This is a genomic window from Brevundimonas sp. UBA7664 (genome assembly GCF_002483305.1).
Taxonomy (GTDB): domain Bacteria; phylum Pseudomonadota; class Alphaproteobacteria; order Caulobacterales; family Caulobacteraceae; genus Brevundimonas.
Genome location: NZ_DLHQ01000016.1, coordinates 1 through 82,143, shown reverse-complemented (window position 1 = coordinate 82,143; position 82,143 = coordinate 1). Strand labels below are relative to the sequence as shown.

82 protein-coding genes and 2 pseudogenes are annotated in these 82,143 nt (G+C 66.6%); 47 read left to right on the top strand and 37 right to left on the bottom strand.

The window, feature by feature from the left end:
• The 4 genes and pseudogenes from B2742_RS03005 to B2742_RS02990 all read left to right on the top strand — a co-directional run.
• Window positions 1–736, top strand: a pseudogene (locus B2742_RS03005) (phosphonate-binding protein); the annotation flags it as partial.
• Window positions 733–1,017: an RNA-binding S4 domain-containing protein gene (locus B2742_RS03000; protein ID WP_292062790.1), complete on the top strand. Its 285-nt coding sequence runs from the start codon at window positions 733–735 to the stop codon at window positions 1,015–1,017. The pseudogene B2742_RS03005 and the gene B2742_RS03000, both read left to right, overlap by 4 nt.
• Window positions 1,018–1,087: 70 nt before the next feature.
• A complete protein-coding gene (gene fdxA / locus B2742_RS02995) occupies window positions 1,088–1,429 on the top strand; it encodes a ferredoxin FdxA (protein WP_284221922.1) in 342 nt (113 codons plus the stop codon).
• A 319-nt stretch (window positions 1,430–1,748) separates the two neighbouring features.
• A complete protein-coding gene (locus B2742_RS02990) occupies window positions 1,749–2,312 on the top strand; it encodes a CarD family transcriptional regulator (RefSeq protein ID WP_292062788.1) in 564 nt (187 codons plus the stop codon).
• Between the two features lie 58 nt (window positions 2,313–2,370).
• Here B2742_RS02990 and B2742_RS02985 read toward each other — a convergent pair whose 3' ends face one another.
• On the bottom strand, window positions 2,371–2,733 hold the full coding sequence (locus tag B2742_RS02985) for a c-type cytochrome (protein WP_292062786.1): 363 nt from the start codon (window positions 2,731–2,733) through the stop codon (window positions 2,371–2,373).
• A 150-nt stretch (window positions 2,734–2,883) separates the two neighbouring features.
• Here B2742_RS02985 and B2742_RS02980 point away from each other — a divergent pair, with 150 nt between their 5' ends.
• On the top strand, window positions 2,884–3,252 hold the full coding sequence (locus B2742_RS02980; RefSeq protein WP_292062784.1) for a hypothetical protein: 369 nt from the start codon (window positions 2,884–2,886) through the stop codon (window positions 3,250–3,252).
• Between the two features lie 3 nt (window positions 3,253–3,255).
• Here B2742_RS02980 and B2742_RS02975 read toward each other — a convergent pair whose 3' ends face one another.
• The gene (locus tag B2742_RS02975) at window positions 3,256–3,726 is read right to left on the bottom strand and encodes a DUF3617 domain-containing protein (protein WP_292062782.1); all 471 of its coding nucleotides are present in this window, start codon (window positions 3,724–3,726) and stop codon (window positions 3,256–3,258) included.
• A gap of 219 nt (window positions 3,727–3,945) precedes the next feature.
• On the opposite strand from B2742_RS02975, the gene rpmB reads away from it, so the two are divergent.
• The 4 genes from rpmB to B2742_RS02955 all read left to right on the top strand — a co-directional run bounded on the left by rpmB (window position 3,946) and on the right by B2742_RS02955 (window position 8,252).
• A complete protein-coding gene (rpmB, locus tag B2742_RS02970; protein ID WP_292062781.1) occupies window positions 3,946–4,245 on the top strand; it encodes a 50S ribosomal protein L28 in 300 nt (99 codons plus the stop codon).
• An 82-nt stretch (window positions 4,246–4,327) separates the two neighbouring features.
• Complete coding sequence (locus B2742_RS02965) at window positions 4,328–4,666, top strand: MmcQ/YjbR family DNA-binding protein (protein ID WP_292062779.1); 339 nt, start codon at window positions 4,328–4,330, stop codon at window positions 4,664–4,666.
• Between the two features lie 78 nt (window positions 4,667–4,744).
• Complete coding sequence (locus tag B2742_RS02960; RefSeq protein ID WP_292062777.1) at window positions 4,745–6,508, top strand: M1 family metallopeptidase; 1,764 nt, start codon at window positions 4,745–4,747, stop codon at window positions 6,506–6,508.
• Between the two features lie 13 nt (window positions 6,509–6,521).
• The gene (locus B2742_RS02955; protein WP_292062775.1) at window positions 6,522–8,252 is read left to right on the top strand and encodes a M1 family metallopeptidase; all 1,731 of its coding nucleotides are present in this window, start codon (window positions 6,522–6,524) and stop codon (window positions 8,250–8,252) included.
• On the opposite strand, the gene B2742_RS02950 is transcribed toward B2742_RS02955, so the two are convergent.
• Window positions 8,249–9,025, bottom strand: a complete 777-nt coding sequence (locus B2742_RS02950) for a transglutaminase-like domain-containing protein (protein WP_292062772.1) — start codon at window positions 9,023–9,025, stop codon at window positions 8,249–8,251. The genes B2742_RS02955 and B2742_RS02950 overlap by 4 nt on opposite strands.
• Before the next feature lie 154 nt (window positions 9,026–9,179).
• On the opposite strand from B2742_RS02950, the gene B2742_RS02945 reads away from it, so the two are divergent.
• Entirely contained in the window at window positions 9,180–10,907 is a 1,728-nt protein-coding gene (locus B2742_RS02945) for a recombinase family protein (RefSeq protein WP_292062769.1), read from the top strand.
• 136 nt (window positions 10,908–11,043) lie between these two features.
• On the opposite strand, the gene B2742_RS02940 is transcribed toward B2742_RS02945, so the two are convergent.
• Entirely contained in the window at window positions 11,044–11,919 is an 876-nt protein-coding gene (locus tag B2742_RS02940) for a hypothetical protein (protein ID WP_292062766.1), read from the bottom strand.
• A 116-nt stretch (window positions 11,920–12,035) separates the two neighbouring features.
• Between B2742_RS02940 and B2742_RS02935 the strand changes: the two genes are divergently transcribed.
• Together B2742_RS02935 and B2742_RS02930 are read left to right on the top strand one after the other, a co-directional pair.
• A complete protein-coding gene (locus tag B2742_RS02935) occupies window positions 12,036–12,293 on the top strand; it encodes a helix-turn-helix domain-containing protein (RefSeq protein WP_292062763.1) in 258 nt (85 codons plus the stop codon).
• Between the two features lie 13 nt (window positions 12,294–12,306).
• Complete coding sequence (locus tag B2742_RS02930; protein WP_292062759.1) at window positions 12,307–13,818, top strand: helix-turn-helix domain-containing protein; 1,512 nt, start codon at window positions 12,307–12,309, stop codon at window positions 13,816–13,818.
• A 28-nt stretch (window positions 13,819–13,846) separates the two neighbouring features.
• Here the strand turns inward: B2742_RS02930 and B2742_RS02925 are convergent, their stop codons facing one another.
• On the bottom strand, window positions 13,847–14,665 hold the full coding sequence (locus B2742_RS02925; RefSeq protein ID WP_292062758.1) for a GIY-YIG nuclease family protein: 819 nt from the start codon (window positions 14,663–14,665) through the stop codon (window positions 13,847–13,849).
• Window positions 14,666–14,729: 64 nt separating this feature from the next.
• Here B2742_RS02925 and B2742_RS02920 point away from each other — a divergent pair, with 64 nt between their 5' ends.
• From B2742_RS02920 to B2742_RS02890, 7 genes are all read left to right on the top strand, one after another.
• A complete protein-coding gene (locus B2742_RS02920) occupies window positions 14,730–17,474 on the top strand; it encodes a class I SAM-dependent DNA methyltransferase (protein ID WP_292062754.1) in 2,745 nt (914 codons plus the stop codon).
• Window positions 17,471–18,238, top strand: a complete 768-nt coding sequence (locus B2742_RS02915) for a hypothetical protein (RefSeq protein WP_292062752.1) — start codon at window positions 17,471–17,473, stop codon at window positions 18,236–18,238. The genes B2742_RS02920 and B2742_RS02915 overlap by 4 nt, the downstream gene beginning before the upstream one ends.
• The gene (locus B2742_RS02910; RefSeq protein WP_292062750.1) at window positions 18,238–18,645 is read left to right on the top strand and encodes a hypothetical protein; all 408 of its coding nucleotides are present in this window, start codon (window positions 18,238–18,240) and stop codon (window positions 18,643–18,645) included. Before B2742_RS02915 ends, B2742_RS02910 begins: the two co-directional genes overlap by 1 nt.
• 28 nt (window positions 18,646–18,673) lie before the next feature.
• Window positions 18,674–20,740 carry a DEAD/DEAH box helicase gene (locus B2742_RS02905; protein WP_292062747.1) on the top strand — a complete coding sequence of 689 codons (2,067 nt, stop codon included), beginning with the start codon at window positions 18,674–18,676 and terminating at the stop codon, window positions 20,738–20,740.
• Window positions 20,733–21,974 carry a GIY-YIG nuclease family protein gene (locus B2742_RS02900; protein WP_292062745.1) on the top strand — a complete coding sequence of 414 codons (1,242 nt, stop codon included), beginning with the start codon at window positions 20,733–20,735 and terminating at the stop codon, window positions 21,972–21,974. The genes B2742_RS02905 and B2742_RS02900 overlap by 8 nt, the downstream gene beginning before the upstream one ends.
• A gap of 124 nt (window positions 21,975–22,098) precedes the next feature.
• Complete coding sequence (locus B2742_RS02895) at window positions 22,099–23,205, top strand: hypothetical protein (RefSeq protein WP_292062743.1); 1,107 nt, start codon at window positions 22,099–22,101, stop codon at window positions 23,203–23,205.
• A gap of 30 nt (window positions 23,206–23,235) precedes the next feature.
• Entirely contained in the window at window positions 23,236–27,039 is a 3,804-nt protein-coding gene (locus B2742_RS02890; protein WP_292062741.1) for a hypothetical protein, read from the top strand.
• Window positions 27,040–27,114: 75 nt separating this feature from the next.
• Here B2742_RS02890 and B2742_RS02885 read toward each other — a convergent pair whose 3' ends face one another.
• Window positions 27,115–27,927, bottom strand: coding sequence for a hypothetical protein (locus tag B2742_RS02885; RefSeq protein ID WP_292062739.1), 813 nt, complete (start codon window positions 27,925–27,927; stop codon window positions 27,115–27,117).
• A gap of 310 nt (window positions 27,928–28,237) precedes the next feature.
• On the opposite strand from B2742_RS02885, the gene B2742_RS02880 reads away from it, so the two are divergent.
• A complete protein-coding gene (locus B2742_RS02880) occupies window positions 28,238–28,840 on the top strand; it encodes a recombinase family protein (protein ID WP_292062735.1) in 603 nt (200 codons plus the stop codon).
• An 879-nt stretch (window positions 28,841–29,719) separates the two neighbouring features.
• On the opposite strand, the gene B2742_RS02875 is transcribed toward B2742_RS02880, so the two are convergent.
• A complete protein-coding gene (locus B2742_RS02875) occupies window positions 29,720–29,968 on the bottom strand; it encodes a hypothetical protein (RefSeq protein WP_292062733.1) in 249 nt (82 codons plus the stop codon).
• Complete coding sequence (locus B2742_RS02870) at window positions 29,965–30,255, bottom strand: hypothetical protein (protein WP_292062730.1); 291 nt, start codon at window positions 30,253–30,255, stop codon at window positions 29,965–29,967. Before B2742_RS02870 ends, B2742_RS02875 begins: the two co-directional genes overlap by 4 nt.
• A 140-nt stretch (window positions 30,256–30,395) precedes the next feature.
• Between B2742_RS02870 and B2742_RS02865 the strand changes: the two genes are divergently transcribed.
• Complete coding sequence (locus B2742_RS02865) at window positions 30,396–30,647, top strand: hypothetical protein (protein ID WP_292062728.1); 252 nt, start codon at window positions 30,396–30,398, stop codon at window positions 30,645–30,647.
• A gap of 140 nt (window positions 30,648–30,787) precedes the next feature.
• On the opposite strand, the pseudogene B2742_RS02860 reads toward B2742_RS02865, so the two are convergent.
• The 3 genes and pseudogenes from B2742_RS02860 to B2742_RS02850 all read right to left on the bottom strand — a co-directional run.
• Window positions 30,788–31,321, bottom strand: a pseudogene (locus B2742_RS02860) (HNH endonuclease); the annotation flags it as partial.
• A gap of 147 nt (window positions 31,322–31,468) precedes the next feature.
• Window positions 31,469–32,068, bottom strand: a complete 600-nt coding sequence (locus B2742_RS02855; protein WP_292062794.1) for a trimeric intracellular cation channel family protein — start codon at window positions 32,066–32,068, stop codon at window positions 31,469–31,471.
• A 53-nt stretch (window positions 32,069–32,121) separates the two neighbouring features.
• Window positions 32,122–32,778, bottom strand: a complete 657-nt coding sequence (locus B2742_RS02850) for a DNA-3-methyladenine glycosylase family protein (protein ID WP_292062724.1) — start codon at window positions 32,776–32,778, stop codon at window positions 32,122–32,124.
• Window positions 32,779–32,856: 78 nt separating this feature from the next.
• On the opposite strand from B2742_RS02850, the gene gluQRS reads away from it, so the two are divergent.
• Window positions 32,857–33,705: a tRNA glutamyl-Q(34) synthetase GluQRS gene (gluQRS, locus tag B2742_RS02845; RefSeq protein ID WP_292062721.1), complete on the top strand. Its 849-nt coding sequence runs from the start codon at window positions 32,857–32,859 to the stop codon at window positions 33,703–33,705.
• Here gluQRS and ppk2 read toward each other — a convergent pair.
• Window positions 33,702–34,448: a polyphosphate kinase 2 gene (gene ppk2, locus B2742_RS02840; RefSeq protein ID WP_292062718.1), complete on the bottom strand. Its 747-nt coding sequence runs from the start codon at window positions 34,446–34,448 to the stop codon at window positions 33,702–33,704. The genes gluQRS and ppk2 overlap by 4 nt on opposite strands.
• Before the next feature lie 159 nt (window positions 34,449–34,607).
• Between ppk2 and B2742_RS02835 the strand changes: the two genes are divergently transcribed.
• The 3 genes from B2742_RS02835 (at window position 34,608) to B2742_RS02825 (ending at window position 36,905) form a co-directional block, all read left to right on the top strand.
• Window positions 34,608–35,726, top strand: coding sequence for a serine hydrolase domain-containing protein (locus tag B2742_RS02835; RefSeq protein WP_292062716.1), 1,119 nt, complete (start codon window positions 34,608–34,610; stop codon window positions 35,724–35,726).
• A 12-nt stretch (window positions 35,727–35,738) separates the two neighbouring features.
• The gene (locus B2742_RS02830; RefSeq protein WP_292062714.1) at window positions 35,739–36,545 is read left to right on the top strand and encodes an extensin family protein; all 807 of its coding nucleotides are present in this window, start codon (window positions 35,739–35,741) and stop codon (window positions 36,543–36,545) included.
• Window positions 36,546–36,701: 156 nt separating this feature from the next.
• Window positions 36,702–36,905 carry a cold-shock protein gene (locus B2742_RS02825; protein WP_292062711.1) on the top strand — a complete coding sequence of 68 codons (204 nt, stop codon included), beginning with the start codon at window positions 36,702–36,704 and terminating at the stop codon, window positions 36,903–36,905.
• Between the two features lie 65 nt (window positions 36,906–36,970).
• Here the strand turns inward: B2742_RS02825 and B2742_RS02820 are convergent, their stop codons facing one another.
• From B2742_RS02820 to B2742_RS02810, 3 genes are all read right to left on the bottom strand, one after another.
• Complete coding sequence (locus tag B2742_RS02820) at window positions 36,971–37,936, bottom strand: DMT family transporter (protein ID WP_292062709.1); 966 nt, start codon at window positions 37,934–37,936, stop codon at window positions 36,971–36,973.
• Window positions 37,937–38,071: 135 nt separating this feature from the next.
• Window positions 38,072–38,641 (bottom strand): hypothetical protein, encoded by a 570-nt coding sequence (locus B2742_RS02815; protein ID WP_292062707.1) that lies wholly within the window; start codon window positions 38,639–38,641, stop codon window positions 38,072–38,074.
• Window positions 38,642–38,979: 338 nt separating this feature from the next.
• On the bottom strand, window positions 38,980–39,321 hold the full coding sequence (locus B2742_RS02810) for a GIY-YIG nuclease family protein (protein WP_292062704.1): 342 nt from the start codon (window positions 39,319–39,321) through the stop codon (window positions 38,980–38,982).
• A gap of 598 nt (window positions 39,322–39,919) precedes the next feature.
• On the opposite strand from B2742_RS02810, the gene B2742_RS02805 reads away from it, so the two are divergent.
• Window positions 39,920–40,216, top strand: coding sequence for a helix-turn-helix domain-containing protein (locus tag B2742_RS02805; RefSeq protein WP_292062701.1), 297 nt, complete (start codon window positions 39,920–39,922; stop codon window positions 40,214–40,216).
• Between the two features lie 182 nt (window positions 40,217–40,398).
• Here the strand turns inward: B2742_RS02805 and B2742_RS02800 are convergent, their stop codons facing one another.
• Complete coding sequence (locus tag B2742_RS02800) at window positions 40,399–40,551, bottom strand: hypothetical protein (RefSeq protein WP_292062698.1); 153 nt, start codon at window positions 40,549–40,551, stop codon at window positions 40,399–40,401.
• 119 nt (window positions 40,552–40,670) lie between these two features.
• Between B2742_RS02800 and B2742_RS02795 the strand changes: the two genes are divergently transcribed.
• Window positions 40,671–42,905 (top strand): hypothetical protein, encoded by a 2,235-nt coding sequence (locus B2742_RS02795; RefSeq protein ID WP_292062696.1) that lies wholly within the window; start codon window positions 40,671–40,673, stop codon window positions 42,903–42,905.
• Between the two features lie 87 nt (window positions 42,906–42,992).
• Here the strand turns inward: B2742_RS02795 and uvrB are convergent, their stop codons facing one another.
• Window positions 42,993–45,218: an excinuclease ABC subunit UvrB gene (gene uvrB, locus B2742_RS02790; protein WP_292062792.1), complete on the bottom strand. Its 2,226-nt coding sequence runs from the start codon at window positions 45,216–45,218 to the stop codon at window positions 42,993–42,995.
• Window positions 45,219–45,510: 292 nt separating this feature from the next.
• Between uvrB and B2742_RS02785 the strand changes: the two genes are divergently transcribed.
• On the top strand, window positions 45,511–46,038 hold the full coding sequence (locus B2742_RS02785; RefSeq protein ID WP_292062693.1) for a methylated-DNA--[protein]-cysteine S-methyltransferase: 528 nt from the start codon (window positions 45,511–45,513) through the stop codon (window positions 46,036–46,038).
• 22 nt (window positions 46,039–46,060) lie between these two features.
• Here the strand turns inward: B2742_RS02785 and B2742_RS02780 are convergent, their stop codons facing one another.
• The gene (locus B2742_RS02780; RefSeq protein WP_292062692.1) at window positions 46,061–47,140 is read right to left on the bottom strand and encodes a hypothetical protein; all 1,080 of its coding nucleotides are present in this window, start codon (window positions 47,138–47,140) and stop codon (window positions 46,061–46,063) included.
• A gap of 227 nt (window positions 47,141–47,367) precedes the next feature.
• On the opposite strand from B2742_RS02780, the gene B2742_RS02775 reads away from it, so the two are divergent.
• On the top strand, window positions 47,368–48,210 hold the full coding sequence (locus B2742_RS02775; protein ID WP_292062690.1) for a sulfite exporter TauE/SafE family protein: 843 nt from the start codon (window positions 47,368–47,370) through the stop codon (window positions 48,208–48,210).
• An 84-nt stretch (window positions 48,211–48,294) separates the two neighbouring features.
• On the opposite strand, the gene B2742_RS02770 is transcribed toward B2742_RS02775, so the two are convergent.
• Together B2742_RS02770 and B2742_RS02765 are read right to left on the bottom strand one after the other, a co-directional pair.
• Window positions 48,295–48,804, bottom strand: a complete 510-nt coding sequence (locus B2742_RS02770; RefSeq protein WP_292062687.1) for a TIGR02281 family clan AA aspartic protease — start codon at window positions 48,802–48,804, stop codon at window positions 48,295–48,297.
• Window positions 48,805–48,976: 172 nt separating this feature from the next.
• Entirely contained in the window at window positions 48,977–49,201 is a 225-nt protein-coding gene (locus tag B2742_RS02765; RefSeq protein ID WP_292062685.1) for a DUF1289 domain-containing protein, read from the bottom strand.
• Between the two features lie 154 nt (window positions 49,202–49,355).
• Here B2742_RS02765 and B2742_RS02760 point away from each other — a divergent pair, with 154 nt between their 5' ends.
• The 3 genes from B2742_RS02760 to B2742_RS02750 all read left to right on the top strand — a co-directional run bounded on the left by B2742_RS02760 (window position 49,356) and on the right by B2742_RS02750 (window position 50,820).
• Window positions 49,356–49,511, top strand: a complete 156-nt coding sequence (locus B2742_RS02760; RefSeq protein ID WP_292029036.1) for a hypothetical protein — start codon at window positions 49,356–49,358, stop codon at window positions 49,509–49,511.
• A 220-nt stretch (window positions 49,512–49,731) separates the two neighbouring features.
• Window positions 49,732–49,974, top strand: a complete 243-nt coding sequence (locus tag B2742_RS02755) for a hypothetical protein (RefSeq protein WP_292062683.1) — start codon at window positions 49,732–49,734, stop codon at window positions 49,972–49,974.
• Between the two features lie 48 nt (window positions 49,975–50,022).
• On the top strand, window positions 50,023–50,820 hold the full coding sequence (locus B2742_RS02750; RefSeq protein ID WP_292062681.1) for a crotonase/enoyl-CoA hydratase family protein: 798 nt from the start codon (window positions 50,023–50,025) through the stop codon (window positions 50,818–50,820).
• Window positions 50,821–50,910: 90 nt separating this feature from the next.
• Here B2742_RS02750 and B2742_RS02745 read toward each other — a convergent pair whose 3' ends face one another.
• Genes B2742_RS02745 through B2742_RS02735 form a run of 3 tightly spaced genes read right to left on the bottom strand, consistent with a single transcriptional unit; the run spans window position 50,911 to window position 53,887 of the window.
• A complete protein-coding gene (locus B2742_RS02745; protein ID WP_292062678.1) occupies window positions 50,911–51,945 on the bottom strand; it encodes an HlyD family secretion protein in 1,035 nt (344 codons plus the stop codon).
• A 20-nt stretch (window positions 51,946–51,965) separates the two neighbouring features.
• The gene (locus tag B2742_RS02740; protein WP_292062676.1) at window positions 51,966–52,718 is read right to left on the bottom strand and encodes an ABC transporter ATP-binding protein; all 753 of its coding nucleotides are present in this window, start codon (window positions 52,716–52,718) and stop codon (window positions 51,966–51,968) included.
• Complete coding sequence (locus B2742_RS02735; RefSeq protein WP_292062674.1) at window positions 52,715–53,887, bottom strand: ABC transporter permease; 1,173 nt, start codon at window positions 53,885–53,887, stop codon at window positions 52,715–52,717. The genes B2742_RS02740 and B2742_RS02735 overlap by 4 nt, the downstream gene beginning before the upstream one ends.
• A gap of 195 nt (window positions 53,888–54,082) precedes the next feature.
• Between B2742_RS02735 and B2742_RS02730 the strand changes: the two genes are divergently transcribed.
• A complete protein-coding gene (locus B2742_RS02730) occupies window positions 54,083–56,152 on the top strand; it encodes a S46 family peptidase (protein WP_292062671.1) in 2,070 nt (689 codons plus the stop codon).
• A 181-nt stretch (window positions 56,153–56,333) separates the two neighbouring features.
• Window positions 56,334–58,409, top strand: coding sequence for a S46 family peptidase (locus tag B2742_RS02725; RefSeq protein ID WP_292062669.1), 2,076 nt, complete (start codon window positions 56,334–56,336; stop codon window positions 58,407–58,409).
• An 81-nt stretch (window positions 58,410–58,490) separates the two neighbouring features.
• Here the strand turns inward: B2742_RS02725 and pgsA are convergent, their stop codons facing one another.
• The 3 genes from pgsA to B2742_RS02710 form a co-directional block, all read right to left on the bottom strand.
• Window positions 58,491–59,126, bottom strand: a complete 636-nt coding sequence (gene pgsA, locus B2742_RS02720; protein WP_292062667.1) for a CDP-diacylglycerol--glycerol-3-phosphate 3-phosphatidyltransferase — start codon at window positions 59,124–59,126, stop codon at window positions 58,491–58,493.
• Window positions 59,127–59,195: 69 nt separating this feature from the next.
• Window positions 59,196–59,822 (bottom strand): carbonic anhydrase, encoded by a 627-nt coding sequence (locus B2742_RS02715; protein ID WP_292062665.1) that lies wholly within the window; start codon window positions 59,820–59,822, stop codon window positions 59,196–59,198.
• A 130-nt stretch (window positions 59,823–59,952) separates the two neighbouring features.
• A complete protein-coding gene (locus tag B2742_RS02710; protein ID WP_292062663.1) occupies window positions 59,953–60,819 on the bottom strand; it encodes a LysR family transcriptional regulator in 867 nt (288 codons plus the stop codon).
• A gap of 256 nt (window positions 60,820–61,075) precedes the next feature.
• Here B2742_RS02710 and B2742_RS02705 point away from each other — a divergent pair, with 256 nt between their 5' ends.
• Both B2742_RS02705 and B2742_RS02700 read left to right on the top strand, forming a co-directional pair.
• Window positions 61,076–61,510, top strand: a complete 435-nt coding sequence (locus B2742_RS02705) for a DUF6326 family protein (protein WP_292062661.1) — start codon at window positions 61,076–61,078, stop codon at window positions 61,508–61,510.
• 227 nt (window positions 61,511–61,737) lie between these two features.
• Window positions 61,738–62,376 (top strand): class I SAM-dependent methyltransferase, encoded by a 639-nt coding sequence (locus B2742_RS02700; RefSeq protein ID WP_292062659.1) that lies wholly within the window; start codon window positions 61,738–61,740, stop codon window positions 62,374–62,376.
• Window positions 62,377–62,428: 52 nt separating this feature from the next.
• On the opposite strand, the gene B2742_RS02695 is transcribed toward B2742_RS02700, so the two are convergent.
• From B2742_RS02695 to B2742_RS02680, 4 genes are read right to left on the bottom strand one after another with little or no spacing between them, the layout of a single operon-like run.
• The gene (locus tag B2742_RS02695; RefSeq protein WP_292062657.1) at window positions 62,429–62,737 is read right to left on the bottom strand and encodes a YdeI/OmpD-associated family protein; all 309 of its coding nucleotides are present in this window, start codon (window positions 62,735–62,737) and stop codon (window positions 62,429–62,431) included.
• A gap of 26 nt (window positions 62,738–62,763) precedes the next feature.
• Entirely contained in the window at window positions 62,764–64,656 is a 1,893-nt protein-coding gene (gene uvrC, locus B2742_RS02690) for an excinuclease ABC subunit UvrC (RefSeq protein ID WP_292062654.1), read from the bottom strand.
• Window positions 64,657–64,672: 16 nt separating this feature from the next.
• Window positions 64,673–65,119, bottom strand: a complete 447-nt coding sequence (locus tag B2742_RS02685; RefSeq protein WP_292062650.1) for a DMT family transporter — start codon at window positions 65,117–65,119, stop codon at window positions 64,673–64,675.
• Between the two features lie 9 nt (window positions 65,120–65,128).
• Window positions 65,129–65,623 carry an NUDIX domain-containing protein gene (locus tag B2742_RS02680; RefSeq protein ID WP_292062648.1) on the bottom strand — a complete coding sequence of 165 codons (495 nt, stop codon included), beginning with the start codon at window positions 65,621–65,623 and terminating at the stop codon, window positions 65,129–65,131.
• A gap of 131 nt (window positions 65,624–65,754) precedes the next feature.
• Here B2742_RS02680 and B2742_RS02675 point away from each other — a divergent pair, with 131 nt between their 5' ends.
• The 6 genes from B2742_RS02675 (at window position 65,755) to B2742_RS02650 (ending at window position 69,159) form a co-directional block, all read left to right on the top strand.
• Entirely contained in the window at window positions 65,755–66,528 is a 774-nt protein-coding gene (locus B2742_RS02675; RefSeq protein ID WP_292062647.1) for an SDR family oxidoreductase, read from the top strand.
• A 3-nt stretch (window positions 66,529–66,531) separates the two neighbouring features.
• Window positions 66,532–66,924: a dihydroneopterin aldolase gene (folB, locus tag B2742_RS02670; RefSeq protein ID WP_292062645.1), complete on the top strand. Its 393-nt coding sequence runs from the start codon at window positions 66,532–66,534 to the stop codon at window positions 66,922–66,924.
• A 109-nt stretch (window positions 66,925–67,033) separates the two neighbouring features.
• On the top strand, window positions 67,034–67,624 hold the full coding sequence (locus B2742_RS02665; RefSeq protein WP_292062643.1) for a hypothetical protein: 591 nt from the start codon (window positions 67,034–67,036) through the stop codon (window positions 67,622–67,624).
• A gap of 12 nt (window positions 67,625–67,636) precedes the next feature.
• A complete protein-coding gene (locus B2742_RS02660) occupies window positions 67,637–68,056 on the top strand; it encodes a hypothetical protein (protein ID WP_292062642.1) in 420 nt (139 codons plus the stop codon).
• 113 nt (window positions 68,057–68,169) lie between these two features.
• Complete coding sequence (locus B2742_RS02655; protein WP_292062640.1) at window positions 68,170–68,457, top strand: GNAT family N-acetyltransferase; 288 nt, start codon at window positions 68,170–68,172, stop codon at window positions 68,455–68,457.
• Between the two features lie 75 nt (window positions 68,458–68,532).
• A complete protein-coding gene (locus tag B2742_RS02650; protein WP_292062639.1) occupies window positions 68,533–69,159 on the top strand; it encodes a DUF4126 domain-containing protein in 627 nt (208 codons plus the stop codon).
• Here B2742_RS02650 and B2742_RS02645 read toward each other — a convergent pair.
• The 3 genes from B2742_RS02645 to B2742_RS02635 all read right to left on the bottom strand — a co-directional run bounded on the left by B2742_RS02645 (window position 69,156) and on the right by B2742_RS02635 (window position 72,498).
• The gene (locus B2742_RS02645; protein WP_292062638.1) at window positions 69,156–69,467 is read right to left on the bottom strand and encodes a hypothetical protein; all 312 of its coding nucleotides are present in this window, start codon (window positions 69,465–69,467) and stop codon (window positions 69,156–69,158) included. The two genes, B2742_RS02650 and B2742_RS02645, sit on opposite strands and share 4 nt — an antisense overlap.
• A 119-nt stretch (window positions 69,468–69,586) precedes the next feature.
• Window positions 69,587–70,600 carry a tRNA dihydrouridine(20/20a) synthase DusA gene (gene dusA / locus B2742_RS02640; RefSeq protein ID WP_292062636.1) on the bottom strand — a complete coding sequence of 338 codons (1,014 nt, stop codon included), beginning with the start codon at window positions 70,598–70,600 and terminating at the stop codon, window positions 69,587–69,589.
• 41 nt (window positions 70,601–70,641) lie between these two features.
• Window positions 70,642–72,498 (bottom strand): monovalent cation:proton antiporter-2 (CPA2) family protein, encoded by a 1,857-nt coding sequence (locus tag B2742_RS02635; RefSeq protein ID WP_292062634.1) that lies wholly within the window; start codon window positions 72,496–72,498, stop codon window positions 70,642–70,644.
• Window positions 72,499–72,658: 160 nt separating this feature from the next.
• On the opposite strand from B2742_RS02635, the gene B2742_RS02630 reads away from it, so the two are divergent.
• Both B2742_RS02630 and B2742_RS02625 read left to right on the top strand, forming a co-directional pair.
• Window positions 72,659–74,506: a vWA domain-containing protein gene (locus B2742_RS02630; protein WP_292062633.1), complete on the top strand. Its 1,848-nt coding sequence runs from the start codon at window positions 72,659–72,661 to the stop codon at window positions 74,504–74,506.
• 183 nt (window positions 74,507–74,689) lie between these two features.
• Window positions 74,690–75,880, top strand: coding sequence for a winged helix-turn-helix domain-containing protein (locus B2742_RS02625; protein ID WP_292062631.1), 1,191 nt, complete (start codon window positions 74,690–74,692; stop codon window positions 75,878–75,880).
• Between the two features lie 185 nt (window positions 75,881–76,065).
• Here the strand turns inward: B2742_RS02625 and B2742_RS02620 are convergent, their stop codons facing one another.
• Window positions 76,066–77,574 (bottom strand): aldehyde dehydrogenase family protein, encoded by a 1,509-nt coding sequence (locus tag B2742_RS02620; RefSeq protein ID WP_292062629.1) that lies wholly within the window; start codon window positions 77,572–77,574, stop codon window positions 76,066–76,068.
• Window positions 77,575–77,673: 99 nt separating this feature from the next.
• A complete protein-coding gene (locus B2742_RS02615) occupies window positions 77,674–78,075 on the bottom strand; it encodes a hypothetical protein (protein WP_292062627.1) in 402 nt (133 codons plus the stop codon).
• A 166-nt stretch (window positions 78,076–78,241) separates the two neighbouring features.
• Between B2742_RS02615 and B2742_RS02610 the strand changes: the two genes are divergently transcribed.
• The 3 genes from B2742_RS02610 (at window position 78,242) to B2742_RS02600 (ending at window position 81,302) form a co-directional block, all read left to right on the top strand.
• The gene (locus B2742_RS02610; RefSeq protein WP_292062624.1) at window positions 78,242–78,652 is read left to right on the top strand and encodes a CBS domain-containing protein; all 411 of its coding nucleotides are present in this window, start codon (window positions 78,242–78,244) and stop codon (window positions 78,650–78,652) included.
• Between the two features lie 93 nt (window positions 78,653–78,745).
• Window positions 78,746–79,321: a hypothetical protein gene (locus B2742_RS02605; protein ID WP_292062622.1), complete on the top strand. Its 576-nt coding sequence runs from the start codon at window positions 78,746–78,748 to the stop codon at window positions 79,319–79,321.
• Window positions 79,322–79,427: 106 nt separating this feature from the next.
• Window positions 79,428–81,302: a PAS domain-containing sensor histidine kinase gene (locus B2742_RS02600; RefSeq protein WP_292062620.1), complete on the top strand. Its 1,875-nt coding sequence runs from the start codon at window positions 79,428–79,430 to the stop codon at window positions 81,300–81,302.
• A 5-nt stretch (window positions 81,303–81,307) separates the two neighbouring features.
• Here B2742_RS02600 and B2742_RS02595 read toward each other — a convergent pair whose 3' ends face one another.
• Window positions 81,308–81,826 carry a periplasmic heavy metal sensor gene (locus B2742_RS02595; RefSeq protein WP_292062618.1) on the bottom strand — a complete coding sequence of 173 codons (519 nt, stop codon included), beginning with the start codon at window positions 81,824–81,826 and terminating at the stop codon, window positions 81,308–81,310.
• Window positions 81,823–82,143, bottom strand: a 321-nt coding sequence (locus B2742_RS02590; RefSeq protein ID WP_292062616.1) for a hypothetical protein, incomplete at its 5' end; no start/stop codon positions are given. The genes B2742_RS02595 and B2742_RS02590, both read right to left, overlap by 4 nt.

Here is an 82,143-nt window from a genome sequence, read left to right as displayed (position 1 = left end):
GCGGGTGCGGCTGCTGGGCGAACTGGGGCCGACGGCGGCGCGCGAGCGGGCGCAGCGGCGGCTGGAGGCCTGGCTGGCCGGCGAGGCCGGACGGGCGCTGAAACCGCTGGCGCGGCTGAAGGGGGCGGTCGAGAGCGGGGCGCTGAAGGGCTTGCCGCGCGGCATCGCCTTCCGCCTGATCGAGGCCGGCGGGGTGATCGACCGGCGTGCGGTCGAGCGTGACCTCGCGGCGCTGAGCCAGGTCGAGCGGCGGACGCTGAGGACGTTCGCCGTGCGGATGGGGACCCATTCGGTCTGGCTTCCCGGCCTGCTGAAGGCGCGGGCCCGGGCGCTGGCCCAGGCCTTTGTCGCCGGAGAACCGTTCCGTCCGGGCGCAGCGGCCCTGACGGCCCTGCCCGAAACGCCGCCCTCGCCGCGTCTGCTATCGGCGTTCGGTCTGCGCGCCGTCGGCAGGGTCGCGGCCGGGGTGGAGATGCTGGAGGCGCTGGCCGAGCGGCAGGCGGCCGGCAAGGGGTTGCTGAACGAGGCCGATCTGGCGGCGCTGGGTGTTTCGCTGGAGGAGGCCAAGGCCCTGACCGCGGCGCTCAAAGCCTCACGCGCGCAGAAACCGGATCGGGACGACCGCCCGAAAGCCGTGAAGGACTCGCCGTTCGCCGCCCTCTCAGCCCTGACCGCGCCGCCTTCACCGGCCCGCGCGAAACGCAAACGCCCCCGCCGGAGCCGCGCGCCCGCATGAGCGAAACGGGCTGCCGCATCGACGTCTGGCTGTGGCGGGCGCGGTTCGCGAAAACCCGGGCGCTGGCCGCCGCCATGGTCGAGCGCGGCGTGGTGCGGCTGACCCACAACGGCCTCCAGGCCCGGCTCGACAAGGCCAGCCGCGCGGTTCACGTCGGCGATACGCTGGTGTTCGCCCTCGGCGGCCGGTTGATGGAGCTGACGGTCGAGGCATTCGGCGAACGACGCGGTCCGGCGGAAGAGGCGCGGGCGCTCTACACCCTGCGGCAACCCCTCGGTTGACAGCGACCCTTGGCGGGGTCATGTGCGCTGCCCGTTCCTCCCGCCCTCCGAAAGCGCCCCAGACCGCCCCATGACCTACATCGTCACCGACGCCTGTGTGAAATGTAAGTTCATGGACTGCGTCGAGGTCTGCCCGGTCGACTGCTTCTATGAGGGCGAGAATTTCCTCGTTATCGCACCGGACGAATGCATCGACTGCGGCGTCTGCGAGCCGGAATGCCCGGTCGACGCTATCAAGCCCGACACCGAGGACGAGCCCGACGGCAAATGGCTGATGGTCAACGCCGACTACGCCAAGGTCTGGCCCAACATCACGGTCAAGGGCACGCCCCCCGCCGACGCCGAGAAATTCGAGCGCGAGACGGGCAAGTTCGAGAAATACTTCTCCGAGAAGCCCGGCAAGGGTTCCTGAGCCCCCCCGCCCCAAGGGGGCTGCCCCGGCTCGGTGGGGATTTCCAGTCCCATGCGCGCTGACGCTGTGGACGTTTTGAAATTCCGCAATTTTGTGATAGGTTCCTGTCATTGGGTCGGGCGGTAAGCGATTTTCTCGCGCCGCCCGCGTTTGCGACAGAACTCCGCCCACGAAGGCGGGGTCGGCCAGAGGTTTGGTGATCCGTTTCCACAGCTGACGTCTGAATTTGCAGCACCGCCGACGGGAACCCGTCTTCGGAGAGCGCACGGGTGTCTTCAGTGTTTTCGTCTCGCCTCCCCTGCGCCGGGAAAGGAATGACATGACCACCAAGAGCGTTCTGGAATTCAAGGTTGGCGACGCGGTCGTCTATCCGGCGCACGGCGTCGGCAAGGTCGCGGCGGTTGAGGTCCAGGAAGTCGCCGGCATGTCGCTGGAAGTTTACGTGGTCACCTTCGACCACGAGAAGATGACCCTGCGCGTCCCGACCAAGAAGGCCAAGACGGCGGGCCTGCGCTCGCTGGCCGCCGACGACGTCGTGACCAAGGCGCTGACGACCCTCAAGGGCCGCGCCCGCATCAAGCGCACCATGTGGTCGCGTCGCGCCCAGGAATATGAAGCCAAGATCAACTCGGGCGACCTGATCTCGATCGCCGAGGTGGTCCGCGACCTGCACCGCGCCGACAGCCAGCCGGAACAGTCCTATTCGGAGCGCCAGCTCTATGAATCGGCGCTGGACCGCATGGCCCGCGAAGTCGCCGCCGCCAACCGCATCGACAAGGACGCGGCCGTCCAGCTGCTGTCCAAGTCGCTGAGCGCCAAGAAGGCCGTCATCGCCGCCGCCGAGGCCGCGGAAGAAGCCGAGGCCGAGGCCGAAGCGGCCTGATCCTGCGCATCGCCGAACGAAACGGAAGGCCCGGGAGCGATCCCGGGCCTTCTGCCATTCAGCCGCCCGGGCCGGTCCCGGAGACGCTTTCCAGATAGGCGATCAGGTCGGCGATCTCGGTCGACTCCAGCTCAAAGGCGGGCATGGCGGGGTGGGCGGTGACCAGGCCCTCGGCGAAGGCCTCCTGAAGATCGCGTACGGGGTACTGGACCCCCATGGTCCGGAACGGCGGGGCGGCGGACATGGGGCTGTCGCCGGATCGCTCGACGGCGTGACATCCGGCGCATTTCGTCTGCACGAGCATCGCCCCGCGATCGGCGGAACCCATGATGACGGGATCGGTGCCGGTCTGGCGGACGGCTTCGCCGGCGCAGCCGCCGAGTGTCAGAGCCGCGAGAGCGGCGATCAGTCGGCCTGTCATTGTCTTGACCCTCCGGGCGACGTCGCCACGAGGACGACCCGCCCCTGCCTGGACCACAAATGCGCTCCGGGCGTTGTTCCATAACAAAGCGGGTCCACGCCCGTTCCGGCACCTGTCGGAACAGGAAGCCTGTTCAACGGAAGCCACGCCATGACCCAGTTCCACCACATCCGCCTCGAGCTTGCCAGGGAGGCCGGCCATCCTGCGGGCGCGCCGAACGAAGGCTATGACATCGTCGCCCCGCTGGACGCCGAAGGGCGGCTGGATGGAGACGCCCTGCGCGACGCGCCGGAGCGCGGACATGTCCGCCGCTTCTCGCAGGATGCGACGGTCGGCAAGGGCCAGCTGCGTCAGGGCCCCGGCGGCCGCTGGATTCTCGACATGGAAGAAGGCGTCGCCGACGACGCGACCGGTTTCCGCTTCGGCGAGGAGCGGTTCGTCGTCGGCGAATATGTCAGCCTGTCGCTGCCCTCGGGCGAGCAGCACACCTATGTCGTGGCCCGGGTGGTCGAGGTCTGAGGTCTAGAAATACTCGGCCCCGGCCGGGCACTGGGCGGCGAGTCGCCGCGCGGTGATGCTGGCGGGAATATAGGGTGTGCCTCGCGCCAGCTGGGCCCCGCCGCGGAAGGTGAAGCTTTCCGGCTGATAGGTTCCGGTCAGCCGGACGTTGACCCGCCGTCCCTTGCGGTCCTCGCAGACGCCCTCGAAGCGGGCATTGCCGTCGCCGACCTGGCGCACCGGATAGGTGCACTGCCAGCGGCGCGTCGACAGGCCGCCGAAGAAGCGGTTGATCTCGCTGGGGCGGACGCATTTGGTCTCGGTGTCGCCCTGGCCCAGAGCCCGGGTCGTATATTCCCAGTAGCCCGCCAGCACGGGCGGCGGCGCCGACTGGGCCGGGGCGGCCGGGCCTGCGTACGGCGCGGTCGCGGGCGCGGACAGCAGGACGGCCCCGGTGAGAACGGGAACGAGACGGATCAGGGCGGACGACTTCATGGAACGGACCCTCGACGGCGGAGCTTCGCCACATCAGTAGATGCGATATATGGCCGGAATTGAACGGCGGCTGAACGGGCCGTAACCCGCCTCAAGCCTTGACGGGGCGCGGTGACTTCCACTATACGGCCCCCTCTCGCGCGGGGACCCCATCCTCGCGCGCCTCTGTTTCATGCGCCCGCACGGTTTCGCGGCCCGCTCCTGCCCAAGGATAGTCAGATGTCGCGTCGCTGCGAACTCACCGGTATCGGCCCCATGGTCGGCCACAGCGTGAGCCACTCGAACGTCAAGACCAAGCGCCGCTTCCTGCCGTCGCTGAAGACGGTCAAGGTCGCCTCGGAAGCCCTGGGCCAGACCTTCAGCCTGCGGATCTCGAACGCCGCCCTGCGCACCCTCGACTTCAAGGGCGGGCTTGACCCGTTCATCGTCAAGGCCAAGGACGAGCAGCTGTCGCTGGCCGCCCAGCGCATCAAGCGCCAGGTCAAGGCCAAGATCGCCGAACAGGCCGCCGCCGCCTGATTGGCGACAGCGTCAGGATTTGAAGGGGCCGGCGGAAACGCCGGCCCTTTTTGTTTGCGCACAGGCTCGGCACACTGCCGCGATGACCCGCGACGAGATGTACGCCTACGCCCTGTCCCTACCGGAAGTGGAGGAGTCGACGCTGCACGGCGTCCGCTGCGTGCGGCTGCGGGGCAAGCTGCTGATCAACGACACCCGCCTGCCGGACGCCGTCTCCCTGTCGCTGGACCATGGCGATATCGACCTGCTGATGGAGACCGAGCCGCAGACCTATTTCAAGACGCCGCATTTCGAGGGCTGGCCCGCTGTCCTGGTGCGCTACGAGGCCGCAGAGGACGACCGCCTGCGCGAGCAGATCGACAAGGCCTGGGCGCGGCGGGCGACGAAGGCCCAGCGCAAGGCGCGGGGCCTGCCCGACTGAAGATTACGGGATGTTCATTTGTCGGGCCATGCCGATCGCCTAGGGTTCCGGCCCATAAACGGGAAACGGGGCCAGGCCATGCTGAAGACTTTCGGACGTACCTTGACGATGACCTGCGCGCTGGCGCTGCTGTCCGGCGCGGCCATGGCCCAGGACCGCAATGCCGAGGGCGGCCCGGAATCGTCCGCCTTCACGCTGGAGACCGACCAGCCGCGCACGCCGGAGCAGGAAGCGGTCCGGTTCGACAAGGCCGATGTCTCGATCACGGTCCTGCCGGCCGAGAAGGCCATCCGCGGCGTGGGTGTGCTGGACTTCACCGTCCTGGCCCCGATCGACAGCCTGGTCGTCGAGCTCGACGCCCTGTTCGATGTTTCCGAGGTCCAGGTCGACGGCCAGACGATCCCGGCCGATCGCTGGAGCAATCCGGAAGGCCGGATGACCATCCAGCTGCCCCGCCCGCTGGCGGCCGGCGAACGGACCTCGCTGCGGATCGCCTACGGCGGTCAGCCCCGGACGGCGCGCCGCGCGCCCTGGGACGGCGGCTTCGTCTGGTCGACGGCGCCCACGGGCGAGCCGTGGATCGCGACGGCGGTGCAGCTGGAAGGCTGTGATCTGATCTTCCCCTGTATCGACAACTCCAATGCGGAGCCGGGGCAGGTCGACATCCACATCACCGTGCCGTCCAACCTGTCGGCCCCGGCCAACGGGACCTTCCAGGGCAAGGTCGACAATGGCGACGGGACCTCGACCTGGAACTGGTCGATCCGCAATCCGAACATCTATGCGGTCAACCTGAACATCGGCCCCTATGAGGAGGTCTCCGGCCAGTACCAGAGCCGCTTCGGCAATGTGATCCCGATGCATTTCTGGCACCTGAAGTCGGACAAGCCGGAGGACGTCGCGGCCCTGTTCGCGGAATTCCCCCTGATCCTGGACTTCTTCGAATCCACCGTCGGGCCGTACCCGTTCGGTTATGAGAAGATGGGCGTGGTGGAGACCCCGCACCTGGGCATGGAACACCAGACCATCAACGCCTACGGCAACGGGTACGAAATCGACGAGCGCGGCTATGACGACCTGCTGCAGCATGAGTTCTCGCACGAGTGGTTCGCCAACCAGCTGACCAACTGGAACGCCGACGACATGTGGCTGCACGAGGGGTTGGGCAGCTATATGCAGCCCCTCTACGCCCGCTGGCTGCGCGGCGAGCGCTACATGCACCGCGAACTCGCCAACCAGCGCGACGGGCTGATGAACCGGGCGCCGGTGGTCTCGCGGACGCCCAAGACCGTCGACGATGTCTACAACCGGCCGACCGGCCCGGGCGGCGACATCTATTCCAAGGGCTCGCTGATCGCTCACACGATGCGGATGACGATCGGTGACGAGGACTTCTTCGAGGCCCTGCGCATCCTGGTCTATGGCCGCCCGGACCCCGCGCCCGGCAATTTCGTCCCGCAGATCCGGTCAACGCCGGAGTACAACCGGATCGTCAATCAGGTGACCGGCCGGAACTACGACTGGTTCTTCAACGCCTATCTCTATGAGGCGTCCCTGCCCGTGCTGACCCAGACCCGGGACGGCGACCGGCTGAACCTGGCCTGGTCGACGCCCGCCGGCGTCTTCCCCATGCCGGTCGAGGTCGAGGTCAACGGCACGGTCCGGACGGTCGAGATGCGCGACGGCCGTGGCTCCATCGACACCCCCCGCGGCGCGATCGTGATCGTCGATCCGGAGAACAAGGTGCTGCGCCAGCTCGACGAGGTCGATCGCCTGCGGGCCTATCAGCGGGCTCAGCGCGAGCGGCGGGCGGCGGAGAACGGTTCGGGCGGCGGCCACTAGGGAGGCCGGGGTCATGTCGAAATCCAGCCTGCGGCGGGCCGCCCTCGCCGCCACCGCCCTGACGCTCCTTAGCGCCGGAGCCGCCGCCTCGCAGGAGGCCGCGGCGCCGGTGCGGGAGTCCACGGCCTTCACCCTCAACACCGACCAGCCGCGCACGGCCGAACAGCTGGCCATGCAGTTCGACAAGGCGGACCTGTCGATCCGGGTCATGCCGGAAACGAAGACCATCGACGCGGTCGCCGTGCTCGAATTCACCGCCACCGCCCCGTTGGCGGCCGTGGTGGTTGAGCTGGACACCGTGCTGACGGTGTCGTCGGTGCAGGTCGACGGGCGCGAACTGGCGGCCGGCGGCTGGACCAATCCCGAGGGCCGGATGACCATTCCGCTGGCCGAACCGCTGGCGGTCGGCGAAACGGTTTCGGTGCGCATCGCCTATGCCGGCCCGCCGCGCGTGGCGCCCAACGCGCCGTGGGACGGGGGCTTCGTCTGGGGCGCGACGGCGGACGGAACGCCGTGGATCGCCACCGCCGTCCAGGGCGAGGGTTGCGACATCTTCTGGCCCTGCATCGACCACCCGCTGGCCGAGCCGGCCCGGGTCGACCTGCACATCACCGTGCCTTCGAACCTGTCGGCCCCGTCGAACGGGCGCTTCCTCGGCACGGTCGACCATGGCGATGGCTGGACCACATGGAACTGGTCGGCGGCCCATCCGAACACCTACGCCATCGCGCTCAACATCGGGCCCTATGCGGAGCGGACGGTTCAGTACGAAAGCCGCTTCGGCAACACCTTCCCGCTGACCTACTGGCATCTGGAGAGCGACGATCCGGCGAAGGTCGACGCCCTGTTCGCCCAGTTCGCGCCGATGATGGACTTCTACGAGGCGACCGTCGGCCCCTATCCGTTCGCGGACGAGAAGATGGGCGTGGTCGAGACGCCCCACCTCGGCATGGAGCACCAGACGATCAACGCCTATGGCAACGAGTACAAGCTCGACGGCCGCGGCTTCGACTGGCTGCTGCACCATGAGCTGTCGCACGAGTGGTTCGGCAACCAGCTGACCAATCGCAACGCCGACGACATGTGGCTGCACGAGGGTTTGGGCAGCTATATGCAGCCCCTCTACGATCGCTGGGTGAACGGCGAAGCGTGGATGCAGTCCGCGCTGGTCGGCCAGCGCAAGGGTCTGCGCAACCGGTTCCCGGTCGTCTCCGGCTCCGAAATGACCGAGGAGCAGGTCTATAACGGCGAGATCGGGCCGGGCAACGACATCTACTCCAAGGGCTCGTTGATCGCCCATTCGCTGCGCATGCTGATCGGCGACGAGCCGTTCTTCCGGTCCGTGACCCGGCTGGTCTACGGCACGCCCGACCCGCGGCCGGGACAGTTCCAGCCGCGCAACGGCACGACCCGCGAGTTCCTCGCCATCGTCAATGAGGAGACCGGCCAGGATCTGGGCTGGTTCTTCGACGGCTATCTCTACCAGGCCGCCCTGCCCGATCTGCGCCAGACCCGGGAGGGCGACGTGCTGGCTCTGGAGTGGGTCACCGGCGGCGACGGCGACTTCCCGATGCCGGTCGAGGTCGAGATCAATGGCCGGCGGCAGACCGTCGCCATGACCGGCGGACGTGGCCGGATCACCGCCCCGGCGGACGCCCAAGTGCTGATCGATCCGGACAACAAGGTGCTGCGCCGGCTCGTACATATCGAGGCATGGCGGGCGGCCGGCGGGCGGGGCGGCTAGACCGCCTCCGCCGTCACCGACTGCCGCACCAGCTGGCAGTTCCCCTGGGTGGTCAGGAAGGCGATGTCGGCGGCGTCGCGACCGCAGGCGATGCGGACCAGACCCTCGACCGGGGCGAGCCCCGTCGGATCGACCAGCCACCAGCCGTTCGACAGCCAGACCTCGAAGATGGCGTGGAAGTCGGGCGGGCTGAGCTGGTGCGCGAAGGCGCTGACCGCCCGCGCCGGAATGCCCGAGGCGCGGCACAGGGTGATGCCCATATGGGTGAAGTCGCGGCACACGCCGGCGCGGTCGATGAAGGTCCGCGCCGCCGTTGTCTCGCTGTCCGAGGCGCCGGGCTCATAGTCGATCTCGGCCTTGATCCAGTCGAGGATCTTCAGCACCCGGTCGCCCCCGACCGTGCCGCCGAAGGTGCGCTCCGCAAACCGCCCGAACTGGTCAGAGGGACAGTAGCGGCTGGGGTTGAGATAGGTCAGGACCTCGGCCGGCAGGTCGTTCCAGTCGTGCTGGACGGTGACCGGCGGCAGACCCTTGAGCACACCGTTGTCGACCACCGCCTCATAGGTCAGGGCCACCTCGCCCGAGAGGTGGGCGCGCAGGGTCCGCGCCCCGAACTCCACGTCCTCATCCTGGATGAAGTCGATCGCCGGCGTGGTGGTCAGGCTTTCCTCGAGAATGGTCTGACCCGGCCAGTGGGCGACCTGGATCTTGTAGATGGCGTCGGTCGGGGGATCGAAGCGATAGACCAGTTCGGCGCGGACGCGGATTTTCATGAGGGCTCGACTGAAGCAGGACGGGCCTTTCGTCAACGGCGCGGGCTCGCCGCCGTTCCGTGAACCCTACGGCTCCAGCTCGATGTCCCAGTACAGATAGTCGAGCCAGGTCCAGCGCTCACTACACAGAACGGCAGTGGCTGGAGCCCGCGCCGTGCTCAACAGAAAGATATCGCCTTTTGGTGATCGGATCGCGCATACGATTGGGATGCGGGCGATCATCTACATCCGGTTCAGTTCGAAAAAGCAGGAGCGCGGAACGTCGCGCGAACGCCAACTCGATGATTGTCGGCACCATTGCGACCGAATGGGATGGACGGTCGTCGAAATAATCGAAGACCTCGGGGCCAGCGCCTGGAAGGGCGACCACCTCACCTCAGGAAATCTCGGGAGGTTCGCCCAACGGGCTCGAAACGGCGAGTTCGATGATGGAACCGTCCTCGTCGTGGAGAAGCTGGATCGCTTGAGCCGCCTGGAGGTGCGATTCACTCAGCGCTGGATGGAGGATATGACCGACCTCGGCATTGGCATCGCGACCGTAGACGGCGCTCGTCACTACACCCGCGAAACCCTCCGGGCGAACCCCATGGAGACCATTGAAATCCTCATGGCGGGGCGCCTCGCTCACCAGGAGAGCCAGCAGAAGTCGCTTCGGGTGCGTGACGCGATCCGCCGCCGCCAGGATTTGGCTGCATCGACGATGAAGGCAACCTCCGCAGTGATGCCGGGATGGGTTCGGTTCGGGAGCGACGGGCAGTTGGAACTCGACCAACAGCGGGCGGCAATAGTGCAAGACATTTACCGCTGGTCCGCAGAGGGCATCGGATCACACACGATCGCGACACGGCTCAACCGCGCGAAACGATTAACTTGGTCCGGCAAGCCCTGGCAGCCATCGACGATCTACAAAATCCTGGATTCTTGCACGGTCGAGGGCGACTTCCAGCCGACCAGCGATGGAACCGCCCGAGGCGACAAGTTGGTGGGCTTCTATCCCCGCGTCGTCGAACCAGATTTGGTTCAACAAGCACGTGCAGCCAAGGCCCGTCGCCGGGGCATGCGGTCCATGGGGCCATCGCGAGATTTCGTAAACGTGTTTCAGGGGCTGGCTCGCTGTGGCGAATGCCATGGGCGCCTTCACGTCCAGAAGTGCTGTGACAGTCGTGGCGTGATACGGCGATATTTCCGCTGTGACCGGGCCGCCCGACACGCTGGTTGCTCGCGTAAGACAATGTTCCCCTACGGGCGCGTAGAGGATGCGATCCTCGACAAGATGCTTCATCTCGCGCTCGACGATCAGTTTTTCTCCCGCCCTGACAGCATCCGCCCGCTGGCGAACGAGGTCGCCGGGCTAGAAAAGCTGGTTTGCGACCTCAAGCAACGGTCCCTTCGCCTAATCCGCCTTCTGACAAGGGTCGACGAACCCGACCCGGTGATGGTTGAGGAGCAATCCAACCTGCGAAGGCAAATAGCGACCACGGAAGCACGCCACGCAGCGGCCAAGGCTGAACTCAATCGTGCGCGCGGCAACGCCTCGCCTGACACTCATATGAAGCGCGTCATGGAAATTCGGGAGGCTATGTCGTCAGATGACCTCGACACCGCCATGGCGGCACGGCGTGCCATTCGTGATGCCATGCCGGGCGTTATCGAGGTGATCCTGAGCGATCTGAGCCCATCCGGTGAGCCGATGATGATGGTCGCATTGATCGGCGGGCTGATCGGATTTCGGGTTTCAGCAAAGACCGGCATGGTGTCCGATCACTACGATCTGACACCCCAACTCATCGCAAACCCACGCTTACGCATTGGTGCCACTTCATACCGGCCCGACGGTGCCGCACGCTTGGATTTAGTGCTCCGCAGACAAGCGAAGTGTTGAACGTGGTCGCTCCGATCCCGACAGGCCATCTAGGCGCTCGGCCCGAAGGGCTGCTCCTATCGACGGAGTGGTCGTCCAGTGGGCTCGGGAACTCTATTTGGGCGCCCCCCGTTTCCTGGTTAGGCTCCCTATCGATCTACAACGGGTCCAGGGTGATGATCGTGAGCGGGCCTTGGTGTTCTCGGGATACGATGAAGCGACCCCTCAGGCCCCAATCAGGGCCAATCCTGGTGAGGTCTCGGGAGGTGCGGAGAATGAGATTATCCGTCCGAACTTCCAGGTCGCCTGAGCGGTAGGCGAACGTGTCACCAGCGCTCTGAGATATGCGAACATTCAAGGCGATGGTTGAGCCGTGATGTCGGCCGATCTCTTCCATAGCCTCCTCGAAGTTCGTGCTGTCGATACGGCGGAGCGTGAGTTGGATGGGCGTGGACATCCGACCCTCCGTCTGCCTTCCGATCCGCGCACAGGCGGCGGCAGTGCTGGAGAGATAGCCGCTTGGGTCTTCGAGATTCACCTCGATCTGGTCGTTGATCGTGATCTTACGGCTCCGGTTCATTTCCCCGATAATCCCGGTGAGGCTCGTCCAATTTCGCGCGACTTCTGATCCCTCGGGATGGCGAAGCTGGAAGGCGTAACTCTGTGAGAAATAGCCGTCGGGGTCGCGACGCAAGACGATCTCCCGATTGCCGGACCGCACGCGGATCGAGGTTTCCGACCCCCATCCCTCCGCCACCATTTTGAAGTCGGCGAGATGGTTATCGAAGTTTCGGCAACGGAACCTGAGGGCCAGAAACGGTCCGGAATCGCCGGTATCAACTCCAGTTAGATCGATAGGGATCGTCCAACCGGCACCTCGCTCATCGGTGACAACGGCCGTCTGAGGGTTGGCCACGCGGGAGGTGGACGGACTGTGGGCGGCGACCGTCGTGGCGGGCCTGCCTGAGGACCGATCGCGCTCCTCGCTACAGGCGCTCAAAGCAATCAAGCACACGCCCACCAGCAGACCCATTTCGCCCCTCATCGTCACCCTCCGACATGGAGATATTCCATAAGGCGAAAGGGAAAAACTGCCTATGTGATTTTTCCATATAGGTGGTCTGCCAGTTCCAACTGGCGGGCCGCCAAATGCCGAAGACGGTTTTCGGGGGAGACCACCATCATCTCGTCGCCGTGGTGATGGAGGCAAGGAAGCGGTCGGGCCTCACACAGGGTGAGGTGGCGGCTCGGATCGGTAAGGATCAGACATTCATTTCGATCATCGAACGTGGCCAACGGCGGATCGATGTCCTGGAGTTCGTGGCCCTGACGCGGGCGATGGGGGCTGACCCGGAGAAGCTATTTCGCGACGTGCTGAAGCGGCTTCCGAAGAAATTCGATATTTGAGCGATCGGGGCAGATGATGGTGAAACGCTCGATCACCGACGAAGAGATCGCGCTGATTAAGGCCATGCTCGCACAGGGCATGAAGAACAGCGCAATCCAGTTCCACTTCAATCGGCCCGACCGCCCGGTGAACTCGGGCCGCATCACCACCATCCGGGACGGCACCTACAGCAATTCAGCCAGCATCGAGGCGGCCACAGAAGCTGAACTCAACCGCTTTCTAACCAAGAGGGCCGGGTCCCACCCCGCCTCACCACTAGACGGCTCAGTCATCAACGCGATGTTCGAAAGCCTGCCGAACGGAAGCTGGCGCCTGAAGGACGGGGAGTCCGACGACCGTGAATGCAAGGCGAACTTCGGGCTTACGCACGCGCACCATTGGGTCAAAGCCGCCGCCGCCCTAGCCAACAATCGGGGCGGCTACATCTTCATCGGGGTAGCCGATAAGGGTGCTAAAGGTCCAGCCGGTGAAGACCTCTCCGATATCGTGATCGGAATGGCGGGCTGCGAGTTTGAGAACGTCGATGCGGCCGACATCACCAACAAGCTGAAGTCGCTCCTCGAACCAACACCACGCGTTAGCCGGACCACTATCGAGGTCGGCGGAAAGCGGGTTGGTGTTTTCCACGTCGAGCGACACCCCGGTCGCCCAGTCATCGCCACCAACGGTGACGGGAAGAACATCCGCGAAGGCGATATTTTCTACCGGTATCCGGGTCAGTCGCGACGCATCAGCTATGGCGACCTCCGTGCACTCCTGGACGATCGGGACACGCAGGCCCGGCGCGACATCCTTCCCCAGGTCGAAAGACTGCTCGAACTCGGCCCGCAGCGGGCACTGCTAGCCGACCTCGCCACGGGGGAGCTTCTGGATGGCCGCACGACGATCACGATCGACCCGAAGCTGATCGAGCAAATCAACTTCATTCGTGAAGGCAGCTTCGACGAGGTAGATGGAGCGCCTGCGCTGAGGCTCGTCGGTCAAGTAGTAGCGGCCAGCGATCCCGGCGACATCTCCAGTCGCGGGGCGATCACGGACGACACCCTGCTCAAGAATTTCTTGAAGCAAGAAACGATCAGTCAACCTCGCGAATACATCCGCTACGCGGCGGGAGCGGGACATGCGAGTTGGCTCCCTCTACGCTACTTCGCGCACCGGGGCGGCCTTGATCTTGCGGGTGCGATCGCGGCTGTTAAGGAGGCCGACGGAACGTCGTCCCGCAAGCAAGCACTGGTCGCCAAGCTTCAAAACCCGACTGCTGCCCACAACAACTTCCCCGGAAGTCCGAAAACCATCGAGGCCAAACTCAAGTTGGGAGAGGTGGTCGAACCCACAGACGTGAAGAGCGCATCGCAGGTTGCCCAGGCAGTATGCGGTCTGGACGACCTGGAAGCGTTGAGTGGACCAGTTCTATTGGGCCTGCTGGAAAGATGTCGGACCCTTCTTTCCGGCCAGCCCGCGATGAGCCACCTGAGGCGGGCGGCATGTCGCGTCGATGAGTTGATGTATCCGCTGGGTAGCTAATTCTACCACTCCCCGGACCGATATCGCGTCAGTTGCCGTTGAGCCCCATCTCACGCGTTTGCAGCTTGCTCTTCCAGAGAACTTCCATGCGCAGAATGTCGTCGGGGCTCGCGGCGGACCCAGCGACTTCCAGGATGGAGACCTGGTAGTCGCTGGGTTCCCGGCTACGCAGGCGCACGTTCCCGCCGTCGCCCGTGATGGCGTAAGCCATCCAACGCCCCCAAAACCCGTCCGCACCATCGGCCTTCCCGACATACTGCTCCTTCGTGCGGGGGCAGGTCAGCAAGTAGATGCCGCGCCCTTCACGCAGGAAGTCGACCCAGCGGTCCGGAAGGGTTGGGACTACCGACAGCGGTTCGATGAGTTCGAGGTAGCCGGGGAAGGCCGGTTCCTCGACGCTCCGAAGCAGTTCGATGATCGGCTTGTCGGTCGTTCCCTTCTGGCCCCAGGCGCGCGTGCCCGCACCCCAATCGACGACGAGCCGCCCTACGTATTCGGTAAGCTCGGGGCGGATTTGGCAGTCGTAGCGATCGGCCACGTCGGCGTTCAGGATTTCGCCCGTCAGAGCATCGATCTCGCCTCCGGCCACCGGCCCGATCAATCGGACTTCGTAAATCCCGATGAAGATCGTTCGACCCTGCCGCGTCGGCGCGAAGGCCGCCCAATACGGACGACTGAAATAGCTGCGATCCTTCCGAGCCTGGATCGATTGATAAGCCTCGAATGCCGAGCGATCGGCCCTCCAGGAGCCGAAGGGGTCAACGATGCCGCCCGGACAGTGACGAAGCAGGTTCACGGCCTTCGGATCGAACCCGGCGGATTCCAGTAGCGGTCGGAAGCTCAGCATGAAGACATTGGTAGCGCGCCAACTCTGCGTTGGCGACTAAAGCGGCTCCCCCTAAGGTGTCGGAATGAATCCCGTTGAGATCGAAGAAGCCGTTTCCAACCTAGCGCTTGAGCCGTTTGATCGGGCCGAGTTCCCGTTCCAGTTCCTCAGGGCCTTCGACAACCCCGAGACCACGATCAAGCGGCTGCGTTCGGGTTCGACCAATCAGTCCGACATCCCCAACGGCGTGCTTCAGCGGAGCAACATCCACATCGCCACCTGCGCTATCGGCGAGGTTGACGCAACGCTGAAGGCGCTGCGTGAAAGCCCCAAGACCACCTTGGCCAAGGCCAAGTTCATCCTGGCGACCGACGGGGAAGCATTCCAGGCCGAGGACCTGAACGGCGGCGGCACGGTGGCGTGCACCTACGGCGAGTTTCCGGATCATTTCGGGTTCTTCCTGCCGCTGGCCGGGATCACGACGGTTCGGGAAATTCGCGACAGTTCTTTCGACATCAAGGCGACGGGCCGCCTGAACCGGCTCTACATCCAACTCCTCAAAGAGAACCCCGACTGGGCCAACGCCGACCGCCAGCACGACATGAACCATTTCATGGCGCGACTGATCTTCTGCTTCTTTGCCGAGGACACCGACATCTTCCTGACCGAGGGCCTGTTCACGACAACGGTTGAGCAGATGTCGGCGGGCGATGCCGCCAACACCCACACGGTGATCGGCGAGATTTTCCGTGCGATGGACACCAAGCCCGAGGACCGGAATTCAGCGGACCTTCCCCGCTATGCGGTCAAGTTTCCCTATGTGAACGGCCAGCTTTTCAGCGGCGGCACCGACGCGCCCAGGTTCAGCAAGGTCGCTCGGTCCTACCTGCTGCACATCGGCAGCCTGAACTGGCGCAAGATCAACCCGGACATCTTCGGTTCAATGATCCAGGCGGTCACCGACGACGATGAGCGCGGCTCGCTGGGGATGCACTACACCAGCGTGCCGAACATCCTGAAGGTCTTGAACCCGCTGTTCCTGGATAACCTGCGGCAGCAGCTTGAGGAGGCTGGGGCCAACGGCCGCAAGCTCCTGAACCTTCGCAACCGGATGGCCCGGATCAGGGTGTTCGATCCTGCCTGCGGCTCAGGCAACTTCCTGGTGATAGCCTACAAGGAGATGCGGGGGATCGAGGCCGAGATCAACAAGCGTCGGGGCGAGCCCGACCGTCGATCCGACCTTCCGTTGACAAACTTTCGGGGCATCGAGCTTCGCGACTTTCCCGCAGAAATCGCGCGGCTCGCGCTCATCATCGCCGAGTATCAGTGTGACGTGCTCTGTCGGGGCCAGAAGGAAGCGGTCGCCGATTTTCTGCCGCTCGGGTCTGAGAACTGGATCACCTGTGGCAACGCCCTGCGTCTGGACTGGCTGAGCATCTGCCCCAGCACGGGCACGGGCGTGAAGGTCACATCCGATGACCTGTTTCAAACGCCTCTCGATCAGGCCGAAATCGACTTCGAAAACGAAGGGGGCGAAACATACCTTTGCGGCAACCCCCCCTACATTGGGACAAAGTATCAGGACAAAGGTCAAAAGATGGACCTGGAGGCGATATTTGCCTCTGAGGGCTTGAAGTTTGGCAACCTCGATTACGTGGGCGGTTGGATTAAGAAGTGTTGTGCATATTTGGCGACCGTTCCTGACGCTAGGGCCGCGCTTGTTACAACAACAAGCCTGTTCCAAGGCGAGCAGGCTGAGATTGCAAGCGCGATATTTAAGCGCCATGCAGTCGTAGTTGAGTGGTGCCACGACACTTTCAAGTGGTCGAACCAAGCGGCAAATAATGCTGGGGTTGCATGCTGCATAGTCGGCCTTGCGCCTGTCGGCGCGGCCCATGTCCGCCGAGTTTATTTCGATACGAGCGTGCGAGTCGTCGATAGTATATCCCCATATCTCGTGCCCGGCCCTGACACCGTGGTCGTGAAATCCAGCGCGCCCATATCGATGATCTCCCCGATGAGCTACGGGAGCATGTCGAACGATGACAATGAGTTCGCCATATCCTTTGGCGAATACCTCCGCCTGACTCCTCAAGCCAAAGAGGCGAACGGTCTGGTCAAAATCGCGGTTGGCGGAAATGAGTTCATCAAGGGGCTTATCCGACCGATGATTTATGTGGAGTCGGAGCGACTTCTCTCCGACGCGGAACGCGAAGTTCTTGCGCCCGTGGCCGAAAAAGTGAAGTTATATCGAGAGAAGAGTCCGCGTGAGGCGACACGAAAGCTCGCAAGCGTTCCGCACTTGTTCGCCGAGCGCAGGCACACTTCAATTCAAAAAGTGTTTGTGCCGCAGATACTGTCGGAGCGTCGCCCCTACATTACGGCCGGTCTCCTCGCGCCCGAGGAACTGGTTATTGCGCCTCACATGCAGATTGTGGGGGGTGGCCCGCTTGAACTGGCACTACTTTCGTCGAAACTCCACCTAGTGTGGATTTCCACTGTTTGCGGAAAGCTTGAGACGCGCCTGCGTTACTCGAACTCGATCGGGTGGAACACATTTCCCGTGCCTAAGCTGACAGCGCAGAATGTGGCGGACTTGAAACGGTGCGGGGAAGAAATCCTGCTCGCGCGAGAGGCCCATTTCCCAGCTACCATCGCCGAACTCTATGATCCGGAGAAAATGCCGGACGACCTTTCCCGCGCCCACGAAGCCAATGACGAGGCGCTCGAACGCATCTACATCGGGCGGCGCTTTCGAAACGACACCGAACGGCTAGAAAAGCTGTTCGAACTCTACACCAAGATGACCACAAAGAAGGCGGCGGCGTGAGCGAGCCTGATCGGGTGTTCCTGCAAATGTGGGGTCCGACGCGCGGACATCTGATAGCCAACCACGAGTTCTATGTCGCGGAAGCCAAACGACGGCTGCTCGATCAGTTCGACGACGCTGCGATGAAGGCCGATGCCGAACAGCATGCAAATGCGTGGCTGGCCGAACGAGCCAAGTATTTTAATCCGGATCGGGATGATCCCGGCGATCATTACGAGGCCGCCTACGACGAGAACATCAGCTTCTATCTAAGCCTTGTAGGTCTTCGCGACAGCACGCGCCTCAGCATCATCGCGGGTATGTTCCACGAGTGGGAGAAGCAAGTTCGAGACTGGCTTGGCCGAGAATTGGGTCACCATGGGCTCGGAAGGCACGCCCATGCGGCTGTATGGTCGGTTCGGATCGATGACCTTTTCGATCTGTTTGAAAACTGCTCGTGGCCTGTCAGGGCCTCGGATTTCTTCCCTCAGCTACAACGCTGCCAACTGGTCGCCAACGTTTACAAGCATGGCAACGGACCGTCCTTCGACACCCTGAAGGAGTTGGCCCCCGACCTCGTTGAAGGTCTGGATCGACCTGCCTTTTTTGTCTCGGCCCTGGACCACACGTCACTTAGCGTCAGCGACGAAAGCCTCGCATCATTTGCCGAGGCGATTACCGCCTTCTGGCGACAGCTTCCGGAAAACACATTCTTCTCGCAGGTGCGCGCTGTCCCCAAGTGGCTGGATAGGGCGCTCCGCAAAGAGGGCGAGGGAAGGACCTGATGTTCGCTCCTGTCCCCTACAGCCAACTCAACTCGCGGCAGCAGGAAAACTACAACTTCCACAAGGTGGCGGCGCGAATGGCCGACTACGGGTTCAACTGCCTCCGCCTGACCGATGATTGGCAGGGCGCAGACTTCATCGCTTGTCACATCGATGGCCAGACGTTTTTGAAGGTGCAGTTGAAGGGGAGGTTGTGCCTGGACAAGAAGTATGTGGGGAAGAACATCCACATCGCCTTCCTTCGCGGAGACGATTGCTTCGTCTATCCACATGACGAACTGCTCGACACGGTGCTGGCGAGCGGAGCGTTAAACGAAGATAGCGAGCGATGGCGCGACCACGGCCAACGGCATTGGCCGCAGCCGCCGGTTTGGGGGCTATCATTTCTCGCTGCATACAGGCTGTGAGTTACGACATGAAACTGGATAGAACGTCTTGACCACGGCCAAACCAATCCCCGCCGTCAGCTTCACGACGGCCCGCACTGGAGCGTCCGCCAAGGCGAACGAGATGGGCATGCGCCCGATGCAGGAGCGCGCCTACGCCAAGCGGGGCGAGCAGTATCTCCTCATCAAGTCGCCGCCCGCATCGGGGAAGTCCCGCGCGTTGATGTTCATCGCGCTCGACAAGCTGCACAGCCAGGGCCTCAAACAGGCGATTATCGTCGTTCCAGAGAAGTCGATCGGCGGAAGTTTCGCCGACGAGCCGCTGTCGAAATTCGGCTTCTGGTCCGATTGGACGGTGAAGCCGCAGTGGAACCTGTGTAACGCGCCGGGGCCGGACGAGGAGCGCGTCGATCCCTCGAAGGTGCGCGCTGTCGGCCAATTCCTCGCCAGCGATGACAAAGTGCTGGTCTGCACCCACGCGACGTTCCGGTTCGCCGTCGATCAGCTTGGGGTGGAAGCGTTTGACGACCGGCTGATCGCCGTGGACGAATTCCACCACGTGTCGGCCAACCCTGATAACCGCCTCGGCAGCCAACTCGCGGACTTCATGAAGCGCGACAAGGCCCACATCGTCGCCATGACGGGAAGCTATTTCCGGGGCGATGCCAACCCCGTCCTGATGCCGGAGGACGAGGCGAAGTTTGAGACGGTCACTTACACCTACTACGAACAACTGAACGGCTACGAGCACCTCAAGACGCTGAACATCGGCTACTTTTTCTACACAGGCCGATATCTGTCTGCGATCGAGGCCGTGCTGGACCCGGCGCGAAAGACGATCGTCCACATCCCGTCTGTGAACTCGCGGGAGAGCACGGCGGACAAGATCAAGGAGGTGGAGCACATCATGCACTGCCTCGGCGAATGGCTAGGGGCTGATCCCGAAACCGGTTTCCACCGGGTGAAGGCGACCGATGGCAGGATCATCAAGATCGCCGATCTCGTCGATGACAGCGATCAGGCGCGGCGCAGCAAGGTGGTGACGGCGCTGAAAGACCCGGCGCACAAGAACGACCGCGACCATGTGGACATCATCATCGCCTTGGGCATGGCCAAGGAGGGCTTCGACTGGATTTGGTGCGAACATGCCCTGACCGTCGGCTATCGCTCCAGCTTGACCGAGATCATCCAGATCATCGGTCGCGCCACTCGCGATGCGCCCGGCAAGGATAGCGCGACCTTCACCAATCTGATCGCCGAACCAGACGCGACGGAGGCCGCTGTCGTCGATGCGATCAACGACACCTTGAAGGCCATCGCGGCCAGCCTGCTGATGGAGCAGGTGCTCGCCCCACGCTTCAACTTCACCCCGAAGGATCACGGACCGATTAAGGACTTCGACTACGTTGGCGGCTACACGCCGGGAGAAACCAACGTCGGGGTGAACGAAGCGACCGGTCAGCTTCACTTCGAGATCGGCGGTCTCGTCGAACCCAAGAGTCCAGAGGCTGCCCGAGTCTGCCGCGAGGACCTGAACGAGGTCATCACGGCGTTCGTCCAGGACAAGACCGCGCTGGAGCGCGGTATGTTCGATGAGGAGACCGTGCCGGAGGAGCTTACCCAGGTCCGAATGGGCAAGATCGTGCGGGACAAGTATCCCGACATGACACCCGAGGATCAGGAAGCCATCCGCCAGCACGCGATCGCCGCCCTCAACCTGACGCAGAAGGCGAAGGAACTCGCCTCCGGCGTGGACAGCAGCCAAGGCGAGGCCAAGGCGAATACCGCGCTTCTCGATGGCGTGCGCAGGTTCGCGATGGACGTGCGTGATCTCGATATCGACCTGATTGACCGGATCAATCCGTTCGAAGCGGCCTATGCCGTCCTGGCGAAGTCGATGAACGAGGCGACCCTGAAACAGGTCCAGTCCGTCATCTCCGCCAAGCGCACGACGCTTTCGCCGGAGGAGGCCAAGGACTACGCCGCCCGCGCCGTGCGCTTCCGTCGTGAGCGCAACCGGGCTCCGTCGATCGACGCTGCCGACGAGTGGGAGAAGAAGCTGGCCGAAGGAGCCGCAGCCTTCATGCGATACGATCGTGAAGGTCGGTATGGCTGAACTTTCGCTCGACGAACTTCGCGCTGAACTCGCCGACTTCGCTCCAGCCGAAGCGAAGACGGCTACCTACACCCCGCGTGAGGAACGGATCATCGCCGGGTTCGGGGATATCGTTCGCTTCTTCGACGAGCATGCGCGCGCGCCCCTGCATGGCGAGGAACGCGACATCTTTGAGCGCCTCTATGCAGTGCGCCTTGATCGTCTGCGAGTGCTGGAGGAAGCCCGGACGCTGCTCGCCCCATTCGACAAGCACGGCCTTCTCCATGCCGCCCCCCAGGTCGCCGAGCCGGACGAGATGGACCTGGATGCGCTACGCGCGGAACTGGCGGGCTCGGAAGAACAGGACATCACCACGCTCCGCCACGTCCCGTCCCGCGAGGAGCGTCGAGCAGCCGAAGAGATCGCCAACCGCGAACGTTGCGCCGACTTCGAGAAGTTCGAGCCGCTGTTCGTTCAGGTCCAGAAGGACCTTGATGCACGGCGGCGCGAGACCCGTCCGTTCGTTCGCGATGCTGGGTTCCAGAAGGCCGACATCCGTGCGGGGGAGTTCTTCATCCTGGGCGGGCAGATCGCCTACGTCGCCGCCGTCGGGGACCCGATCAAGGCGCCGAACGGCGAAACCGATGCGCGTCTGAGAGTGATCTATTCCAACGGCACGGAGAGCGACCTCCTCCTCCGCTCGTTGCAGCGCGCGCTCTACAAGGACGAGGCTGGCCGCCGGATCACTGAACCGGAAGCAGGGCCGCTCTTCTCCGGAATGTCGGACGGTCCAGCCCCGATTTTCGCCAGTGAAGCCGAGGACGGTGACGTGGAGACCGGCACCATCTACGTGCTGCGCAGCAAGTCCGACCACCCTTTCGTGGCTGAGCATCGCGAGGTGATCCACAAGATCGGCGTGACCGGAGGGTCGGTCGAGGCGCGTCTCGCGGGGGCGGACAAGAGCGCGACCTACCTGCTGGCCGCCGTGGAAGTGGTCGCGACCTACAAGGTTTTCGGTGTGAACTGCCGGAAGCTTGAGGGCTTGATCCACAAGACCTTCGCAGGCGCGCTGCTCGACCTCACCTTGCAGGACCGGTTCGGGTCCCCGGTGAAACCGCGTGAGTGGTTCCTGGTGCCGCTGGAAGCCATCGACGATGCCGTTCAGCGCATCCGGGACGGGTCCATCGTGGACTATCGATACGATCCGACTGCCGGACGGCTGATCGAAAGCGAGGCGCACTCAACTCGCGCTTGACCAATCCACCGTCCGTGAGAAGGTGCGGTCATGTCCCGCCCCGCCATCTGGCCCCTCCTGATCGCCCGCCGCCTTCCATTAGGCGGCTGAGCAATAGGGCTTCGCCGCCTCCTTGGAGGCAGGCATGCACGGACATTCTGAAGACGGTTTCGCGGGCAAACTCCCCGGCGGTGCGTTGTTCCCTATCGGTCGCGGCTGGGGGCTCGATCATGTCTATCGTATCGACAGGATCGCACCCGGTTTCATGCGCCGGATGTGTCGGGCTCGCCTGAAATGGCGCCAGGGATGCTGGGCTGCGTTGTCCTCGGGAGCGTTGGATGGCTCCGATTTCCTCGTGCGGGCAACTGGATTGGCTGAATGGCATGATGCCACGACCAATGACCTCATCAGAGGGTTCGCCGAAACGTCGCTTAGGATGTCGGCCCGGCAGCTTGTTGAGGCCGCCTTCAGGACCTGTCCCGACGGCTACATCGGCGTGCTGGCCAAACTGCACGGAGAGGCCGCGTCCGACCCTACCTTCTATGGTCGGCTCCACAATGTGTTCACCTCGGACGATCCGCTGGACCGGCTGAGGAGCAGGGCTGTCCAGCAGGTTGCCGGACTCAATGAGCCCAAGATCGAGGCCGCGTTCGCGCTCCAGGATGCCGCCTTCCTCACGCCGCTGGCGCTGTCGAGGTTCCATTCTGTCCGCAGTGCGCTCGCCGTTCAGTCTCAGGCCGCCGTGGTTCGGAACATCAACCCCCACCTGAGCGATGACGACATCTCGGCGGCCTTCGCGGCGGGTCGTGATGCCTTCCAACCCTGGTTCCATCGCCTGCTTCGTCAATCGAAGGCCACGCATCCTTTGCCCACTGATGGCGATGCTGATTTCGAGCGCATCGGAGCCGACAATGCGAAGAGCATCGGCCTCCAGATGGCGAACTGCCTCGATGTCGAGCGCGTGTTGCCCCGCTCGCTCTCCGGCATCTGGTCCCTCGTTTACTGGAAGTCCGAATGCCTTGTGATCGGCTTGAGGAAGATGGACCTGGGCTGGGCGGTCACCGAGGTCCACCTTCCCCGCAATGCGAACGCGACGACTGCCGACATGCGCAAAGTGGCGGATCGGGTCCGCCCGCTTGGCATCGTGTGCCCTGTGCCTGAGGAGCCTGAGCCCCACCTCCAGGTCCTCGGCGACGCGTTCGGGATGTGGAAGACGGCGGACTGTTGGAACTTCCTTGAGGACTGGAACTGACGGACCGGATGTGGTCGCTATGGTGCGGTCATGCTGGAAATCACATCAGACGATGTTGGCCGTCTAACCGACACGGACCTGCGCGAACTCATCGTCCGTCTCTGTGAGGCGGAGCTTGTGACGGCAGGCTTGCCATCGTCCCATCTGACTGCCGGAGGACCTCAGGATGCGCCTGATGGCGGCATCGATGTTCGGGTCGACTCTTCGGAATCAATAGAACGCAGCGGATACATCCCTCGCGGAAAGACGGGGTTCCAAGTCAAGGCCAGCCCTATGCCGCCGAAGGCGCTCGTGAATGAGATGAGGCCGGGCGGAACCTTGCGAGAATCGATCAGCGATCTGCTCGGTGGCGGCGGTGCCTACGTCGTCGTTTGTTCGAAAGCTTCACCCACTGATTCTCGGCTGGCCGTGGTGAAAGCGGCCATGTTGCAGGCCGCTGGTGGACCAGATTCCAACCCGCAGGGATTCATCGATTTTATGGGCGCCGATCGCGTGGCGCTCTGGTGCAGAGGCCATCCGGGAGTGGCGGCCTGGGCTCGACAAGCTGCCGGACGACCAACAGAGGGTTGGCTTCCCTACGGGAACTGGTCCCGACCTGCGGAGGGGGTGGAGCCGGAGTTCATCCTCGACGAGGAAGCGCGACTGGTGGATGAGCGCGCGCCCCAGGATGGCACGCTGAGCATTGAGGTTGGCTTAGAGCGAATCCGCGCGCTCGCGGCCGAATATCGGTCCTCTATTCGACTCGTTGGATTGTCGGGCGTTGGCAAAACCCGGCTGATCCAGGCCGTTTTCGACAGTCGGATCGGCAACGGTGCGATAGCTCGGCATAGGGCGCTCTATTGCGACTACGGCACGCCCGTCAGTCCAACCCCCAGCGAGATGGCTCGACAGTTGGTCGCGCGCCGATCCGAGGCGGTCCTGCTGATCGACAACTGCTCACCGGAAATCCACCGAACCTTATCAGCAATCATCGCGGTTCCCGAGAGCCGGGTGAGCCTGCTGACGGTCGAGTATGATGTCCGTGATGACGACATGGAGGGCACCGAGGTCTTTCGACTGGAACCCGCTTCGGATGATGTCACCGTAGCGCTCATCAAGCGTCGTTTTCCCCATATCAACACAGCTAACCGGCGACGACTGGCAGACATCGCAGGTGGAAATGCCCGGATTGCCCTTGCGCTGGCTCACACCGTGCGGAAGGGCGAAAGCCTGGGCCGGTTGCGGGACGACGGGTTGTTCGAACGCCTGTTCTTCCAGCGCAACCAACCCGATCCGGCACTCCTGGCTGCGGCGGAGGTCGCTTCGCTCGTCTATTCGTTCGATGGTGAGAACGAGGGAGAGGGCGGGGAACTCCAGGTCTTGGCGCTACTCGCCAGCCAATCAGTTCAGTCCTTAAAAATGGCCTGCGCCGAACTCGCGCGCCGCGATCTCTTGCAGAAGCGGGCTCATTGGCGCGCTGTTCTTCCGCACGCTGTCGCGAACCGTCTGGCTGGGCGCGCCCTCGATCGAATGGACCTCAGTATGGTCGGCTCTGCGATGGAGGCAGGCGGCAACCGGCTGTTGCGTTCCTTCTCGCGACGGCTGGCCTTTCTCCATGATGTCCCTCAAGCCCAGCGCCTCGCGGCCGATTGGTTCTCACCTGAGGGAAGACTCGGCTGCATCGACGCGATCACCGATGACAACTTCAGCCTGTTCCGAAATCTGGCACCCCTCGCGCCCGAGGCGGCGCTTGAAGCGATCAGCCGAGGTGCGCATCGAGACCCTGCTTGGTCCAGCTTCAGGCCCTATTACGCTGGTGCCAGGAGCCGACAGGAACTGGCGAGCCTCGTGCGATCGCTGGCCTTCGAACCTCATATGTTCGACGAGGCAGCGAGCCGCCTGGTCGAAATAGCCATCGCCGACTCCCAGGATGAACGCCAGCAGTCAAACAAGACCGCGTTCGAAGGACTGTTCAGACTCTACATGTCCGGGACCATGGCTGGACCGAAGCAACGCCTAGATTTCATCCAGAGCCTCCTGCACTCGGACCAAGATGCCAATGTTGATCTCGGCATGTCTGCCTTGGATTCCATGCTCGAAACCCAATGGTTTGGATCAGTGGACAGCTTCGATTTTGGGGCGCGCCCGAGGAGTTTTGGCTGGGAGCCATCTTCACCTCAGGATGTGACCGATTGGTTCGAACCCACGATCAACGTGCTCAAGGACATAGCGGTCAGTGGCGTGCCGATTGCCGTCCGCGCTCGCCAGATTCTGGCTGCTCGTTTTCGAGGTCTGTGGTGGCGCACGACTGCAAGAGAGCTACTCGGCGATGTGATGCGTGTGATCGCCGAGCGTTCGTTCTGGTCCGAGGGATGGATCGCGGTTCGATCGGCCATTCGATTTGCCCCTGACGGCGCCGACGTTGGAGACCTCGCGGCAATGGAGGCGCACCTTCGGCCCAAGAACCTCCTTGAGCAGGCGCGCGCTTACGGCTTCTCGAAGGGATATGCCTCCCAGGACCTGGACGACCTGGACGAAGACCAGGACGGAAGTTGGTGGAGCAGGGCCGAAAAGCGAACTGAGGAGATCGCGCAAGCCGTCGCGATCGATGACGAAGTTCGCGCACAACTTCTGCCCGACCTCGTTCGATCAGGTCTCCAACGCAACTGGTCGTTCGGAAGGGGCTTGGCGTTGGGAGCGGTGGACCCCGAAGCTGTCTGGACCGAGTTATTAGAGGAACTCCGTCGCGCCCTGACCGAGAACCCCGAACCGGCGATCTTGCGATCTTTTCTGCAAGGGTGGTCAACACGAGCGCCTGAGGCGGTCGAAGCAGTCTTCGACCAGTTGCTACACGATCCCGAGCTTGGCCGCTGGTTCCCCTTTTTCCAGACCGCAGTTAACTCCCTCGACAGGGTGGCGGTCGATCGGTTGCTGGCTTCGTTGGACCTCGGGACTGCCCCTGCTGGCGCCTACTATTCTTTGGTGTCCGGCGGTGTGACCAAAGCCTTAGAGCCGCTGGATTTCGCACGGTTGCTCCAAGGTATCGCCGCCAAGGAAGGTGGTCCGCGTATCGCGATCGAAATTTTCCACATGCGACTCTACGCGGATCGGGAGAAGCCATCGATCGATCCGATCATCAGGGACCTGGGCCGCCACCTATTGGCGACTTATCCCTTTGGAATTCGGGATGGGCGGGAGGACGCGCGGCTGGCTGAACTGGCTGCCGTCGCCCTATCGGGCTCCGATGGGGCGGGGGCTGCGGAACGGCTTTTGCGAAGGCTCAAGGTCGCGGTCCGCCGGTATCACGCTCACGGGTATGAATATGACGACCTCGTAGCGACCATCTTTGCGACCCAACCCCGGACCGCCCTGGATTTCTTCTTGGAACGCCAGTTTCGGCCCCACCAAGGGAGATACGCGAAAAGTCTTCTGCACAGCTTCGATCACATGCGGAAGCCGATAACGGAGGTCCCCACAGAAGACCTCCTGGCCTGGGCGGCTGATGGTTCTCAAGAACGCTATCGCCGCATCGCGGAGTGCATCCCGATCTTTGTCGGCAAAGAGCCGGATGCGAGCGACAGCGCTGATCGCTGGTGGCCGCCAGCCCTTGCTCTGCTGGAGGCCGCGCCCAATCGGCCCGAAGTCCTCGCGGAGTATGACCACCACATCCACCCCCGATCTTGGTCAGGTTCACTCGCAGAAATCTTCGAGCGGCGGCGCGAGGCGTTGAAGTCTCTGGACCCTCATTTGGACCCCGTTGTCTGTGACTGGTCCCGCAGATGGCAATCGGAACTCGCCAATAGAATTCCGTATGAACGCTCCCGTGAGTCCCGGAGAGAGCAGTCTTTCGAATGAGTCAGTATGGGCCGAGTTGAGAGGCCCAGCCCGCGCGGGCATCGCGGACACCAACCACGCCCAAGCTGTAATCAATCAATCATCGCCATAGGGATGGTGCGCCAGCACTTCGTCCTTCAACCGCTCGAACAGAGGCGTGGTATGTGGACGAGGCCCCCAACTGCTCGGCATTCCCCACTGCATATGCTTCGCGTCCCTGAAATGAGTGATCTCAGGCATTTCGGTCCGAAAATAGAGCCAGTCCTTCGAATAGACCTGAACGGTGTCGTTGCAGAAGGCGACCTCATCACGGGAGAGGGTAAGCGCCACGGCGCGAGGTTCCGCCCACATGCTTGACGGCCTTTGGAACAGAATGGAGACCTTGGGACTGAGTGGCACCAGACAGACTGGGTTCATCGGTTCCGGCATCCACGTGATCGGAAAATTGTGCAGAAAGCCGTCCCCGAAGATGAACTCGCCTTCCCCAGCCACCAGGATCGCAAAGCGTCCTGAGCGGTCGATGCTACGAACGAACGTCGAGTAGAGGTCCCGCATGTTCGCGGAAATCAGATGCCCCGGCACCTGATAATCGACGATGCCGCCGCGTTGGTGAAAGCCCTGAACACTCAAAATGATGCTGTTCCGCATCGTCGGATTGCGCACGATCAGGGATGCCAGACACTGCGAAAGCTTGAGCCTGTCGTTGTCCGTCATATCGACAGAATGGACACGCTTGGTGGCCTGATACGGCTCGGCGTGGAGCCCCTCCAGCCACCTTACGACCGATGGGATATTGTTGTCGGGCTCTGAAAACTGGTGCTCGAAGGTCTCGTTCCACGGGCCTCCAACGAGGATGTTGTGGCCATCCACGATCTTGGCGATCTCCTTGGGGAAGTATGCCTTGGGCACCCCGTGCTGGGAGATCGTGTTGATCCGTCCATCCCCGCGCGCCCACCCCCTGGATAGCCCGATTGGCCACCAATGGTGCTTCTCGCCGTAGCGGATGACCTTGTTAGGATGGAGAGGCGGGCTCACCATGTCTGCAAACGCGTCAAGAGAGGAAGGATATCGACCGGCTTCATTCTAGGATGATCGGTCGATTTCCGTTCGCGCAACAGACTCTTTCCAACCGCGACCTCACAAGACCTTGGTCTTTTGCGACGGAGAATTCGGCTCTTCGAAGTGTCTCACACGAATTAAATTGACGTTTTGAGGCATCGTGTTTCACTGGGTCATGACTTCTGTGGAACAAGGCAAGACCGACGGGGCCATTGTCGGCTACGCGCGAACTTCAACTTCTGACCAGATCGCGGGTCTCGAACACCAGATCGGAGAACTGGAGGCCGTCGGCTGCACGAGGGTCTTCTCTGAACATGTGAGCGCGATCGATCGCCACAGGCCGGAACTCGAAGCCGCGTTGGATTGGCTTCGGAGCGGGGACACTTTTGTAGTGACCAAGCCCGATCGTCTTGCAAGGTCCGTTACGGACCTCATGGCGATCGTCGAAAGGCTTCGCTCGAAGGGCGTGACTGTCCGCGTCCTCTCTATGCACCTCGACACCTCCAGCCCAACATCCATGTTGTTGCTGTCGATCCTGGGCTCGGTAAGTTCTTGGGAGCGGGACGCTATGCTTGAACGTCAACGTGCTGGCATCGCCCGCGCGAAATCCCAAGGTAAATACCGAGGACGTGCCCCCACGGCCCGCGCCAAGACCTCTGAGGTGTTGCGGCTGAAGGCCGAGGGCCGATCTGTCGCCGAGATCGCCAAGACCGTCGGGATCAGCCGAGCAAGCGTCTACCGGGCATTCGCCGCACCTGCCTGACAGGGGACTTGGAGGGGCTCCCTCTCAAATTCGTCTCGCTGTATTTATATTGATTTGTTTCGTCGCCCTGAACGATAATCTCTAAATACAGAGATGAATATTCAAGACGAAACCACTACCCTGCGCATAGATCGTCTCCGAAAAGCATGGAGCTACTGGCTGTGTAGTTTCCCGGTCTTGGGCAAGGTGTGGGCAGTAACGCTGACCTTCAGCAACAAGGTCCCAGGCTCGGCCTCGCCCTCTAGTGTCGCTGCGCGCGGGGCTCCGCTCCGCTTGGCGGCCTATCGAACCTTGAGCCCGGCTCACATCTGCACGTCCGTTCACCGACTGTGGCTTTCAGTGAACAAGCGGATGTGGCCCAAGCGATACATCGCGTCGGGACTCCCGGTCACGGCCTACAAGGGCTTCCTGGAACACCGGGACAGCAATGTGCACGCGCATTTTGCTTGGATGCAGCCAGATACCGCCCCGCGCATTTTGCTCCCCGAGTGTCTCAAGGCGGAGTGGCCGAACGTGATCTCAGGTGGCGAGGTCGATATTGCGGAGGTCCACGATGCGGCTGGATGGGGAGGATACATGGTCAAATCCCAACTGGTTCGCGCCGGAGGCCACAGGGGTGCACTCATCGCTCCAGACGATGATGCCCTCCAATTCCTGAGCAGTCCTGCTCGGACCTGAGCCCTCGCAACTCGCGTAGCAGGACCGGATCGGTCGGCTACGAGCGAGGTCTCCAAATCTGATTGCCGATGAGGACGCTCCCCACGTCCAATCCGGAGGTATGCCTTGATGGGCACCAGTCGAGAGATGGAAATAGGAAGCAATGTGTCCGCATCAGGCTGCTAGTGTTTTCAGCCAGGATGATGACGGCAACGCTTCGGCTTAAGATTTGTCCGGGTCAGTGGCCGCAAGCAGTTTCTCGATCGCACCGGGATCGATGATCGTATCGCCGAACTGAACCCAAGGCTTTTGGCCGTTGGGAGTGGCGTTGTTCTTCAGGTGGCGAACAACCTGATCCATGGTCTGGAAATGAAGCGCCTCTTTCGGGAGCGAGCCCGGCACCGTGACCATCCGGAAGTCGGCGCGATCAGGCTCCACCCCATCCGGTCGGAATATCAAGGTCATCATCATGCGGTCTCCTGACGGCGGATAACCCGCGCGATGAAGTCGAGAGCATTGCTGAGAACGAAATCGGGGTCCTGCTCGATCCCATCGAGACCAACCGTAACGCTGACGCTGCGGCTGGCGGTGAACCCGTCGAGGATTAGACGGTCGCTGTCGGCTCGCATTTGAACAGTGTGGTCTTGCAGGTCGGCGGCGTATGCCCAAGCCTTCCTCAGGGCCGCTTCAAGGCGCGGCTCGCTGGGGTGGTGGTCATGCACCGCGATGATGAGGGCTTCGAGCGTCGGTTTGGTCATCCCGGCCAGATGGGTCGGCCAATCGCAACCTTCAAGGCGAAGCTTGGCTTCAGCGTCGCATAGGCCGTGAAAAACGGAGCAAGACACAATTTTCCAGTCTTCCCGTCGCCGCACCGAATCACCGGTAATTAGTCGTCCCCATGAAACGCACCTACCTCTACCGCATCGCTCCGGGGACGACCGCCCAGGCCATCGACAATCCCAGCGTCGGGCCGCAGCCGGTCGATCTCCTCCGCCACTTGGAAGACCTCGCCGATATCCACGACCTCCGGGCCGTCATCGTGAACCGGAGGCTGGCGGTCACGATCCCGGACGACACGATGGAGGTGGTCTGGCTGGTCGCGACGAAGGGACTGGCCACTCCCTTCCTGATCTACTCTCCGGCGGCCTAGAAGCCCGAGACGATCTGCTCTTCGTAGTCAGGCCGGACCATTGTCGCTCGCCGCCCGGTCCGACCTGACGGGAACGGAATAACCACGTGTTCGCCATCGCTGAGGTCGTGGACCTTCGGCACATCGTGATTGTGTGTAGTGACGTATGGACTCCAGCTCTGGTGCAGATAGTGCGGCGGGAAGCGGCGGCCGAACTGCTGGAGCTGCCAGGCGGTGGGGCGGTGCGGCGCGCGGCGGATGGGCATGCCGGCCTGCTGGGGGGTGCGCCCGCCCTTCCTGAGATTGCAGGGCGAACAGGCGGCGACGATGTTTTCCCAGGTGGTGCGGCCACCCCGCGACCGGGGGATCACATGGTCGAAGGTCAACTCACTCGTGGCGCTGCAATACTGGCAGGTGAAGCCGTCGCGCAGGAAGACGTTGAAGCGGGTAAACGCGGGCTGACGGTCCTGGTCGACATAGTTCTTCAGCGCAATCACGCTGGGCAGGACCATCTCCATCGACGGGCTGCGGACCACCTTGTCGTAGGTCGAGACGACGTCGACGCGATCCTGATAGACGGCCTTGATCACTTCTTCCCACGGCCAGATCGACAGCGGATAGTAGGACAGGGGGCGAAAGTCGGCGTTCAGCACCAGCGCGGGCCAGCCGGACGGAGGGCGGCTCAGGACCTGCATCAGGCCCTCGCCGCTCGGGAGAGGATCATCGACGCGACCGGACTGAAGACACGTCTCCTTCCCTGGCTGTGGATCAAGCCTAGTCTTGATTCGACGGCTTGGCGATGACCTCCGGGCGACAGTGTTGCGACGCCCGGATCGGCGCCCTCAGCCCCGGGAAGGGCTTCCCGGAAACGACGGCAGAACCCAGCCCCACTGAAGGGAGGCCGCCCTCAAGGCGAAGCCGCAGGGCGCGGCGATCAGGGCGGCCGCCACATTGGACAGTCCCACCTGCTTCATCGCCATATAGACCACGGCCGCGAGAATGGCGGCGGATACGGTGATCTCACGCCGCAGCAGGATGGACGGCTGCCCGGCCAGAAGGTCCCGGACGACGCCCCCGAAACAGGCCGTCAGCGCGCCCATGACGATGCAGATCAGCGGCGCCAGTCCCATGGCCTCGGCCTTGGCCGCGCCCATCACGCCATAGGCGGCAAGTCCGACGGCATCCAGCCAGAGCAGGGCCCGGAAGCGCCATTCGCGCTGACCCAGAAACCAGACGGCCAGGGCGGCGGCGAGGCAGATGGCGATGTATTTCCAGTCGTGGACCCAGAACACGGGGGCGTCGATCAACAGGTCGCGCAGGGTGCCGCCGCCGACTCCGGTGATGGCGGCGAAGAAGGCGAGCGTCACCAGATCCTGCTTCAGCCGGGCCGCGGCCAGCGCCCCGGTGGCCGCGAACACCGCCACGCCGGCGTAGTCGAGCATGAACAGCGTCGGCAGGATGGGCTCGCTGAGCGCCTCGAGAGTGGCAGGGTCGATCACGGAAGGGGGTCCTCCAGCGCGATCTCCCCGCGCTTGACCGCTCCATACCATCCCCAAAGCAGATGCGCCGCCACGCTGCGATGCGGCCGCCAGATTTCGGCGCGGGCATAGGCCTGTTTCTCGGTCGGGCGCAGGGACGCGCCGTCGGCCCAGCGCATGGCCTCCTGCAGGGCGATGTCGCCGCCGGGGAAGACATCCCGCCGTCCCTCGCAGAACATCAGGAAGGTCTCGGCGGTCCATTTGCCGACGCCCTTGATGGCGACCAGGCGGGCGATCGCCTCCTCGTCCGACAGCCGCTCGAGATGGTCGAAGTCGATCCGGCCATCGACATGGGCGCGGGCGATCTCGTGGCCGTAGGTCGCCTTCTGGATCGACAGCCCGAAACTGCGCAGGCTTTCGATGGAGGTGGCCAGCACGCGCTCGGGCGTCACCTCGCCGGCCAGCCCGGCCTCGACCCGCGCCCAGATCGCCGCGGCGGAGGCGAGCGAAACCTGTTGATCCACGATCATGTGAAACAGGCCCTCGAATCCGCCCACGCGCCGTCGCCATCCAAAGGCCGGGGTCTGGGCCTGAGCGCGGGCCAGGGCCGGGTCGAGCCCGACGATCGTCCGGCGCGCCGCCTCGATATCGTCGAGCCAATAGGGTGTCTGCATGCGACGACCCTAACGCCGGCCCCGAGGGCGACAAGCGCGCCGGGTGTGATCGCGTCCGGTTGCCGCTATCGTGGAGCCATGTTCGTCACCCGCTTCGCCCCGTCGCCGACCGGCCGCCTGCACAAGGGTCATGCCTTTTCGGCCCTGACGGCCTGGAAGGCGGCCCGGGCGACGGACGGACATTTCGTGCTGCGGATCGAGGACATCGACCCGACCCGTTGCCGGCCGGAATTCGAGGCGGCGATCCTTGAAGATCTGGCGTGGCTTGGCCTCGACCGGGACGGGGCCGTGCGCCGCCAGTCCGACCATCTCGCCGACTATGCCGCGGTGGTCGCCGGGCTCGAGGCGCGCGGTCTGCTCTACCGCTGTTTCCGGACCCGCAAGGACATCCTCGACGCCATCGGCGACGCGCCGCACGGGCCCGCCGAGGCGGCCCGACCCGGTCCGCATCCGCCCGGGGAGGAGGCGGCGCTGCTGGCCGAAGGTCGGCCGTTCGCGTGGCGGCTCTCTCTGGACCGTGCACGGGAGGCGCTGGGCGAACCGGCCTGGAACGCCTTGGTCTTTGTCGAGGAAGGCCGGGGCCCGAGCGGCGAGCACGGCCTGATCCCGGCCCGACCCGAGACCGCGGGCGACGTGGTGCTGGCCCGCAAGGACGCCGGAACGGCCTATCATGTGGCCGTGACCCACGACGACGCCCTGCAGGGGGTGACTCACGTCATCCGCGGCGAGGACCTGTTCGAGGCGACCCATGTGCAGGTGCTGATCCAGGCGCTGATGGGCTGGCCGACGCCGACCTACCGCCACCATCGGCTGCTGGTCGGCGAGGACGGGCGGCGGTACGCCAAGCGGGACCGGTCAGTGACGCTGGCGGAACTGCGGGCCGCGGGTGTGAAGCCGGAGGCGTTGAGGGCTGAACTGGGAGTCTAGGGGGCGAGACGGCCTTTCGCCTTGGAGGCCGGGAAGACGACGTCAGGGTCGGGCGCCTCGGCGGCGGCGCCGGGCCCACCGATGGCGCGCAGGATGTGGCGGATGATGTTGAGCCGGGCGGTCTTCTTGTCGTCGGTGGCGATCACGGTCCAGGGCGCGTGGTTGTGGTCGGTCTCGTCCAGCATCCGGTCGCGCGCCTTGCTGTAGTCCTCCCAGCGCGCCTGGGCCTCGGCGTCCAGCGGCGAGACCTTGAACCGCTTCAGCGGATCCTCGATCCGCTCGGCGAGGCGGCGGGCCTGTTCGGCCTTGGAGATGTCGAGCCAGAGCTTGATCAGGACGATGCCGTCGTCGGTCAGGATGCGCTCGAATCGGGGCGCGTCGCCGAGGAACTGGACGTGCTGCTCCGGCTTGCAGAAGCCCATCACGGGCTCGACCCCGGCGCGGTTGTACCAGGAGCGGTTGAACAGCACCGTCTCGCCGTCCGCCGGCAGGTGCGGAACATAACGCTGGAAATACCACTGGGTGGTCTCGCGGTCGGTCGGCTTGGGCAGGGCGACGATCCGGGTCTGGCGCGGCGAGGCGTATTCGGTGATGCGCTTGATCGCCCCGTCCTTGCCGGCGGAGTCGCGGCCCTCGAAGACGATGACGGTCTTTCGCCCCTGTTCGATGGTCCAGTGCTGGGTCTCGACCAGCAGGACCTGGAGCCGTTCGAGGTCGGCGTCGTATTTTGATTTCTTGCCCATGGATCCACGATGCGCCGCGCCCGCCGCCGGGGCAATGTTGCAGTCGGATTGCAGCGCGATTTCAGCCGGGCAGGACGGAGGCCCCAAACCTGTCGCGGAACTCATGTGCGTGGCGGGGCCGGGACAGGTAGAACGGGCGCGACTGAGAAGGAGCCACTCATGTTCGCCACTCGCCGCGCCCTTCTGGGTGGTCTCGCCGCCCTGCCCCTCGCCGGAGCCCTTCCGGCCATGGCCCGCGTCCGCAAGAACGACGCGGCCGAGGCGGCGCTGGACGCGGTCTTCGCCGAGGCCGCGCCGCCGGCGCTGGCCGCCGGGATCGTGACGCGCGCGGGCCTCGGCTGGGCCGGGGTGCGGGGCGTGCGCCGCGCGGGGCATGAGGCGGCCGCGACGCGGGACGATCGCTGGCATCTCGGGTCGAACACCAAGGCCATGACGGCGGCGGTGTTCGGCCGGCTGGTCCAGCAGGGCCGCGCGCGCTGGGACATGGCGCTCGCCGAGTCCCTGCCCGGCCTGACGCTCGATCCGGCCTGGGTCGCGACCACGCCCGACGACCTGATGCACCACCGCGCCGGCCTGCTGGACGCCGGCCTGCTCGCTCAGGCCTGGCTGATGGCGGCCCATGTCGACCAGCGGCCCCTGCCGGCGCAGCGGGCCGAGTTCGCGGCGCGGGCGTTGGCGGGTCCGCCCGCGGGGTCCGTGGGCCAGTTCGCCTATGGCAACGGCAACTACATCGTCATGGGCGCCGTCATCGAGGCCCTGACCGGCCAGGCCTGGGAGGCGGTGATGCAGTCCGAGCTGTTCGCGCCGCTGGGGCTGGCCACCGCCGGCTTCGGGGCGCCGCGGGGGGAGGCTCCGTGGGGGCACCGGGGCGGGGTGGGCGTCGATCCGGCGGGCTTCGCGGACAATCCCCGCGCGCTGGGCCCGGCGGGGACGGCGCATATGAGCCTGGCCGACTACGCCCGGTTCGTCGCCGCCATGATGGGCGGGGCCCCCGACTGGCTGAGCGAGGAGACCCGCCGTCACCTGCTGACCCCCGCCGCCGGAGACCCGCCGGCGTATGCGGCGGGCTGGGGCGTGGGGAGCGCGCCGTGGGGCGGGATCTCCGGGCCGGGGCCGACGATCACCCACAACGGCTCCAACACCATGTGGTTCGCGACCGTGCTGGCGGCGCCGGAGCGGGGGCTGGGGGTCATCGTCCTGTCGAACGACGGGGCGGCGGGGAAGCGGGCTTGCCAGACGCTGGCGCCGCGACTGGCGGAGGCCGCCGCCGCCGCGTAAGGCTGTCGCGGCATGAAGCGTGATTTCGCCGATTTCTGGAACCTGCTGTGGGAGGCGGCGCTCGGCGTCTGCGCGGCGTTCGCGCTGCTGAACCTGTTCGCCCCGGCCCAGGACCTGCCGTGGAAGCCGCTGGACCTGAACCGGCCGATCGGGTCGGCGACGGCGGCCAAGGTGGGCGATTTCGTCCTGCCGACGGCCGCCGCTCCGGAGGAGATCACCGCCGTCACCGAGGCCTGCATGCAGGTGCTGCGCGAGGCCGGGGTGCAGGTGGAGCGGGCCCCGGACCGGGACGACGGCGGCTTCTGCGTGGTGCGCGGGGCCGTCCGGATCACCGGCGGGGCGACGACGCGCCTGCCGAGCGACCCGGTCATGCAGTGCCCGCTGGCGGTGCGCTACGTCATCTGGGAGCGCCAGGTGCTGCAGCCGGCGGCCGAGGCGCAGTTCGGATCGCGGGTGGCCAGCCTGAACGACGTGGGCGCCTACAGCTGCCGCCGCATCTATGGCCAGACCGACCTCCAGGCCCGGCCCAGCGAGCACGCCCGGGCCAATGCGCTGGATATCGGCGGCATGACGCTGGAGGACGGGCGGCGGGTCTCGGTGCTGGCGGACTGGCCGGGGACGGGGCCGCGCGGGGCCGAGGGGGCGGGCTTCCTGCGGCGGATCCGCGACGGGGCGTGCCGGGTGTTCTCGACCGTGCTGACGCCGGACTACAACGACGCCCACGCCAACCACCTGCACCTCGACGGGGCGCCGCGGCCGCTGTGCGCCACCGGGCCGTCACGGGCCCGCCTCGCGGAGGCGGCGGCCAAGGCGGGTTGACCGCTCGCCGAATGCGCGAGAAAAAGTCGCCGCAGTCCGGATTTCGCGCGGCGTCCACACCCGTGCCCGCTCCTTCGCTGAATGAGCTCGTCCAGATGGGCTGACGGGCGTCCCTCGAGGGACGTCTGCCTGGAAAGCGCGTTCAGGAGACGCATTATGGCGACCGGCACGGTCAAGTGGTTCAACCCGACGAAGGGTTTCGGCTTCATCCAGCCCGATGGCGGCGGTCAGGACGTTTTCGTCCACATCACCGCGGTGCAGAAGGCGGGCCTGCAAGGCCTCGATGAGAACGCCAAGGTCGAATACGAGCTGGAATCCCAGCGCGGCAAGACCTCGGCGATCGACCTCAAGGTTCTCTGAACCCACGGCTGACGACATCATCATGAGACGGGCGCGGCGGCTTCGGCTTCCGCGCCCGTTTTTGTTTAGGCCGCGGTCGTCGGCCCTTCGGGACCTCCCGACCCGACCCGGCCTGGGCCCTGGGCCGCGTCGGGTCGAGAAGGCGGAGCCTTCTGACCGCGGCCCGACGAGAGCTGCGCGAGAACGATCGCCGCGATCACCACCACCCCGCCCAGCGCCTGCACCGGGGTCAGGGTCTCGGCGAAGATCAGCCAGCCGAGCAGGGCGGCGACGACGGGCTGGATCAGGACGGTCACGGCGGTCAGGGCGGCGGGCAGCCGGCCCAGCGACCAGGCGACCCCGCCCTGGCCGAGCACATGCACCACGCCCAGCCCCGCGCAGGCGGCCCAGCCGCCCCACGATCCGGGCAGGATCGGCTCGCCGAGCACGAGGGCGATGAGCAGCATGCCGGGGGCGGCGACAGCGGTCGACCACAGCATCACCCGCCCGGCCGAATGCCGCCCGCGCGCAGCCTTCACAGCGATGAAATAGCCCGCGTACCAGAGGGCGGTGACGCCGGCGAAGACGTCGCCCAGCGGCGGATTGGTCCCCTGCCCCCCGTCGGCCCCCAGCGACATGGTCAGGGCGCCCGTGATCGCCGCGGCCAGGGCGACGATGAACAACGCCCGGGGCCGCTCGCGGAACACCCACCAGCCGACCAGGGTCACCACCACCGGCGTCAGATTGGTCAGGGTGGTGGCGTTGGCCACGGAGGTCAGGGCCAGGCTGTAGTGCCAGAAGGCCAGATCGAGCACGAGCATCCCGCCCGCCAGCGCCATCCACCCCGACGGCCGCCCCACCCCTTCGCCGCCCCCTGCCAGGAATTTGGGCCGCGCCGTCATGATCAGCAGCAGGGGCAGGGCGAAGACGAACCGCCAGAACCCCGCCGCCGCCGGCCCGGCGTCGGACAGGCGCACGAGGATCGGCGCGAGGCCCAGCACCATGGCGGCGAGAATCAGCACGATCAGGGCGGCGGTGCGGGTGGCGGGCATAGGCCTCCATAGCTCCCCCTCCCCTTCATGGGGAGGGATGTCGGCGCGAAGCGACGACAGGGTGGGGCAGGTCAGGGCAGGGCTCGACCGTCAGCGGTGGGAGGGGGGCGCGCGGGCGCCCCCCCCTCCCTCGCGTCAGCGGCGGGCGGGCGGGGCCGGTTCGCAGGCGGGCGCGGCGCTGTACGGCGCCGACGCGCGGGGATCGCCGGCCCGCCGCATCTCCGGTCCGGCGAAGTCGCCCGTGGTGTAGGTGTTGCCCGTGGCGAGGCCCCCCGCCGCCGGGGGCGTCGGGCTTGCGGGGGCGGATCGACCCGTCCGGATGTCGGTCTGGGCGTCCTGGTCGATGTGATCGCGGTTCGACAACCGGCCGCCGTCGTTGGGCGTCGCGCTGTCGGTCTCGCTGTTGTTGATCAGCCGGCCCCTTTCGTACCGCCCCCCGCCCTGGCCGCCGATGCCGTTGACGGGCGTCGACGCGGCGGCCGACCGAAGCGCCCCGCCGGCCGGATCCGGCGTGCAGGCGGCTGCAGCGGGGGTCGCGGACCGTTCCGTGGCGAGGATTGCGCCCGACTGGTTGACCGTGGCCCGCGTCTGGCCGGGTTCCGCCACGGCGGGGGCGCCGCGGGCCGGCGGGGGCGTCTGGGCCAGGGCCAGGCCGGCGGTCATCACGGCGCCGAGCAGGACGAGGGTTCCAACAGAGGTCTTCATCGCAAATCTCCTTCGGGACGGGTTTCGGGCGCGAGGGATGTCAGTCCTCCTTCAGACAGGTCCGCCCGTCGGACGCCCGCCCTCGATGCGGGCGGCGCTGGACAGGCGGTCGCGGGGTCGGCCGGCTAACACTCTACGGCGATCCAGGGGTCAGGCCGGCGCGGGTCGCGGGGGCTGGCTGGAGGTACTGAAGCGGGTCTCGGGTCCGGCTTTGCCTGGCGGAGCGTTGAAGGCGTGCCCGCCATGGGAGACGGGGCGGGCGAAGAAGGTCGCCAACCCCGCCCGGGACGCTCGGCCTGCGCCGCCGGCTTGTCAATCGGGGGCGGGGGGAGGGCGCCTCAGTCCGGCTCTTCCGGCGGGGTCCAGTCGGGATCGTTCTCCGGAAACCAGTCGGCCGCCAGATCGCGCCAGTCGGGGTTGGCCTCCTCGATCAGCCTGAGCTTCCAGTCGCGCTTCCAGCCCTTGATGCGCGTCTCGTGGCGGATGGCGTCGACGACCCAGGCGTGACGCTTGAACCAGACCAGCCGCGTGCAGCCGTGGCGTTTGCTGAAGCCGTCAAAGGCGCCGATGCGATGCTTCCACACCCGCGCCGGCAGGTTGGCGGCGACGCCGGTGTAGAGCGTACCGTTGCGCCGGCTGGCCATGATGTAGGTGGCGACAAACTTCCGCTGCGTGCGCATGATCTGCAACCTATGCGCTATTTTACCGACCTGTCCAGCGCCCCGCCGCCTCCCCGCTATCGCCCTCTCAAGCTATCGTCATTCCGGGCGACCCCGGCGAAAGCCGGGGGAGGCCCGGAACCCAGCGGCGCCGCGACAGCGGCGAAACACCGGCGGTGGCGAGGGGCCGCCATTCCCTGACGGCGCTCCCGACAGCTTCGCGCTCGCGCGCGCCGCTGGGTTCCGGGCCTCCGCCTCGCTACGCTCGCCTCCGCCCGGAATGACGATAGCGGGAGGGGGGAGCAGGCGGTCGGCGGAGCCGTTGGGACAGAAGCCGTGCAGCGCGACCCAGGCCTCGGTGACCGACCGCGCGGTCCGGGTCGGCCCCTTGAAGATGGCGGCCGGTTCCCGCCCTCCCCCGCTATCGTCATTCCGGCGAAGGCCGGAACCCAGCGGCGCCGAAGGCGACCTGTCCACGCACCGGCGCTCCCGACAGCTTCGCGCTCGCGCGCGCCGCTGGGTTCCGGGCCTCCGCCTCGCTGCGCTCGCCTCCGCCCGGAATGACGATAGCGGGACGGGGGCATGGGGGCTCTGCATCATTTGTGGTACGCCCTCGGATATGACCGAGACCGCATTCCGTGATCCGTCTGACCTGAGCAGCCTGGACGACTTCCTCGACGAGGACGGCATCCGGGAAGAGGTCACCCTGCGCGCCATCAAGAGCGTGATCGCGCTCCAGCTGCGTCAGGCCATGACCGAGCGGAAGATGACCCTGTCCGCCATGGCCGCCGAAATGGACACCAGCCGGGCGCAGCTGAACCGGGTGCTGGACCCGGAGGCATCCAATGTGACGCTGGAGACGCTGAGCCGCGCCGCGAAGGTGGTGGGGCGGGGGCTGAGGGTGGAGCTGGTTTAGCGCCCCTCTCCCATTGGGAGAGGGCTTGAGCGCACGACGGCATCGCCGTCGTCCTTGCGCGACCCGAAGGGCGGCGCGAAGCGTCAAAGGGTGTGGGTCGAACGCCGGGGGGCGGCTTCGCCGCTCCAACCAGCCGACCCACATCCGCCCCTCCGGGGCACCTTCTCCCAATGGGAGAAGGATCAGGAAGGGCGGTCGGCGGCGCAGTTGGGACAGAAGCCGTGCAGCGCGACCCAGGCCTCGGTGACCGACCGCGCGGTCCGGGTCGGCCCCTTGAAGACGACGGCCGGTTCGGCGAAGCCGAGCTCGCACCAGTGATTGCCGTCCTGCCCCATGCAGCCACCGTAGCGGGTGGTGGGTCAGGGGTCAGCCCTTGCCGGGCGAGGGGGTAGTTGTGCCAGCACCCAATTGCCTAGCTAATATCAGTGGACGATATCGTAGATTTGGAGCTGTCATGAGCGCTGTCCACCCAGACTCGGTATTATCCGCTTTCGCCGAGATCGATGGCGATAGCTTTGAAGGCTTCTTCAAAGAATTCGGAGCCGGCGTTTTTGGCCTGAATTTTACGCCCGTCGGCGGCAAAAAGGATGGCGGAGCCGACGGCTTCTCGGAGAGCGAGATTTTCGAGACAAATCGTCGACTAACCTATTTTCAGGCTAGTATTCAGGATAATTTCCGCGACAAAATCCGCCGTACTGTTGAACGGCTAAGAGAGTATGGCCGTGAAATTGGGAATCTAACCTATTTCACTTCTCGTATTATTGCTGACCCTGACAAAGAATCGCTAGCTCTATCTGATGAGCTCGAGGTCAATATATCGATTCGAGATGGTCAGTGGATCGCCAATAGAATTAACGAGAACGATATTACAAAGGCCTCGTACGAAAATTATCTCAGGCAATTTTCAGGTCTTAGGGGCGACGAGCGCCGAAATTCATCAATCCGGATTCCGTCCGAATTCAACACGAACGCTGCCGTATTCGTCGCTCAACAATCTCTTGTAGGCGACTCGAAGCAAGGTATTCGCGGATTAGTCCTAGATAGCCTAGTTTTTTATGTCCTCGAGAACGCAGCTGTTGATGACGAGGGCTTCATCACAAGCATCGATATTTTCGCTCGAATGCAAGACGTCTTTCCTGACGGATTCCGCTTTACCGACACAGAAGTCGCAGAGCGCCTAGCGTTGATGTCAAGCAAAGAACATCCATTGGGACGCCAGATCGTTTGGGACGATCGAGAGGCCGGATACGCTCTGCCGTTTTCCGCACGGTCGGCCATCTCAACGGACCATGCTCGCTTTGAAGCACTAATATACACCGTGAAGGAACAGTTTCGGCAGTTCATAGCTGACGAATGCCGCTCCACTCCTGTCGACGAGGTTCCCATCTCTGACGGCACCCAAGACCGCTTGGTTGGGGCTGCTATGCGGAGCTTGGAATGGCTGTTTATGGCCGAAGGAATTAAGGTCGCGCAGTTCCTGGAGGGTGAAGATGAAGACATTTCGGAGGATTCTGTTTCTGATGTAGCTGTGCGGGCAATTGCTGATGCGGGCATCGGGGCCAAAAGCGCTCCACTTCTCCACAGAATATTGATGAGCGCTCTACGGAGTGCGTTCTACAAATCGACCGATGAACAGCGCGAGTATCTATCGCTTCTAGCACGGACGTACTCCCTGCTATTTTCACTGAAATACGACCTAAAGATCGCGAACTATTTCAAGGACATGAAGTCCAATTTTCGCCTCTTGGTCGGCACTGATGTGATCATCCAAGCTCTTTCCGAGTCCAGACTCGCAGGTCCAAGCCGTCTAACGCACGGAATGCTCAGAGCTTTGCGAGCCTCGGGCGCAGAGCTCATCCTTACGGATCAGGTCGTTGAAGAGGTATACACCCACATAATCGCCTCTAATGAAGAGTATGTGAACCACTACCAAGAACAAGATAAGTACATGACATTAGAGTTGGCGCGCAATAGCGACCGCGTACTTATCAGATCATACTATTATGCGAAATTTGACGCAGCTACTCCCGCGCTTTCTGTAAGGACATGGAGCCAATTTATAGAGCAATTCCTGCCCTACGAAGACATAAGAAGCGGTGAGGCGCGGATGGCCCTTCGGACTTATTTGGCCGACAAATTTGGAATGCGGCTAGAAACAAGGGACGAAATTCTGGACGCCATCGATATCGATAAGCACAGAAGACTTACTTCAAAGCTCTTTGGTCCTGGAAAAAAACAGAAAAAAGAGCTGGCAGAGAACGATGCTGCTCACGTTCTATTTATCTACGCCATGCGGACGGAAGGTGGAGAGGTCGCCCGCGCCAGTGCGGTGGGCTATCGCACATGGTGGCTGACTAGCGAAACCAAGATCCAGCGGGAGTTTGAGGATCTTACGCGTACGAACGGCAAGGTGATAATGCGGCCTCAGATTGCCATGCAGCTTCTTTCCTTCGCCCCGAATTCCGACGAGGTCGAACAGGCATTTGGATCAATCATGCCGTCGTTGGTCGGGGTTAGGCTTGGAAATAGGGTCAATCCCTCAATCCTTCGCAACCTCTTGGATAAGGTTCGCGATATTTCAGAAAGTGATCCATCACGCATGAAAGCTGAAATGCAGCGGCTGGCGAACAAGTTTAAGTCTGATGAGAACGCCAGCGTCCAGTATATGATCGAGACAAGCGCTACCTAACTCGATCCGGCATTTGAAGCCCTGAGGTCAGCACCTTCAGTCGCGTGATTTCTCTCAACTCTTGCCCGCCTCCATCGGCGCGCGCCCCTACCGCCCCTTCCGGAACGCCTCCGCCTTCTCCGCCGCCGCCTCGGCCCGCCAGCGCTTCGGCGCCGCCTTGTCGACCTGCTCCCCCTCGGCGGTCAGGACCTCGTTGGCGAACTCCAGGTCCATCAGCTTCATCCGCTTGATCTCGTCGCGCAGGCGGGCGGCCTCCTCGAATTCGAGGTTGGCGGCGGCGTTGCGCATGCGGCTTTCGATGTCCTTGAGGGCGGCCTGGAAGTTGGAGCCGGTGAAGGGTCTGGACTCCTCCTTCATGCCCGGGGCGGTCAGCTTGTCGAGGGCGCGGGACTCATAGGGGCTGGCCATGATCTCGCGGATGTCGCGCTTGACCGACTCCGGGGTGATGCCGTGTTCGGCGTTGTAGGCCTCCTGCTTCTCGCGGCGGCGGTTGGTCTCGGCGATGGCGCGCTCCATCGAGCCGGTCATGCGGTCGGCATAGAGGATGACGCGGCCGTCGACGTTGCGGGCGGCGCGGCCGATGGTCTGGATCAGCGACGTCTCGGAGCGCAGGAAGCCCTCCTTGTCGGCGTCGAGGATGGCGACCAAACCACATTCCGGAATGTCCAACCCTTCGCGCAAAAGGTTGATGCCGATCAGGACGTCGAATGAGCCCATGCGCAGGTCGCGCAGGATCTCGATCCGCTCCATGGTGTCGACGTCGGAGTGCATGTAGCGGACGCGCACGCCCTGTTCGTGCATGTATTCGGTCAGGTCCTCGGCCATCTTCTTGGTCAGGACGGTCACCAGGGAGCGGTAGCCGGCGCGGGCGACGGATTTCACCTCATCGATGACGTCGTCGACCTGGTTGCGGGTCTGGCCGCTGACCGGGCGGATCTCGACCGGGGGGTCGATCAGGCCGGTGGGGCGGATGACCTGTTCGGTGAAGACGCCGCCGGTGCGCTCCATCTCCCACGGGCCGGGGGTGGCGGTGACGAAGACGGTCTGGGGCCGCATGGCGTCCCATTCGTCGAACTTCAGCGGGCGGTTGTCGATGCAGCTGGGCAGGCGGAAGCCGTATTCGGCCAGGGTGGATTTGCGGCGGTAGTCGCCGCGGTACATGCCGCTGATCTGGCCGACGGTGACGTGGCTCTCGTCGACGAACAGCAGGGCGTTGTCGGGGATGTATTCGAAGAAGGTGGGCGGCGGCTCGCCCGGGGCGCGGCCGGTCAGCCAGCGGCTGTAGTTCTCGATGCCGGCGCAGGAGCCGGTGGCCTCCATCATCTCCAGATCGAAGCGCACGCGTTGTTCGAGCCGCTGGGCCTCCAGCAGCTTGCCGTTCTCGACCATCCAGTCGAGCGTCTCCTTCAGCTCGGCCTTGATGCCGGTGATGGCTTGATTCAGGGACGGGCGCGGGGTGACGTAGTGGCTGGCGGCGTAGACGGTGATCTCGGTGAGGTCGGCGGTCTTCTTGCCGGTCAGGGGGTCGAACTCCTGGATGGATTCCAGCTCGTCGCCGAACAGCTGCACCCGCCAGGCGCGGTCTTCCATGTGGACGGGGAAGATCTCCAGCACGTCGCCGCGCTTGCGGAACATGCCGCGGTCGAAATTCAGGTCGTTGCGCTTGTACTGAAGCGCGATCAGGTCGGCGCGGAGCTTGGACTCGTCGATCTGGTCGCCGACCTTCAGGGTGAAGGTCATGGCCGTATAGGTCTCGACCGAGCCGATGCCGTAGATGCAGCTGACCGAGGCCACGACGATGACGTCGTCCCGCTCGAGGATCGCCCGCGTCGCTGAGTGGCGCATGCGGTCGATCTGCTCGTTTATCGAGCTGTCCTTTTCGATGTAAGTATCTGATTTCGGGACATAAGCTTCCGGTTGGTAGTAGTCGTAGTAGGAGACGAAATACTCGACGGCGTTGTCCGGGAAGAAGCTTTTGAACTCGGAATAGAGCTGGGCGGCGAGGGTCTTGTTGGGGGCCAGGATCAGGGCCGGGCGCTGGGTCTGTTCGATGACCTTGGCCATGGTGAAGGTCTTGCCCGAGCCGGTGACGCCGAGCAGGACCTGGTCGCGCTCACCGGTGGCGGCGGTGGCCACCAGCTCGGCGATGGCCGAGGGCTGGTCGCCGGCGGGGGTGTATTTCGTCTCAAGCCGGAAGGGGATGTGTTTGCGGCCCTCGGGACGGTCGGGCCGGTGCGGGGTCCAGTCGGCGGGCTTGCCGGGGGCCTCCTCCGGCGTCAGGCGCGGGCCGGTGACGGGGGCGAACATCGGCATGTGCGGGGTCTTGACCGGCATGCGCGGCGGGGCGCCCTCGTCGTCGCGGAGGAAGGCAGCGGGGGCCTCGGCGAGGGACTCGCCGCGGACGTGGACCGGCTTGGTGATGCGCGGGGCAGAGCCCTTGGGCGAACTGGAACGGTTCATGAACAGCAATCTAGGGCGCGGGGAGCGGCTTCGCCAGTCAACGCGCGGGCGCGGCGGAGGCTGCTGACAGCGGGTGTCAGCAGGGCCGCTGTGACGGTCCGGAAACCGCGAGACGGCGCGGGGCGGGCGCGGCAGTATCAGGGCCATGACGCCCGCCGCCCCCGCCGCCCTCACCCTGTCCCGGCTCGAGAGTCCGATCGGGCCGCTGGCGCTGGCCTGCGACGACGCGGGCGCGGTGCGGGGGCTGAGCTTCGGCGGCGGGCTGATCGCAGCGATGCGGCGGGAGTATCCGGGGGCGGGCCTGAGCGAGGGCGGTGCGCCGGGGGCGGTCGCGCGCGGGATCGCCGCCTATTTCGACGGAGATCGTGAGGCCCTGACACGCGTGGTCTGGTCGCTGGACGGCGCGGCGGCGGGCGACGGCTTCCAGGCGCGGGTGTGGCGGGCGCTGGCCGAGGTGCCGGCGGGGGTCACGATCAGCTATGGCGAGATGGCGAAACGGGCCGGCGAGCCGGGCGCGGCCCAGGCGGCGGGCACGTCGCTAAACCGCAATCCCATTCCACTGGTGCTGGCCTGCCACCGGGTGATCGGCGCCGACGGGGCGCTGGTCGGCTTCGGCGGCGGGCTGGAGCGCAAGGGCTGGCTGCTCAGGCATGAAGGGGCGCTGCTGATCTGAGCCGCGCCCCTCCGTCGGGTTTCTAGCGGCGCACCTGCACGCGCGCCTCGAGGTCGGCCCAGCGGCGGGTCAGGTCGCGGAGCTCTTCGCGCAGGCGGCTCGCCTCGGCGCGGCTGATCGAACCATTGCGTTCGCCGGCGGCGATGCGGGCCTCGATCTGGGCGGCGCGCGGGTCCGACCCGTAGCCGCCGTCGTTATAGCCGCCGTCGCCGAGACGGCGGTCGAGGTCGGCGAGGCGGGTCGTCAGGTCCTGGCGCTCGCGGTCGCTGAGGCCGTCGCGCTGATAGCCGGTCTCGACCCGGACCAGGGCGTCAAAGTCCGTGCGCAGCCGGTTCGCCTCGGTGCGGCTGATGCGGCGATCGCGCAGGGCGACATCGACGCGGGCGCTGAACTCGGCGCGTTGATCCGCCAGCGGGCGCCAGCCGTAGTCGTCGTTGTAGTCGCCGTCGTCGCGGGCGTCGCCGACGCGCTGCGACAGGGCGCGGTAGCGGTCGCGCAGGTCGCTGCGCTCCTGGGTCGTCAGGCGACCGTCGGCGGCGTAGCGGCTCTCCAGCTGGACCAGGGCGTTGTAGTCGGCGCGCAGGCGGGTCGACTCGGTGCGACTGATCGAACCGTCGCGGACGCCGGCGTCGATGCGGGCCTCCAGCGCCGCGCGGCGCTCGGCCAGCGGCCGGCGGCCCTGGCTGTAGTCGTCCTCGATCTGCTGGTCATTGCCGAAGGCGTCGCCGAACACGGCCCCGAACAGGGCGCCGATGATGCCGCCCGGCTGTTGCACCGGACCGGAGGGCTGGCCGCCGTAGCCGCCGTCATCCGGATAGAGGGCGCCGGTGGTGGCGCGCGCGCCGGTGCAGGTCAGCACGCCGTCGCGGTTGGAGATCGACGAGCGGCAATCGACCGGCCGCAGCGAGCTCCAGCGCCAGCCGCCCGAGGTCTGGCACTCGGCCGAGACATAGCCGTTGGCGAGTTGCTGGACGTTACGGCACGAGGTGGGGATGTCGCGGGCCGTGCTGTTGTAGGGCGTCTGGGCCTGGGCGGCGCCGGCGGCGGACAGGAGCAGGGCGCCCGCGGCCATGGCCGAGAGGGTGTGGGAGAAAGCGGTCATGGGGGGTTCTTTCCGGGTGGGGGTTGCCCTGTTGCCGGAGAGAACGGGAGTCGGCGGGGAAAGGTTGCGGGGTGGCAGTGGGTGAACCCTCTCCCGTCGGGAGAGGGCTTGAGCGCACGAGCGCGAAGCGATCGTCCTTGCGCGAAAGGGTGAGGGTTACGTCGCCTGACGCCCGAACACCGTAACCCCTCACCCCTGCCCCTCTCCCATTGGGAGAGGGGTTCAGTGTGCGCTATCCCTTCCCCATGACCGCCCTGCCCCTTTCCGACCTGCTCCTGCTGCTCGCCGCCGTGACCGCGGCCGGGCTGGTCGGCGGGCTGGTGGCCGGGCTGTTCGGGGTCGGCGGCGGGACGGTGATCGTGCCGGCGGTGTTCTATGCCTTAGAGGTGCTGGGGGTGGGGGGCGAGGGCAATCTGCATACGGCGATCGGGACCTCGCTGCTGACCATTGTCGCGACCTCGTGGCGGTCGCTGAGGGCGCACCGGGCGCATGGGGCGGTGGACGAGGCGGTGCTGAAAAGCTGGACGCCGTGGGTGGCGGCGGGGGCGCTGGTCGGGGCGGCGGTGGCGGGCGTGACCTCGATGCAGGGGCTGGCCATCGTCTATGGCGTCTGCCTGCTGGTCGTGGCGGCGCAGATGGGGCTGCTGCCGGAGCGGGTGACGTTGCGGCGCGACCTGCCGGAGGGCTGGGGGCGGCGCGTGACCGGGACGGTGATCGGCGGGCTGTCGGCCATGATGGGGATCGGCGGCGGCAGTTTCGGCGGGATGATGATGACCCTGTGCGGGCGGCCGATCCATCAGGCGGTGGCGACGGCCTCGGGCTTCGGCCTGGCCATCGGGGCGGCGGCGACCCTGGGGTTCGTGGTGTTCGGCTGGGACGCGGGCGGGCGGCCGCCGTTGTCGCTGGGGTATGTGAATGTGCCCGGAGCGATCGTGATGGCGGTGCTGACCACGGCGGTCGCGCCCTGGGGGGCGAAGCTGGCGCATTCGCTGGACCGGGCCGTGCTGCGACGGGCGTTCGCGGTGTGGCTGCTGGTGACGGCGGGGGCGGTGGTGGTGAAGGCTCTTTGAGGCAGTAGGCAGTAGGCAGTAGGCAGTAGAAGGCCGGAATTGCGGTGATCCTACTGCCTAATTCCTACTGCCTAATGCCTCGCTTCACGGTCGCAGCGTGATCTCCGCCGGCGTGGCGCTGAAGGAGGAGAGGCGGCCGAGGTAGCTCATGCCGAGCAGGGAGTGGGGCAGGCCGTGTTCGACGACGAGGGCCTCGACGCGTTCGACGCGGGCGCCGGCGACGGCGACGGCGCCCAGCTCGACCGGGGCGGCGCGGACCGGGCCGGAGGCGGTGATGACCGTGCCGGAGAAGTCGTCGGCCTTGAGCCGCAGGCCGAGACGGGCGGCGTCGGCGGGGGTCAGGGCCACGACGCTGGCGCCGGTGTCGACCATGACGCGGACGGCCTTACCGTCGATCAGGGCGTCGGCCCAGTAGTGGCCGTCGGCGGCCTTGAGCACCTGGGCGGGACCGCCCCGGGCCGGGGCGTGGACAGCGGCGGGCACGGCGGCGTGCGCCTGCCCCCGCGCGTCAGCGTGGTTGAGCCACCAGGCGGTGGTCAGGGCCGACGCGACCGCCAGGGTCATGACGCCGAGGGAGGAAAGGTCGAAACGCATACGCAGCTCGCCGTGAACGCGCCGCTTCTGCGGCCCCTCCCCTGTCGCACACGGCGGTTGGGATGCGGTGAAGGGGCGTGGTTTGCGGGGGGTTAAGGGAGGGCTGAGGGTCGAGGGTCGAGGGTCGAGAGAGAAGAGGACGGGGGATGGGGTCAAAGAAAGCCCTGCCGCCTTACCCTCGACCCTCGACCCTCGACCCTTCCTCCCTCCCCGGAAGCTCAGCCATGATCCGCGCCCGTTCCGCGTCGGTGAAGCCGCTCCAGCCGCCGATCTCGGACAGGGTGCGCCAGCAGCCGAGGCACAGGCTGGTGGCGCCGTCGACGACGCAGACCTTGACGCAGGGGGTGGCGATGCTGCGTGGGGGGCCTTGTGGATTCTGGGCGACAGTTGATGACATGAATACGAAATATGGTCCGGTAGCGGAGTAAAACTGATTGCATTTTTCGCGTCACGGCATTAGATGGAGCCTGACGCGAAACGACTATGACGGTGAGATTCCCGAAAAGCACGACGCGTCTCTTTTCATCAATCACTCGAAAGGAGACGCCAGGATGAAAGACAGAGACCGGAACCTGCAGCACGCCATGATGTCCTTCGCCCTCTGGGGCGGGATGCTGGTCAATACGAAGAACGGCTATGGGGCCGGCGACCGCGTGGTCAGCCACCCGTCCAACTTCGTACCCATCAAGCTGCGCAAGCGCGACTAGACAGGGGCGCCTCTTCGGGGGCCGCCGCGACTGACAAAAGCCCCGGTCCGCAAGGCCGGGGCTTTGCAATTCCACCGTCAGGGTTGATCAGTCGCGCGAAGCCTCATCCTGTGCCAGTGTCCCGTCCTGAAGGGTGGGGACCATGTTCAGGTTGAGGGCGACGCTGGTTGCGAGAACGGCTGCACGGCCGTGGCGCACCGGCTGGTCCGTGGAGCGGGGGGTGGACTTCTCGCTCGCCGCGGCTCCGGATCCGGCGACCCCGATCCAGGCGACGACGGCCGATCCCGCGCCCGGCGAACGGGCCTGTTTCATCGACGAGGACTGGACCGTCCCACCCGGGGCCGAGGCGGGGCGCACCGTCGTCGGCCTGGCGGCGGCCGCGACCATGGCCGAGGAGCCGCCCGAGCCCGTCCGGGTGCGGGCCTGGTGGTCGCTGGCGCGGAAATCCTCGCAGACGGGTTGACCTCCGTCTGACATTGCGGCGCGGGCAGGCGTGCGGCACACCGGGCGCATGACCCTGATCCGCCGAGACCGCCACGACCATATCGAACTCTGGACCCTGGACCGGCCCGACCGGCTCAACGCCCTGCCCGATCTCGAGGACGGCGAGGCCTTCGCGGCGGCCTGCGAGGCGGTCAACGCCGATCCCGCGGTGCGCTGCGTGATCCTGACCGGGGCGGGGCGGGCGTTCTCGGCGGGCGGTGACCTGAAGGCGATGAAGGACCGGCGCGACATGTTCGCCGGGTCGGGCGCGGAGATCCGCGAGCGCTATCGGCGCGTGGTGCACCGGATCGTGCGGTCGCTGTACGGGCTGGAGGTTCCGCTGATCGCGGCGGTGAACGGGCCGGCCATGGGGCTGGGGTGCGACATCGCCGGACTGGCGGACATCCGCATCGCCTCGGAGACGGCCAGCTTCGGCGTGCCGTTCCTGAAGCTGGGGATCTTGCCGGGGGACGGCGGGGCGTGGCTGATGCCGCGCAACATCGGCTATGCGCGGGCCGCCGAGATGCTGTTCACCGCCCGGATGCTGGACGCGAAGACGGCGATGGAATGGGGACTGGTCAGCCGGGTGGTCGCGCCGGAGCGGCTGATGGACGAGGCCATGGCGATCGCGGAGGAGGTGGCTGCGCAGGCGCCGAACGCCCTGCGGATGACGAAGGCGCTGCTGCGGCAAGGGCGCGACGCGACGTTCGACCAGATCCTGGAGATGACGGCGGCGATGCAGGCCCTGGCGCATCTCACCAACGATCACGCCGAAGGCGCCGCGGCCGCCCTGGAAAAACGTCGCCCCTCGTTCCGGGGGGACTGATCTCCGGATCGGCGGATGTCCCAACCGAAAAGGGCTCCGGCGTTCGCCGGAGCCCTTCTTGTTGCGCTTGCGGGCCGGTCCTGTCGCGGATCAGCCGCCCGGATCCTGCTGGGCCCGGTCGTCGGGATTGGTCATGGAGCGGTTGGCCGGAACGCCGGCGGCGACGGCGCGGGGGGCGCCGGCGGTTTCGCCGGGCTTCATGAATTTCACCAGCACCCGCTGGCCGATCAGCAGGGGGGCGTCGCCGGCGGTGACGACGACCTCGACGACGCGCTCGTCCGAGCGTTGCGACGGATCGTCCGAGGCCAGCTTGCGGGCGCCGAAGACCGCGGCGCGGCGCAGGACGGCGCCGACATAGACCTTGGACGGATCGCCCTCGGGGGTGATCTCGACGGCCTGGCCGGGGGTGATGTTGGGGATGTCGCTCTCGACGATTTCGGCGCGGGCGATGCGCGGGGCGTCGGGCTCGAGATCGAACATGTTGGACACGTTCAGGGTCGAGGCGCCGGCGCCGGGGTTGGCGTAGCGGCGCACGATGCGGCCCGACTGGGGCGCGCGGATCACGGTCAGCTCGACATTGTAGGCGGCCTGGTCGCGGCGGGCGCGGGCGGTCTGGACGGCCGCCTGCTGGCTGGCGAGGCGGGCCTGGGCCGTGGCGATGGCGTCGCGGGCCTGGTCCATGCGCGAGGCGGCGACGAAGTTGGAGTCGACCAGCCGGGCGAGACGGTCGTGCTCGCGCTGGGCGGTGCGGATGTCGACCTGGATCAAGCGCAGCTGGCTTTCGGCCTGGGCGACGTCGGCGTTGGCGCTTTGCAGGGCGAGGCGGGGTTCGTCGTCTTCCTGACGGGCGAGGATCTGGCCGGCGACGACGCGGTCGCCTTCCTGGACCAGCACTTCGCGGACGACGCCGCCGCGGCGGGCCGCGATCTGGATGATGCCGCCCTCGACGTCGACCTTGCCGTTGGCGATGGCCGCATAGGGGCTCTCGACGCGGGTGGCCGCGGCCTTCTCTTCCTCGGCCTTCTTCGCCTTGCCGGCGCTCTGCATGAACATGAAGCCGACGACGATGACGACGATCAGCACGAGGCCGATCCAGAGCCATTTATTCTTGAAGAAGGCGGGCATGGCGAAAGATCCTACGGAGGTCAGTGCGACGCCAGCGTGGCGTCGGGATTGGGGGTGCGGCGTTGATCGTCGATGATCACGCCGTCTTCGATCTTGATGACCCGGTCGGCCCATTCCTCGAGGCGAGGATCGTGGGTGACGCAGATGACCGAAGCGCCGTGTTCGGTGGCGGCGCGGCGCAGCAGCCGGATGACGATCTGGCCGTTCTCGCCGTCAAGAGCGGAGGTCGGCTCGTCCGCGAACAGGATCTGCGGGTTCTTGGCCAGGCAGCGGGCGATCGCGACACGCTGTTTCTCGCCGCCGGACAGGATCGACGGCCGCTGATGAAGACGCGGGCCGAGGCCGACCTCCTCAAGGGTCGCGGTCGCCTGACGGCGGGCGTCGCCTGGGGACAGACCCTGGAATTTCAGCACCACCTCGACCTGTTGCAGGGCGGTCAGGGCGGGGAAGAGGTTGAAGCCCTGGAAGATGAAGCCGCAGTGATCGAGGCGGAATTTGTCGATCTTGCCGGAGGACAGTTTCCACAGGTCGTCGACGTCGAGCGCATCGACCCGGCCCTCTTCCGGCCGGAGCAGGCCGGACAGGGCGGCGATCAGGGTTGATTTGCCGGAGCCGGACGGACCCATGACCATGGTCAGGTCGCCGTGGCGGGCGTCGAAATCCACGCCCTTCAGCACTTCGATGAACTGCTTGCCGGACTTGAACCGCTTCACCAGGCCCTTGGCCTCGATCGCGAAATCGCCGTGCTTGCCGTGAGTCGTGGTCTTGCTCATCGCAGCAGATCCGCGGGCTGGCTGTTCTTGAGGATGCCGAGGGAGAGAAGGCCCGACAGCATGGCGATGACGATCAATCCGCCGCCGACGATGATCAGCAGGACCGGCGGCAGGGCGATGATCACGGCATTGGCCATGGCCAGCATCTGCACCAGCAAGGTCAGGCCGATGGCGGCGGCGACGCCGACGAGGCCGACCCAGAAGCTGAGCTCCATGACGATGCGGTTCAGCGAGCCCATGCCGACGCCGAGGGCGCGCAGCGAGGCGAACTCCTTGATATTGGCCATGATGGCGCCGCGCAGGGTCTGCCAGGTGATGGTCACGCCGATGATGGTGCCCAGGACCACGCAGCCGCCGATGATGATGACCAGAATGCCTTCCTCGAACATGGCGCCGGCGTTGGCGTCGGCCAGTTCCTGACGGGTCCATGCCTTCCACTGGCCATCGCCGAGGGTGTTCAGCTGGGCGGCGACCACCGTGGCCTGGGCCGGGTCGCGCAGCTTGATCATCAGCGGGCCGACGCGGGGGCCGGTGTCGGCCTGGCCGAGCATCCGCAGGGTGTCGCGCGACATGACGATGGTGGACCCCATCATGTTGGGATAGCCGCGGGTGATGCCGACCACGGTGACCGTCTGACCGTTGTACAGCGCCTTGTCGCCGAGCTTGACGCCCAGCTTGGCGACGGCCGTCTCGTCGATGGCGACGGTGTAGGGCTGGCGCAGGGCGTCGACCAGTTCCTGGGAATAGTCGGTCGGGATGGTCACCGCGCCGGGCGTGGTGTCGATGATGCTGGCCTGGACGAATTCCTGCTTCGGCGCGCGTTGGCGGGCGCGCTCGGCCTGGGACATGGTCGGGTCGACGTTCTTGACCGACTGGAACGAACCGCCCGCGCCGTCGAGCGGCTGGACCTCGATCACCTGCGGGTTGCGGTAGGCCATGGGGATGAAGCGCCGCGGCACGCCCGAGGGCCCGCCCATCAGGCTGGTGGCGCCCGGCTGCATGATGATGATGTCGGCGCTGGACCGCTCGATGGTCGCGGTGAAGCCCTTGCCGATGCCGATGAAGACGCCGGTCATGGCGAGCACGAGCAGGCCGGACAGGGCCAGGGCCATGACGGCGGCCATATAGCGCCGCCACTCATAGAGGAGGGTTGAAAGTGCAAGCGACATGGAAACGGAAAGACCCCTGACGTTGACCGCTATCTGACGGTGCAAGGGAGCGCGGCCAAGTTAAATCGGGGTAAGGCGAGCGCGGTTACGCTTGCGCAAGGCCTGTCGTGCCACATGGACGGAGCTCGTTCATCGTGTCTATTCAGATTGAAACGATCGGCGACGTCCGCCGGTCCCCTTGGGAGAATTCGCAGAATGCTGCTTCGTTCGCTCCGCGCCGCCGTATCGGCGACCGCCTCCATAGCCGCCGTCGCCGGCGTGCTGGCCGTCATGGCCGCGCCCTCGTCCGCCCGCGCCGATGAAGGCATGTGGACGTTCGACAATTTCCCGATCCAGACGGTGAACGACAAATACGGCACCCGGATCGACCAGGCGTGGCTGGACCGGGTCCGCAACGCGGCGGTGCGCATCCAGGGCTGTTCGGCCTCGTTCGTGTCGGACCAGGGCCTGATCCTGACCAACTGGCACTGCGTCGTCGGCTGCGTGCAGGAACTGTCCACGCCCGAGCAGGACTTTGTGAAGAACGGCTTCCTGACCGCCAACCGCGAGGAAGAGCGGCGCTGCCCGGGCCAGACCGCCGAGGTGCTGGTCGACATCGTCGATGTGACGGACCGGGTGCTGGCGTCCGGCGCCGGCCTGGAAGGCGCGGCCTTCAACGCCGCCCGCTCGGCCGAAACCAACGCCATCCAGACCGAGGCCTGCGCCGGCGATCCGAAGTTCAACTGCCAGGTGATCAGCTTCTACCGCGGCGGCCGCTACGCCCTGTACAAATTCCGCCGCTATGACGACGTGCGGCTGGTGTTCGCACCCGAGAACCAGGCCGCCTTCTTCGGTGGCGACCCCGACAATTTCAACTTCCCGCGCTACGCCCTCGATGCCGGTTTCCTGCGCGCCTATGAGAATGGCCAGCCGGTCGAGAGCCCCAGCTTCCTGCGCTGGAACCCGAACGCTCCGGCCGAGGGCGATGTGACCTTCGTGGCGGGCAACCCCGGCTCGACCTCGCGCCTGCTGACGATGAGCCAGCTGGAGCGCCTGCGGGACCAGCAACTGCCGGTGACCCTGATCCAGACCTCGGAACTGCGCGGTCGTCTGCTGGAGTATTCGCTGACCGGCGACGAGGCCAAGCGGCTGTCGTTCGATCCGATCTTCGGCCTCGAGAACAGCTTCAAGGTCTATTACGGCCAGCAGGGCGCCCTGACCGATCCGGCCTTCATGGAAGCCAAGCGCGAAGCCGAGGCCGAGCTGCGCGCCCGCGTCGCCGCCGACCCCAATCTGGTGCAGCAGATCGGCGACCCCTGGACCGACCTGGAGCGGGTCCAGGCCACGGCGCGCGACCTCTTCCTGCCGGTGCGCCAGCTGGAGCAGGCCGCCGGCGGCGGTTCGACCCTGTACCAGATGGCCCGGGCCCTCGTGCGGGCGTCGAAGAATACGTCGATCACCGAGGCGCAACGCGCGCGCCTGACCGCCATGCTCGGCGAGGAGACGCCCATCGCGATCGAGATGGAAGAGATCCGCCTGCGCTACTGGCTGTCCAAGACCCGCGAGTATCTGACGGTCGATCATCCCGAGGTGAAGGCCATGCTGGGCCGCGAGAGCCCGGAAGCCCTGGCCGAGCGGCTGATCTCGGGCACGCAGATGGAGGACGCCGCCTTCCGCGCCCGGGCCGCCACCATGACGACCGAGGAGCTGGCCGCGGCAGACCCGCTGCTCGCCTTCGTCATCGCCAATGACGCCGCCGCCCAGGCGATCGGCGCCCGCTGGGCCGCCGAGGTCAACGCCCCGACCGCCCGCGCGGCCGAAAAGGTCGCCCAGGCCCGGTTCGCGGCCTATGGGACCAACCAGTATCCGGACGCCACCTTCTCGCTGCGGCTGTCATACGGCCGGGTCGAGGGCTGGACCTATCGCGGCGTCACCGTGCCGGCCTTCACCTATATGGGCGGCCTGTACGAGCGGGCGACCGGCGCCGAGCCGTTCAACGCGGCCCAGGCCTTCATCGACAATCAGGCCCGGGTGAACATGGAGACGGTCTATGACTTCTCCTCGACCAACGACATCATCGGCGGCAACTCGGGTTCGCCCGTGATCAACGCGGCCGGGGAAGTCATCGGCGCGGCCTTCGACGGCAACATCCACTCGCTGGGCGGGTCGTACGGCTATGACGGCGCGCTGAACCGGACGGTATCGGTGTCGACGGCGGCGATCACGGAAGCGCTGCGCAACATCTATCCGAGCCCGCACCTGCTGGAAGAGCTCGGGGTCGAATAAGCGTCCTTCTCCCCCTGCGGGAGAAGGTGTCAGGCGAAGCCTGACGGATGAGGGGTGAAACGCGGTGGTCAGAGATGACTTGCCCGTTTCGCCCCTTACGTCTTTCATGGGTGCATCACCCCTCATCCGACCCGCTGCGCGGGCCACCTTCTTCCTCAAGGGGAGAAGGAAGGAGCAAGACATGCGTCACCTCACCCCCGCCCTCGCAGCCGCCCTCCTGACCCTCGCCGCCGGCTCCGCCGTGAAGGCCGAGGAAGGCATGTGGACCTTCGACAACTTCCCCATCGCGCGGGCCAACGCCACGCTGGGCACGAACATCGACCAGGCCTGGCTGGACCGGGTGCGGCTGAGTTCGGCCAAGTTCGGGGGCTGTTCGGCCGGGATCGTCTCGGCCGAGGGGCTGGTGATGACCAACAACCACTGCGTCGCCACCTGCGTGGCCAATCTGTCGACCCAGGCGGTGAATTACGCCGAGACCGGCTTCACTCCGCGCACCCGCGAGGAGGAGCTGAAATGCCCCGGCGGGACGGCGGAAATCCTGACCGACATCACGGACGTGACGGAGCGGATGCACGCCGCCGGCGCCGGGCTGGAAGGCCAGGCCTTCACCCGCGCGCGCGACGCCGAGGCGGGCCGGATCGAACAGGAAGCCTGCGGCGGCGACGCCGGCAAGCGCTGCCAGGTGGTCAGCCTGTACCGAGGCGGCCAGTTCAAGCTCTACACCTACAAGAAATACAGCGACGTCCGGCTGGCCTTCGCGCCCGAGGACCGGGCCGCGACCTTCGGCGGCGATCTGGACAATTTCAGCTTCCCGCGCTTCGCCATCGATGCGGCCTTCATCCGGCTGTACGAGAACGGCGTCCCCGCCGCGACCCCGACCCATTTCGTGTGGAACGCCGACAAGCCGGTCGAGGGCACGCCGGTGTTCGTCTCGGGCAGCCCGGGCGCGACCCAGCGGCTGCTGACCCAGGATCAGCTGTTCACCATCCGCGACGTGGTCCTGCCGATGGACCAGCTGCTGGCCAGCGAGCTGCGCGGCCGGTTGATCCGCTATTCGCAGGAGGGTGAGCGACAGGCGTTCGAGGCCATGGACCCGGTGGTCAGCCTGGAGAACACCTACAAGCGCGGCCTGGGCCGGATGCGCGCCCTGACCGACCCCGGCTTCATGGCGACGCGGGCCGGGAACGAGGCGGATTTCCGCGGTCGCGCCGAGGCGACGGCAGGCGACGCCAACCCGTGGACGACGCTGTCCGCCGTCCAGCCGATCGCACGCGAACTCTATCCCGCCATGGCGCTGCTGGAAGGCGGCACGGGCATGGGGACCACGCCGGTCGCCGGCGGCTCCCAGCTGTTCAGCTGGGCGCGGACGCTGGTGCGCGGCGCGCAGGAGCGGGCCAAACCGTCGGCTGAGCGCCTGCCCGAATACGCCGACAGCCGCCTGTCCGGCGTCCAGTCCGGCCTGTTCGCCGAGCGGCCGGTCTATCCGGGCCTCGAGCAGGTCCGGATGGAGTGGTGGCTGTCCAAGACGCGGGAGTGGCTGACGGTCGATGATCCGCGCGTCCGCGGCCTGCTGGGACGGGAGTCGCCCGAGGCGCTTTCGGCGCGGCTGATCGAGGGCACGACGCTGGCCGATCCGGCCGTGCGCCGCGCGCTGTGGGAGGGCGGCCTGGCCGCCGTCGAGGCCTCGCAGGACCCGCTGATCCAGTATCTGCTGTCGATCCAGGACGAGACCCGCGCCATTCGCTCCGAATGGGAGGAAAAGGTCCAGGCCCCGACCGATCGTGCGTCGGAACGGCTCGCCGGCCTGCGGTTCGAGACCTATGGCGACACCGTTTATCCCGACGCGACCGGCACCCTGCGGCTGACCTACGGCCGGATCGAGGGCACGGACGTTCCGGGCCAGCGCTGGGGTCCGTTCACCACCTTCGACGGCCTGTGGGACCGGGCGACCGGCGCGCCGCCGTTCGACGTGGCGCCGAAGCTGCTGGCCGCGCGCGGGCGGATCGACGGCGGGACGGTGCTGAACATGGCGGTGTCGTCGGACACCATCGGCGGCTCATCGGGCTCGCCGGTGGTCAATGCGGCCGGCGAGATCCTGGGGGCCAATTTCGACTCCACCGTCCTGACCCAGCGCAACGCCTATGGCTATGACGTCAACGTCAATCGCTCGGTGATCGTGACCACCGGCGCGGTGACGGCGGCGCTGCGGGATGTGTACGGGATGGACAGGCTGGTGCGGGAGTTGGGGGTCCGCTGAGTTCGTACGGCTTAGGGCTTAGGGCTTAGGGCTTGGATCAGAGCGCCTGAACCCCAAGACCTACGACCTAAGCCCTGCCCCCTAGATCTGGCTCATCTTCTGCCGGGCCTTGGCGAAATACTGCCAGCCGGTCCAGACGGTGACGATGGCGGCGGCCCAGATCAGGACATAGGCGAAGGTCTGGAAATGCGGCTGCCACTCCAGCGGCAGGCCGAAGCCGTCCCACAGCAGCACCAGTTGCAGGCAGCCGAGGGCGACCATCTGCAGGACGGTCTTCCACTTGGCCAGCAGGGTGACCGGCAGCTTGACCTTGCCGGCGACGGTCTCGCGCAGGGCCGAGACGGCGAACTCGCGGAACAGGATCAGGCCGCAGGGGATGGCGATCTGCGGCAGGGCGCCCCAGGCCAGGACGCCGAGAATGGCCCCGGTGATCAGCACCTTGTCGGCGATCGGATCGAGGATGGCGCCCCAGCGGGTGGTCGAGTGCCAGCGCCGGGCCAGAAAGCCGTCGACCCAGTCGGTCGAGGCCGCGACCATGAAGATGACGAAGGCCGTGCGGCCGAAGCGGAACTGGTCGTCCGGGCTCAGATACTCGGACAGGAACGGAATGCCCTGCGGCGCGGCGCCCGCCAGGATCAGGAACATGATCACCCCGGCGATCAGCCGCAGGCCGGTCAGGATGTTCGGAATGGGATTGGCGTGGGGATTGGGTGTCATCTGGGCGCTCCGATACCTCAACGCGATCTGCCATGCTTCGCTGCATGAAGCGAGCGTCCGGCCTCGTCGTTACCCGGCCAGGGAGACGAATGTCCCGTCGCGCAGCGAGCGCAGGACGCCGTCGGCGATGCCGAAATGGACGCCGCTGAGCGCCAGCGTCCCCGCCGCCTCGCGCTCCGCGATCCAGGGGAAGGTGCGCAGATTCTCCAGCGACAGGCGGACCACCGCCTCCTCGGCCGCCCGCTCCGCCTCTTCCGGCGCGCAGGCCTCGCAGACGCGGCGCACGACCGGCGCGCCCTGGGCCACCCAGGGGGCGACGAAGTCCTGACAGTTGTCCGGGGCGCCGTAGCGCATGGCGTTGACCCCGCCGCAGTGGGCATGGCCCATCACCATGATACGCGAGACGCCCAGCACCTTGACCCCGAACTCCAGCGCCGCGGAGACGCCGTGCAGCTGGCCGTCGGGCTCATAGGGCGGGACAAGGTTGGCGACGTTGCGGACCACGAACAGCTGCCCCGGCGCCGTGTCGAAGATCAGGGCAGGATCGGCGCGGCTGTCGGAACAGGCCACCACGAGGGTGTGCGGCTTCTGCCCTTTCGAGGCCAGCGCCTCGTATTCGGCCTTGGCGGCGGGCCAATGGTCCTCACGGAAGCGGCGATAGCCGGAGAGCAGGGCGTCGCGGGATTCGTCGGTCATGGGGACGGTATAGGCAATCGGAGACGCTTGGGGGAGAGGGACGTAAGGCCGCAAGACCCGAGCGAGGCGCGGGAATATCGCCCCAACAGACTTGTTGTCAGGGCGGCATCCTGCGCCAACCGGCGCGCGCCTACATCCCGGCCAGTTCCTCGGCCACGATGGTCTGGACCAGGCGGACGCGAGGGCTGGATTCCAGCGCCTGATGGGTGACCAGCCAGATCGGCACCGGAATCGGCGCCATATCCGGCAGGAGATTCACCACGCCGGGGGTCCGCGCCGCCACTTCGCGCATCATCACGGCCACACCCATCCCGCGTTTGACCATTTCCCAGATCACCGCCGCGGACTCCGACACGATCCGGAAATCCCGGGTGGCGATCGGGATGCCGATCTCACGGAGAAAGCTGGCGAAGCGGGGGTCATCGAAGCCCATCAGGCCCGCCCCGGCCAGATCGGCAGGCCCCTTGGGCAGGCCGTTGCGGGCCACCCAGTCCTCGGACGCAAAGAAGCTCGCGGCGCTATCGCAAATATGGCGGCCGACCAGACCGGGGCGGTCAGGCCGGACATGGCGAATGGCGATGTCCGCCTCCCCGCGATGCAGATCGCTGATCTCGTTGGAGGCGACGATCGCGATCGTGATCTGCGGCGCTTCCGATCTGATGCGCGCGACGATCTCCGGAAGAATATAGGCCGCAAAGGTGTCGGTGGCGGAGATACAGACCCGCCCGCCAATCTCCTGCGCGCGTCCACTGGCGGCGAGAACGAGCGTGTCCGCCGCGTCCCCCATGATCCGGATGTGATCGAGCAGCTCCATCCCGGTCTGGGTCAGGACCAGCTTGCGGCCCCGCCGTTCGAACAGGGTCACGCCCAGATCGGCCTCAAGCGCCAGAACCTGCCGCGACAATGTGGGCTGGGTCAGGCCGAGCTGGCGAGCCGCCGCCGAAAGGGATCCGGCGAGAGCGGTCGCGTGAAACCCGCGAATAAGGTTCCAGTCCATTGTCTTCATTGTTCTACGTATATCATGGCAACGAATTTCGCCGATTTACCTATTTTACGCATATGATAGATCGCATTGCAAAGAAGAAGCCTTCGGCCGATCGCACCCCGACGTTCGCCTTCCAGATCGCGCCCTTGAAGAATTCAATGTTCGGAGCAGGGCGATTCAGTACGGCGCCAGGATTCAACTATCCGCACGTTGTTCAGAACGCGCCGAACACGCATGGCAATATTTATGAATAGAAAGCGCGTAAGACATGATCAATAAACAAGCAAAACAGAATGCACTGAAGGAATTTCCGGTCAGCGTGAATCTGAAACTTGCGGCGCTTTGGTCGAGCTTTATGTTTCTCTACATTTATGTAGATTATTTGCACCTCTATATGCCAAACTCATTGGAAGATATGCTGGCAGGCAAGGTATTTGTTTTTGACGTCAGTCAGGCATTTCTCTTGGCGAGCCTCGTCTCGGTGACGATTCCGGCTTTGATGATTTTCCTTTCCGTCGCTATGTCAGCCAATCTGAATCGCTGGATAAACATAGTTGTGGCGATAATTTATATCCCATACACGCTGTTTAACTTGGCCGGTGAGGCGTGGATACATATGGTGTTCGGCGCTCTTGTAGAAGTCGCCATTCTTTTACTGATTATCCGCTATGCATGGAAATGGCCTCGTCTCGTTGTGAATTGAGAAAACGGCCGGTGCGGGTTCTCACGCGTCGGCTTGCCGCCCGGCCCCTGCCTTTCAGCTGTCCCGAGCGCCTTGGTTGCGGCCTTGCAGGCGCGCAGACCGTCGGATTGTGATGGCCCGGGCCCAGCGGTGTCGCTTCATTTATTTCCGTATATCATGGCCACGGATTTCGGCAATTTACCCGATCGGCGCATATGGTAGTGGGCGTTGCACAGGAGCGCATCACCATGAGTACCGCCAGCGACGCCCGGTTCTGGGACAGGGTTTCCCGGAAATACGCCAAGGACGCCATTGCCGACCCGGGCGGCTATGAGCGCACCCTGGAGCGGACCCGCGCCCTGCTGAAACCGGACGACCGGGTGCTGGAACTGGGCTGCGGGACCGGAAGCACGGCGCTGCGACTGGCCGGCGATGTGCGGAGCTATCTGGCGACGGACCTTTCCGCCGGCATGATCGCGATCGCCAGGGAGAAGCATGCCGCCCATGACATGTCCGCGCTAACCTTCCAGATCGCAACCGCCGAAGCCCGGACGTTCGATGTCGGGCGGTACAATGCCGTGTTGGGTTTCAACTATCTCCACATGGTCCGCCACCTTCCGGGCACGCTGCGGCGCATCCATATCCTGCTGGCCCCGGGCGGCCTGTTCATATCCAAGACGCCCTGTCTGGGAGACATGAACCCGCTGATCAGCCGCGCCCTGCTGCCGGTGATGCGCGCGGTCGGCAAGGCTCCGCATGTCAGCGTCTTCCGGCAGGCCGAGTTTTGCCGGAGGGTGAGCGACGCCGGCTTCGACATCCTCGCCACCGAGAACCACGCGACCAGGGGCAACGACCGCCGTCCCTTCATCGTGGCCCGCAAGCGGTGACCTGAGCCGGCGAAGTCCCGCAGGCGCAGGGTTCGTGGGCCCGGCCGGCCGTCTAGGACCTTGGCCGCTTCCCGTCGATCAGCACCGCCTGTTGCCAGCGGCCGGGCGCCTTGTCGGTGCGGTGGATACAGCCGGACCAGCAGCAGGGGCGCTTCTTGCCTTCCTGCATTTCCTCGATCGTCCGCTGGATGCGGCGCTGTCGGGTCGCGGGTTGTTTGGCGTCCTCGACCCAGCAGATGAACTCGTTGCGCCCGAGCGGCGTCAGGCCCTGCCACAGGGCAAGGGCGTCCGGGTCGGACTGAATGGCGGATTGAAGGTCGGCGCCGGCGAGGTGGACGACGCCCTGTGCAAAGTCGGTCATGCCGCCTCCTTCCCGGAGGCCCTACCCTAACCCCGCCCCTCCGGGTGGAAGAAGCCGTAAATCCGCTCCGCCAGCGGCTGGTTGATCCCGTCGACCTTGACCAGATCGACCACCGAGGCGCGGCCGACGCCCTTGGCGGAGCCGAAGGCGTGCAGCAGGGCCTTCTTGCGGCCCGGGCCGACGCCCTCGATCTCGTCGAGCGGGTTCTTCTTGATGTCCATCGAACGGCGGGTGCGGTGGGCCCCGTTGGCGAAACGGTGGGCCTCGTCGCGCAGACGCTGGATGTAATAGAGCGCCGGCGATTTCATCGGCAGCATGAAGGGCGGCTTGCCCGGCATGAAGAAATGCTCCTTGCCGGCGTCGCGGTCCGGGCCCTTGGCCACGCCGACGGCGAGGATCTCGTCCAGGCCCAGGTCGGCCAGCACGGCCAGCACCTCGGCCAGCTGGCCGGCGCCGCCGTCGATCAGCAGCAGGTCGGGGCGGACCACCTCCTCGCCCGCATCCTCGTCCTTCACCAGACGGCCGAAGCGGCGGCGCATGACCTCGCGCATCATGCCGTAGTCGTCGCCGGGGGTCAGGTCCTCGCCCTTGATGTTGAACTTGCGGTACTGCGACTTCTGGAAGCCCTCGGGCCCGGCCACGACCATGCCGCCGACGGCGTTGGTGCCCTGGATGTGGGCGTTGTCGTAGATCTCGATCCGCTCGGGCCGGCTGTCCAGACCGAAGGCCTCGCAGACCTCGTCGAGGATTTTGCCCTGGGCCGAGCCCTCGGCCATCTTGCGGCCCAGCGCCTCGCGGGCGTTGGTCAGGGCGTGATCGACGAGGCTGAGCTTGTCGCCGCGCATCGGGCGGGCGATCTCGACCTTTCGTTCCGCCTTCAGGGAGAAGGCCTCTTCCAGAAGTTCCAGCTCGTGCGGGCGCTCGTTGGACAGGATGAGGCGCGGCACCGGCCGGTCCTCGTAGAACTGGCCGAGGAAGGCGGCGAGGATTTCAGGGTCGGTATCGGTCTTGTCGACGCGCGGGAAATAGGCCCGGCCGCCCCAGTTCTGGCCGCCGCGATAGAAGAAGACCTGGACGCAGGCCTGGCCGCCTTCGGAGAACAGGGCGAAGACGTCGGCCTCGGCGACGCCGTCGGCGCTGACGGAATTCTCCATCGAGATGGCCGACAGGGCGCGGATGCGGTCACGGACGCGGGCGGCCTGTTCATAGTCCATGGCCTCGGCGGCGGCGCTCATCTCGTCGGACAGGCGGGCGATGACGGCGCGCGACTTGCCCTTCAGAAAGGCCGAGGCCTCGTCGACCAGGCCGGCGTAGTCCTCGAGCGAGATCAGGCCGGTGCAGGGGGCCGAGCAGCGCTTGATCTGGTGCAGCATGCAGGGCCGGGTGCGGGTCTCGTAGACGCTGTCGGAACACGACCGCAGCAGGAACGCCTTCTGCAGGGTGTTCAGCGTCCGGTTCACCGCCCAGGTCGAGGCGAAGGGGCCGAAATAGTCGCCGGGCGTGGTGTGGGCCCCGCGGTGCTTGCGGACCTGCGGCGCGCGGTGGTCCTTGCGGATCATCAGTTCGGCGAACGACTTGTCGTCGCGCAGCACCACGTTGAAGCGGGGCTTCAGCTGTTTGATGAAGCTGGATTCGAGCAGCAGGGCCTCGGTCTCGGAGGCGGTGATGACCAGCTCCATCGAGCGGGTCAGGGAGACCATCAGCCCGATGCGCTGGGTGTGGAACCGGCCCTGCGCATACTGAAGGATGCGCTTCTTGATCGACTTCGCCTTGCCGACATAGAGGCAGGTCCCGTCCTCGCCATACATGCGGTAGACGCCCGGCTTGTCGGGCGCGCGGCGGGCCTCGTCGCGGATCAGGTCGGCGGCCTTGAGGGCGCCGGGATCGTTCGCGGTCTCGGGAATCGGGGCCTCGGTCATCGGGACCGATATAGGCCTAGAAGCGGCGGACCATAAGGACGCCGCCCAGCACCATCAGCACGCCGGCGACCCGGCCCCAGCTGATCGGCTGTTTCGGCATGCCCATGGCTCCGAAATGATCGAGGGCGATGCTGAGCAGCAACTGGCCGGCCACCATGAGGATGATGGTCGTCGCGACGCCGAGCCGCGGCACGCCCCAGGCCGCGGCGACCACGAAGATGGCGCCGTACAAGCCGCCGACCCAGGCGTACCAGGGCAGGGCCCGCGAGGCGGCCATGTCGGGCCGGGTCTGGAGGATGACGGCGAGAATGCCGAGCGCCGCCGTGCCGACGGCGAAGGAGACGAAGGCGGCGTTCACCGGCGAGCCGACGGCGGTCATCATCTTCGCATTGGTCGGCGCCTGCAGGGCGGTGGCGGCGCCGCCGAAGACGACGGCGATCATGGCGAGGAGCGAGGGGTTCATGGACTCTGGCTACCAGCTTGTCGCGGGGTCCGCACCGCAGAAGATTTCCGTCAGCCGGTCCCGCGTCGCCCGATGTGTATCTTCCGGCAGGGCGCCGACGTCGAACCAGCCGATGTCCGCGATCTCGCCGTGGCTGGTGCGGTCAGTCAGGGCGAAGCGGTCGATGCGATAGACCAGCACATGGTCGCCGCGGAAGAAGCGCTCGTTGGCGTGGATGCTGACCAGGGCCGGACGGTCCTCAATGATGACTCCAGCCTCCTCGCGCATCTCCCGGATCAGGGCGTCCTCGCAGGACTGGCCGCGCTCGACCCCGCCGCCGGGCAGCCACCAGCCGTGCAGATAGGTGTGTTTGACCAGCAGGACCCGGCCGTCGGCGTCGATCGCCACGCCGCGCACGCCGAGGGTCATGCCGCGGCTGATCCGCGACCATGCGAAGAACAGGGGGCGGGTGAAGGGCTCGATCAGGGTGCGCCACGTCGTCATGGGATGACGATAGGCCGTCATGCGTTCTTGAACACCCGCGCGCAGGCCTTTATTGCGGGCGCGCTAAAGGAGCGTTTCCATGCTGGCCCTCTACATCATCCTCGGCTTCGTCGCCGTTCTCGCCCTGATCAATTTCGTCGAGTTCGGCCGGGTTGACTGACGTCTCCGCCCCTGGGCGTGAAGGGGGGCGCGGCGCCGCCCTCGTCACCGGCGGGGCGAAGCGCATCGGCCGGGCGATCTGCCTTGAACTGGCCGCCGCCGGCTTCGACGTGGCCATCCATCATCGCGATTCGGCGGACGATGCCGCGCGCGTCGCGGACGAGATCAAGGCCATGGGCCGGCGCGCTGTCTGCCTGTCGGCCGATCTCGCCGACGTGGTCGCCACCCACGCCCTGATCGGTCGTGCAGCCGAGGCGCTCGGCCCGCTGACGGTGCTGGTCAACAACGCCTCGGTGTTCGCCGACGACCGGCTGGAGAGCCTCACCGGCGAGAGCTGGTCGGCGCATATGGACGTCAATCTGCGGGCGCCCGTGTTGCTGGCCCAGGTGTTCGCGGCCCAGGCGCCCGACGGCTCGGCTATCGTCAATATTCTCGACCAGCGGGTGCTGAAGCCCGATCCGCGCTTCTTCTCCTACGGCCTGTCCAAATCGGCCCTGTGGGTCGCGACCCGGACCATGGCCCAGGCGCTGGCGCCGCGCATCCGCGTCAATGGCGTCGGGCCGGGACCGACCCTGCCGTCGGTGCATCAGGCGGCGGGGGAGTTCGAGGCCGAGGCCCGCGCCACGCCGCTGCAACGCGCGGGCAGTCCAGAGGCCGTCGCCGACGCCGTGCGATGGCTGGTGGACGCCGGGCAGGTGACCGGCCAGATGATCGCCGTCGACGGGGGCCAGCACCTGGCCTGGCAGACCCCGGACATCCTGGAGTAACCCTTGACCGTCTCTCCCCTGCCCTTTCCCGCCGCCGAGGCGCCCCGACGCGAGGGCCTGACCGTGTTCGTGCGCGGCCTGCGGGTCGAGGCGGGCATCGGCGTGCACGACCATGAACTGGGGCGGCTGCAGCCGCTGGTCATCGATGTGACGCTGGAGCTGACGCCCGCGGCGGTCGAGCGGCTGGCCGACACCATCAACTACGAGACCGTCGCCCAGGCGGCGCACGCTATCGTGGCCGAGGGCCATGTCGGACTGGTCGAGACCTTCGCCGAACGGCTGGCCTCGGCCTGCCTGGATGACGGACGGGTGCGGCGCTGCACGGTGCGGATCGAAAAGCCCGGCGCGCTGGACGGGGCCGCCGCCGCGGGCTGCGAGGTGGTGCTGGCGCGCTGACCGGCGCCCCTGCGCGGTTGCGCCGACGGCAAGGCGCGGTCATTACTTGGACCGGACTGAAGGATATCCGATGGCCGAACCCGGCGATCTCCCCCCCAGGAAAGACCCATTGGACGACCTTGGGGACGACCACGACGACGACCTGATCGGCTTCGCCTCGCCGGCGTCGCTGCAGGGCCGCGCCCGCGTGCCGGAGCCTGAGCCCGAGCCGGAACCGGAACCGGAACTGTTCGATACGATCGAGGACGAACCGCCGCTGCCCGAGCCTGAGTCGGAACCCGTCCCGACCGCGGCCGAATCCATTTTCCAGCCCTCGCGGGCGTTTTCGACGCGCGGCCGCCGGCGTCAGGAATCCGCACCCCTGCCGGGCGGCGGCATGGGGCTGTACGCCGTCTATGCCCTGATCCTGTTCGCCGTGCCGACCATGGGCGTGTCGGCGGCGATCGGTCTGTTCGCCGTCACCGGACGGGCGGGTCCCGACGATGAGCTGTCGTCGTCGCATTTCGTCTATCAGCAGCGCACCCTGTGGGCCGCGGCGGTGGCGGCGGTGGCCGGGGTGATCCTGCTGGCCGCGCCCTTTGCGCTCGGCGTGCCGATCCTGTTCGCCCTCGCCATCTGGTTGGTGGTCCGCGGCGCTTCGGGCGTCTGGGCCCTGAAGTCCGGCCGGGCGATCGCCGATCCGCGCGGCTGGTGGATCTGACGGAGTGACGCCATGACTGAACAGACCCCGGCCAAGGGCGAGGAGCCGCGGTTCGCGACCGGCCATGAGTCCGAGAGCAAGCCGGCAGCGCTGATCGCCTGGGGCCTGTACATCCTGTCCCTGCCCAGCGCGAACCTGCTGGTCATCGTCGGCCTGATCGTCGCCTATGCCGGGCGCGGCGGCTCGGACGGCCTGACGCGGGCCCATATCGACGCCCAGATCGGCCTGTTCTGGTCGGTGTTCTGGTGGACCATCCTGCTGTGGATCGGCGTCGCCGTCTGTGTGATCGGAGTCTTCACCGTGCCGGCGGCGGGCGTCTTCCTCGTGCCGCTCGGGATCATCCTGCTGCTGGCGCTGCTGTTCCTCACGGTCTGGTTCACGATCAAGAGCATCATCGGCCTGATCAACCTGCTCGGCGACCGCGCCCCCTGAGGCGCCGGCGCGACGGTTTCTGACGGAAGCCGAGGTTCACGGGTTTTCGGGGAACGCCCCTGCCGTGTCCGTGTTGGCTGGATGTCCGCTCCCAGACACAGTCGAGGCCGCTCATGACCGATTTCCGCGACGTCCGCGCCGATCAACGGTTCGAACAGGGGTTCGCCGATCCGGAGGGCCAGATCCGCACCGTCTTCGCCGACTATGCGGTGCAGGGATCGACGCGCGCGATCCTGCATGTCGAGGCCGATCCGGCGCTGCGCGGCACAGGCGCGGCGGGACGGTTCATGCAGGCCCTGGCCGAACACGCGCGGGCCGAGGGGCTGAAACTGGCGCCGCGGTGCAGCTATGCCGTCGCCTGGCTGAAACGGCATCCCGAGTTCGACGACCTCAGGAGCTGAGCCGCCCGCGCAATTCCCGATGGAGCGGAGAGGCCCTCGCGCGCATTGTAGTGTTCGACGACCCGGAGCCACCCCATGCCCGACCTCGACCTGTCCTCCCTCAGCGCCGCCGCGGGGCCGATGCAGACCTGGGTGCTGCCGGCGCTGCTGGGGCTGGGGCTGGCCTCCGCCACGGGCCTGCGCACCTTCCTGCCCCTGCTGATGCTGGCGCTGTCGGCGAAGTTCGAGATGTTCGGCGTGCGCCTGATCGACCAGATGGACTGGCTGGTGTCCTGGCCGGCCATCGCGGCGCTGGCGACGGCGACGGTGGCGGAGTTCGCGGGCGACAAGGTGCCGGCCATCGATCACGGGCTGAACGCCATCGGCTATGTGACCCGGCCGATCGCGGGGGCGGTGGCGGCGGGCAGCGTGTTCTGGAACGTCGACCCGTCGACGGCGGCCCTCGCCGGCCTGATCGTCGGCGCGCCGGCGGCGCTAGCCTTCAATGCGGCGCAGACGGGGGTCAGGGTCGGATCGACGGCGACCACTGGCGGGCTGGGCAATCCGCTGGTCTCGCTGGTCGAGGACGTGCTGGCCTTCCTGACCGTGATCGTCGCCTTCCTGGCGCCGATCCTGATCCCGATCGTCATGATCCTGCTCGCGATCGTGGTGTTCCGGCTGGCGCGGCGCATCCGCGACCGGAACGAGCCGCGGACGGTCTAGAGCGTCCGGCTGACCACGGCCTTGAGGGTCTGCGCCTTGGCGGGAAGATCGGACGCCAGACGTCCGGCCAGTTCGCGGGCCCCGACCGGATAGGCGTCGCCCCCGTCGGCGATTTCCTGCGCCATGGCGGCGGCCTCAAGCAGCAGCTTTTCCAGCGCCTCGACCTGTTCGACGGCGAGGGCGCGCGCTTCCATCTGCAACCGTTTGACCCGGTCCGCCGTGGTCACGGGCGGGCGCATCAGGTCGTAGATCTCGGCCTCGGCGGAGACGAGGTGGAGATCGGGCTTGGCGGGTCGGGTCTTGCGCATGGCGGGGTCTCCTGGCCCACCCAATGCGAAGCGGCGCCGTGGCGTTCCCCTGCCGGGCGAGCCGGCTGTGGGTTGTCGGAGGTGTGTGTCCGCTGAATCACAGGCCCGGCGCCGGGGGTTCAGGCCGCCTCGCCCCGGAGCTCCAGCCGCGCCTCGGCCTCGCGCACGGCGTCCACGGCGCGGTCGACGACCTCAAGCCCCGCCCCGGCCGCGATGGACTCGACCGTGAGGATGCGGCGGAAGGCGCGCGCGCCCGGGCGGCCGTGCATCAGGCCCAGCATGTGCCGCGTCATGGCCGGCAGAAGCACGCCCTCCTCCAGCCGCGCCGCCAGATAGGGGCGGTAGCGGTCGATGGCGGCGAAGGCGTCGACGTCCGGCGTCGCGGCCCCATAGAGGCGGCGGTCGGCCTGACCGAGGATGGCCGGCTCATGATAGGCGGCGCGGCCCAGCATGACGCCGTCCAGCTGGACGCCATCGCTGTCATCGAGGTGCGCCTCGGCCTCGTCCAGCGAGGCGATGCCGCCGTTGATCGAGATCGACAGATGGGGCCGCTCGCGCTTGAGCCGACGGACCAGCGCATAGTCGAGCGGCGGCACGTCCCGGTTTTCCTTGGGCGACAGCCCCTTCAGCCAGGCCATGCGGGCGTGGACGACGAAGATCTCGATGCCGACGGCGGCGCAGGCGTCGACGGTGGCGAACAGCGAGACCTGCGGGTCCTGGTCGTCGACGCCGATGCGGCATTTGACGGTGGCGGGGACGGAGACTGCGTCCTTGATCGCGGCCATGCAGTCGGCGACCAGCTGCGGCTCGCGCATCAGACAGGCGCCGAAGCGGCCCGACTGGACCCGGTCAGAGGGGCAGCCGACGTTCAGATTGATCTCGTCATAGCCGAAGGCCGCGCCGATCCGCGCGGCCTCGGCCAGCTGGGCCGGGTCCGAGCCGCCCAGTTGCAGGGCGACCGGATGTTCGACGGCGTCGAAGCCCAGCAGCCGCTGCTGGTCGCCGTGCAGCACCGCCGGGGCGGTGACCATCTCGGTGTAGAGCAGGGCCTCGGTCGTCAGGGCGCGGTGGAACGCCCGGCAGTGCCGGTCGGTCCAGTCCATCATGGGCGCGATCGAGAGGCGGCGGTTCATCGGGCGCGGGCTCTACACCAAAGCGGGGGCGGAGGCGACTGTCAGGCCCCGGCCTTTTCGCGCTCGTCCTCGTCCTCCAGCACCTCGGCGGCCTCCTCGTTGAGGGCCCGGCCCTCGCGGCGGGGTTTGACATAGGGGGCGGGCTGGGGCGTGGCGATGTTGCCGCGCATCAGGGAGCGCCCGGCCTGGAGCCCGCCGGAGAGCTGCAGGGTGAAGCGCTCCTCGTCGCGACGGCGGACGTCCTCGATGGTCTCGCGCGCCTCCTCATCGGAGAAGCCGAGGTCGATCAGCACCTGGTGGCCGAAGACCAGGGCGCTCTCGAAGGTCTCGCGCAGCTGGTATTCCACCCCGGCCTCGACCAGACGAATGGAATGACCGCGGTCGAAGGCGCGGACGAACAGCTTGGTCAGGGGAAACTCCGCCTTGACCAGTTCGACGATGCGGTCGGCGACCTCGGGCTTGTCGACGCAGACCAGGACGGTCTCGGCCTTCTCCGCTCCGGAGGCGCGCAGGACGTCGAGCCGCGAGCCGTCGCCATAGAAGACCTTGAACCCGAAATTGCCGGCGGCCTGGATCATCTCGACATCCATGTCGATGATGGAGACGTCGACATCGCGGGCCAGCAGCGGCTGGGACACGACCTGGGCGAAGCGGCCAAAGCCGATGATCAGCACCCGTTCGCGCAGGTTGTCGGCGCGGTCCACGCCTTCGGCATCGTCCGGCGAGAGGGCCTCGTTCGGACGCAGCCGGTCGGCCAGCATGACCCTGAGCGGGGTCAGGGCCATGGACAGGATGACGACGGCCGAGAGGATGGCGGCGGTGCGGGCGTCGAACAGGCCGGCGGCGAAGGCGGTGGAATAGAGGACGAAGGCGAACTCGCCGCCCTCGCCCATCAGGGCCGCGCGCAGCAGGCCCTCGCCGTGCTTCTGGCGGATACGGGCGACGGCGTAGACGGCGATCATCTTGGCCGACATGAAGGCGGCCAGCCCGCCCAGCACCCAGGCCCAGTCGGCGATGACCACGCGCAGGTCGAGCGACATGCCGACACTGAGGAAGAACAGGCCCAGCAGCAGACCGCGGAAGGGTTCGACGTCGGCCTCGAGCTGGTGGCGGAAGGTCGATTCCGACAGCAGGACGCCGGCGAGGAAGGCGCCCATGGCCATCGACAGCCCGCCGAGGTTCATGGCCCAGGCCGCACCCAGGACGACCAGCAGGGCGCCCATGGTCATCACCTCGCGGCCCCCGTAGCGGGCCAGCAGGCGGAAGAAGGGGTTCACGATCCAGCGACCGGCGACATAGACCAGGGCCACGGCCGCGATGGCCAGACCGATGGTCATCCAGATCGGATAGCCGGTCTCGACCGACGACCCGTAGGCGCCGGCCAGCACCGCCACCAGCGCCAGCAGCGGCACGATGGCGAGGTCCTCGAACAGCAGGATGGAGACCACCCGCTGGCCGCCCGGCTCGGCGTTCTCGTTGCGCTCCTGCAGCAGCTGCATGACGATGGCCGTGGACGACAGGGCGAAGCCGAAACCGGCGATCAGGGCGGCGTACCAGGCGAGACCGGCGAGCAGGGCGAGGCCGGTCAGCAACAGGGCGCAGGCCAGCACCTGCACGGCGCCGAGGCCGAAGATCTCCTTGCGCAGGCTCCAGAGGCGGGCGGGTCGCATCTCCAGGCCGATGATGAACAGGAACATGACGACGCCGAACTCGGCGACGTGCAGCACGGACTGGGGGTCGCGCACCACGCCCAGCGCGGACGGTCCGATCAGCAGGCCGGCGGCCAGATAGCCGAGCACGGCGCCGAGTCCGAAGCGGCGGAACAGGGTGGCGGCGACGACCATGGCCGCCAGCAGCGCCACCGCGTGGCCCAGGCCCATACTGGTCGTCTCGTGCATCTCGCGTCCCCTGCGGCGTCGCAGGATAGTGGGGGGAGATGCGGCGATGCGCCACCCCGCGAGCCGTATCCACCGTCAGGCTTCGTCAGAACCGCGCGCCACAGTTTCGCCCGAGGCGGGGATGCCTCATGGTGATCACACAACCAAGGGGAGATGCGCGATGTCGAAGCGTCCGTTGAAACAAACCCTCGTCGGGCTGGTCAGCCTGGCCTTGGCTGCGCCGATGGCGCCCCTGCCGGTGATGGCCCAGGAGGGCCGGGCGATCGATCCCGACAAGCCTTCGGACGGGGTAGTCTCGGCCGCCGCCTGCCGGGTGTTCGGCTTTACGCTGCCGGAAGAGCGCAACGCCGACACTGTGGGCAGCGTCGCGACGGGCCGGGCCCTGGCGATGGCGCCGCCGCCTATGGCCCCGCCACCACCGCCACCACCTCCTCCTCCGCCGCCGCCGCCTTCTGCTCCTCCGCCTCCGCCCGCCGGCTACATCACGATGAACGAAGTCGGGGTTTCCGGGTCGCGTGCGCCAACCCCGCCGCCGCCGGGCGTCATCACCCCGCCACGGCCGGCCGACACCGAACGCTATCCCGACGCCACGCCCAACCCGGTGCGTCGCGTCGCCGATGAACCGGTCTCGACCTTCTCGATCGACGTCGACACGGCCAGCTATTCCAACGTCCGGCGTTTCATCGACGAAGGCCGCGCCCCGCCGGCCGACGCGGTGCGGGTCGAGGAGCTGATCAACTACTTTGATTACGGCTATGAGCGGCCGACCTCGGCGACGCAGCCGTTCGCCATCACCACGGCGGTCACGGCCTCGCCGTGGGGGCCGGGGCGCCAGATCGTCCACGTCGCCCTGCAGGGCTATGAGCTGCCCGAGAGCGAGCGGCGGCCGCTGAACCTGACCTTCCTGGTCGACGTCTCGGGTTCGATGGGCAGTCCCGACAAGCTGGTCCTGGCGCAGAAGGCGATGAACCTGATCATCGACCGGCTGCGGCCGCAGGACACGGCGGCGGTGACCTTCTACGCCGAGGGGGCGGGCACCCGTCTGGCCCCGACGCCGGGCGACCAGAAGCTGAAGCTGCGCTGCGCCGTGGCCAGCCTCTACGCCTCGGGCGGCACGGCCGGCGCGACCGGCATGACCAACGCCTATGACCAGGCCCAGGCGAACTTCGCACGCGACCGGGTCAACCGCATCCTGATGTTCACCGACGGCGACTTCAACGTCGGCGTCACCGACAACATGCGGCTGGAAGACTATGTCGAGGCCAAGCGCGAAACCGGCATCTATCTGTCGGTCTATGGCTTCGGGCGCGGCAACTACCAGGACGCGCGGATGCAGACGATCGCCCAGGCCGGCAACGGCACGGCGGCCTATGTCGACGACCTGAACGAGGCGCGGCGGCTGTTCGGGCCGGCCTTCGACCGGGGCGCCTTCCCCATCGCCGACGACGTCAAGATCCAGGTCGAGTTCAACCCGGCGCGGGTCAGCGAGTACCGGCTGATCGGCTATGAGACCCGGCTGTTGAACGAGGCCGAGTTCAACAACGACCGCGTCGACGCCGGCGAGGTCGGTTCGGGCGCCTCGGTGACAGCCCTGTACGAGATCACCCCCGTGGGCGGACCCAGCCAGATGGGCGAGCGGCGCTACCCCGAGAACCGCAACAGCCTCGGCGTCGGCGGCGGCGATCCGGACGGCGAGGTCGGCTTCGTGCAGGTCCGGTTCAAGCTGCCGGGCGAGCGCGACTCACAGCTGATGCAGCGGGTGCTGGCGAACGCGCCCAACCTGAGCGCCGCGAGGGCGCAGCCGCCGGAGAGCACGCGCTGGGCCATCGCCGTGGCCGCCTTCGGCCAGCGGCTGCGCGGCGACCCCTGGCTGGGCGACGGCTTCGACTGGGACGCGGTGCTGGAACAGGCGCAGGGCGCGCGGGGGGATGATCCGTACGGGGAGCGGGCGGAGTTCGTGCAGATGATCCGGGCGGCGCAAGGACTGCCGGCAAGGACGGCGCCGTAGGGGCCTGATCCCTTCTCCCATTGGGAGAAGGTGGCCCGAAGGGCCGGATGTGGGTCGGCTGGTTGAAGCGGCGAAGCCGCCCCGGGGCGGTCGACCCACACCCTTTCGCGCAAGGACGACGGCTTCGCCGCCGTCCGCTCAAGCCCTCTCCCAATGGGAGAGGGAACGGGGCATGGTCGCCTCGTGACCGACACCCTCTCCGCCAGGACCGCCCGCCGCATCGCCCTGGCCGCCCAGGGGTTCGGGCGCGCGCAGCCCGCCGCGCCGGGCCGGAGCCACGTCCGCGACGTCGCCCGGAAGCTGGGCGTGATCCAGATCGACAGCGTCAACGTCGTCACCCGCACCCATTATCTGCCGGGCTTTTCGCGGCTGGGGGACTATCCGCGCGAGGCGCTGGAGGCCGAGGCCTGGGGGGCGCGGCGGGGACTGTTCGAATACTGGGGGCATGAGGCGTCGATGCTGCCGCTGGAGCTGCAGCCGCTGCTGCGCTGGCGGATGGATCGGGCGAAGGACGGCGCCATGTGGACCGGCCTGTCGCGGTTCGGGCGCGAGAAGGCCGACTATATCGAGGGGGTCCTGGCCGAGATCGAACGGCGCGGGCCGGTCACGGGCGGCGATTTCGCGTCAGGCCCGCGCGGGGCGCCGGGCTGGTGGTCGTGGTCGGACGGCAAGCGGGCGCTGGAGTGGCTGTTCTGGGCCGGGCTGATCACGACAAAGACGCGGAACGGTTTCGAGCGGGTCTATGACCTGACCGAACGCGCCCTGCCCGCCCGCATCGTCGACCTGCCGACGCCGACCGAGGCGGATGCGCAGCGGGAGCTGGTGCGCATATCGGCGCGGGCCATGGGCGTGGCGACGGCGGCGGACCTGCGGGACTATTTCCGCCTGCCGCTGGCCGATGCGCGCGACCGGATCGCGGAACTGGTCGAGGCGGGGGAGCTGACGCCCGTCGCGGTGAAGGGCTGGCGGCATGCGGCGTATCTGGCGGCCGGGGCGAAGTCGCCGCGCAAGGTCGCGGGCGCGGCGTTGCTGTCGCCGTTCGACAACCTGATCTGGACCCGCGACCGGACCGAGCGGTTGTTCGGGGTCAAGGTGCGGCTGGAGATCTACACGCCCGCCCACAAGCGGGCCCACGGCTACTATGTGCTGCCGTTCCTCGAGGACGAGGCGATCACGGCGCGGGTCGATCTGAAGTCGGACCGCAAGGCCGGGCGGCTGCTCGTGCAGGCGGCCTGGCGCGAGCCGGATGCGACGCCGGAGACGCCGGCGCGCCTGGCGGCGGAGCTGCGGCGGATGGCCGGGTGGCTGGGGCTGGGGGATGTCGAGGTGGTCGGGAAGGGCGATCTGGCGGAGGCGTTGGCCGACGTGATCTGACCCTTCTCCCATTGGGAGAAGGTGGCGCGTAGCGCCGGATGTGGGTCGGATGGTTCAGTCGGCGTGAGCCGCCGCTCCGGACAGCGACACGGCTACGCCGACGGAGACAGACGACCCTCACCCTTTCGCGCAAGGACGACGGCTCCGCCGCCGTGCGCTCAAGCCCTCTCCCGATGGGAGAGGGGTCACACGTCGAACTTCACCCCCTGGGCCAACGGCAGTTCGCGGCTGAAATTCACCGTCTGGGTCTGGCGGCGCATATAGGCCTTCCAGGCATCGGAGCCGCTCTCGCGCCCGCCGCCGGTGTCCTTTTCGCCGCCGAAGGCCCCGCCGATCTCGGCGCCCGAGGGGCCGATGTTGACGTTGGCGATGCCGCAGTCGGAGCCCCAGGCCGACAGGAAGGCCTCGGCCTCGCGGACGCTGTCGGTGAAGACGCAGGAGCTCAGGCCCTGGGGCACGGCGTTCTGCATCGCGACTGCTTCGTCGAAGTCGGACCAGGTCAGGACATAGAGGATGGGAGCGAAGGTCTCGTGCTCGACCACTGCTGTCTGGGAGGGCATGCGGACGATGGCGGGGCGGACGTAGACGCCGTCACGGTCGACCCGGTCGCCGCCGACAACGATCCGGCCGCCCTGTTCAACGGCCTGCGCCAGCGCCGTGTCGAAGCCGTGCGCCGAAGCCTCGTCGATCAGCGGGCCGATCAGGATGCCGTCTCCGCGCGGGTCGCCGACCGGCAGGGTCTCATACGCGGCCTTGAGACGCGCAATGAGGCCGTCGGCGATGCTCTCGTGGACCAGCAGGCGGCGCAGGGTGGTGCAGCGCTGGCCGGCGGTGCCGACGGCCGAGAAGGCGATGGCGCGGACGGCCATGTCGAGGTCGGCGCTCGGCGTGACGACCATGGCGTTGTTGCCGCCGAGCTCCAGCAGGCTGCGGCCGAGGCGGGCGGCGACGGTCTGGGCCACGGCCCGGCCCATGCGGGTCGAGCCGGTTGCGGAGACCAGCGGGATGCGGGGGTCGGCGGCGAGGGCCTCGCCGGCCTCGCGCCCGCCGATGACCAGCTGGGACAGGCCCGCGGGGGCGTCGCCGAACCGGGCGAGGGCACGGTCGAGGATGGCGTGGGTGGCGAGCGCCGTCAGCGGCGTCTTTTCCGACGGCTTCCAGATCACCGGGTCGCCGCAGACGAGAGCGAGGCAGGCGTTCCAGGCCCAGACAGCCACCGGGAAGTTGAAGGCCGAAATGACCAGCACCGGCCCCAGCGGCTGGTACGTCTCGCGCATGTGGTGGCCGGGCCGTTCGCTGGCGATGGTCAGGCCGTAGATCTGGCGCGACAGGCCGACGGCGAAGTCGCAGATGTCGATCATCTCCTGCACCTCGCCGAGGCCTTCGGAGACGATCTTGCCGGCTTCGAGGGTGACCAGGCGGGCGAGGTCGTCCCTGGAAGCGCGCAGCTCCTCGCCGAGCAGGCGGACCAGTTCGCCGCGACGCGGGGCGGGGAGGCGTTTCCACGGGTGGAAGGCGGCGACCGCGCGATCAGCGACGGCGTCGAGGTCGGGCGTTTCGGCGACCCGTCCGGCGACCGAGCCGTCGATCGGCGAGCGCGCTTCGAACCCGTCGGAACTCCAGACGGAGGCGGGCACGCCGAGGCGGGTCAGGATGTCACGGGATTCTGCGGCGGCGGTGTCGAGGGCGGTCATGGACGGGCTCCGGCTGGCCCGCGCGGCTTAGCGGGACCGCAGCCAAAGCGAAAGGGCCGCCCCGTCGCCGGGGCGGCCCTCTGTTCCGTCACGCCGGACCTACCAGCGGTCGCGGCGGTCCTGGCGGATCATGGCCTGGATCCGGTCCAGGCGGTAGCTCAGGTCCGCGTACTCGCGCCGGTTCAGACCATCACGGGCATAGCGCCATTCCAGACGGCGGTACTCGTCCATTTGCCAGGCCAGGCTGCGGGCCTCGCGCCGGCTGATGCGGCCGTTGTATTCCAGTCGATCGATCCGCTGTTCCAGCCTCTGGGCCTTGGCGCGCAGATCGTTGCCGTAGCCGCGGTCGTGGCCGTAGCCGTAGCCGTAGCCCTGGCTGTAGCCCGGCGAGCCGAAGCTGATGGAAAGGCCTGCGTTCTGGGCCAGCGCCGGCGTGGCCGTCATGACCGCCGTCGCCGCCAGCGTGGAAAGCAGGGCCTTCCGGATCATGGCGGGTTTCATTGTCGTAGTCCTCATCGTTCCGGCCCCGAGCGGACCGTGAGCGCAGATGACCACACGGGCCCTGACACGACCCTGAGAGCCCCGTTGTCTGGCAGTCAGCTTCCTGAACCGGAACCGGCGGGGGCGACGGGGGTTTTGACGACAGCCCCACCCAAGGAGACTCCCGATGAAAGTTCGCGACGTAATGAGCAAGGACGTCCAGGTCGCCCGGCCCGGCGACAGCCTCCAGGAAGTCGCCGCGCGCATGGCGGCCGGCGATTTCGGCTTCATGCCGGTGGCCGACGGCGACACCCTGATCGGCACGATCACCGATCGCGACATCGCCGTGCGCGCCGTGGCCGGCGGCGCCGCCTGCACCTCGCCGGTGGTGGAGTATATCTCGCGCGATCCGCACACCGCCCGGGCCGATGACGACCTGAAGACCGTGCTGGACGCCATGGGGACCAAACAGATCCGTCGCCTGCCGGTGCTGGACAAGGACGACCGGCTGGTCGGGGTCGTGTCGCTGGGCGACCTGTCCACGCGGGTGAAGGAAAAATACGCCGGCGAGGCGCTGGAAGAGATCTCGCGCACCTGATCCCGGCCGGGCGTTAAGGCCCGCTTCACCCTTTCGCCAAACCGGGCGTTCACCCCGCCGTGAGAGGGTTGCCGTCGAATACGGGAGACGCCGATGGCGCGCGCGCAATTCCAGAAGGGTCAGAAGGTCTGGGTCGAATGCGTCGGCGCATGGGCCCAGATCGAGAAGGTCCAGCCGGTCTGGGCCAAGGGATTCGAGGAGCCCGTGCGCGTCACCTATGACGTCGGACTGGGCCGCGAATTTCTCGGCCATGAGCTGCTGCTGCCGACCGATGACCCGACGGCGAACGCGGGCGAGACCTGGCGGCTGATGCGGGCCCGGAACAAGTGGCAGACGGCGGATGACTGTCCGCACCATCCCTTCCCCGGCACCTATCCCGTGGTGGTGACCGACAAGGCCGACTGGGGCGGCTGGCGCGTGCCCGGCGCCGAATACGACCGCGACCCCGACCAGATCGAATTCCAGGCCCGGCTGATCGCCGCCGCGCCGCGGCTGATGGCGCTGGCGGAGCGGCTGGCCGCCGCGGTCGAGGAGGCGCCCGACGACGCGCCGCCGGAAATGCAGTCGCTGGCCCGCGAGGCCCGGGCCGCGCTGAAGGCGGTCACCGACGTCCTGGCCCCGCCGTCCGACGGCGTGGCGGCGCCGACGCGGGAATCACAGGCGGCCTGAGCACAGTGGCCGTGACAAAAGGTTGATGGTTTCCAACCAAGCCTCGACAGGAATCCGCGACGCAGCCTAGATTCCGTTATCGCCGTCGAATCCTTGGGAGAGCGCCTTGCGGGGTGAAGAGCGCCGCATAACCAGCGAGGGTCGGCGTGCAGCCGATCGGCACAGGGGTCCGCCCCCCTGGATCCGCATCGCCACCCTGGCGCTCGCGCTGGCGATCACCGCCCATGTCCTGCTGATCGCGCGCACGATCGACCGTCAGGAGGCGACGGCGGCGGGCTTGCTCACGGGGATCGGCTGGAGCGAACTCTGGGTCCTGGGACCGCCGATCGCCATCGGTCTGTTCACGCTCGCGCTGGTCCTGCACATGCAGCGGCGTCAGCAGGGCATCAGTCGTGAGTGGGCGGCGTCAGAACGGCGCTTCCGCGGCGCGGTCGAGGCCGCGCGCTGCGGGGTCTGGGAGTGGGACACCGAAACCGACCTGATCAGCATCTCCGACTATATGGCCGAACTGATGGGGCTGGACCGGAGCGGCCCGATCCCGTCCGACGAACTGCTGGCTCGCATTCATCCGCGCTATCACGAAACCGTCCTGCACGCGCTGCGCCAAGCCCAGACGTTCGGGACCTTCGACGTCAGCTTTCCGGTCCCGGACGCCCAGGGACGGGCGCGCTGGATCGACGCCCGCGGCCAGGCGCGCGGCGACCGCGGCGACCACGGCTTCACCAGCGTTCTGGGCGTGGCCCTGGACACCACCGAGGCCCGGCGCGCCAAGGCCCAGGCCCAGGCCGCCGAGAGCCGGCTGCGCGACGGCATCGAGAGCGTGTCCGACGCCTTTGTCCTGTTCGACAAGGCGGGCCGGCTAATCCTTTCGAACCAGGCGTTTCAGGACGCCTTCGCCTTCGAGCCCGGGGTGCTGCGCAAGGGGGCGTTCAAACAGGATCTGAACCAGATCGCCGCCCTCGCCATCAAGTCGGACCAGCCGGCGGCCGGAGGCCGCGCCGGGGCGCGTGAGGTCGAACTGCACGACGGACGCTGGCTGCAGCTGATCGAGCGATTCACCTCGGACGGCGGCTCGGTGGTCACCGCGGCCGACATCACCGCCATCAAGCAGAAGGAGGCGGAACGTCAGCGCGCCACCGAACGGCTGCACGTCACCATCACCGAGCTGGAGGACCGCGAGGAGAAGCTGTCGCAGCTGGCGCGCAAATACGAGGTGGCGATGACCCGGGCGGAGGCGGCCAACCAGGCCAAGTCCGAATTCCTGGCCAATATGAGCCACGAGCTGCGCACGCCGCTGAACGCCATCAACGGCTTTTCGGAAATCATGGCGGGAGAGATGTTCGGGCCGCTGGGCGATCCGAAATACAAGGGCTATGCGGCCGACATCCTGAAGTCGGGCCAGCACCTGCTGTCGCTGATCAACGACGTGCTCGACATGGCCAAGATCGAGGCCGGCAAGCTGACGCTGCATTATGAGACCGTGTCGGTGAAGGAGGTGGTGGACGACGCCGCCCGCCTGATGCGCGGCAAGATCCAGGAGGCCGGGCTGAACCTGCTGGTCGATGCGCCGGAGCTGCCGGAGATCGACGCCGACTATCGCGGGCTGAAACAGGTGGTGCTGAACCTGATCTCCAACGCCGTGAAATTCACCCCCGAGGGCGGCCACATCGTCGTGGCCCTGTCGCGCGAGGACGACGATCGGCTGCGGGTGGCGGTGACCGATACGGGGATCGGCATCGCCGCGGAGGACCTGACCCGGCTGGCGCGACCGTTCGAACAGGTCGAGGGCCAGCATTCCAAGACGACGCAGGGAACGGGCCTGGGGCTGGCCCTGACCAAGTCGCTGATCGAATTGCACGGCGGGGCGCTGAGCATCGAGAGCGAGCCCGGACGCGGCACGACGGTGAGTTTCGACCTGCCGATCCGGCGACCGGGCCAGCCCGCCCAGACGCAGGCGCCGGCGCAGGCCCGCGCCGCCTGAGGACGTCAGGCCGGGGGCGTCGCCTTGCCGGAGTCCGCATGCGGATTGCGGGAGCCGCCGCCCCGGCCGCCGCTGCGGCCGCGGCGGGTCAGGATGTCGGACATCCCCTGCCGGTCTTCCGGCTCCAGCGTCGCCAGCAGGGCGACCGCGTCGGCTTCGAGCCGCGCCCGGCCGCGCAATTCGGCGGTGCGGGACTGTTCGAGCAAGGCGCGGGTCCGGTCCGCGTCGAAGGTTCCGGCGCGGGCCATCTCCACGGCCTGACGCCGTTTCAGCCGCGCTTCCTCGAAATCCGGATGGGCCGCCAGGGCCGAGGCCCGCAAGGCGCCGCGCACCCGCTCGCGGACGGCGGGATCGAGCTGCTCGATCAGCCGCATCGGCGAACCGGACCGGGCCGGACGGTGCTGGGCCTCGACCCGGTGCTCGACCTGGGCGCGGGTGACGAACAGGGTGGTCACGGCGGCGGCCGCAAACAGATTCAGCGCCACCGAGACGGCGAGGGCGATCTTCAGCGTCTTCGGGCTCATCCGAGCACCTCCATGTCGTCGACGCCGAGCAGGGAGGCCTGGTAGAGGACGGCCTCGGCCTGGGCGTCGGCGGTCAGGTGCGAGGTCATCATGACCCCGGCCACGACGCCGGCGCAGGCCGCGGCGGCCCAGCCCGCGCCCAGGGTGATCGTCAGCCGGTCGAGCCACCGGCGGCCTTCGCGCCGGGCCTTCAACCCGGCCCCGGCGGCCGAGGCGATGACCCGGTCCCGCAGGGCCATGGACGGATGGACGGCGCGGGAGGCGTGCAGCAGGGCGTCCGCCGCGTCGGCCTCGGCCAGGGCCGGGCCGACGCGGCG

Coding starts and splice junctions, on each gene's coding strand:
- B2742_RS02800 (WP_292062698.1), bottom strand. CDS start 40,551: ATGGGGCAGGACGGCAATCACTGGTGCGAGCTCGGCTTCGCCGAACCG.
- B2742_RS02985 (WP_292062786.1), bottom strand. CDS start 2,733: ATGACAGGCCGACTGATCGCCGCTCTCGCGGCTCTGACACTCGGCGGC.
- B2742_RS02605 (WP_292062622.1), top strand. CDS start 78,746: ATGGCGCGCGCGCAATTCCAGAAGGGTCAGAAGGTCTGGGTCGAATGC.
- B2742_RS02875 (WP_292062733.1), bottom strand. CDS start 29,968: ATGATGATGACCTTGATATTCCGACCGGATGGGGTGGAGCCTGATCGC.
- B2742_RS02750 (WP_292062681.1), top strand. CDS start 50,023: ATGACCCTGATCCGCCGAGACCGCCACGACCATATCGAACTCTGGACC.
- B2742_RS02785 (WP_292062693.1), top strand. CDS start 45,511: ATGACGCCCGCCGCCCCCGCCGCCCTCACCCTGTCCCGGCTCGAGAGT.
- B2742_RS02930 (WP_292062759.1), top strand. CDS start 12,307: ATGATGGTGAAACGCTCGATCACCGACGAAGAGATCGCGCTGATTAAG.
- B2742_RS02760 (WP_292029036.1), top strand. CDS start 49,356: ATGAAAGACAGAGACCGGAACCTGCAGCACGCCATGATGTCCTTCGCC.
- B2742_RS02865 (WP_292062728.1), top strand. CDS start 30,396: ATGAAACGCACCTACCTCTACCGCATCGCTCCGGGGACGACCGCCCAG.
- B2742_RS02635 (WP_292062634.1), bottom strand. CDS start 72,498: ATGCACGAGACGACCAGTATGGGCCTGGGCCACGCGGTGGCGCTGCTG.
- B2742_RS02950 (WP_292062772.1), bottom strand. CDS start 9,025: ATGAAAATCCGCGTCCGCGCCGAACTGGTCTATCGCTTCGATCCCCCG.
- B2742_RS02835 (WP_292062716.1), top strand. CDS start 34,608: ATGTTCGCCACTCGCCGCGCCCTTCTGGGTGGTCTCGCCGCCCTGCCC.
- B2742_RS02850 (WP_292062724.1), bottom strand. CDS start 32,778: ATGCAGACACCCTATTGGCTCGACGATATCGAGGCGGCGCGCCGGACG.
- B2742_RS02960 (WP_292062777.1), top strand. CDS start 4,745: ATGCTGAAGACTTTCGGACGTACCTTGACGATGACCTGCGCGCTGGCG.
- B2742_RS02695 (WP_292062657.1), bottom strand. CDS start 62,737: ATGACCGACTTTGCACAGGGCGTCGTCCACCTCGCCGGCGCCGACCTT.
- fdxA (WP_284221922.1), top strand. CDS start 1,088: ATGACCTACATCGTCACCGACGCCTGTGTGAAATGTAAGTTCATGGAC.
- B2742_RS02780 (WP_292062692.1), bottom strand. CDS start 47,140: ATGACCGCTTTCTCCCACACCCTCTCGGCCATGGCCGCGGGCGCCCTG.
- B2742_RS02805 (WP_292062701.1), top strand. CDS start 39,920: ATGACCGAGACCGCATTCCGTGATCCGTCTGACCTGAGCAGCCTGGAC.
- B2742_RS02685 (WP_292062650.1), bottom strand. CDS start 65,119: ATGAACCCCTCGCTCCTCGCCATGATCGCCGTCGTCTTCGGCGGCGCC.
- B2742_RS03000 (WP_292062790.1), top strand. CDS start 733: ATGAGCGAAACGGGCTGCCGCATCGACGTCTGGCTGTGGCGGGCGCGG.
- B2742_RS02660 (WP_292062642.1), top strand. CDS start 67,637: ATGACTGAACAGACCCCGGCCAAGGGCGAGGAGCCGCGGTTCGCGACC.
- B2742_RS02955 (WP_292062775.1), top strand. CDS start 6,522: ATGTCGAAATCCAGCCTGCGGCGGGCCGCCCTCGCCGCCACCGCCCTG.
- B2742_RS02645 (WP_292062638.1), bottom strand. CDS start 69,467: ATGCGCAAGACCCGACCCGCCAAGCCCGATCTCCACCTCGTCTCCGCC.
- B2742_RS02940 (WP_292062766.1), bottom strand. CDS start 11,919: ATGGGTCTGCTGGTGGGCGTGTGCTTGATTGCTTTGAGCGCCTGTAGC.
- B2742_RS02895 (WP_292062743.1), top strand. CDS start 22,099: ATGCACGGACATTCTGAAGACGGTTTCGCGGGCAAACTCCCCGGCGGT.
- B2742_RS02890 (WP_292062741.1), top strand. CDS start 23,236: ATGCTGGAAATCACATCAGACGATGTTGGCCGTCTAACCGACACGGAC.
- B2742_RS02980 (WP_292062784.1), top strand. CDS start 2,884: ATGACCCAGTTCCACCACATCCGCCTCGAGCTTGCCAGGGAGGCCGGC.
- B2742_RS02705 (WP_292062661.1), top strand. CDS start 61,076: ATGATCAATAAACAAGCAAAACAGAATGCACTGAAGGAATTTCCGGTC.
- B2742_RS02655 (WP_292062640.1), top strand. CDS start 68,170: ATGACCGATTTCCGCGACGTCCGCGCCGATCAACGGTTCGAACAGGGG.
- B2742_RS02765 (WP_292062685.1), bottom strand. CDS start 49,201: ATGTCATCAACTGTCGCCCAGAATCCACAAGGCCCCCCACGCAGCATC.
- pgsA (WP_292062667.1), bottom strand. CDS start 59,126: ATGACACCCAATCCCCACGCCAATCCCATTCCGAACATCCTGACCGGC.
- B2742_RS02700 (WP_292062659.1), top strand. CDS start 61,738: ATGAGTACCGCCAGCGACGCCCGGTTCTGGGACAGGGTTTCCCGGAAA.
- B2742_RS02815 (WP_292062707.1), bottom strand. CDS start 38,641: ATGAAGACCTCTGTTGGAACCCTCGTCCTGCTCGGCGCCGTGATGACC.
- B2742_RS02710 (WP_292062663.1), bottom strand. CDS start 60,819: ATGGACTGGAACCTTATTCGCGGGTTTCACGCGACCGCTCTCGCCGGA.
- B2742_RS02745 (WP_292062678.1), bottom strand. CDS start 51,945: ATGCCCGCCTTCTTCAAGAATAAATGGCTCTGGATCGGCCTCGTGCTG.
- B2742_RS02925 (WP_292062758.1), bottom strand. CDS start 14,665: ATGCTGAGCTTCCGACCGCTACTGGAATCCGCCGGGTTCGATCCGAAG.
- B2742_RS02965 (WP_292062779.1), top strand. CDS start 4,328: ATGACCCGCGACGAGATGTACGCCTACGCCCTGTCCCTACCGGAAGTG.
- gluQRS (WP_292062721.1), top strand. CDS start 32,857: ATGTTCGTCACCCGCTTCGCCCCGTCGCCGACCGGCCGCCTGCACAAG.
- B2742_RS02730 (WP_292062671.1), top strand. CDS start 54,083: ATGCTGCTTCGTTCGCTCCGCGCCGCCGTATCGGCGACCGCCTCCATA.
- B2742_RS02735 (WP_292062674.1), bottom strand. CDS start 53,887: ATGTCGCTTGCACTTTCAACCCTCCTCTATGAGTGGCGGCGCTATATG.
- B2742_RS02725 (WP_292062669.1), top strand. CDS start 56,334: ATGCGTCACCTCACCCCCGCCCTCGCAGCCGCCCTCCTGACCCTCGCC.
- uvrC (WP_292062654.1), bottom strand. CDS start 64,656: ATGACCGAGGCCCCGATTCCCGAGACCGCGAACGATCCCGGCGCCCTC.
- B2742_RS02855 (WP_292062794.1), bottom strand. CDS start 32,068: ATGCTCGACTACGCCGGCGTGGCGGTGTTCGCGGCCACCGGGGCGCTG.
- B2742_RS02825 (WP_292062711.1), top strand. CDS start 36,702: ATGGCGACCGGCACGGTCAAGTGGTTCAACCCGACGAAGGGTTTCGGC.
- B2742_RS02810 (WP_292062704.1), bottom strand. CDS start 39,321: ATGCGCACGCAGCGGAAGTTTGTCGCCACCTACATCATGGCCAGCCGG.
- B2742_RS02820 (WP_292062709.1), bottom strand. CDS start 37,936: ATGCCCGCCACCCGCACCGCCGCCCTGATCGTGCTGATTCTCGCCGCC.
- B2742_RS02680 (WP_292062648.1), bottom strand. CDS start 65,623: ATGACGGCCTATCGTCATCCCATGACGACGTGGCGCACCCTGATCGAG.
- B2742_RS02610 (WP_292062624.1), top strand. CDS start 78,242: ATGAAAGTTCGCGACGTAATGAGCAAGGACGTCCAGGTCGCCCGGCCC.
- B2742_RS02630 (WP_292062633.1), top strand. CDS start 72,659: ATGTCGAAGCGTCCGTTGAAACAAACCCTCGTCGGGCTGGTCAGCCTG.
- uvrB (WP_292062792.1), bottom strand. CDS start 45,218: ATGCCGATGTTCGCCCCCGTCACCGGCCCGCGCCTGACGCCGGAGGAG.
- dusA (WP_292062636.1), bottom strand. CDS start 70,600: ATGAACCGCCGCCTCTCGATCGCGCCCATGATGGACTGGACCGACCGG.
- ppk2 (WP_292062718.1), bottom strand. CDS start 34,448: ATGGGCAAGAAATCAAAATACGACGCCGACCTCGAACGGCTCCAGGTC.
- B2742_RS02870 (WP_292062730.1), bottom strand. CDS start 30,255: ATGACCAAACCGACGCTCGAAGCCCTCATCATCGCGGTGCATGACCAC.
- B2742_RS02990 (WP_292062788.1), top strand. CDS start 1,749: ATGACCACCAAGAGCGTTCTGGAATTCAAGGTTGGCGACGCGGTCGTC.
- B2742_RS02770 (WP_292062687.1), bottom strand. CDS start 48,804: ATGCGTTTCGACCTTTCCTCCCTCGGCGTCATGACCCTGGCGGTCGCG.
- B2742_RS02620 (WP_292062629.1), bottom strand. CDS start 77,574: ATGACCGCCCTCGACACCGCCGCCGCAGAATCCCGTGACATCCTGACC.
- B2742_RS02715 (WP_292062665.1), bottom strand. CDS start 59,822: ATGACCGACGAATCCCGCGACGCCCTGCTCTCCGGCTATCGCCGCTTC.
- B2742_RS02795 (WP_292062696.1), top strand. CDS start 40,671: ATGAGCGCTGTCCACCCAGACTCGGTATTATCCGCTTTCGCCGAGATC.
- B2742_RS02975 (WP_292062782.1), bottom strand. CDS start 3,726: ATGAAGTCGTCCGCCCTGATCCGTCTCGTTCCCGTTCTCACCGGGGCC.
- B2742_RS02615 (WP_292062627.1), bottom strand. CDS start 78,075: ATGAAACCCGCCATGATCCGGAAGGCCCTGCTTTCCACGCTGGCGGCG.
- B2742_RS02830 (WP_292062714.1), top strand. CDS start 35,739: ATGAAGCGTGATTTCGCCGATTTCTGGAACCTGCTGTGGGAGGCGGCG.
- rpmB (WP_292062781.1), top strand. CDS start 3,946: ATGTCGCGTCGCTGCGAACTCACCGGTATCGGCCCCATGGTCGGCCAC.
- B2742_RS02920 (WP_292062754.1), top strand. CDS start 14,730: ATGAATCCCGTTGAGATCGAAGAAGCCGTTTCCAACCTAGCGCTTGAG.
- B2742_RS02900 (WP_292062745.1), top strand. CDS start 20,733: ATGGCTGAACTTTCGCTCGACGAACTTCGCGCTGAACTCGCCGACTTC.
- B2742_RS02910 (WP_292062750.1), top strand. CDS start 18,238: ATGTTCGCTCCTGTCCCCTACAGCCAACTCAACTCGCGGCAGCAGGAA.
- B2742_RS02650 (WP_292062639.1), top strand. CDS start 68,533: ATGCCCGACCTCGACCTGTCCTCCCTCAGCGCCGCCGCGGGGCCGATG.
- B2742_RS02595 (WP_292062618.1), bottom strand. CDS start 81,826: ATGAGCCCGAAGACGCTGAAGATCGCCCTCGCCGTCTCGGTGGCGCTG.
- B2742_RS02740 (WP_292062676.1), bottom strand. CDS start 52,718: ATGAGCAAGACCACGACTCACGGCAAGCACGGCGATTTCGCGATCGAG.
- B2742_RS02935 (WP_292062763.1), top strand. CDS start 12,036: ATGCCGAAGACGGTTTTCGGGGGAGACCACCATCATCTCGTCGCCGTG.